The 113,395-nt window shown below is 69.9% G+C and carries 99 protein-coding genes, 1 tRNA gene, 11 pseudogenes and 1 riboswitch (1 of these 112 cut by a window edge); of the genes and pseudogenes, 52 read left to right on the top strand and 59 right to left on the bottom strand.

Translation table 11 applies throughout. The features are described 5' to 3' along the window. Positions 1 to 97 precede the first annotated feature (97 nt). From ACX28W_RS10175 to ACX28W_RS10195, 5 genes and pseudogenes are all read left to right on the top strand, one after another. Positions 98 to 334 (top strand): annotated as a pseudogene (locus tag ACX28W_RS10175) (MFS transporter); the annotation flags it as partial. A gap of 32 nt (positions 335 to 366) precedes the next feature. Next, positions 367 to 669, top strand: coding sequence for a hypothetical protein (locus ACX28W_RS10180; protein WP_458998566.1), 303 nt, complete (start codon positions 367 to 369; stop codon positions 667 to 669). Positions 670 to 720: 51 nt separating this feature from the next. Next, a complete protein-coding gene (locus ACX28W_RS10185; protein ID WP_458998567.1) occupies positions 721 to 1,950 on the top strand; it encodes an ATP-grasp domain-containing protein in 1,230 nt (409 codons plus the stop codon). Next, the gene (locus ACX28W_RS10190) at positions 1,947 to 2,819 is read left to right on the top strand and encodes an SPDY domain-containing protein (RefSeq protein WP_458998568.1); all 873 of its coding nucleotides are present in this window, start codon (positions 1,947 to 1,949) and stop codon (positions 2,817 to 2,819) included. Before ACX28W_RS10185 ends, ACX28W_RS10190 begins: the two co-directional genes overlap by 4 nt. Before the next feature lie 30 nt (positions 2,820 to 2,849). Next, positions 2,850 to 3,338, top strand: coding sequence for a hypothetical protein (locus ACX28W_RS10195; protein WP_458998569.1), 489 nt, complete (start codon positions 2,850 to 2,852; stop codon positions 3,336 to 3,338). Positions 3,339 to 3,770: 432 nt separating this feature from the next. Here ACX28W_RS10195 and ACX28W_RS10200 read toward each other — a convergent pair. The 30 genes and pseudogenes from ACX28W_RS10200 to ACX28W_RS10345 all read right to left on the bottom strand — a co-directional run. After that, positions 3,771 to 4,535, bottom strand: a pseudogene (locus tag ACX28W_RS10200) (phosphoketolase family protein); the annotation flags it as partial. After that, on the bottom strand, positions 4,525 to 5,196 hold the full coding sequence (locus ACX28W_RS10205; RefSeq protein ID WP_458998570.1) for an L-threonylcarbamoyladenylate synthase: 672 nt from the start codon (positions 5,194 to 5,196) through the stop codon (positions 4,525 to 4,527). The gene ACX28W_RS10205 and the pseudogene ACX28W_RS10200, both read right to left, overlap by 11 nt. Further along, on the bottom strand, positions 5,193 to 5,963 hold the full coding sequence (locus ACX28W_RS10210) for a phytanoyl-CoA dioxygenase family protein (protein ID WP_458998571.1): 771 nt from the start codon (positions 5,961 to 5,963) through the stop codon (positions 5,193 to 5,195). The genes ACX28W_RS10205 and ACX28W_RS10210 overlap by 4 nt, the downstream gene beginning before the upstream one ends. Positions 5,964 to 6,038: 75 nt before the next feature. Beyond that, positions 6,039 to 7,514 carry a class I SAM-dependent methyltransferase gene (locus tag ACX28W_RS10215; RefSeq protein WP_458998572.1) on the bottom strand — a complete coding sequence of 492 codons (1,476 nt, stop codon included), beginning with the start codon at positions 7,512 to 7,514 and terminating at the stop codon, positions 6,039 to 6,041. Next, positions 7,511 to 7,960, bottom strand: coding sequence for a hypothetical protein (locus ACX28W_RS10220; protein WP_458998573.1), 450 nt, complete (start codon positions 7,958 to 7,960; stop codon positions 7,511 to 7,513). The genes ACX28W_RS10215 and ACX28W_RS10220 overlap by 4 nt, the downstream gene beginning before the upstream one ends. After that, positions 7,960 to 9,009: an enolase C-terminal domain-like protein gene (locus ACX28W_RS10225; RefSeq protein WP_458998574.1), complete on the bottom strand. Its 1,050-nt coding sequence runs from the start codon at positions 9,007 to 9,009 to the stop codon at positions 7,960 to 7,962. Before ACX28W_RS10225 ends, ACX28W_RS10220 begins: the two co-directional genes overlap by 1 nt. Next, positions 8,996 to 10,099: a hypothetical protein gene (locus ACX28W_RS10230; protein ID WP_458998575.1), complete on the bottom strand. Its 1,104-nt coding sequence runs from the start codon at positions 10,097 to 10,099 to the stop codon at positions 8,996 to 8,998. The genes ACX28W_RS10225 and ACX28W_RS10230 overlap by 14 nt, the downstream gene beginning before the upstream one ends. Before the next feature lie 114 nt (positions 10,100 to 10,213). Next, positions 10,214 to 10,930, bottom strand: a complete 717-nt coding sequence (locus tag ACX28W_RS10235) for a class I SAM-dependent methyltransferase (RefSeq protein ID WP_458998576.1) — start codon at positions 10,928 to 10,930, stop codon at positions 10,214 to 10,216. A 29-nt stretch (positions 10,931 to 10,959) separates the two neighbouring features. Further along, positions 10,960 to 11,787, bottom strand: a complete 828-nt coding sequence (locus ACX28W_RS10240) for an NUDIX domain-containing protein (RefSeq protein WP_458998577.1) — start codon at positions 11,785 to 11,787, stop codon at positions 10,960 to 10,962. Between the two features lie 171 nt (positions 11,788 to 11,958). Next, positions 11,959 to 12,843, bottom strand: coding sequence for a phosphotransferase enzyme family protein (locus ACX28W_RS10245; protein WP_458998578.1), 885 nt, complete (start codon positions 12,841 to 12,843; stop codon positions 11,959 to 11,961). After that, positions 12,840 to 14,330 (bottom strand): NUDIX domain-containing protein, encoded by a 1,491-nt coding sequence (locus ACX28W_RS10250; protein ID WP_458998579.1) that lies wholly within the window; start codon positions 14,328 to 14,330, stop codon positions 12,840 to 12,842. The genes ACX28W_RS10245 and ACX28W_RS10250 overlap by 4 nt, the downstream gene beginning before the upstream one ends. A 57-nt stretch (positions 14,331 to 14,387) precedes the next feature. Then, entirely contained in the window at positions 14,388 to 15,509 is a 1,122-nt protein-coding gene (locus ACX28W_RS10255; RefSeq protein ID WP_458998580.1) for an NUDIX hydrolase, read from the bottom strand. A 61-nt stretch (positions 15,510 to 15,570) separates the two neighbouring features. Then, on the bottom strand, positions 15,571 to 17,511 hold the full coding sequence (locus ACX28W_RS10260) for an ATP-binding cassette domain-containing protein (RefSeq protein WP_458998581.1): 1,941 nt from the start codon (positions 17,509 to 17,511) through the stop codon (positions 15,571 to 15,573). Positions 17,512 to 17,725: 214 nt separating this feature from the next. Then, complete coding sequence (locus tag ACX28W_RS10265) at positions 17,726 to 18,859, bottom strand: hypothetical protein (protein WP_458998582.1); 1,134 nt, start codon at positions 18,857 to 18,859, stop codon at positions 17,726 to 17,728. Between the two features lie 4 nt (positions 18,860 to 18,863). Next, entirely contained in the window at positions 18,864 to 20,909 is a 2,046-nt protein-coding gene (gene fxlM, locus ACX28W_RS10270) for a methyltransferase, FxLD system (RefSeq protein ID WP_458998583.1), read from the bottom strand. 38 nt (positions 20,910 to 20,947) lie between these two features. After that, positions 20,948 to 22,018, bottom strand: coding sequence for a lanthionine synthetase LanC family protein (locus tag ACX28W_RS10275; RefSeq protein ID WP_458998584.1), 1,071 nt, complete (start codon positions 22,016 to 22,018; stop codon positions 20,948 to 20,950). Further along, the gene (locus tag ACX28W_RS10280) at positions 22,015 to 24,054 is read right to left on the bottom strand and encodes a lantibiotic dehydratase family protein (protein WP_458998585.1); all 2,040 of its coding nucleotides are present in this window, start codon (positions 24,052 to 24,054) and stop codon (positions 22,015 to 22,017) included. The genes ACX28W_RS10275 and ACX28W_RS10280 overlap by 4 nt, the downstream gene beginning before the upstream one ends. Positions 24,055 to 24,141: 87 nt before the next feature. Then, positions 24,142 to 24,327 (bottom strand): FxLD family lanthipeptide, encoded by a 186-nt coding sequence (locus ACX28W_RS10285; RefSeq protein WP_458998586.1) that lies wholly within the window; start codon positions 24,325 to 24,327, stop codon positions 24,142 to 24,144. Next, positions 24,324 to 24,926 (bottom strand): hypothetical protein, encoded by a 603-nt coding sequence (locus ACX28W_RS10290; RefSeq protein WP_458998587.1) that lies wholly within the window; start codon positions 24,924 to 24,926, stop codon positions 24,324 to 24,326. Before ACX28W_RS10290 ends, ACX28W_RS10285 begins: the two co-directional genes overlap by 4 nt. Before the next feature lie 74 nt (positions 24,927 to 25,000). Further along, complete coding sequence (locus ACX28W_RS10295) at positions 25,001 to 25,576, bottom strand: DUF6624 domain-containing protein (RefSeq protein WP_458998588.1); 576 nt, start codon at positions 25,574 to 25,576, stop codon at positions 25,001 to 25,003. Further along, positions 25,573 to 26,145, bottom strand: coding sequence for a hypothetical protein (locus ACX28W_RS10300; RefSeq protein ID WP_382119193.1), 573 nt, complete (start codon positions 26,143 to 26,145; stop codon positions 25,573 to 25,575). Before ACX28W_RS10300 ends, ACX28W_RS10295 begins: the two co-directional genes overlap by 4 nt. A gap of 74 nt (positions 26,146 to 26,219) precedes the next feature. Then, positions 26,220 to 26,714, bottom strand: a complete 495-nt coding sequence (locus tag ACX28W_RS10305) for a LuxR C-terminal-related transcriptional regulator (RefSeq protein WP_382213379.1) — start codon at positions 26,712 to 26,714, stop codon at positions 26,220 to 26,222. A 128-nt stretch (positions 26,715 to 26,842) separates the two neighbouring features. Next, positions 26,843 to 28,096, bottom strand: coding sequence for an acyl-CoA dehydrogenase family protein (locus ACX28W_RS10310; RefSeq protein WP_458998589.1), 1,254 nt, complete (start codon positions 28,094 to 28,096; stop codon positions 26,843 to 26,845). An 83-nt stretch (positions 28,097 to 28,179) separates the two neighbouring features. Then, a complete protein-coding gene (locus ACX28W_RS10315; RefSeq protein ID WP_384925951.1) occupies positions 28,180 to 28,815 on the bottom strand; it encodes a GAF domain-containing protein in 636 nt (211 codons plus the stop codon). Then, positions 28,815 to 29,483 carry a GTP-binding protein gene (locus ACX28W_RS10320; RefSeq protein WP_458998590.1) on the bottom strand — a complete coding sequence of 223 codons (669 nt, stop codon included), beginning with the start codon at positions 29,481 to 29,483 and terminating at the stop codon, positions 28,815 to 28,817. The genes ACX28W_RS10315 and ACX28W_RS10320 overlap by 1 nt, the downstream gene beginning before the upstream one ends. Continuing rightward, positions 29,455 to 29,862 (bottom strand): DUF742 domain-containing protein, encoded by a 408-nt coding sequence (locus ACX28W_RS10325; protein WP_458998591.1) that lies wholly within the window; start codon positions 29,860 to 29,862, stop codon positions 29,455 to 29,457. Before ACX28W_RS10325 ends, ACX28W_RS10320 begins: the two co-directional genes overlap by 29 nt. Next, positions 29,859 to 30,374, bottom strand: a complete 516-nt coding sequence (locus tag ACX28W_RS10330) for a roadblock/LC7 domain-containing protein (protein WP_458998592.1) — start codon at positions 30,372 to 30,374, stop codon at positions 29,859 to 29,861. Before ACX28W_RS10330 ends, ACX28W_RS10325 begins: the two co-directional genes overlap by 4 nt. Positions 30,375 to 30,447: 73 nt before the next feature. Then, entirely contained in the window at positions 30,448 to 31,965 is a 1,518-nt protein-coding gene (locus tag ACX28W_RS10335; RefSeq protein WP_458998593.1) for a sensor histidine kinase, read from the bottom strand. Between the two features lie 26 nt (positions 31,966 to 31,991). Continuing rightward, positions 31,992 to 33,890 (bottom strand): glycoside hydrolase family 15 protein, encoded by a 1,899-nt coding sequence (locus ACX28W_RS10340; RefSeq protein WP_458998594.1) that lies wholly within the window; start codon positions 33,888 to 33,890, stop codon positions 31,992 to 31,994. Positions 33,891 to 34,125: 235 nt separating this feature from the next. Continuing rightward, on the bottom strand, positions 34,126 to 34,518 hold the full coding sequence (locus tag ACX28W_RS10345; protein WP_434481890.1) for a DUF6415 family natural product biosynthesis protein: 393 nt from the start codon (positions 34,516 to 34,518) through the stop codon (positions 34,126 to 34,128). 291 nt (positions 34,519 to 34,809) lie between these two features. Between ACX28W_RS10345 and ACX28W_RS10350 the strand changes: the two genes are divergently transcribed. Then, positions 34,810 to 36,198, top strand: a complete 1,389-nt coding sequence (locus ACX28W_RS10350) for a tetratricopeptide repeat protein (protein WP_327137745.1) — start codon at positions 34,810 to 34,812, stop codon at positions 36,196 to 36,198. Between the two features lie 72 nt (positions 36,199 to 36,270). Then, entirely contained in the window at positions 36,271 to 36,771 is a 501-nt protein-coding gene (locus tag ACX28W_RS10355; RefSeq protein ID WP_355486384.1) for an SAM-dependent methyltransferase, read from the top strand. Positions 36,772 to 36,833: 62 nt separating this feature from the next. Here ACX28W_RS10355 and ACX28W_RS10360 read toward each other — a convergent pair whose 3' ends face one another. Then, complete coding sequence (locus ACX28W_RS10360; RefSeq protein WP_382213385.1) at positions 36,834 to 37,220, bottom strand: ATP-binding protein; 387 nt, start codon at positions 37,218 to 37,220, stop codon at positions 36,834 to 36,836. 251 nt (positions 37,221 to 37,471) lie between these two features. On the opposite strand from ACX28W_RS10360, the gene ACX28W_RS10365 reads away from it, so the two are divergent. Then, positions 37,472 to 38,713, top strand: coding sequence for a helix-turn-helix transcriptional regulator (locus ACX28W_RS10365; RefSeq protein WP_458998595.1), 1,242 nt, complete (start codon positions 37,472 to 37,474; stop codon positions 38,711 to 38,713). Positions 38,714 to 38,774: 61 nt separating this feature from the next. Here ACX28W_RS10365 and cutA read toward each other — a convergent pair whose 3' ends face one another. Beyond that, positions 38,775 to 39,101 (bottom strand): divalent-cation tolerance protein CutA, encoded by a 327-nt coding sequence (gene cutA / locus ACX28W_RS10370; protein ID WP_329371257.1) that lies wholly within the window; start codon positions 39,099 to 39,101, stop codon positions 38,775 to 38,777. Between the two features lie 631 nt (positions 39,102 to 39,732). Between cutA and ACX28W_RS10375 the strand changes: the two genes are divergently transcribed. The 3 genes from ACX28W_RS10375 to ACX28W_RS10385 all read left to right on the top strand — a co-directional run bounded on the left by ACX28W_RS10375 (position 39,733) and on the right by ACX28W_RS10385 (position 44,071). Beyond that, on the top strand, positions 39,733 to 41,076 hold the full coding sequence (locus ACX28W_RS10375; protein WP_458998596.1) for an endonuclease domain-containing protein: 1,344 nt from the start codon (positions 39,733 to 39,735) through the stop codon (positions 41,074 to 41,076). A 1,412-nt stretch (positions 41,077 to 42,488) separates the two neighbouring features. Continuing rightward, positions 42,489 to 42,686: a helix-turn-helix transcriptional regulator gene (locus tag ACX28W_RS10380; RefSeq protein WP_099939993.1), complete on the top strand. Its 198-nt coding sequence runs from the start codon at positions 42,489 to 42,491 to the stop codon at positions 42,684 to 42,686. Next, positions 42,677 to 44,071 (top strand): tyrosine-type recombinase/integrase, encoded by a 1,395-nt coding sequence (locus ACX28W_RS10385; RefSeq protein ID WP_329371265.1) that lies wholly within the window; start codon positions 42,677 to 42,679, stop codon positions 44,069 to 44,071. The genes ACX28W_RS10380 and ACX28W_RS10385 overlap by 10 nt, the downstream gene beginning before the upstream one ends. A 422-nt stretch (positions 44,072 to 44,493) precedes the next feature. On the opposite strand, the gene ACX28W_RS10390 is transcribed toward ACX28W_RS10385, so the two are convergent. After that, entirely contained in the window at positions 44,494 to 46,026 is a 1,533-nt protein-coding gene (locus ACX28W_RS10390; RefSeq protein WP_458998597.1) for a glycosyltransferase family 39 protein, read from the bottom strand. A 128-nt stretch (positions 46,027 to 46,154) separates the two neighbouring features. Here ACX28W_RS10390 and ACX28W_RS10395 point away from each other — a divergent pair, with 128 nt between their 5' ends. Together ACX28W_RS10395 and ACX28W_RS10400 are read left to right on the top strand one after the other, a co-directional pair. Further along, a complete protein-coding gene (locus ACX28W_RS10395; protein ID WP_458998598.1) occupies positions 46,155 to 46,835 on the top strand; it encodes a response regulator transcription factor in 681 nt (226 codons plus the stop codon). Continuing rightward, positions 46,822 to 48,297 carry a sensor histidine kinase gene (locus tag ACX28W_RS10400; RefSeq protein WP_458998599.1) on the top strand — a complete coding sequence of 492 codons (1,476 nt, stop codon included), beginning with the start codon at positions 46,822 to 46,824 and terminating at the stop codon, positions 48,295 to 48,297. Before ACX28W_RS10395 ends, ACX28W_RS10400 begins: the two co-directional genes overlap by 14 nt. A gap of 621 nt (positions 48,298 to 48,918) precedes the next feature. Here the strand turns inward: ACX28W_RS10400 and ACX28W_RS10405 are convergent. Continuing rightward, positions 48,919 to 49,212: a nuclear transport factor 2 family protein gene (locus tag ACX28W_RS10405; RefSeq protein ID WP_458998735.1), complete on the bottom strand. Its 294-nt coding sequence runs from the start codon at positions 49,210 to 49,212 to the stop codon at positions 48,919 to 48,921. A gap of 112 nt (positions 49,213 to 49,324) precedes the next feature. After that, positions 49,325 to 49,918, bottom strand: coding sequence for an FAD:protein FMN transferase (locus ACX28W_RS10410; protein ID WP_458998600.1), 594 nt, complete (start codon positions 49,916 to 49,918; stop codon positions 49,325 to 49,327). A gap of 291 nt (positions 49,919 to 50,209) precedes the next feature. On the opposite strand from ACX28W_RS10410, the gene ACX28W_RS10415 reads away from it, so the two are divergent. The 7 genes and pseudogenes from ACX28W_RS10415 to ACX28W_RS10445 all read left to right on the top strand — a co-directional run bounded on the left by ACX28W_RS10415 (position 50,210) and on the right by ACX28W_RS10445 (position 55,541). Beyond that, on the top strand, positions 50,210 to 51,286 hold the full coding sequence (locus ACX28W_RS10415; protein ID WP_458998736.1) for an NAD(+)/NADH kinase: 1,077 nt from the start codon (positions 50,210 to 50,212) through the stop codon (positions 51,284 to 51,286). Positions 51,287 to 51,349: 63 nt separating this feature from the next. Then, positions 51,350 to 51,577, top strand: a pseudogene (locus tag ACX28W_RS10420) (hypothetical protein); the annotation flags it as partial. Between the two features lie 412 nt (positions 51,578 to 51,989). Then, positions 51,990 to 52,382 carry a hypothetical protein gene (locus ACX28W_RS10425; protein ID WP_458998601.1) on the top strand — a complete coding sequence of 131 codons (393 nt, stop codon included), beginning with the start codon at positions 51,990 to 51,992 and terminating at the stop codon, positions 52,380 to 52,382. Between the two features lie 589 nt (positions 52,383 to 52,971). Next, positions 52,972 to 53,253, top strand: coding sequence for a hypothetical protein (locus ACX28W_RS10430; RefSeq protein WP_458998602.1), 282 nt, complete (start codon positions 52,972 to 52,974; stop codon positions 53,251 to 53,253). A 2-nt stretch (positions 53,254 to 53,255) separates the two neighbouring features. Further along, positions 53,256 to 54,530, top strand: coding sequence for an FAD-binding oxidoreductase (locus ACX28W_RS10435; protein WP_458998603.1), 1,275 nt, complete (start codon positions 53,256 to 53,258; stop codon positions 54,528 to 54,530). Positions 54,531 to 54,598: 68 nt separating this feature from the next. Next, the gene (locus ACX28W_RS10440; protein ID WP_458998604.1) at positions 54,599 to 55,294 is read left to right on the top strand and encodes a flavodoxin; all 696 of its coding nucleotides are present in this window, start codon (positions 54,599 to 54,601) and stop codon (positions 55,292 to 55,294) included. 19 nt (positions 55,295 to 55,313) lie between these two features. After that, entirely contained in the window at positions 55,314 to 55,541 is a 228-nt protein-coding gene (locus ACX28W_RS10445) for a hypothetical protein (RefSeq protein ID WP_458998605.1), read from the top strand. Between the two features lie 16 nt (positions 55,542 to 55,557). Here the strand turns inward: ACX28W_RS10445 and ACX28W_RS10450 are convergent, their stop codons facing one another. Next, a complete protein-coding gene (locus ACX28W_RS10450) occupies positions 55,558 to 56,088 on the bottom strand; it encodes a hypothetical protein (RefSeq protein ID WP_458998606.1) in 531 nt (176 codons plus the stop codon). 44 nt (positions 56,089 to 56,132) lie between these two features. Here ACX28W_RS10450 and ACX28W_RS10455 point away from each other — a divergent pair. From ACX28W_RS10455 to mhpA, 5 genes and pseudogenes are all read left to right on the top strand, one after another. Further along, a pseudogene (locus tag ACX28W_RS10455) lies at positions 56,133 to 57,043 on the top strand (helix-turn-helix domain-containing protein). A gap of 428 nt (positions 57,044 to 57,471) precedes the next feature. Continuing rightward, entirely contained in the window at positions 57,472 to 58,833 is a 1,362-nt protein-coding gene (locus tag ACX28W_RS10460) for an aldehyde dehydrogenase family protein (protein WP_458998607.1), read from the top strand. A gap of 56 nt (positions 58,834 to 58,889) precedes the next feature. Further along, positions 58,890 to 59,228, top strand: a pseudogene (locus ACX28W_RS10465) (VOC family protein); the annotation flags it as partial. Positions 59,229 to 59,382: 154 nt separating this feature from the next. Then, positions 59,383 to 59,499 (top strand): annotated as a pseudogene (locus tag ACX28W_RS10470) (DoxX family protein); the annotation flags it as partial. Positions 59,500 to 59,596: 97 nt separating this feature from the next. Next, a complete protein-coding gene (gene mhpA, locus ACX28W_RS10475; protein WP_458998608.1) occupies positions 59,597 to 61,114 on the top strand; it encodes a bifunctional 3-(3-hydroxy-phenyl)propionate/3-hydroxycinnamic acid hydroxylase MhpA in 1,518 nt (505 codons plus the stop codon). On the opposite strand, the pseudogene ACX28W_RS10480 reads toward mhpA, so the two are convergent. The 4 genes and pseudogenes from ACX28W_RS10480 to ACX28W_RS10495 form a co-directional block, all read right to left on the bottom strand. Then, positions 61,096 to 61,243 (bottom strand): annotated as a pseudogene (locus tag ACX28W_RS10480) (ATP-binding protein); the annotation flags it as partial. The gene mhpA and the pseudogene ACX28W_RS10480 sit on opposite strands and share 19 nt — an antisense overlap. A 78-nt stretch (positions 61,244 to 61,321) precedes the next feature. Next, positions 61,322 to 61,859: pseudogene (locus ACX28W_RS10485) on the bottom strand (transposase); the annotation flags it as partial. 7 nt (positions 61,860 to 61,866) lie between these two features. After that, positions 61,867 to 61,995 carry a hypothetical protein gene (locus tag ACX28W_RS10490; protein WP_458998609.1) on the bottom strand — a complete coding sequence of 43 codons (129 nt, stop codon included), beginning with the start codon at positions 61,993 to 61,995 and terminating at the stop codon, positions 61,867 to 61,869. A gap of 34 nt (positions 61,996 to 62,029) precedes the next feature. Then, the gene (locus tag ACX28W_RS10495) at positions 62,030 to 63,553 is read right to left on the bottom strand and encodes an FUSC family protein (protein WP_458998610.1); all 1,524 of its coding nucleotides are present in this window, start codon (positions 63,551 to 63,553) and stop codon (positions 62,030 to 62,032) included. Positions 63,554 to 63,829: 276 nt separating this feature from the next. Here ACX28W_RS10495 and ACX28W_RS10500 point away from each other — a divergent pair, with 276 nt between their 5' ends. After that, positions 63,830 to 64,390: a hypothetical protein gene (locus ACX28W_RS10500; RefSeq protein WP_458998611.1), complete on the top strand. Its 561-nt coding sequence runs from the start codon at positions 63,830 to 63,832 to the stop codon at positions 64,388 to 64,390. Positions 64,391 to 64,437: 47 nt separating this feature from the next. Here ACX28W_RS10500 and ACX28W_RS10505 read toward each other — a convergent pair whose 3' ends face one another. Both ACX28W_RS10505 and ACX28W_RS10510 read right to left on the bottom strand, forming a co-directional pair. Then, complete coding sequence (locus ACX28W_RS10505) at positions 64,438 to 64,617, bottom strand: alpha/beta hydrolase (RefSeq protein ID WP_458998612.1); 180 nt, start codon at positions 64,615 to 64,617, stop codon at positions 64,438 to 64,440. Positions 64,618 to 64,965: 348 nt separating this feature from the next. Continuing rightward, a complete protein-coding gene (locus ACX28W_RS10510; RefSeq protein ID WP_458998613.1) occupies positions 64,966 to 66,207 on the bottom strand; it encodes a PP2C family protein-serine/threonine phosphatase in 1,242 nt (413 codons plus the stop codon). A 256-nt stretch (positions 66,208 to 66,463) separates the two neighbouring features. On the opposite strand from ACX28W_RS10510, the gene ACX28W_RS10515 reads away from it, so the two are divergent. The 3 genes from ACX28W_RS10515 to ACX28W_RS10525 all read left to right on the top strand — a co-directional run bounded on the left by ACX28W_RS10515 (position 66,464) and on the right by ACX28W_RS10525 (position 69,574). Then, the gene (locus tag ACX28W_RS10515; RefSeq protein ID WP_458998614.1) at positions 66,464 to 66,952 is read left to right on the top strand and encodes an enoyl-CoA hydratase-related protein; all 489 of its coding nucleotides are present in this window, start codon (positions 66,464 to 66,466) and stop codon (positions 66,950 to 66,952) included. A gap of 245 nt (positions 66,953 to 67,197) precedes the next feature. Next, the gene (locus tag ACX28W_RS10520) at positions 67,198 to 68,799 is read left to right on the top strand and encodes a GMC family oxidoreductase (RefSeq protein WP_458998615.1); all 1,602 of its coding nucleotides are present in this window, start codon (positions 67,198 to 67,200) and stop codon (positions 68,797 to 68,799) included. A 301-nt stretch (positions 68,800 to 69,100) separates the two neighbouring features. Continuing rightward, complete coding sequence (locus ACX28W_RS10525; protein ID WP_458998616.1) at positions 69,101 to 69,574, top strand: DUF4442 domain-containing protein; 474 nt, start codon at positions 69,101 to 69,103, stop codon at positions 69,572 to 69,574. A 278-nt stretch (positions 69,575 to 69,852) separates the two neighbouring features. On the opposite strand, the gene ACX28W_RS10530 is transcribed toward ACX28W_RS10525, so the two are convergent. Continuing rightward, positions 69,853 to 70,011, bottom strand: coding sequence for a hypothetical protein (locus ACX28W_RS10530; protein WP_458998617.1), 159 nt, complete (start codon positions 70,009 to 70,011; stop codon positions 69,853 to 69,855). Positions 70,012 to 70,295: 284 nt separating this feature from the next. On the opposite strand from ACX28W_RS10530, the gene ACX28W_RS10535 reads away from it, so the two are divergent. The 4 genes from ACX28W_RS10535 to thiD all read left to right on the top strand — a co-directional run bounded on the left by ACX28W_RS10535 (position 70,296) and on the right by thiD (position 75,107). Continuing rightward, entirely contained in the window at positions 70,296 to 71,543 is a 1,248-nt protein-coding gene (locus tag ACX28W_RS10535; RefSeq protein ID WP_458998618.1) for a type III PLP-dependent enzyme domain-containing protein, read from the top strand. Positions 71,544 to 71,605: 62 nt separating this feature from the next. Then, a complete protein-coding gene (locus ACX28W_RS10540) occupies positions 71,606 to 72,685 on the top strand; it encodes a maleylacetate reductase (protein WP_458998619.1) in 1,080 nt (359 codons plus the stop codon). Between the two features lie 72 nt (positions 72,686 to 72,757). After that, positions 72,758 to 72,852: riboswitch (TPP riboswitch) on the top strand. Then, positions 72,842 to 74,236 carry a purine-cytosine permease family protein gene (locus ACX28W_RS10545; RefSeq protein WP_458998620.1) on the top strand — a complete coding sequence of 465 codons (1,395 nt, stop codon included), beginning with the start codon at positions 72,842 to 72,844 and terminating at the stop codon, positions 74,234 to 74,236. Its footprint overlaps the riboswitch before it by 11 nt. 58 nt (positions 74,237 to 74,294) lie before the next feature. Next, positions 74,295 to 75,107 (top strand): bifunctional hydroxymethylpyrimidine kinase/phosphomethylpyrimidine kinase, encoded by an 813-nt coding sequence (thiD, locus tag ACX28W_RS10550; protein ID WP_458998621.1) that lies wholly within the window; start codon positions 74,295 to 74,297, stop codon positions 75,105 to 75,107. A 325-nt stretch (positions 75,108 to 75,432) separates the two neighbouring features. Here the strand turns inward: thiD and ACX28W_RS10555 are convergent. Continuing rightward, positions 75,433 to 75,721, bottom strand: a pseudogene (locus ACX28W_RS10555) (hypothetical protein); the annotation flags it as partial. A gap of 282 nt (positions 75,722 to 76,003) precedes the next feature. Between ACX28W_RS10555 and ACX28W_RS10560 the strand changes: the two are divergent. After that, complete coding sequence (locus tag ACX28W_RS10560) at positions 76,004 to 76,228, top strand: hypothetical protein (protein ID WP_362076362.1); 225 nt, start codon at positions 76,004 to 76,006, stop codon at positions 76,226 to 76,228. Positions 76,229 to 76,283: 55 nt separating this feature from the next. Here ACX28W_RS10560 and ACX28W_RS10565 read toward each other — a convergent pair whose 3' ends face one another. Then, positions 76,284 to 76,808 (bottom strand): hypothetical protein, encoded by a 525-nt coding sequence (locus ACX28W_RS10565; RefSeq protein ID WP_458998622.1) that lies wholly within the window; start codon positions 76,806 to 76,808, stop codon positions 76,284 to 76,286. Positions 76,809 to 77,291: 483 nt separating this feature from the next. Between ACX28W_RS10565 and ACX28W_RS10570 the strand changes: the two genes are divergently transcribed. The 3 genes from ACX28W_RS10570 to ACX28W_RS10580 all read left to right on the top strand — a co-directional run bounded on the left by ACX28W_RS10570 (position 77,292) and on the right by ACX28W_RS10580 (position 80,086). Further along, positions 77,292 to 78,059, top strand: coding sequence for an NPP1 family protein (locus ACX28W_RS10570; RefSeq protein WP_458998623.1), 768 nt, complete (start codon positions 77,292 to 77,294; stop codon positions 78,057 to 78,059). 315 nt (positions 78,060 to 78,374) lie between these two features. Next, positions 78,375 to 79,769, top strand: a complete 1,395-nt coding sequence (locus tag ACX28W_RS10575; protein WP_458998737.1) for a hypothetical protein — start codon at positions 78,375 to 78,377, stop codon at positions 79,767 to 79,769. Between the two features lie 243 nt (positions 79,770 to 80,012). Next, positions 80,013 to 80,086 (top strand) — tRNA-Pro (locus tag ACX28W_RS10580). A gap of 66 nt (positions 80,087 to 80,152) precedes the next feature. On the opposite strand, the gene ACX28W_RS10585 is transcribed toward ACX28W_RS10580, so the two are convergent. Further along, positions 80,153 to 81,190 (bottom strand): LacI family DNA-binding transcriptional regulator, encoded by a 1,038-nt coding sequence (locus ACX28W_RS10585; protein WP_458998624.1) that lies wholly within the window; start codon positions 81,188 to 81,190, stop codon positions 80,153 to 80,155. A 218-nt stretch (positions 81,191 to 81,408) separates the two neighbouring features. Between ACX28W_RS10585 and ACX28W_RS10590 the strand changes: the two genes are divergently transcribed. Continuing rightward, entirely contained in the window at positions 81,409 to 81,612 is a 204-nt protein-coding gene (locus tag ACX28W_RS10590; RefSeq protein WP_458998625.1) for a hypothetical protein, read from the top strand. A gap of 160 nt (positions 81,613 to 81,772) precedes the next feature. Here ACX28W_RS10590 and ACX28W_RS10595 read toward each other — a convergent pair whose 3' ends face one another. The 3 genes from ACX28W_RS10595 to ACX28W_RS10605 all read right to left on the bottom strand — a co-directional run bounded on the left by ACX28W_RS10595 (position 81,773) and on the right by ACX28W_RS10605 (position 86,430). After that, positions 81,773 to 83,992, bottom strand: a complete 2,220-nt coding sequence (locus ACX28W_RS10595) for an NADP-dependent isocitrate dehydrogenase (protein WP_458998626.1) — start codon at positions 83,990 to 83,992, stop codon at positions 81,773 to 81,775. Positions 83,993 to 84,196: 204 nt separating this feature from the next. Continuing rightward, positions 84,197 to 85,282: a mechanosensitive ion channel family protein gene (locus ACX28W_RS10600; RefSeq protein WP_458998627.1), complete on the bottom strand. Its 1,086-nt coding sequence runs from the start codon at positions 85,280 to 85,282 to the stop codon at positions 84,197 to 84,199. Between the two features lie 248 nt (positions 85,283 to 85,530). Next, positions 85,531 to 86,430 (bottom strand): lysylphosphatidylglycerol synthase transmembrane domain-containing protein, encoded by a 900-nt coding sequence (locus tag ACX28W_RS10605; protein WP_458998628.1) that lies wholly within the window; start codon positions 86,428 to 86,430, stop codon positions 85,531 to 85,533. Between the two features lie 288 nt (positions 86,431 to 86,718). On the opposite strand from ACX28W_RS10605, the gene ACX28W_RS10610 reads away from it, so the two are divergent. Beyond that, on the top strand, positions 86,719 to 88,641 hold the full coding sequence (locus tag ACX28W_RS10610) for an ABC transporter ATP-binding protein (RefSeq protein ID WP_458998738.1): 1,923 nt from the start codon (positions 86,719 to 86,721) through the stop codon (positions 88,639 to 88,641). A gap of 953 nt (positions 88,642 to 89,594) precedes the next feature. Here the strand turns inward: ACX28W_RS10610 and ACX28W_RS10615 are convergent. Together ACX28W_RS10615 and ACX28W_RS10620 are read right to left on the bottom strand one after the other, a co-directional pair. Further along, positions 89,595 to 90,662 carry a S1 family peptidase gene (locus ACX28W_RS10615; RefSeq protein ID WP_458998629.1) on the bottom strand — a complete coding sequence of 356 codons (1,068 nt, stop codon included), beginning with the start codon at positions 90,660 to 90,662 and terminating at the stop codon, positions 89,595 to 89,597. Positions 90,663 to 91,232: 570 nt separating this feature from the next. Further along, a complete protein-coding gene (locus tag ACX28W_RS10620; RefSeq protein WP_458998630.1) occupies positions 91,233 to 91,418 on the bottom strand; it encodes a DUF6192 family protein in 186 nt (61 codons plus the stop codon). Between the two features lie 493 nt (positions 91,419 to 91,911). Between ACX28W_RS10620 and ACX28W_RS10625 the strand changes: the two genes are divergently transcribed. The 4 genes from ACX28W_RS10625 to ACX28W_RS10640 all read left to right on the top strand — a co-directional run bounded on the left by ACX28W_RS10625 (position 91,912) and on the right by ACX28W_RS10640 (position 98,946). After that, positions 91,912 to 92,934, top strand: a complete 1,023-nt coding sequence (locus ACX28W_RS10625; RefSeq protein ID WP_458998631.1) for a LacI family DNA-binding transcriptional regulator — start codon at positions 91,912 to 91,914, stop codon at positions 92,932 to 92,934. A gap of 243 nt (positions 92,935 to 93,177) precedes the next feature. Further along, positions 93,178 to 94,305, top strand: coding sequence for a GH12 family glycosyl hydrolase domain-containing protein (locus ACX28W_RS10630; protein ID WP_458998632.1), 1,128 nt, complete (start codon positions 93,178 to 93,180; stop codon positions 94,303 to 94,305). A 111-nt stretch (positions 94,306 to 94,416) separates the two neighbouring features. After that, positions 94,417 to 96,624 (top strand): glycoside hydrolase family 3 N-terminal domain-containing protein, encoded by a 2,208-nt coding sequence (locus ACX28W_RS10635; protein ID WP_458998633.1) that lies wholly within the window; start codon positions 94,417 to 94,419, stop codon positions 96,622 to 96,624. A gap of 93 nt (positions 96,625 to 96,717) precedes the next feature. Next, the gene (locus tag ACX28W_RS10640) at positions 96,718 to 98,946 is read left to right on the top strand and encodes a glycoside hydrolase family 6 protein (RefSeq protein WP_458998634.1); all 2,229 of its coding nucleotides are present in this window, start codon (positions 96,718 to 96,720) and stop codon (positions 98,944 to 98,946) included. Between the two features lie 297 nt (positions 98,947 to 99,243). On the opposite strand, the gene ACX28W_RS10645 is transcribed toward ACX28W_RS10640, so the two are convergent. From ACX28W_RS10645 to ACX28W_RS10660, 4 genes are all read right to left on the bottom strand, one after another. Beyond that, positions 99,244 to 99,696, bottom strand: a complete 453-nt coding sequence (locus ACX28W_RS10645; protein ID WP_458998635.1) for a PIN domain-containing protein — start codon at positions 99,694 to 99,696, stop codon at positions 99,244 to 99,246. After that, positions 99,689 to 99,976: a type II toxin-antitoxin system Phd/YefM family antitoxin gene (locus tag ACX28W_RS10650; RefSeq protein WP_458998636.1), complete on the bottom strand. Its 288-nt coding sequence runs from the start codon at positions 99,974 to 99,976 to the stop codon at positions 99,689 to 99,691. The genes ACX28W_RS10645 and ACX28W_RS10650 overlap by 8 nt, the downstream gene beginning before the upstream one ends. A 63-nt stretch (positions 99,977 to 100,039) precedes the next feature. Continuing rightward, positions 100,040 to 101,329: a PIN-like domain-containing protein gene (locus ACX28W_RS10655; RefSeq protein WP_458998637.1), complete on the bottom strand. Its 1,290-nt coding sequence runs from the start codon at positions 101,327 to 101,329 to the stop codon at positions 100,040 to 100,042. Between the two features lie 109 nt (positions 101,330 to 101,438). Next, positions 101,439 to 101,903, bottom strand: a complete 465-nt coding sequence (locus tag ACX28W_RS10660) for an ATP-binding protein (RefSeq protein WP_458998638.1) — start codon at positions 101,901 to 101,903, stop codon at positions 101,439 to 101,441. A gap of 162 nt (positions 101,904 to 102,065) precedes the next feature. Here ACX28W_RS10660 and ACX28W_RS10665 point away from each other — a divergent pair. Then, positions 102,066 to 102,917, top strand: a pseudogene (locus ACX28W_RS10665) (helix-turn-helix domain-containing protein). Continuing rightward, positions 102,914 to 103,099 (top strand): DUF397 domain-containing protein, encoded by a 186-nt coding sequence (locus ACX28W_RS10670; RefSeq protein WP_458998639.1) that lies wholly within the window; start codon positions 102,914 to 102,916, stop codon positions 103,097 to 103,099. Before ACX28W_RS10665 ends, ACX28W_RS10670 begins: the two are co-directional and overlap by 4 nt. Positions 103,100 to 103,231: 132 nt before the next feature. Here ACX28W_RS10670 and ACX28W_RS10675 read toward each other — a convergent pair whose 3' ends face one another. Then, entirely contained in the window at positions 103,232 to 103,369 is a 138-nt protein-coding gene (locus tag ACX28W_RS10675; protein WP_458998640.1) for a hypothetical protein, read from the bottom strand. Between the two features lie 240 nt (positions 103,370 to 103,609). On the opposite strand from ACX28W_RS10675, the gene ACX28W_RS10680 reads away from it, so the two are divergent. Continuing rightward, complete coding sequence (locus ACX28W_RS10680) at positions 103,610 to 104,125, top strand: putative immunity protein (protein ID WP_458998641.1); 516 nt, start codon at positions 103,610 to 103,612, stop codon at positions 104,123 to 104,125. 148 nt (positions 104,126 to 104,273) lie between these two features. On the opposite strand, the pseudogene ACX28W_RS10685 reads toward ACX28W_RS10680, so the two are convergent. Continuing rightward, positions 104,274 to 104,627, bottom strand: a pseudogene (locus ACX28W_RS10685) (transposase); the annotation flags it as partial. Between the two features lie 538 nt (positions 104,628 to 105,165). Between ACX28W_RS10685 and panD the strand changes: the two are divergent. The 3 genes from panD to ACX28W_RS10700 are packed head-to-tail and all read left to right on the top strand — an operon-like array spanning position 105,166 to position 106,658. Next, positions 105,166 to 105,585: an aspartate 1-decarboxylase gene (gene panD / locus ACX28W_RS10690; protein ID WP_458998642.1), complete on the top strand. Its 420-nt coding sequence runs from the start codon at positions 105,166 to 105,168 to the stop codon at positions 105,583 to 105,585. A gap of 54 nt (positions 105,586 to 105,639) precedes the next feature. After that, the gene (locus ACX28W_RS10695; protein ID WP_458998643.1) at positions 105,640 to 105,984 is read left to right on the top strand and encodes a GNAT family N-acetyltransferase; all 345 of its coding nucleotides are present in this window, start codon (positions 105,640 to 105,642) and stop codon (positions 105,982 to 105,984) included. Further along, the gene (locus ACX28W_RS10700; protein WP_458998644.1) at positions 105,984 to 106,658 is read left to right on the top strand and encodes an aspartate/glutamate racemase family protein; all 675 of its coding nucleotides are present in this window, start codon (positions 105,984 to 105,986) and stop codon (positions 106,656 to 106,658) included. The genes ACX28W_RS10695 and ACX28W_RS10700 overlap by 1 nt, the downstream gene beginning before the upstream one ends. 480 nt (positions 106,659 to 107,138) lie before the next feature. Here the strand turns inward: ACX28W_RS10700 and gndA are convergent, their stop codons facing one another. Beyond that, positions 107,139 to 108,578 carry an NADP-dependent phosphogluconate dehydrogenase gene (gndA, locus tag ACX28W_RS10705; protein WP_458998645.1) on the bottom strand — a complete coding sequence of 480 codons (1,440 nt, stop codon included), beginning with the start codon at positions 108,576 to 108,578 and terminating at the stop codon, positions 107,139 to 107,141. 558 nt (positions 108,579 to 109,136) lie between these two features. Between gndA and ACX28W_RS10710 the strand changes: the two genes are divergently transcribed. After that, positions 109,137 to 110,288 (top strand): transglycosylase family protein, encoded by a 1,152-nt coding sequence (locus tag ACX28W_RS10710; protein WP_458998646.1) that lies wholly within the window; start codon positions 109,137 to 109,139, stop codon positions 110,286 to 110,288. Here the strand turns inward: ACX28W_RS10710 and ACX28W_RS10715 are convergent. Beyond that, on the bottom strand, positions 110,278 to 111,498 hold the full coding sequence (locus ACX28W_RS10715; protein ID WP_458998647.1) for a DMT family transporter: 1,221 nt from the start codon (positions 111,496 to 111,498) through the stop codon (positions 110,278 to 110,280). The genes ACX28W_RS10710 and ACX28W_RS10715 overlap by 11 nt on opposite strands. 210 nt (positions 111,499 to 111,708) lie before the next feature. Between ACX28W_RS10715 and ACX28W_RS10720 the strand changes: the two genes are divergently transcribed. Then, positions 111,709 to 112,458, top strand: coding sequence for a (2Fe-2S)-binding protein (locus ACX28W_RS10720; RefSeq protein ID WP_458998648.1), 750 nt, complete (start codon positions 111,709 to 111,711; stop codon positions 112,456 to 112,458). 77 nt (positions 112,459 to 112,535) lie between these two features. Next, positions 112,536 to 113,395: the 5' portion of a glycogen synthase gene (gene glgA / locus ACX28W_RS10725; protein WP_458998739.1), read on the top strand. 292 nt of this gene lie beyond the right edge of the window; 860 of the gene's 1,152 nt are visible here — the first part of the coding sequence; it begins with the start codon at positions 112,536 to 112,538; the stop codon falls past the right edge of the window.

Raw genomic sequence — 113,395 nt, forward strand, 5'->3', positions numbered from 1 at the left:
CCGCATGGCTGCATACCTACAATCACCACCGCGGACACACCGCGCTCGCAGGCAAACCACCCGCCAGCCGCGTCCCCAACCTCACAGGGCAATACACCTAGCGGTCGTCCTGCGCACCCTGCGCTCCCGCCTGATCCCTCCGGAGAAGTTCGGCAGCACCCTGTCTGCGACCATCCTCATCCTCCTGCTGCCCTTCCCCGTCGCCGGCGTGCTCACCGCACTCACCCCGCCCGACGCGCTGGGCCACGTCATCACCGTCTGCGCCGCGCTGCAGGCCCTTGGGCTGTTCTGCGCCTTCGCCCGGCTGCGCTCTGATCCCGCCCTGCGCACCTGACCCTGCTGCGTCCCCAGCCTGTGGAGAACTTCATGTCCATCGCCGTTCTCGGATCGCACCGCGCGACCGGCCGCACCATCACCGAGCAGTTCCGCGCCTTCGACGCGCACAACCCGCACGTCTATCGGGCCCTGGAACGCATGGCCGCCCGCCGCCTGGCCGCCGGCGCCACCCGGGTCAGCTTGAAGGACCTGTTCGAGGACCTGCGCCGCCAGCTCCCTCACGGAGTCGCCGGGCTGAACAACAACTACACCGCCCTCTACGCCCGCCGCCTGATCACCGAACACCCCCACTGGGCAGCGGCGTTCGAGCTGCGCCGCCGCCGTGCCGCCTGAGACACCCTCTCTTCTCTCGTCCTGCCGTCCACCGATACGGAGAACCCCTTCTTGTCCGCTCGTCCCCTCGTGCTCATCGTTTCTCCCGGCGACGAGCCCTATCGCGGCTACTGCCTGGAGCAGGTGGCCGCCGCGTACGACGTCGTCCTGCTCACCGGCACCGAGCCGTCGTGGGAAAAGCCGTTCATCGTCGACCGCACCGTGGTCGATCTGAGCGACCCTGCAGCACTGCTCGCCGGCGGCCGGGCGCTGGCCGAGCGCCACGACCTTGCCGGCGTGGTCACCTGGGACGAGTGGCACCTCGTCCCCACCGCCCGTCTCGCCCGCGCGCTCGGTCTGTCCTCGACGTCCGTCGAGGTGATGCGGGCCTGCCGCAACAAGGCAACCGCCCGCACCCTGTTCGCCCGCCACGGCGTGCCCTCGGCCGCCTCGATGAGGGCGCGGACCCTGCTGGAGGCCGGCCTGGCGACGATGACCCTCGGCCTGCCAGCGGTCATCAAGCCAGCGGCGTTCGCGGGCAGCATCGGCGTGATCCGCGTCGACCAGCCCGAAGAACTGCCCGCCGCGTTCGCGTTCGCCTCGGCCGGCGCGAGCCGCAGCCGCGAGGACACCGGCGTCCTGGTCGAGGAGTACCTCGCCGGCCCGGAATTCTCGGTCGAATGCGTCACCCACCGCGGCGCGACCACGGCGGTCGCCGTGACCCGCAAGCACCTGGGCCCCGCACCGTACTTCGACGAGACCGGCCACACCGTCGATGCCGCCGACCCGCTCCTGGCCCAGGTCGCCCCGGCCGCCGCTGCTGCCGTCAAGGCCCTGGGGATCACCGACGGCGTGCAGCACGTCGAGCTGCGCCTCGTGGACGGCCGTCCGCGGCTGATCGAGGTCAACGCGCGCATAGGCGGCGACATGATCGGCCACCTCGTCCGTCTCGCCACCGGCATCGACCTGCCCAGGGCCGCTGCCGACCTCGCCTGCGGCCGAGCACCGGACCTCACCCCGACCCGCAGCGGAGCCGCGGGCATCCGCATGCTCTACCCGGACGCTTCCGGCACCCTCACCGCACGGCACATCAACCAGCCCTTCGCCGCCCACACCCCCTGGCTGCGCCAGGTGCAGTGGATCCGCGAGATCGGCGACCAGCTCGTCCTGCCGCCCGACGGCGACCTGTTCACCGCCAGGGCCGGCTTCTACATCGTCACCGGCCGCACCACCGCCGAGGTCACCGAACGCCTCGACACCGCCGCCGACGAGATCACCGTCACCACGAGGGTAGACCGATGACCCCACAGCCCGATCCGCACCACGAGATCGACGGCGACGTCTACGTCTCCCCGCGCCACCTCGCCTCCAGCACCGGAACCGGCGACCCTGCCCTCGCCCCGCTGCTCGACCTCGGCTGGGACCTGCGGTACGACGAGGACTCCAACGTGTACGTGAGCGCTCCCGACCGGCGCGTGCGCCTGGGCTACCTGCCCGAAGGCGAGGACGACGGACTCTGGCGCATCAACGCCTACAAGGACTCGTTCGGACCGCCAGCGTGGGGCGTCTGCTTCAACGACCGCGTCCCCACCGAGTTCGTCCAGGCGTTCACCACCGTCCTCGCCACGGCGTACGAGCAGGGGCCGGACGCCTACCTCGCCCGGCCGGTCTCCGGGATCGACGAGCACGATCCCTTCCTCGCGGTCGTCCCGCTCCTGAAACAAGGCTGGGAGATCGACCGTCCGCGCTGGGGCGTCTTCGCGGTCCAGGCCCCGGACGGGCTCGCCGGCATGGAGTTCACCACCGGCGGCCTCGATCCGGAAGCCGAGCTGACGACGCGGGACGCCCGCTGGCAGCTGTGGGCGGGCAAGTCCATCGACCGGCCCGTCTGGTACGCCACAGCCAGCACCGACACCCCCGTTGCCCTGCTCACCGCCGTCACCGACTGTGTCGCCGATCCGGCTCCGCTGCCCCGGTGGCGCGAGGAGACCTTCAGCTACATCAAGGGGATGGCCCAGCTCACCCCGATCCTCCCGCCCGGACCGCCGGCCCCCACTCCGCTCGACGTGCAGCGCGCCGTCTCCTCCCGCCGTCCGGCCGCGCTCCCCGCGGCCAGCGTCCCGCGCTGGAGCACCACCAGCCGGCCCGCCCTGCCCGGCCCGCGCCGGTAGGACCAGCCCGACTCCAACCGGAGACCCCTTTTGCCCCTGCAGGCCGCCGAGTTCTTCGCCGAGCTGTGCCTCCCCTTCCACGACCACACCGTCGTGGGCAACACCTACTTCGCCGTCCCCGCCCCCGGCGCACCGCTGCGGCTGCGCATCGACTTCACCCGCACCATCCACGCGGACACCTACGGTGGGCTGCGCGTCGCGGTCGTCAACCCGGAACGCGGCGAGACCGACGCGGTGGCGCTCAGCTTCGTGAACCACGGGACCTTCCACCGCCGCGACGAGGCCACCAACACCCGGCCGAACACCAAGCAGTACGGCACCTTCGACACGCACCACCGCCCCGGCCGCCCGCCGTGGGACGGGGCCGTCACCACCGGGCTCCGCGATGCCATCGAGCAGTACACCGCCGTCTGGTTCCCCGGCGCCTGGGCCGCCTCCGCGCCCAAGCGCACGGCCGGCCGTACCCCGCGCAGCACTCCCGTCCCGCCGGTCACTCCCACCGGGGCCCGCACCCGCTGAGCCCTCGTGCCGATCCTCGTCGGGGCTGAACACGCGGAACGGGCCCCGCTCCGCGAAGCCCCGCAGGACCTCGGGGACCGCCTGCGCGAACGGGCGGCCGACGGCGTGGCCGACGACCTGGGCGGAGGCGGCGACGCAGTCGCGCGGCGCCGCGAGACCGTCGGGCTCGGGCCGGGGAAGAGGGAGCGCGGGCAGCAGGTGCGGCCGGGGCCGGCCGCCGGAGGTCAGGAGCTGCGTGGGCTGGTAGGAGGCCAGCCAGTCGGCGAGCGCGTCGAACTCGGCGGGCACACCGGCCGGATCGCGCAGCGGCGTCTTGTGGACCGCCGGGGTGCTGGCGAGGGGGGCGGGGGCGCCGTGGCCCTTGTCCAGAGTGAGCACCAGGACGCTCGACGGTCCCGGAATGCCCAGGGGCTGGGCGGCGCCGAGCGATTCGGCCACCGCCTGACGGAGCTGGCCGATGTCGCGCCCGTCGCTGTAGACGGGCCGGTGGCCGAGGCCGGTGAAGTAGGAGGTGAGTTCGGTGCGGCTCAGGGTGGACAGCACGCTCGGCCCGCCCATGCGCATCCCGTTGAGCAGGACAACGGGAAGGACGGTGCCGTGGTCGCCCGTACCGTGCAGTGCGCGGGTGGCGAGCCAGGAGGCGGCGGTCGTCCCGGTCTTGCACTCCCCGTCGCCGATCAGGACCACGGACAGCCGGTGGGGCGCGTCGAGCACGGTGCCCTGCCCGATCGCGAGGGCGGGGCCGAGCTGGCCTCCGGTGTGCAGGTGGCCGGGGATCATCGGGGTGATCTCCCCGCCGATGTCGGCCCGGGGGAAGCCCGCGACGAGTTCGTGCAGCCCGGCCGCGTCCTGGCGCAGGCCGGGGTGGGCGTGGCCGAGCCGGCCGGTGAGGTAGGCGTGGGCGAGAGCGGAGGGCCCGGCGTGCCCGGCGCCGTGCAGGACGTGCAGCTCGTAGTCGTCGGGGACGGCCGCCTGGAGCGGGCCCAGGGCGGCGAGCATCCGGTTGACGGGCGGGCACACCCCCCAGTGGCCGGCCGGTCGCGTCTTGACGTCGGCCGGGACCAAGGGCCGGGCCAGGAGCGGGTTGTCGCGCAGGTAGAGCTGGGCGAGACAGAGGTAGTCGAGCGCGTCGGCGACGGCGGCCACCGAAGCGTCGGGCACCAGGCGGTTCGTCCGGCGGGCGAGGTCAGGCCACATGCGGTCCTCCTGCCGGGGCGAGAGCGGCTTCGATGGCGCGGGCGTGGACGGTGCCCTCCCGGTGCAGGCTCGCGGCGGCGCCCGCAGGGCAGTCGACGATGGTCATGTGTCGGCCGTGCGGGCAGATCCCGCCGTCGACGACCGCGGCGATCCCGGCCCCCGTAGTCCGGTCGAAGGCGACGACCTGACCGGCGGTGAGCGCCGGATGGTCCTCGTCGCCGGCGGCGGGGGTGGAGATGCTGCAAACGGCGGCGGCCAGCGGCTCGCCGACCAGGGCGACCAGCTGACCCAGGACCCCGTCGGGGCATCCGACGAGCGCTGGGGAGCCGACCGCGGTGACCGGCTCCGCGCCCGGCTTCCACGGAAGACGCAGCGCGAGGTCGCCAGGCCACAGGCCGCCGGTCAGCAGGCGGGCGTCGTCGCTCAGGTCGAACAGGGCGTCGGCCGTGGCCGGGGAGTCGAGCAGGAGCAGTAGCGGCTTGGTGCCGGGGCGCTGCTTAGCGTGGAAGACCGCGCTCGTGGTGGCGGAGTCGGCGGCGCGGGCACACAGCATGTACCAGCGGGGCGTGGGCACAGCGACCATCTGCCCGGAGGCCAGGAGGCGGGCCGCGTCGGGGAGCTGGGCGGGGGTGAGGATGTCGACGGCGCTTTCCCCTCTCACGCGCTTCCGGGGCGGGCGAGGGCGGCGAGCGCCGGGTACTCCAGCCACGGGTCCGACAGAGCGCGGAGGGCGAGGTCGGGGTGCTGGGCGTGGCTGACGCGGAAGTACGCCATCACCCTGGGCGTGCTGCTGGTGTTGATGCCGACCCGGTGCGGGACGAGGTGGTGCATCACGATCACGTCGCCGGGCTCGGCGGTGAGGGCGGTGCCGTCCTTGGCGTAGATGTCGTTGGGGGTCTGGGCCGGCTGCCCCAGGACCCAGTCCGTGGCGAAGTAGTCGGCCATCCGGTGGTGCCCGCCGGGCACGTAGTGCAGAGCGCCGGCGTCCGCAGTGGCGCTGCCGTCCAGGACGACGCCGACGATGAAGGAGAACGTGCGCAGGTCGCGGGGCTCCAGGTGGGGGCAGGAGACGCCGTCGACGTGCATCTCCTTCACCGGCTGCTGCTCGGCGTGCGGCAGCCGGATCTGGATCTGTGCCCGGGTGATCGGGGCGGTCGTCGCGGGACGCAGCAGATCGTCGGCCAGCTCCGCCAGGCCGCTTCGCTGGTAGAGGGCGAGGAGGTCGGGGTGTTCTTCCAGCTCGGGGGCGAAGCTGCGTTCGGTGTAGGCGGTGAGCCGCGCGGGGTCGTACTCCTCGTTCAGCCAGCCGCCGACGAGGTCGCGGGCCTTGGACAGCACGGTGCCGTGGATCAGGCCACGGCATATGAGCACACCGTCGTCGACGAACCGGCGCCGCTCGTCGTCGCTCCACGTCACGGATCGGGGCATGGTGGATCTCCTTCCGGAAGGACGGGACAGGGCCGGGGCGGGAAGGGGGCCGCCCCGGCGAGAAGGGAGGGCGGGTCAGCCGCGCCGGCCGAGGACGACCTGGAAGGCGGCGTGCTCGATCAGGCCGCCGGCGGCGGAGTGCTCGTCGAGCAGGGCGCGGGCGCGGCGCTCGAAGTCGTTGACCCGCTCGCCGAACAGGGGCCGGGCGGCGAAGGAGGTCGAGTACAGGTAGCCGATCACCGTCTCGGTGCTCCACTCCCGCTCGACGGCGATGGTGTGCTCCTCGACGTGGCCGAACGCGGACTCAGCGAGGATCTCGCGGTACGGCCGGTTGTGCGGCGCGTACTTCTTGCCCACCCCGGCCCGCCGCTCCTCGCCCAGGTACTCCTGGATCAGGGCCCGCAGGGCGTCGGTCCACTCGGTGCGCGCGGTCCACAGGCTGCCGTCACCCATGACCGCGACGGTCGCGTCCGGCGCGGTCATGCCCTCCAGCCGAGACAGCACCACGTCCTGGTTCATCCAGTGGAAGGCGCGGCAGACCGTGACGAGATCGGCCTGATACGAGGCGGACGGGGTGAACTCCTCGGCCGACGCGTTGTGCAGGCGGACGGCGACCGACAGCCCGGCGAGCGCCTTGTCGGCCTCGCCGAGCATGCCCGCGTCCTGCTCGACGACGTCGATCTCCGTCATCTTCCCGGCCAGGGCCAGGGGGACCTGCCCGGTTCCGGACCCGAGGTCGAGCAGGACCCGGTGCTCCTTGCCAGCCACCCGCTGTGCGAGCAGTTCGACGGCTTCTTTCGGAATGCCGGGCCGGTAGGCGGCGTAGAACGGGGCGGTGGTGTCGAACTGACTCACGGGGTGGCGCTCCTGGTGGAAGAGGTTGACGGGAGGGGTCTGCTCGATGTGCCGGACTGCGCGGGTGAGATCCGGCACCATCGTGACCCGGCCGGGGTGCTCGGCCAGCAGCCGGAGTTCTTCGGCCGACGGCGGGCGCGAGGTGATCCACAGAGCGTGGGCTCCGGCGGCGAGGGCGCCGCGTACGTCGTAGTCGAAACTGTCGCCGGCGTGCAGCACCTCCGCGGGATCGCGGCCGTGCAGCCGAGCGACAGTCTGCACGGCGCGTGGGTCGGGCTTGGCGAACCCGAGCTGCCAAGACGGGTGATGGGCCCGGAGGTAGGGGGCGAGGAGGGCCGCGATGCTGGTCTCCCGTTCGTCCCAGTGGCTCACGTTCGACAGGGTGACCACCGGCACGACCCGGGCGATCCGTGCCACCGCCGCCACCGCGCCGGGCCACAGGGCGAAGCCGGGCGGACGGTGGTCGTGGGGGAACGCGGACGGCGCGAGGCCCAGGGCGGCGCACACCGTCTGCGGCCCCGTCGCGTCGCTGCGCGGGTCCAAGACGTGCAGGATCTGCTGGGCGACCTGCTTCGCCTGCCGGACCGGGAGCGGGGACAGCTCCACCAGGCGCTGCGTCAGCGTCGTCCCCGACGGCTCTCCCAGGGTGTATCCGACATCGAGGCTCACCAGCCGCACGCGGGTCGCCGGGCTCACGGGCGATCCGCCATGGTCGCGACGATCATGTTGATCCGCTCCGTACGCACGGGACCGGGGCCGGCTTCGCCAAGGAAGGTCAGAAGTTGCCGAGCCTCCGTTGGCGACCAGCCGCTGGTGTCGACACCGGCCTCGGCAGCCGCCTGGGCGAGATCCTCGGGAATCGTCGGCGGGCGCGAGCCGTGCGGTATCAGCAACGTGCCGCTCCACTCCTCGCCGGCCTGTGCCTGCGGCAGAGCCGGGCCGAGAGGCGAAAGGACGGTGACGTCGTCGAACGTGAGGATGCGGACCGGAAGTTGCGGCAGCACCACCGGCCGATCGAGACGCAGGGTCGTGGACAGGAAGGTGTCGTATCCGCTCAGCCGCTCGTGCACCACGAGCAGCGCCTTCTCCTCACGCTGCTCCAGGCGGCCGTGGACCGCCAGCTCGCCGGTGTGAATGGGCATTACCGGCGCACCTCCATCCCGAGACCGGGGCGATCGGGGAGCGCGACGTGCCCGCCGTCCGGCTGGAGAGTGCCGCGCAGCGCCCGCTGGCGTCGCGGCTCCCACACCACCTGGTACTCCACCGCGTCTGCCGCACGGGGGAACGCGGCGGCCAGGTGGACGGCAGGCAGGAACGCCCGGCCGTGCAGATGGACGGGGACCGTCACGTCGTGGGCTACGCCCAGCCAGTCCCGCGCTTCGGTGATGCCGCCGCACCACACCGCGTCGAACGTGAACGCCTCCGGTCGGCAGTGCTCCAGCAGGGCCCGGGCGTCTTCCACATGGGCCAGTCGCTCCCCGAACGCGACTCGCAGACCTTCCGCCTGCTCGCGCAGATGCGTGTACGCGGCCCGGTCGGTCCGCGCGAGCGGGTCCTCCACCCAGCGCACCGCCTCCGGGGTGAGGAGCGGAGCGACCTCCGTGGTCCGCAGGTGGCCCCATGTGCCCAGGGCGTCCACCGCCACGCTCTGCCCCACCCATGCCGCCGCCCGTTCGGCCAGCAGCGCCACTTCGCTGGTTTCCGCGTCGCGCAACGCCCACTTGGTAAAGGCGAACCCCTCGCCGGCGGTGGCCTTGACCGACTCGACGGCCGACGCGGAGGCCAGGTCCAGGGAGAGCCAGGAGGCGTAGATCGGCACCTGCCGCGCGGGCCGGTCGCTGAGCAGTGCCGCGACCGGGAGGTCGGCGAGGCGGCCGTGCAGGTCCCACACCGCGCAGTCCAGCGCCCCGATCGCCCAGCGCCCGAGCCCCGCCGCGTGCGGGCCGAGTTCGGCCAGCAGCCTGTGCAGCAGCCCCCTGTGGTCGGTCACCGCGTGCCGTAGCGCGATCTGCCCGAGCCGAGTGGCGACGAGTGCGGCGGGCAGCTCGTCGACCGGAGCGAACACCCCGGCCACCCCGCGGGCCTCGACCACCACTGCGAACCGGCTGTCGCCCGCCTCCCACGGACCCGCCACGCTCTCGTCGAGGCGCTCGACCCGCACCCGCTCGATGACCGCGTCACCGAGGTCCATCGACGAGGTCCTCTCCCGCGTAGGTGAAGTACCACAGCGGCCGATAGCACTCCCAGCCCACCGGCCTCAGCCCGGTCGGCACCATGGTCCGCTCGATGGCCGTACGCGCCTGGAGGTAGTACTCCAGGCTCTCCGCGCCCGGCGTCCGCATGCCCTGCATCATCACCGTGTGTGCCTGGAAGACCTGGAAGTTCGGGAACGCGTTGACCACGCCTGCCAGCGCGTTTACGCCACGCACGAGGTCCTCCATCGGGTCCAGCCCGACGATGTACGTGTATGAGGTGTCCAGCCCCGCCGCCCTCGCCCGCGCCAGCAGGTCCGGCATCTGCTCCGGGCGCAGGTCGGCCTTGGTGGACTTCATCAGGGCCGCTCGCCGGGTGAAGTGCTCGGCCGTCAGCCTGAGCACGAACGGGGACACCTGCGACGCGATGGTCTGGAACGCCTCGTCGCTACGCAGCACGGAGGTGAGGAAGCCGATCCGGGCCGTGACGCCGGCCCGCTCCAGGGCGGGCCGCAGGGCGGTCAGGTGAGCGACGGCGGCCTCCTCCCGCTCGAAGCAGCCGGTGGAGACGGTGACCTCGGTCAGTTCGGCCAGGGTGCGACGGGGGTGCTGCTCGCCGAGGGCGCGCAGCAGGTCGTCGAGTCCCTGCTCCTCCTGCAGCCTCGGGTCGGCGGCGGCCTCCAAGGTGTTGGGGCACCAACCGCACCCAACGCACCGGCTGCGAGCGTTGGGGTTAAGGGTCGCGGCACGGCCGTCATCGCGGAAGTACCCCCCGACCGCCTCGTCGGCGTCGATGCGTTCGACGTGCGCGACCACCTCACCGTTCAGCGACAACTCGTCGCCCCGGAGCCGAAACGGGCTGGCTGGCCGGTTCAGCGGAACGATGATCTGCCAGGGGGCGTCGGGGCGGCGCACGAGGCGAAGGTTGACCCGGGCCCGATGACGGTCCTGGTCGGAGGTGATCCCGAACAGGTTCACGGCGATCAGCAGCACGTCCTCGACGGGCACCCCGTGGCTCAAGGCAGCCTGTTCCAGATGATGCAGGCGTTCGGTGCCGACGGCGCCGTCCGAGGATATGGCCCGGCTCATGGAGAGATGCGGCATGAAGGACTCCAACTGGTCGTTGATTGGGTGGTGTTGCTACCGGACGGCGCGACAACGCCGTATATGGCTCATGGCGACAGGACCCGCCCGGCATAGCGCTCACGTGCCGGAGGTGGCTGCTGACCGGTCGGGCAGGCGGCGGGCGCGGATGAGCTGCTGGATGACCGCGGCAGGGTCGTCTGGGTGGTGCAGCAGATCGATGGCCTCGACGCGGAAGCCGTACTTGGTGAGTAGGTCCTCCCACAACTGCGGCGCCAGAACCCACATCTGCGTCGGCAGGGGCGGGTCGTCGCGCAGCAGGATCATCTGCTCGCGCGGCGCCACTTCCGTGGACGGACTACGGCCGTGCAGGTCGGTGTGCAGGAGCGAGAGAATCAGGGGGGCGCCGGGGCGCAGGCCGTCGCGAAGTGCCGGCAGCGAGCGGTGCGGGTCGATGAACCCCAGGGTCCCGATCGCGTACGCGGCGTCGAAGTGCCCGGCCTCGGCCAGGTACTCGGCCAGGTCTCCTTGGATGAACTCCACACCTTCAACGTCCGCGTGGGTCGAGATGGCGCGTTCGTGCTGGGTCGGGGACAGCTCGATTCCGGTGACGCGGACGCCGTGCGCCTGGGCGAGATGGACGGCGTGGTGGCCGGCTCCGGAGCCGACGTCCAGGACGCGGCGGCCGGTGACGTCACCGAGGACTTCAGCTCCCGGTCCGATCCCTTCCCAGGGCGTCCAGGACAGCCGGTCGGGGATGGGGGGCATGTAGGCGCGGGCCAGTTGTCGCTGGCCGTAGATTTTCCAGGCTTGGGTGTTGGTGTCCTCAGCGGGCACGATTGCCTCCCGGGCGGGCGTGCTGGGGATCAGGTGTGCGCGATGAGATAGGCGGGGCCCTCGCCGCGACGGGCTCGTTCGATGGCGTCGAGGCGGGCGAAGGCGCGCGGCGCCATCAGCTCCTGCCAGGTGGCGAGGTCGTGGACGGCACACATGTCGTGCTCGGCGGGGTCGAGTCGGATCCGGCCGAGCTGGTCCGCGGTCAGCCGCCCTCCGTCGAAGATGAGCCCCACCTTGTTCAGCGGCAGGCGCGGCCCGGCGTGCAGGAAGTGCGTCAGGAGCAGCCTCGGCGTCTCCAGGCCGAGTTCGAGGCCGGTCTCTTCGACCGTTTCGCGCCGGGCGGTCTGTAGCGGGTCCTCTCCTTGGGCGTCCAGGTTGCCGCCCGGGAACTGCCAGAGGCGAGAGCCGTATACCGAGCGCAGTTGGATCGGCCGGTCGTGTTCGTCGCGGATGTACAGGCAGCCGTACACCGTGTGGTGGGGGACGGTCTGCGCGTACTGCGTGGGCGTCATCGGCATGGGGCGGCCCGGACGTGCTGGGCGGTGGTCGAATTCGAGGGCGAGGACGCCGAGGGCTTCCTTGGCCGGCGGGTAGATGCTGCGGAGGCTGGCGAGCAGTTCTCCGGGAGGCGCGTCCGGATCGATGCGCGCGAGGTCCTCCGAGCTGAGCAGAACCTCGAAGGAGGGGTACGGGGTGATCCGCTTCACGATGACGTCGAGTTCCCGCCCGGTGTCCCGGTCGTGGAAGACGACCGTGTCCCCGGCTGCGACGTCGCGCTTCTGCGGGGTGGCCACCCTCACTTCGATCGTCTTGCGGCCTGCTTCCACTCGGCGGTAGTACCGCGGGAGCAGGTGCATATGGTGCTCCCGCGGTACATCTCCTGTCGCCGGACTCGGGACGGCTGGGATCGCCTGTTGGGTGTCGTCAGGCACGCGTGCCTCCGATGGATTCGGTGTGGTCCGTTGCGGTCTGTGGCCCGTGGAAGGTGAACCGGAGTTGCTCCGTGACGGAATCTCCGGGGTGGCCGTTCACTGGTTGCGGCCTTGGGTTCGCAAGCGCGCCAGGGTGCGGTGGCCGCGCTCCTGCGTTTCCGCGTCGGCGTGGGTGGCGCCGTACTGGATTCCGGAGAGGGCGTCGAGCGTGGAGTCGATGACGAAGCGTTCTTCTTCTGCGGGGGTGAGGTCGCGGCCGTAGCCGGACATGAAGGCGTCGTGGAGGCGCGGTTGCGTGGCCCAGGCATTCGAGAGGCGGACCAGGTCGCGGATAGCCGGGCCGGGCTCGCTGCGCTCGAAATCGATCACCGCGAGGCCGCCGTTCTCGTCCAGCAGCAGATTGCGCAGCTGGAAGTCTCCGTGTGTCGGCACGCGGTCCAGGGGCGGAACGGCTTCGGCGCGCGCCACGATGCTGCGGATGAACTCCTCGTCCCCCGGGTTCAGGTAGGGGTGTGCCCCTTCCAGGTGCCGCTCGGCCTTCGCGAGCGCGGGCACTCCTTCGACCGCGGGGAACGGCATTGCCGCGCTGCGGTGAATGGCCGCGGCCAAGGCGCCGATCTGGTGGAAGAGGTGTCGTCGCTGCTCGGGCGGATGCACGAGGCCGTGCAGAGGACGGCCGGGCACCGCGGTGATGACGACGGCGAGCAACGCGCTGTCGGCGGTCACGAGGGTGGGGACGGCTGCTTCGAGGCGTGGTACCCAGCTGCGGTACGCGTCCACCTCGCGGTGATGGAACCGCTTGTTCTGGTGGATCTTGATGTACCAGGTGCCGCCGCCTGTTCCGTGTGCCCGCCATACTCGGCTGCTCTCGCGGTCCCATGAGCTGTCCGTCCAGGTGGCGATACGCCCCACCGCCCGCTCGGCGAGCCTGCGCACTTCCTCGGGTGGGACGTTCGGGTGTGCGGACGTGGCCGTGCTCATGCCCATCCCGTTTCGGAGTAGAGGCGGCCGGCGCGGATGCCCTCGATAGCCACCCGGGTGTAGGGGACCAGGTCTTCGGGGAGCGCGGCCGGGTCCCAGAACTTCCACCGGGCGCATTTGTCCGGCTCGCGCAGTTCGGGCTCGCCGGTCCAGGTCCCGGCGCGGAAGAACAGGCCCATGCGGGGCCGGTCTCCGGCGCGGTCGATGTGGTGGACGACGTGGACGAGTTCGACGTCCTGCGGCTGGATCTGCAGGCCGGCCTCCTCCCGGGTCTCCCTGATCAGGCAGGTGATCGCGCTCTCCTGCTCGCAGTGGCCGGCCAAGACGTGCCAGGTGGAGGGCGCGAACTCAGAGTTGGGGTGCCGCAGCCCGAGCAGCACCGTTCCATCGGGCCGCTCCAGGTAGAGGTGGACGCCGATGACGTTGAGGACCGTGCCGTGCGGCGAGGCCGGTCGGCGCTCCTCGTTCGGTGAGGCCCCGCTCTGCGACGCGGTGCAGGATGCGCCGGCTGTACGGCTGGCGGCGTGGCGCCGTACGAGGTCGCTGGTGGTGGGCGCGATGCGAAGGCGGTGGAGGTCGGCGGGGGCGAACCAGGCCAGCATCACCCCTTCCGTCAGGTGGAGTTCGCGAGGATCGCCGTTCCAGCGGCCGGCGTAGATGGCGATGGGCACGGTCGCGCCGGCGCCGTCGGTTGCTTCCTCGGTGCCGAGCGGGGTCAGGTCGGCGATGTGGAGGCCAGCTTCCTCGTCCAGTTCGCGCCGCACGGTGTGTTCCAGGGTGGCGTCCTGGGGCTCTCGGCCGCCGCCCAGCAGTGACCACATGCCCGGCTCCCAGATTTGGCTAGGGAAGTAGTCGCGCAGGTGGAGCAGGTACTCGCCGCGGTCGTTGTAGATGAGGGCGGAGGCGTTGGCGGTCTCCGGTTCGACGGCGGGCGTGAGCTTAGGCAGCTTCTCGCGCAGGGAGGGGGACGTCACCCGGTCCACGGGCCGCCACTCGATGCCGCCGACTTCTTCTTCCTGCAGCACCACCGGCACTTCTGTCGTGGTGTGCAGGCGGAAGAGGAAGCGGAGGTCGAAGTGCTGGTGGCCGGGTTCGCCTTTGCCCGGGTGGGCGTCGATGTCGTGGATGTCGATGTCGAACGGCACGGTCTCGTAGCCGGGCCACGGCGCCACGGCCTGGGGTGGGATCCCGGTGTCCTCGTGCAGCTCCCGCAGGGCCGCCTCTGCCAAGGACTCGTCTTCGGGCTCGGTGTGTCCACCGGGGGCGAGGACCTTCCCGCTCGCGAGGTGCAGCACGTGCAGGACGCGGCCGAGCTGGTCGACGACGATCGCGCCGCAGGTGACGTGTCCGGAGAAGGTGGAGCGGCTGGCGATGTCGGTGGGCCGGTCGAGGGCGTCCAGGAGGCCGCCGAGTTGAACTCGCTCGTGAGGGTGGCGAGCGAGGTAGGTCTCGACGGTGGTGCGGATGTGGTTGTGCGACAGCGGCATGGGTGTACCTCAGAGGGGCGCGGAGCGGGTCGAGTTGAGGCGGGGTGGTCGGTCGTGTCAGCTCAGCCGCATCCCCTCCGCAGGGACTTCCTCGATTGCGGTGGGGCGATCGAGGGCCAGGCCCCAGTGCTCCTGGGCTGTTTCGGCGGCGAGTTGGGCTTGTCGCGCTCCTGACGGACCCCATCCCAGTAGGGCGGCTGCCTGGGCGGGGGCGGCGAGCAGGCGTGCCAAGGGGTGGCCGGTGGCGGGGTCGACGGCCGCCGGCCCGATGGCGGTGACCCGGGCGGCCAGACGGAGCCGGGCGTTGGGCCCCACTCCGCCGTAGACCTCGCCGGTCTCATCGAGCACCCAGCCCAGTCGCACCGGGTCGGCCAGGGTGAGCTGGGCTTCCTCGACGGCTTCGCGGCGGAGGGTGTCCTCGGGCGTCGTGTCGGTCTTCTCCACGGTGCCGCCGGGCAGCATCGGCAGGGCGCCCCGAGGGCCGGGGTCGGCCACGAGGACGACCCTGCCGTCGGGAACGAAGCACCACGCCCAGGCTTGCTGCACGGGGAGCCGCTCGGGAACGGGACCGCGGTTGAGGGGGCTGTCCCATAAGGGCCGGTAGCGGACGTGGACGTCATGGCGATCCAGCGCCGGGACGTCGAGGATGTGCCGACCGTCGGCGAGGTGTGCGGTGGCGGTATTCCCGAGGCGGGCACGGTAGGCGGCGAGCATGATCTGCCCGTCCACGGGGCGCAGCCGCTGCACCGCGTCCCGGGTCTCGAAGAAGGCGAACTCGGACAGCTCCTCGCGCGGCAGGCGGATCGCCTCCACCTGGCCGGGGGTGAGGAATCCTGCGTCGAAGACGTACCGGATCTCTCCCGGGCAGGGCATGCCGGGCTGCCGGATGTCGGCGTGGTGCGACGAGAGGGAGTGGACGGCGAGCACACCCGTCAGGGGCAGGTCCGCCAGGCCCAGTTCCTCGGCGATCTCGCGCCGGCAGGTGTCCAACGGGTGCTCGCCGGGTTCGACGACGCCTCCGGGCAGCAGCCACCGGTCGTCCTCGTGGTAGGTGGGGTGCACCAGCAGGACGCGGCCGACCTCGTCGGTGACGATCGCGGCGGCGCCGAGCCACACCGCGTGCCGGGACGCGGCGTACTGCGCTGCAACGTGATCCGAAGGTGAGACTGGAGAGGTCACGTGACTCTGCCTTTCAGGACGATGGGCGGGCGTGTGCACGGCGCGGACCGGGGAGCGGTGATCAGGCGTTGCCGCCGCTCATCCGGCGCTGCAGCTCCCACAGGGTCTGGAAGAGCCCCGGCTCCTGGGTGAGCTGGGCGTAGGTGCCCTCCTGGACGATCCGTCCTTCGTCCAGGACCACGATCCGGTCGGCGACGGCCACGTTGGTGAGCCGGTGCGTGATCAGCAGGACGGCGCGGTCCTTGGCCAGTTCGCGCAGGCCGGAGAAGATCCGGTGCTCGGCCCGTGCGTCGAGGGCTGCCGTGGGTTCATCCATCACCAGGAGCGCCGCCTGCCGGTGGAAGGCGCGGGTCAGGACGAGGCGCTGCCATTGCCCGCCGGAGAGCTGCTGCCCGCCGAACCACTCGCTGGTCAGGAGGGTGTTCAGGCCGGAACGGAGGTTGGGCAGCATCTCGGCGGCGCCGGACGCCTCGCACGCGGCGTGCAGGGCCGCGTCGCTGGTGTCGCCCTGTCCGAAGGTGATGTTGTCGCGCATCGTCAGCGGCAGATACGTGAACTTCTGCGGGACCAGAGCGACGTGCTCCCATGCCCCCCAGGGATCCAGGTCCGCCGTGGAGGCGTGGTCCCAGGCCACGTCGCCTTTGGTGGGCAGGAGCAGTCCGCACAGCAGGCGGGAGAGGGTTGTTTTGCCGGAGCCGTTCTCCCCGACCAGGGCCACGATCTCGCCGCGCCGCACGTGGAGGGAGACGCCGCTCAGGCTGTCCTTCGGGGCGCCGTCGTAGCGGTAGGTGACGTCGCGGACCTCGAAGCGCTCCGGGACCGCGGGCAGGGCGGCGGTCCCGCGGGAGTCGGTCATGGCCTGGCCGTGGGCGTTGTCGAGAAAGTTCTGCCAGTCCTGTACGTACCAGCCGGTACGCACCAGGCGGGCCCCGCCGTTGATGATGCCGCGTACCGAGCCGGTGGCCGTCTGAAGGGCGAAGACGGCGCCGCCTCCGGCCGCCAGGCTCATCCGCCCGGAGGCCAGGAGCCACAGCAGTGCCGCCCACACCGCGGTCGAGGCGATTCCGCCGGCAACAGCTCCGGCAAGTCCCATCCAGGCACCGGTGTTCGCGGCCTTGCGTTCAGCCGCATTGACCGAGGCGGCCAGCTTTCGGTACCGGCCGATCAAGAAGGGGCCGGCCAGGCAGGCGCGCATCTCCTCGCTGGACTCCATGTAGGCCATGTGCCAGCGCAGTTTGCCCAGCATCCGGCGCCTCCCGGAGGTCTCCAGGCTGGCGAGGTAGATCACGCGTGCGGAGCGCACGTAGGCGGCGGCCTGCGGCAAGCAGGCGAGGAAGAGGAGGGGAAGGAGCAGCGGGTGCAGGACGGTCAGGACGGCCGCGCCGGCCGTGAGCGTCGCGGTCGCAGCGAGCACGTCCTGCGCTTCCTCTACCAGGTCAGGGGTGACCTGGGCGCCGCGGTCCGCGATGTCGTATGCATCGTTGTAGCCCGGCTTGTTGTTCGCGGCCAGTTCCGCGCCGAGCGCGGCCTCGACCATCGTCACCTCGGCCGCCCGGCCGAGCACCGGGCGCAGACGGCCAGTCAGCCAGACCACCGTGATGCCCAGCAGCGAACGCAGGCCGGTGGCCGCGGCGATGACTGCCAACTGCGGGGCGGCATCCCACAGCCGCTCGGTGATGTCGCCCGAGGAGATCAGCGCGGTGATCGTGCCCGTGACGGCCAGGAGGCCGAGGGCCGCGAGGACACCCGTCCCGATCTGACACACCAGCAGTCCGATGGTCGCGCCACGGTCCACCCGCCAGGCCATCTGCACCGAGCGCCGTACGAGCGAGGGCAGGCGCCGTGCCATGGTGCGGGACGTCAGCAGGGATCCGGCCTGGAGCCGTGACTCGTCGCGGTAGAGGTATTCCTCCTCTCGAACACTGGCCTCCTGCGGTTCGTCGTCCTGCGAGGTGCCGTTCGGTGGTTGTGGCGGCTGATCCTGCGTGATGGCCGAGGTCATCGTTCCCCCTGGGACGGTCGCTGCGGCAAAGTCGTGAGGATCAACGACCCGGCAGCGATTTCGAACACACGTCATTCGGTCGTGCTTGGGAGCCCGCTATTTCCGGTGCGAGGAGACCCTGCGGGCCCGGGATCCCTGGTCTGGTGGGGTGCGGCTCCGGGCCCGAAGTGGCCGAAACGCCGACGCCACCGTGCTGTGACGGCGATGCGGCAGGTCATCCCTGCCTGCTCCCCGCTTGGCTGAGGTCACGCTCGGCCTCCAGCAGCCTTTCCAGCTCTGTCTCGGCGAGGGTGACCGCGCCGGTCAGAGCCTCATGGTGGTGCGCGGGCAGGGAACCGGCTCCCAGCCCTGCCACTGCGATCACCGCGCCAAGGGCGTCTGCTGGGCCGGTGCTCAAGGCGGATGCGGCAACGGGATGGTGCAGCACGTCGCGAGCGGCGTAGGCGTCGAGTCGGGCGATGTCGACGAGGGCGTCGAGCACGGGGGCGGTGTGCCGCCCGGCGGGCTCGAGTTCGAGGGCTGATAGGCCCGCCCGGGTCTGGAAGGCGGCGATCGACGGTTCGGGGTGAGCAAGGAGCAGGGCGGCTTCGTGCAGGATGTGGTCGAGGTCGGCTTCAGCGACAGGTGTGTTTGCGGGGCGACAGTGGGCGTGCAGGAGGAGGGCGATGGCGCTCTCCCAGGGCTCCGTGGGCTGGGTGGCGTCGATCAGGTCGCGGGCCTGCTGGCCCAGCCCCTGTTCCATCAGGGCCATGATCTTGATCTGGCGACCGTCGAGGAGCCGGTTGCCGATGCCGCGGTGCTGGGCCATGGCCTCGGCCGCGTCGGTCCACCGGCCGATGCGGGCCAGAGCGCGGGCACCGTCCACGAGCAGCGTGACCCAGAGCTCCTGGCACACCCTGCGGTGCTCCTCATCCGTAGCGGTCAGGGCCGACAGGTCGACGGTGCGCCCGTCGATCTCGGTCTTCTCCCGCTGCCGGGCGGCACGGTTGAGGCGGGCCAGCAGGTCGTAGGCGGCCTCACCTTGGCCGTCGCGGGTCAGCAGCCGGGAGAGGTTGACCAGCGGCATCAGCGACATGACGGCGATCGGTCCGCTCAGACGTCTGGCGTCGGCGAAGACCTGGTGCTGGCGCCAGCACAGGTCAGTTGCCAGGTCGGGCATTCCGGCGTCGGAGGCGATCAGCGCGGCGTAGTTGAGGACCCCGCAGGCGCGGGCCACCAGGTCGTGGTGGCTCGTACCTGCGGGCGCGACGGTCAGCCCGGTGAGGTGGTTGATGCGCTCCTGAAGCGGGAGCGCGGGCGCCTTGGTGCGGCGGACCAGGGGGATGCGGCTGGCTATCGCGGGGATCATCGGCTCAGCCCTTACGCGCCCAGTCGACGACGAGTCGGCTGTAGGGCTTGTCGACGACGAAGCGGGTGTCGTCCACCGTCAGCCGGTCACGCGAATCGGCGAGGGCCATCCGGAAGCCCGGTTCGGGGGCGTCGTTGCCGCCGCTCGCGTCCCAGGCGCGGATCTCGCTCACGACGCGCTCGGCGAGGTCGGTGCCGCCCTCACCGTGGCCGATCACGCCGACCTCCCAGTACCGGCCCTTCTCGTCCTCGCCTTCGCGGATGGTCAGGTACGCGAGCGACCCGCCGTCGAGGGCGGCCATGGAGCCCCAGCCGAAGTGCGGGGTGAAGCCCGGGCGCTGGCCCGGCAGTCGGGACAGGCCGTTGGGCAGCACGCAGGCCAGGTACAGGTACAGCCACTCCCACGCCGATCCCTGCCGGAACTTCACCCCGGTGTAGATCTTGGTCTGCTGCTGGTCGAGGACGGAGCGCAGCGCGTCGCGGTCGACGTCCTGCTCGCTGAACGTCTCCAGGCGGACGTTGCCCTCGCCGGCCATCGGCACGAGGGTGTACACGTCGTCGCAGACGCCCTTGCGTAGTGGGATGAAGGTGGCCATCTCGCAGGAGACGGTCTTCCACGTGTCGCCGTCGCGTTCGAAGGCGAAGGAGCGGGAGATGCTGCCGCGGATGCGCATCGGCAGGACCAGGCGCCCGCCGGGGGCGAGCTGGTCGAGGATCTTCACGGGGACGTCGCCGGCGCCGACGGTGAAGATGATCCGGTCGTAGGGGGCGTGCTCGGGCAACCCGGCCGCGCCGTCGGCCATTACCGCGGTGGCGTTGTCGACGCCGGCCTCGGCGAGGTGCTTGCTCGCACCGGCGACGAGGTCCTGGTCGACGTCGAGGGTCCAGACCTGCCCGCCGGGAGAGACGATCTCGCCAAGGAGGGCGGCGTTGTAGCCGGTGGCGGCTCCGGCTTCCAGGACCTTGTGGCCGGGCTGGGCGCCGAGCTGTTCGAGCTGGGTGGCGACGATGGATGGCGCGGAGATGCAGGAGATCATCTCCCCGTGCTCGTCGTGCTTGATCGGGACCGCGTCCTCCTTGTAGGCGGCGTCCAGGTCGACGCCGGGCAGGAAGGCGTGCCGTTCGGTGGTGCGGAAGGCGTCGATGGCCGCCTTACTGCGCAGGTGGCCGCTGTCGACGAGTCGCTGGGCGAGTGCTTCGCGCAGCTCGTTGGGTTCGGTTACGGGTGTCACGGTGGTCTCCATTCGAGGGAGGCTAGGGTCCGCGGATGCGGACTTGCGGGTAGACACGTCAGCTCCTTCTCCGGTGGAGAAGGCGACGTGACGGCCGAGCCACGCGGTGGCGGCCTGCACGTCGGCAGGCACGCCCGCGCGGTTGAACGCGAAGATCGCGTGATGGGCGATGACGCCCCTCAGCCCGCGTATCAGTCGGCCGTCGGCGGCGAGCTGGCGCAGGCGACGGCCGGCGTCCTCGAACGCGGCGACGCGCTCGACCCAGCCCGCTTCCGCGTCTGGACGCAGGGCCGCGTCCGCGTTCATCAGTCGCCGCATCGCGGAGACGGCTCTCTCCAGCGCGGGCGCCTGGGGCGGGGTAACGGGGGGCCGCAGGGCGGCCCACCGGGCCCATACGTCTCCGGCTTCGAACGGGTCCAGTCCCGCCTCGCGGATCATGGCGGACAGCAGCATCACGCTGCGCTCACGGGCGCCGGGGTTGCCGGTCTCGGTGAGCGCGGCCGGGCTGTCGGCGCAGAACACGTCGTGCGCGACCTCCATGCCTTCGGGGCCGCCGAAGGCGTGCGTCTCCGGCTCGTAGATCCCGCCCGTCCAGCCGGTGACGACGCGGTCGGCGACGAGTTGGTCCAGCAGTTCGGTGGCGGGCTGTTCGGTGCGCAGGCGCACGCCGGCGTCCTTGCGCAGGAAGTGGAAGCGGCGCCCGGCCAGCGCGGTCGCCAGGGCCTGGGCGGCGTCCGCCTGCTGGTCGGGGAAGGCCACGGAAGCGTGCCACCAGGACGTGTCCGCGGGGATCGGCAGGTTCTCGTCGTCGAAAGTCATGAGGAGGGAACTCCTTGCGAGGCGGCGGGGAGGCGAGGTCAGGTGAGCAGGAGGACGCGGGTCCAGCCGGTGGTGTCGGTGGCGTTCAGGGCGAGTTGGGCTCCGGCGCGGCCTTCCATGAATCCGGGTTTGGGCAGGTGCTCCCAGTCGGCGGCCAGCCGTCGGTGCAGGTCCTGGATGATCGGGGTGAAGCGTGTGGGTGCGGGGCTGTCGGCGGCGAGCGCGCGGGTGAGGGTCAGCAGCCCGGCCCAGCCGTGGCAGAGGGTCGAGTCGGTGATGCGGGCGAGCCGCAGCGGGTCGGTCAGGATGGTCTCGACGGTGTCCTCGGCCGCTTGGCGCCGTGCGGGGTCGCCGAGGGCGAGCGCGGCGAGCTGCTGGGCGCGGGCGATGCTGGGCTGGCCGTAGCACCAGGACTGGCGGGCCGGTTCCGCCTCGGGTGGCTGGTCGGCGTCCAGGTGTGCTGCGGTGGACCAGTAGTGGGCGCCGTGCCGGTCGAGCCAGGTCGCGAACGTGCCGACGGCTTCCTCCTGGCCGGGGACGCTGACTCCGGCGCGCAGGGCGAGGGAGAGCGCGGCCAGGGGCCCCGCGATGCCGTGGGCCATGCCGTTGTTGCCGTGCCCGCCGGCCATCTCCTTCCCGTCCGGGCCGACCGCCGACCACCACCCGGGCAGCATCCGGCCTTCACCACGGGCGGGGTGGGCGAGCGCGACGAGGCAGGCGAGCACGTCGGGCAGCCGGGGCGCGATCGGGCGGCGGGACAGCAGCAGGGCGGCGAGTCCGGTCAGGCCGCGGATGAGGTCCCATTCGGCGAGGTGGGGCAGCGCGCCGGCCGCCTGACGGCGGTGGGCGGCGGCAAGCCGGGCGTCGACGACGCGGTCGACGGCCGCGCGGACGTCGTCGCCGGCCCCGTGGGCGCGGGCCAGGACGAGCTCCAGGGCGGGTGCGCCGTGGAAGAGGCTGGCGTTGCTGCCGGTGCTCACCCCTCGGACGGTGGCCTGGGCGAGGTGGCGGCGGGCGGTGGACAGGTCCCGGCGCTCGATGTCGAGCAGGGCCATCCCCAGGGCGCCCTCGGACAGGTCCTGCGTACGGGGCACGGTCGTCGTGGTCATGATCGCCTGGCCAGGGGGACGACGATGCTGTGGGCCCGGCCGCCGATCCACCCGTCGGCGTCCGGCGGGGGCGCGTCGTGCAGGGTGGCGATGCCGAAGGGGCTGGCGTCCAGGTGCGCGCGCAGGAGGTCCAGGTCGACGTCGCGGGTGAGGTCGAGGGGCAGCTGCTGGTCGTCCTCGGCGAGCAGGACCCGCTCCGGCACCGGGAACCGGGCACGCCAGGCGTGGAGTTGGTCCGCCCACTGCTGGAGTGGGGCGGTGCGGGCGGGCAGCGTGCGGCTGCGGATCTTCCACCGGGCGGTGGTGAGGATGGTGCGCCGGTAGGTGAGGGCCGGGGTGAAGGGCAGGGTCCAGGCGGCGCCCCAGTCGAACCAGGTCACCTGCGGGGACGCGGCCCGGCTGATCTCGCCGAGGAAGCGGGCCATCGGCGGGGTGTAGTTGTTCCACAGGAAGTTGATGGCGGTGGGGGCCAGCAGCTCCAGCGGCTTGCCCGTCGCGGACTCCACCAGCTGGGGGCGGCCGTCGGCGACGGTGACCGACAGGTCGCGGGGGAAGAGGACGTGCGGTTCGGGGCGGCGGAATTCGCCGACGCTGACGATCCGGGGCAGGGCCTGGGGCGCGCGGGTGAGCAGGTCGGCCGACACGCGTCCGGCGTGGAAGGAGAGCTGCGCGAGTTCCGCCTCCGGATCGACGGTGGGCAGGTTCGCGTACGCCTCCTCGGCGCCGGGGAACAGGTGCCAGAACCGACCGGTCATCGATCCGGCCGAGCGGGAGACAGTGAGCACGCGCAGCCGGAAGTCGCCCCGGTCCAGGGCCGGAACAGAGGTGGCGTGGACCTGTGCGGCCAGTTCGAGGTGAGGCGCCAGGCCGTGGGGCTTGTCGCCGGCCGCTGCTTCCAGTTCCTCGATCATCGCCCCGGTCACCGCGACGGTGCGGCTGCCTTCGGCGGCGGCGGTGCCGGCCAGCTCCAGCAGCAGGCGGTCACGCCGGGACATCGGCCGGGGCGGTTCGCTCGCCGTGACGAAGCCTGCAGGGAAGCCCACGCCCCGGTCAGGGTCCGTCACCGCTTCCACCGGCACCGCGGTGTTCTCGCCGTAGCGCTCGGAGAACTGCTCGATCCACCGCCGCCAGGTCGGTGTCCCGGTCGGGTGGGTGACCAGGCGGGCCAGGACGGTCGCGGCGGTCTCCACTTCGGTCAGCACCTGCTCGGGCAGCCGCACGTCGGAGTCCAGCCGCAGGTCGCACGCGGTCCGCAGGCCGGCTGCCTGAGCGCGCGCCGCGGGCGGTAAGACGTCGGTGGGGTCGGCGACGGTGGCGGGCGCGCGCAGCGAGGAGCGCAGCAGCCGCACCCGCAGCAGATCACCGAGCAGCCGGTCGCGCGCGGTGCCGCTCACGGCGGGGAACTCCGCGGCCAGCTTGTCGGACAACTGGCGGTACCCGATCGGCGATCGGGCCAGGTCGAGTACGCGACGCAGCGCGGGGCTGAGGGCGAGGCGGAACTCGGCGTCGCCCTCGGAGGGCACGTGGATGTGCTGGTCGCACTGACAGATCAGGGTGTTGACGCGGACCTCGGCGTCGGCCATGCGCGCAGCGTCGCTCTCCCAGGCGCTGAGCATCTCCTCGAGTCCGACCGGCTCGGGGCGGGCCACGGCCTGGTGCTCGTCGCCGATGCGGACGGACGTGACCTGGGCGAAGCCGAGCGGGGCGACGCCGGCGAACAGGCCGTAGGGCGTGGAGCGGCGGGCGTAGCGGATCGCGTAGCGGGCGGTGGCCAGCGCCGCCCGGCGCATCCGGCGCACCTTCGGTGTGCGGCCGTCGATGATGGCCTGCACCTGGTCCGCCAGGTGAGGGCTCGCCTGCGACACGGTCCGGCGGAAGCCGGTGTCGGACCACACCGTGCTCAGCCACGCGCGCCACTCTTCCACGGGCGCCGTGGTCGTCGGCCAGGGCGGCATGGCGGGCTCGGTCGTGTGTACCGCGGCGCGCAGCATGGCCTGCCCCGCGGCCTCGTACAGGCTGGGCCGGTGCCGTGTCATCAGGGCTCTCCTCATCTTCTGCGTGGCGGGCGGGGCGGGCCGGACGGGGAGAGCCCCGTCCGGCCCGCGTTGCCGGGGTGGTCCGGCTTACGAGGTGGTGCAGGCGCTGGGGCAGGAGCTGCCGCAGGTGTCGCCCGTGCTGCACATCAGGACCGTCTCGGTCGCCGGCGTGCCCTCGATGAAGGTGATGTCGAGCCCGAACGGGACGTCGTCGGTCGTCACGAGGTCCGCCTGCGCGGGGGCGGTCGGCCTCTCGGCCTGGATGGCGGTCATGCATGCCTCCTAGGAGTGGTGGATGGTGCGGGGTGCCGAGGCCCGGTCGGGCCCCGGGGCCTGCTGCCAGACGGCGATGGGCGGCGAAGTCGCCTGAGCGGTCGCACGTCCGGGGGTCGGTGTGTGGTGCCGTCAGGCTGCTGCGGGCTGCGCCTGCGGGTGGTTCTTCGCGGCCTGGTCCAGCACCCGGGTGAAGTGCTCGGCCCGCGCGTCGCCCTCGGCCTCCCGGGCGCGGAGGTCGCCGAAGCGGTGCCAGTAGCGCGGCAGACGTCGCTGCTCATGACCATCGAGGCGAAGAACGGCAGGTGCCCGTCGCGGACGAAGCCGAGGCGGTCGCGGAGGCTGAGCGTGCAGATCAGCTGGTTGGCCTTGAGTAGCTGCATGTACTCCTCGACGTCCATGTCCTCGGGCGCCCAGAGCTTGGCGAGGTCGGCGTTGGTGGACATCTGCGCCAGCCAGTCGAGCTGGTTGCGGGCGACGACCGCCTCGTTGCGCTCGGCCCGATGCCGCGCGTCCTGCCTGAGCCGGGCGGCTCCGACCACGGCGATGGTGAGAGAGACGGCAGCACCGGCAGCGAGGACGGCGGTGGTGAGCTTCATCTGTCAACGATCCTTTCGCAGAGTGGAGTTGCGGCTGTAAGGCCGACTGGTGGAGAACCCGGGGTTCCGCTTCTTCACGCGGCCCCCGCGAGGACGACGGTCGGGGCTTCATCGGCAGAGCCGTCAGGCGTGTACCGGCGGCGCACCGCCTTCAGAGCGACAGCGATCGGCGGCAGACCCACGGTGGCCCTGCGTGTGTCGACTGACTCCGGCGCGCGCAGCGGGCACAGTTCGATGCCGTCGGCGCGCAGCAGGAGCTGGGTGCCGTACTCCTGGTCGCGCCCGCTGGTGATGAGCGCGCGGTCGTGAAGGTGCGCCCAGTGCTGGACCAGCGCGTCGCCGGCCTGGACCGCACGTCCCAGCAGGGTGGTGGCGGCGCGCTGGAAGTCGGGTTCGTCGTCGCTGTGCAGGGCGATGCTCCACGCGGCACGGGCCGCGTCGGGGCCGACGAGGCGGTGCCCGGGCCAGTCGTGGTCGGCCAGGATGCGGCGCAGCACCTTGGTGTTGGCGTGGTCGGTGTGCCGGCCCTGTCCGAGTTGGACGGCGTCGAGCTGGTCGCGCACGCGCTTGGCCCGGTGCGCGGCCGATTCCGTGGCGCGGGCGATCAGCTCGCGGGCGAGGTCGGGCCGCTGCGGTTCGTCGGTTGTCACGCGTTGCTCCGATCATCCGGGGCCGGCTGAGGCGCGTGGACCTGGCAGCTGATCAGCGCGCGGAGCCCGGGGCGGTGCTCGGCGGGGAGTTCGAGGCGGGCGACTCGATCGCCGTCGCGTCCGGGGCCGGATCCGCACACGTCCCAGCCGGTGTCCGTGAGCCGACGCAGAAGGGCAGCGAGGGGTTCGGCTTCGAGGGCGTGGCGGGCCAGGGTCTCGGCCCGTACGACGTGGAGGTCGACTCGGGCGGCGAAGTCGGACGCCCACAGGGTGATCAGGCGGGTGATGTCGTCGGACTGGCCGGGCAGGGTGTGGACGCTTTGGAGGAAGAGGCACGGACCCTGGCCCCATCCGAGGTCGGGGTCGTGCTCGGGGATCATGCAGGCCAGCAGCCTCCCGTCCTCGAACAGCCCGGCGGGCATGGTCTGCGCCTCGCGAAACTGCGCGGGGATGTCGGCTCGGGCGGGTACGGGCAGGCCGTGCAGGGTGAGCCAGCGCTGGCGGTCCTGGACGAGGGCGGCGGCTTCCTCGCGCTCGGCCGCGGTGCTCAGCATGCGCATCTCGTAGATGGCGGCCGGCGGCGCCTGCGTGAACGGGACGGGGGCGGAGCGGTCCTCGCTGGCCGTGGGGGTCGTGGGGCGGGTCACTGGGTTGCCCCGCTTCGCGTCGCGTGGGCGGCTTGCTCGGCCGGCAGTAGCTGCCAGCTGTGCGCCAGGACCACCAGTTCGGTGGTGTCCTGTGCGCCCGTGTCGGCGAGGAGCTGGTCGAGCGCGGCGCGCAGGTCGGCCGGGGCGATCTTGGCGGCGACGGCGATGTCGCGGGTATCGCTGTGCTCAGCGACGGCTCGGAGCAGCAGCAGCTGCTTCGAGCTGAGCTCCGGCGTCGGCCTGTCGGTCGTGGGAGGGGCCACCCGCTGGGTGGTGAACAGTCGGTGCACGATCACCGGGGGCTTGCAGCGGGGCGGGCAGTGGAGGCTCTCGCGGATGTCGCGGAGGTACTGGCGGACGGTGACCGCCGACAGTCCTGTCTTCGTCGCGATCTCTTGGGGTGTGAGGCCGTTCGCGAGGTGTTGGGCGACGCGCTGCAGGGTCGGTGTCAGGGGGGTGATCGGTGCGCTGGTCGTCACGGGCGGGGTCACGATGTCTCTTTCTCGGCTGGGATGGACGGTCACCGGGATGGGTGCCGCCGGTCCCCGCGGGGGACGGGGGCCGGCGGCACGGGCCCGTGCGCGGCGGTCTGGATTCACGGGGTGCCGCGCACGGGGGCTCATGCGGCGGTCGGGTCGGGTCGTGCCCAGGCGGCTTCGGCGGCGAGGCGCTCGGACCACTGGATGTGGTCCTCGTCGAAGGCGGCGTCGGCCAGGCGTATGCGCTGGACCTCGCCGGTTCCGGCGGGCGGGTAGGTGTGCTGGATGTCGCGCCACAGGCGTTGGAGGACGTAGTCGCGGTCGAGGGCGTGGGCGCCGTGCAGTTCCATGGCGTCTTGGGCGGACTGCACGGCCCACTGGTGGCCGAGGTACTTGGCGTTGATCAGGTCGGCGTCGCAGGGCAGGCCCTGGTCGAGGAGGTGCACGGACTGGTAGGCGAGTATCCGGCCGGCGCGCAGGCGGGCCTCCATGCCGCCGATGCGGTCCCGCAGGACGGGCAGGTCGGACAGGGTGCCCCGGTAGCGGGGACGGGTCTTGAGACGAGTAGCGGTGGTGGCCACGATCGCTTCGTGGATGCCGAGGCTGACGGCGGCCAGATTGGGACGGCCGTACAGGATGCTGCTGCTCTGGGCCACGCTCAGCCCTCGGCCGATCTCTCCGACCACGTGGTCTTCGGGGACGCGGACGTGGTCGAGGTCGAGGCCGCCGGCGGAGAAGCCGTGCAGACCGAGGCCGGGGCGGTGGTCGGAGAGGGCGAGCCCGGGGCGGTCGGCTTCGACCATGAACGCGGTCAGTGCCTGGGAGGTGCTCACGCCTGCCTCGGCGGTTCGGGCTACGACGAGGTGGGCTCCCGCGAGGTGGCTGTTGCCAATATGGATCTTGCTGCCGGTGATCACCCACTCGCTGCCGGCGCGTTCGGCGGTGGTTTCGATGCCGCCGATGTGTCCGCCGGCCTGCGGTTCGGTCACGGCGATCGACAACAGCAGGGAACCGTCCGCGACTTGGGGCAGCCAGCGGCCCTTCTGTTCGTAGGTGGCGAAGTGCAGCAGGGCGCCGACGGGGATCAGGGTGGCCTGCAGGATGGCCGCGGCAGCTGCCGAGACGCAGGCGATGCGGTGGACCAGGATGGTCTTGGCCACGTGTCCGGCACTCAGCCCGCCGAAGGCGGACGGGACGGTGACGGCGAACCAGCCCCGTGCGGCCATCAGGTCGGCGACCTTGCGCTCTACCCTGCCCGGAGCGGCCTCCATACGCGCGGCGCGCGGCGCGACGTGCTCGGCCGCGAAGGCGTCGGCCTCGTCCCACAGCAGTTCGTGGCGGGCGGTGAGGTAGGGGCGCAGCGCCGGTGGCGGTGTGGTGGGTGTGGCGGACATGGTCTCCCTCTCCCTGGGTGAAGGTCGCGACGTGGAGCGGCCGGGGATCGCCTACGGCTCCCGGGTGGGGGGTGTGGAACGGCCTAGCGGACGGGGGCGCGGGCGATGTGGTCCATCACCTGGGTGCCGGCGTTGATGACGATGTCTCTGAGGCGTCGCGCCTCGCTCAGGGGGCGCTTCTCGGGGTCGATGACGCACACCGTGCCCAGCACGGTGCCGCTCTCGTGGATGAGCGGGGCGCCGAAGTAGGAGTGGATCCCGACCGCGTCGACCACGTGGTTGCCGCTGAAGCGCGGGCTGGCGTGCACGTCGTGCAGCGGGAGGGCCTTCTTGCGGGCCATGACCTCCGGGCACCAGCCGTGGTCGCGGCTCATGGTGCGGCCTACGATGACGTACCCGCTGTCCGCGGGCGGCTGGTGCAGTCCGACGAAGGTCTGCTCCTCCAGGAACAGATTGACGAACCCGTACAGGAACCCGGCCTGCGTGGCCATGTCGCGGGCCATCTCGTCGAAGTCGTCGCTGGCAGCGGTAGGCATGCCCAGGCGCTCGATCAGCTCGTACCGCCGCGCTAGTTCGGTCGTCCGCTGGGCCTGCGGGCCGGTGACGGCGGCGGCAGGGACGGACGGCCCAGGGGCGAGGTCCCGCATGTTGCGGCGCGGTAGTGCCTGCGTGGGCGGGGTCTGCGGTCCGAGGTAGGGGTTGGTGGGCTGGTATGTCATCAGGCGTCCTGGAGGGTGGTAGTGGGTGTGGGGCGGACGGGGCCCGCCGCTGCGTTTCTCACGGCGTGGCCGACGAGGGTCAGCAAGACGCCGGCGACGTGGTTCGGGTCGCGGGCGTCGCAGGTGACCACCGGTACAGAGGCGGGTAGTTCGAGGGCGGTACGGACCTGTTCGGGGTGGTAGCGGTGTGCTCCGTCGAACTGGTTCACGGCGACGACGAAGGGCAGGCCGATGTCTTCGAAGAAGCTGACGGAGGTGAAGCTGCTTTCCAGGCGGCGGGTATCGACCAGGACGACCGCGCCGACGGCTCCGCGGGAGAGGTCGTACCAGAGGTCGACGAACCGGTCCTGGCCGGGCGTGCCGAACAGGAACAGTTCCAGGGGTACGGGCGCGTCGGGCAGGCTGAGGCGACCGAAGTCGAAGGCGACCGTGGTGGTCTGCTTGGCCTCGACGCCTTCCAGGCTGTCCACGTGCGCGCTCGCTTCGGTCAGGTACTCCTCCGTGCTCAGCGGCGTGATCTCGCTGACGGCGCCGACGGCGGTGGTCTTGCCCGCGCCGAAGCCCCCGGCGATCACGATCTTCAGCACGGTAGGTGCACCGGCCTGCGGGCGCGCCGGAGTCCGCAGCACCACGGCCGGGTTATCCGGCCTGGGGGTAGGCGATGGCATCGGGCCACTTCCTTTTCAGGCCCGCTGAGAGGGCCGCCAGCAGTTGTGGGGAGGGACCTGCATCCGCGTCGGCTGCGGCATAGGGGGAGGTGACGGGGACGACCAGGGCGTCGGCGTCTAGGAGGTCCGAGACGAGGATCTTGACGGCAGTGACAGGGCGGCCGAGTCGGCCCGCCAGCTCGGTCACCGAACGTCGGCGCTCTCGGCACAGGGTGAGGATGTCGTCGCATTCCTCGGCCTGGCCCGGGCCGGGGCGCCCCGGCCCGGCGTCCAGCACGGTTTCCAGGCCGAGCAGGTGCCGCGGCTTGGTACGCCCGCGCGTCAGGGTGTAGGTCCGCACGAACGTCGAATCCTCGGCCGCGCGGCCGTGTGTGGTCACCGGACCTCAGCACCCGTGCCGAGGCGGACGGGGATCTGCATGTAGGGGGCGAACTTCTGCACGAGGCGCCCCGTCTCGTACCCGACGGTGCCCGCGTCGGCGTCCGTGGTGGCGATGACGGCGAGGACCGTGTCCACCACACCGCGTTCGTTGCCGGGGTGGTTTTCGAAGGCCGCGCTGCGACCGGCGCTCTGGACGAAGAACAGGCAGTCGTCTCGCTCGATGACGACCTGCCTGGCCGGCCGCTTCTTGTGGCTGGGGCCGGTGATGTTCGCCGCGAGTGAGGCCACTCCGCTGAGCGCGGCCGACAGTTCGTCCGCCCAGTCCTTGTCGACGTCGCTGTCCAGCAGCCGCAGTCCGTCGCGCGACAGCAGGACGGCGTGCGTGACGCCCGGGACATCGGAGGCGAACTGACGCAGCAGCCAGGCCATGTTGTCCCGCTGTCCGCTTGCCGTTGTCTCGGATGCGGGCGCGTCGCCGGTCACGTTGTTCATCGCGGGATGGGTGCTCATAGGGATCGCTCCAGAAGAGGGAAGGGCCAGCGGATATAACGGGCCGCCGGGAACGTGGAAGGAAGGGCGAGGCTCAGGGCCTGGGCTGCTCTGTCGAAGCGGTGGGAGGACCGGCGGCCCCGCCGGCCTGGATGCCGTTGCGGAAGGCGGCTGCAAGCCCTGGCGTCGCCGCGGTCACGGGGGCTTGCTCCCGCTCGCGTGGTGGATGGAACGAGCCGACCTGACGTCTACGCGTGGGAAGAGCGGGCGCATCAGCAGAGTGACCTTCCTCTGCGGCTCCCGGTGCCCCTGCGGTGCCGGGGCGTGTGACCTGGCCTGCCGTCGGGATGGCTGGAGTCGCGGCAACCTGCCGCGGCTGCGGCGCGGAGGGGCGGGCTTCCTTTGGCAGCGCGCTCGCATCGTCGACGGAGGGAATCGCTACGAGGAGCCGTGCCGGAATAACGACCAGGGCGGTGGTGCCTCCTGTCACGTTCTCCTGCAGGAGAACGGACAGCCCGTGGGACTGGGCGATCTTCGCGGCGACCAGCAAGCCGAGCTGGCCGGCTCGGACTTGGCCGCTGACATCGACCTCGCCGGGGGCTTTGAGTAGGTGGTTCATCTGTGCCCGCGTCTGCGGATGCATGGGGATGGCCCGGTCCTCGACCTCGACCGCCAGCCCGTTCGCCACCCGCTGCGCACGCACCATCACCTTCGTCGCCGGATCGGAGCACTCGCAGGCGTTCTCGATCAGCTCGGCCAGCAGATGCGTCAGGTCCGGACCCACATGTCCGGGAAGACCCAGCTCGGCGCCCACAGACCCGGCCGCGACGGCCACACGCGGATACTGCACGACCTCGGAGACCGCGCCGCGCAGCGCCGTCGCGACGGGAACAGGCCGGCGCACGCTGCGCAGGGACTGCCCACCCAGCACCGCCGTGCTCTCGACCTGGCGACGCATCCGCGTCACGAGGTGATCGATCTCGAAGATCTTGGCCAGCAGCTCCGGGTCGTCGGTCAGCATCTCCAGCTGGCTCAGTGCCTGAAGCGCCTTGCCGACCAGGGCGTGCTCGCGCATGGCCAGACGGCGCAGCACTTCCAGGAGGACGACGGACTGGGACTCGTCGTGCACACGTATCAGCGATGCGATCGCCTGCGCCTGGACTGAACTCAACGCTTTGTTGATCTCGGCGTTGGGACTGGCCGATGGTGGCGCCTGCAGGTCCGGCAGCGGCGGGCGTCCCCCGCGGCACAGCTCGTCCGCCGACCACTGCACCGACTTCTCGACGGCTGCCGCTGCCCCCGCGACCGCGGTCAGTGCCGCTACCTGGGCCTCCTCCGCGGCTGTCTGCACGGCCCCTGCGGCCGTTCGCGCTCCGCGAGCCGCCACCGTGGCGACCCCAGCCAGTCCGCAGACCAGACCGACCAGGAGCCAGCCGGGGCCTACCGCGGACACCGACCAGAGGGGGGAGGCGGCACCGAGCAGCGCGGCAAGGAGCACCAGGGGCAGTGCCACGGCGAGGCGGACACGGTGCAGCGTGAACGCGTCGATCGGAGGCCGCCGTCTGCGGTGGCCGGTAGCGGCCGGCCGTGCCGGGAAGGCGCTGTCAGGCATGGGAATCCTCGTCAGGGTGGGGGTGGCTAAGCGTGCTGCGGCGTCAGGTCTGCGCAGGTCTGGCGTGTGCTGCGTGAGGTCGAGCGGGGCGTCGGAACCGCGACCGCGCCGCGGTGGTGGGAGGACTGCGTCGCCAGGAGCCGAAGGAGCCGGGCGCTCTGGATCAGGCCCATGTGGCTGAACGCCTGCGGGAAGTTGCCGAGCTGGCGCTGCTGGACGGGGTCGTACTCCTCGGCCAGGAGCCCGAGGTCGTTGCGCAGCGCGAGGAGGCGTTCGAACAGGGCGTGGGCCTCGTCCAGTCGGCCGGTCAGAGCCAGGGCGTCGACGAGCCAGAAGGAGCAGAGGACGAATGTGCCCTCGTCTCCGGTCAGGCCGTCCACCCCGGCGTGGTCGCCGATGGTCGGGTACCGGCGCACGAGCCCGTCCGGCGTGGAGAGTTCACGACGTACCGCGTCCACGGTGCCGACGACGCGCGGATCGTCCGGCGGCAGGAAGCCGACGCGGGGGATCAGCAGCGTGGCGGCATCCAGCTCCTGCGAGCCGTAGGACTGGGTGAAGGTGTTGCGCACCGGGTCAAAGCCCTTGGTGCAGACCTCGTGGTGGATCTTCGCCCGCAGTTCGGCCAAGTAGTCCAGGTCCATGTGGAGGGAGCCGGCCTCCACCAAGCGGATGGTGCGGTCGATCGCCACCCAGGCCATCACCTTCGAGTGCACGAAGTGCCGGCGTGCCCCGCGAATCTCCCAGATCCCCTCATCGGGATCCTGCCAGCGCTGTGCCAGGTGCTCGACGAGTCGCTGGTGCAGCACGGCGGTGTCGGCGCAGTGGGCCACACCGCTCTCGTGCGCGAGGTACAGGGTCTCGATCACCTCGCCGTACACGTCGAGCTGCAGCTGGTCCGCTGCCCCATTGCCGACCCGCACCGGCGCTGATCCCTCGTACCCGGGCAGCCAGGGCAACACCCGCTCCCGCAGGTCACGCTCCCCGGTGATCCCGTACATGATCTGCAGGTTCTCCGGATCGCCGGCCACGGCTCGCAGGAGCCATCGCCGCCATGCCTGCGCCTCCTGCCGGTATCCGGTTCCCAGCAGCGCGGCCAGCGTCGTGGAGGCGTCCCGTAACCAGGTGAAGCGATAGTCCCAGTTCCGGTTTCCGCCGATCTCCTCGGGCAGCGACGTGGTCGGCGCCGCGACGATCCCACCGCTCGGCCCGTACGTCATCGCCTTCAGCGCGATCGATGAACGGACCACGGGTTCGCGATAGGGCCCCTCGTAGGTGCACTCCCGTGTCCAGTCCTGCCAGAAGGTGAGCGTCTCGCTGAGCGCGGCCTCCGGGTCGGGAACGTCGGGCGCCGTCGCGTGGGACGGGCACCAACTGAGGACGAACGCCACGCTCTGCCCGGCGGCGACGGAGAAGGCACTGACGATGACGCCGTCCTTCTCCACCTGCTGGACGCAGGTGTCGAGCCACAGAGCGTCCGCGCCGGCCTCCGCGACCATGCGCCCACCGACCTCGTGAATCCACGGGCTGACGCCGCCGTACCCCGGCCGCGGACGCATGGCCGAGACCATGGAGACCTCACCGGTCAGGCCCTCGACGATCCGGATCACCTGCGGTGCCCCGTCGCGCGGCGGCATGAAATCGGTGACCTTCGCACTGCCGGAGGACGTCGTCCACACCGTCTCCAGCACGAGGGACTCGCCAACGTAGCGCCGCTCGGCAGTCGCACCGGCGCCCCCCTCGTATGAGGTGGCCGGGGCTATGCGCCACGCTCCGTGCTTCTCCGTGCCGAGCAGCGCAGCGAAGGGGGCCGACGAGTCGAAGCGGGGCAGGCACAGCCAGTCGATCGAGCCGTCGTCGCAGACGTGGGCACTGGTCTGCATATCGCCGATCAGGCCGTACTGCTCGATACGCGGAAGGCGTTTCATCGTGTGGGTCTCCGTTAGGCCCCGCGGATCCGGGGGTGGCGTCAGGGCCGCCGAAACGGCCGGGAACTGTCGGTGAGAAGAGACTCCGGGGGTCACCGGAGTGAGGGAGGCTCGATCTGGGTTGGCGTGGAGTCCTTGTCTGCTGGAGCATCAGGACCGGTCGCGCGACCACTGCGGAGAACCAGCCACGGCATGGAGCCGAGAATCAGCACGATCACAACTGCCCCGGTGACGGTCATGTCCGGGGCACCGAAGCGGCCAGAATCAAGCAGGCGAAGGCAACCACGAAGACCGCGCCGCGCAGCACGTTGATCCGCGGCTGCCACCAACGCCGTCTCCGCGTCGGCTGCGCCGGTCCAACACCGTGCGACCGCACGGTCGCAACGAGTTCCTGGGTCGCTTCGGCGAGCCTGACCAAGTACACCCTGCTGGGCATGTAGCCCTCGGGGACGCTGTCCGAGCCGAGCTGCTGCGCGCGCCGCAAGGCCGGCTCTCCCGCCGATGCCAGGACCCCGAGCTGGCTCACGTGGCCGCGCAGACGCCGCACGAGGTCCTCCACACAGGCGGCACTCTCCGGCAGCGGCGAGTCCTCGTCCAGCACGAGCGCCACCGTCTCTGCTGCGGCCACCGCTTGATTCCGCCGCAAGCCCGACTCCACGGCGACGCGGTCCCGCCCGCCCCGGCCGACGCGCTGACAGGCTTCCCGGCGAGGGACCAGCGAGAGACGCATGACACAACTCCTGTTTGAATCAAGCCAAGTTGAGGGAAAGACGCCGTGCAGCGCCGACGGTTGACGTGCAAAGTGAGTGATCTGGCCGCTACGTTGAGCGAACCGTGAATCCCCGCCGAGGGGTATGCCTGCGCGGCCACCAAGACCGTCAAAGGCGTCAAAGATCATTTCGGAACCGAGGGGCAGCCCATGGCCCGCGCGCGAAACGTCGCCCTCGCCGCACTCCTGCGCGAAGCAAGCTGGTCCCAGCCCCAAGCAGCCGCCGCAGTTGCCCGAGTAGCCGCGGAGAGCGGCGCGCGCGAGCTGGAGGCCATCTCCCGCTCCCACATCGCCATGTGGGTCCAGGGCACGCGGCCGAGTGGAAGAGCGCCCCATATCCTGCGCGAGACGCTGTCCCGCAGACTCGGCCGCCGCCTCACCCTGGCCGACCTCGGGCTGGAGGAAGAGCCGACAGGCACGACCGACAGCGGTTCCGACTGGAGCGTCGACCCTCTGACCGTGCTGGCCGAGCTGGGAAGCGACGACCTCGATATGCACCGACGCAAGCTGCTGGCGACCGCCGCGTACTCGGCCGCCGGCCTCGCCTTGCCCACCGCCTCGTGGTGGACAGTTGCCCCTGCCGCAGCGGCGAAGCGCCCAGCGGTCTCCCCCCGGCTGGTGGCCCAGGCCGACATCGACGACGTCCGCGACCTGACGACCTTCTACTCCGCGCGCGACCAGCAGCGCGGCGGAGCCTCTGGGCGCTCGGCCCTGGCCGGTCACCTTCGCGACGAAGCAGTGCCCCTGCTCGGCAGTAGATTCCGCACGGAACAGCTCCGCCGCGACACGTACTCGGCCGTGGCAGAGATGACCTACCTCGCAGGCTGGATGGCCTTCGACGCCTCCGAGCACCGCACCGCCCAGCGCTACCTCACCCTTGCCGCCCGCATCGCGGCCGAAGCCGGCGACGGACCGCTCGGCGGCCACATCCTGCGCGCCCTCGCACACCAGGCAGTGGACCTCGGGCACCCTCGCAGAGCGCTCGCCCTGGCCGACGCCTCCATGTCCCGCGACCGCTATGGCCAGGCCAGCCACCGCGAGAAAGCCCTGCTTGCGATCGTCCACGCTCGAGCCCTCGCCGCAGATGGAGACCGCGCCGGAACTCTCGCGGCCATTAACCGCGCAGAGCGGGATCTCGCCCGCGCCGACAACAACGATGCGCCGGGTCGCGTGGGCTTCTTCCAGGAAGCCTCCCTCGCCCACGAGACCGCCTGCGCCCTGCGCGACATGGGCAAGCCACTCGACGCGGAGATCCACTTCCAGCGCAGCGTCGCCACCCGACGTCGGCAGCAATACGCCCGCACCCACAGCGTGACCCTCGGCTACCTCGGCGCCGTCCAGGTCCAGCAGGGACGCCTCGACGAGGCATGCGCCACCTGGAACCAAGCTCTCGACGCCATGGCCGGCGTCCAGTCCGGCCGCGCCCGCGACGTCATCGTCCGGATGCAGAGCGACCTCTCGCCCGTCCGGCAACGCGGCAGTCGCCACGTCGCCGAACTGGACCGGCGCGCGCGAGACATGCTGCGCGCCATAGGCTGACCGACGAGCAGATCCGCGGCGCCGACCGGAGGCCGCCGCACGCGCTACGCCCAGGGAGAGGAACGAGCGCCGATGGTGACGTACGAGGTCGAATCGATCGCAACGGTCGTCGGGGGCCACACCCGCGTTCAGGATGACTACCAAGGCGGGGTCGAATCGATCATCAGGCTCGACGACGCGTACCCGCTCGAAACGCTGCAAGGAATTGAGGAGTTCTCCCACCTGGCCGTGACCTGGCGCTTCCACCTGGCGGGACCCGAAGACGTCCAGCTCCATGCACGCAGTCCTCGGGGAAACCCGAACTGGCCGGCGACAGGTACGTTTGTCCACCGCAACCACCGGCGGCCCAACCAACTGGCGGTCAGCTACCCGCGGTTGCTCAAGGTCGAAGGCCGGGATCTCTTGGTCACCGATCTCGACGCCGTCAACGGGACGCCCGTTATCGACCTGGCGCCGTACTTCGAACAGATGGGGCCTCGGGGCCCGATTCGTCAGCCCGCATGGCCTGGCGAGATGCTTGAACCGAACTACTGGGCGAAGGCAAGCGAACGGCCCTCGGAGCGCCTCCTGTAGTGGGAGTGACTGAGCTGTGCTGCTCGTCATTTGCATGGTCGAGGACCAGCTGGAGGTCTGACTCAAGCGGCAGCCCTCACATGCCGGAACTCACACCACGTCTCCTCGCCGCAGCTTCCCCACGCGTCTGAGATCGCATCGAGAAGCCGGATCCCGCGACCGGATTCACTGTCGGGTCCGGCCTCCTTGAGTACAGCTGGGGCCAGGTTGTGGTCGGTTACCGAGACGCGTACCACGTCGACGTACACCGCGATCCGGAGCACGATTTCGCCCTCACCGTGAACCACAGCGTTGGTGATCAGCTCTGAGACGGCCAGCACGGCGAACCCCGCCACCGGCTTCGAAACATGGCACCACCGTAGGAACGCCCTGGTTGTCTGGCGCATCTCCCCAACTTGCGCGAGATCAGGAAGGAAGGCCGCCTGACAGGCATGGGGTGCCGCCGGTATGGCTGAACATGCCGATGTGCTGCGTCGGCCTTCCTGAACCGACCTCACGCGTGATGCGCCTGCTGCGGCCGCAAAGCTACGGATGGCCCCGTCGGGCGGGGGCGCTTGGAGCCTGGTCATGAGGGCTATCGCACCGCGTGGCCACGCCGTCGACCAGGGGAATCCAGAGGGGGAAAAATCTGTCAAGGGGGGAAACCGGAGGGGGAATTGAGGCCATGATTGGATTCCGCCCACCAACAGAGGTCACACTCATGCCAGATCCGTTCGCCGACATGCTCCTCCGGCTTCGGCAGGATTCGGGTCGGACGCAGGAGGAGCAGGCAGAGGCGATCAACGCTGTCTCCGGCCGGGACACCCTGACTCGCCGAGAGATCAGCCGCTATGAGAACTTCGAGAACATCCCTACCAATCACACAATCGGTCACATTGCGGCAGCCTGCGGTGTCCCCTTCGAGGAACTACAGCGAGAGGCTAAGGCTGCCCGCATTCGGAAGAGAGAGGGGCATGCCAATGCAGGGGAGGACCAGGACGCCGTGAAGCGTCGCACGCTGCTGGGCGGGGCGGCTATCAGCGTGAGCGCGGCTGCCGAGCCCTGGGGGCGACTCGCCTTCGCTCTCAGCAAGGGCTCTAAGATCGATTCGTCCTCCGCTGTCGCGCTCATCGACCGGGCCGCTGAACTGCACGTCCAGGAACTCAACCTCAGCGCCCGGCGACTACAAAGCACAGTCGAGGCGCACCTTGACGCGATCACCGCGGCTCTGCCTCGTGCCGGCGAGCACGAACGGGCTCTCGCCATCGCCGCTGGAGAAACCGCAGCCTTGGCCGGTTGGGTGGCCTGGGACCTGGGCGAGCACGACAGAGCCGACGCCTACTACAGGGTCACTTCGCAGTGCGCGGCGACCGCCGGGCACCCTCCACTCCGGGCTCTGGCTCTGACCTATGCCAGCTACGGCGCTTCGTCGCCGAAGGCGAAGTTGGAGTTCCTTTCCCAAGCGGCCAACGATGTGCGAGGCCACGGCAACGCTACGGCGGCCGCCTGGGTCCTCGGCAGGCACGCGGAGGAAGCCGCGGCGGTCGGCGACGAGACGGGGGCGCTCCGGGCGTTGGAGCGAGCGCGCTTCGCCTACGACTTTGCGGATCACACCAGCGAGCAGGCGTGGGTCCGGTTCGTGACCCCGTACCGCATGGACTCGTTGGCCCTCTCCGTATACGGACAGTTGGGGCGTCCTGAACTCACCGTTACAGCCGACACCGCGGTCGGCCGCCTCGGAGACGAACTGTCGGATGGGGGTGTCGTGGTTCTCGGTGATCTCGCTTCGGCCCTGCTGCGTGGAGGTGACGTTGACCAAGGCGTCTACGTGTCACGCCAGTTCGCCGCAGCGGCTCAGGCCAAGCCCAACACGATGGGCAAGGAGCGCGCCGCGACTATCGCAGCGTCGCTCCCCGACAGCGAGCAGGAACTTGGCCTTCACCTGCGGCAGTTCGCTTCCTGACCCCCCGCGCGGCACACGGGCAAGCTCAGGATGCGAACGCCGTCGTATGACCTGTCGGCCGTCAGTCGCGTGCCGTCTCCTCGACAACCCAGGACAGGTACGCCTCCGACCCACCACTCACGGGCAGCGTGATCCACTGGGGAACGTCGTACGGGTGCTGCTCGTGCAGCCACGCCTCCAGTGCCGGGAGACGGTCCGTCGTAGTCATGTACGAGATCCGCCACTCCTGCGCCGTCTCGACCTTCCCCTTCCACCAATAGAAGGCGGTGATCGGCGCATCAACGTGAACGCCCGCTGCCAGCTTGCTCTCGACCGCGCCCCGGGCCAGCGCCTTCGCCTGATCCTCGTCGTCGCTGGTCGTCTGCGCAATCACAATATCGTTGGCCATACAACTACCTCTCCAGCTCGGATACCGCGACTCTACCCAGCCGTCAAGGGCACACGTCACGCTGCTGAAACAGCTCCGTCCCTTGCCCGTGCCGGACTTTCCGCTCGACAGACCCGAACGTTCATACGGGTCGCCGAGTGATCGAGGCGGCGACGTCCCTGTCTGAGGGTGATCGCGGGTGGTTGCGGCAACGACATGCGGAACTCCGCGAGTGGCGGGAGCACAGGCCCGCGGGCACGCACGAATGCGTCGTGCACGGCGCGTGGGTCGGCAACGTCGACCGCACGGCGGCCCGGCCGCTACTGATGGACTTCAAGCTGGTCTCTGTCGGGCCCTCGGAGTGGGATCTCGTCTCTACGGCGGTAAAGATGACGACGACCGGCGCGGTCACCGAGGCCGAGTACGCCGAGTTTTGCGAGACGTACGGACTCTGTTGCTCAATTCGTCTGGGCTCGGGGACCGCTGATGCGCGAGGGTGACTTGCCCGGTTCTTGACGTTCTGGTGGTGAGGCTGCGGGCACGGGAGGTGCTGACGAACCAGATGCTCAGGAATATGGAGTTGCGGGCGGCGGCCCGGCTGACCGAGGCGCTTGGGACCCGTTGCCGCGTTGCAGGCCGTTAGCCTGTCGGTATGTCAGAGCGTGTCATGCCCGGTCGCACGGACGGCCTGATCACCCTGGGTGCCGCGGACGCTCTGTGGGTCGATTTGACGGCCGACAGTGCTGTGCCGACGGCTTCTGGGGCATTCACCTGCTCTCCTGCCCATGCCCGGGTGGGGTACGTCCTGCTCGGCGGCCGTGTGGTGGCGACGGTGAGGGCGAGCGGCGGTCAGTGGAGTGTTCCGGAGGTTGAGGTGCGCCGGGCGGCCGCGAAACTGAACGCGGTGGAGATGGATCGGCAGGACCTGGTCCGCATCGGTCCGTTTCGTGGGGCGCCGAGGCAGGAGTGCAACGAGGAAACGCCGCTGCGTTGGCGCCGGCGCATCACAGGGGAACTGCAGGAGCTGGGCGGCCCCGCGCGGGCAGCACGACGTGAAGTCGGCCGGCCGTACCATCTGGCGGGGATCGACTGGCGACAGATACTCGTGGAGCAGACCCGCGACGGGACGCAGCGGACGTGGTGGCTGCCGCGCGCTGTGGTCAGGCTGCTGGATGCGGCCGAGCACGCCGAAACGCAGTGGGTGCAAGCCGCGCGGACCCGCCAGGCAGGCGCAGCCGTCACCGAGCCGCCCTCCTACCCCCGGCAGGCTCGAGAGGCCGGCGGTCGGCAGACGACGAGCCCCGAGGGCCCCACCGCCTCACTGCGCCCGTACAACAAAGAGCTGGAAGGCCAGCTGTACTCGGTGCTCAGCAGGAAGCCCGGTACCTCCCGCAGGGTGGCTGGGTGGGCGTGCGCTGTCTGCCGCACTGCGCCCGCCACAGTCCTCGACCACTGCCACGAACACGGCTACGTCCGCGCCCCCCTCTGCCAGTCCTGCAACACACTGGAACGCCCCGACCACCTGTACAGCAACGACATCCGCGTGGCGAACCGCTACACACGCCTCTTCCACACCGACACCGACGACTGGCTCCGCCACTGGCACCGCTGCCCCGGCTGCCGCGCACGCACCACCCTGCCCCTGCCCCACCTCGCCGCATGGACCGCCCACACAGCCTGCCGATCACTGCGCCCGACCCACCCCGCTCCCCGCGGGCGCACACCCTGCGGTGTCCTGCGCGTGTCCTGGACGGGCAGTCACCAGGCGCCCCGTTCCTGCCTGCTCACGGTCGCCGTCGACTTCTGCCCCTCCGGCGAGCACCGTGTCCTGGCGCGAGTCCCCTACCGCGAAGCCGCCGAGCGGTTTCGCACCTGGCTGGCCGAGACGGCCCCTGCCGTGGCCGCCGCGGCCGGTCCTGACCGCTTGGACGGCCTCCCTGCCCAGTTCCGGCCAGTCATCGTGGACACCAGCGGCGAGGGCCCAGCACTGTTCTGAGCGAGCACCGGGAGACCTGACGCCCCCACGTCACCTCGCAGCTGCCGGCCCCGACAGGGTCACCCCGCACGCCCCAGCGAAATGCGCAGCAGAGTCCGTACGGAACGGACGTCACCGAGTGGGAGGGATACGAGCTCCTCGCTGGGGCTCGCGAGTTACGCATGACGACCTACACAGCCCAGCACGCGTCCATGCGACCTGACTCGCAGGCAGAGGCTCAGTACCGTGTCGACTGCCTGCGTGGCCGTGCAGAGCAGTGACCCTGGCACTGGAAAGGGATCATGTAGCCCTCGCGAACGCCGCGACACTCAGGCGTTGTAGCCCTTCCGTTTCACTCCGGGCCCCGATTCCCAGCGATCTGCGCCACCCGCAGGTCTGTCCGCAGTACAGCCAGCGACTTCCGCGCCGCCTCTTTCTCGGAGGCTGTCGGCTTCTCGTCCGGGCTGGCCGCCGGCGCCGTGCACACCGGTTTCACGGTGCGCCCGAGCCAGGCGAAGGCGGAGCATGCCCTGCCGCTCTTCTCCGACGGAAAGCCCCTGACGTTTTCCGGTTGGACTTCCCTCGGCCCGGCATTCGACCACGGCAGACGAGAAATAGCCCCGAAGGACTGGAACCTTCTCTGGGACTATGTCAACGTACAACGTCCCCGAAAAACACCAGGTCAGTGATGGGATTCAGGATTCCGGGCCGACCTGCAGGTCGGCCATGCCGGAGGCCGGTACCTCGTGCTGCTCGGCCTCATCGCAGAGGCCCGACCCAAGGAGTACCCCCTGTCGAATGCCGCTCTCCGATCCGTCCGATTCAACGCCCCCATCCGCTTGGCACTTGACGCCCTGAACGTATGGACCACATCGGAGCGAGAGGATTACGACGCTCATCCACGGCGCTGTTTCTTTGCGTCTGTGCGACCGGGTTGGTCGGCGAGGACTTGCTGCAACGTAGCTATCGCCGGGACCGAGTGGTCCTCGCGCGCATCGCGACACGCCTGGAGCCCCACCCTGGTACATAGCCCGAGCCGTCGGCGCTCCCGAGCGCATCGTTGCGCACGATTTGGACTGGCTAATTGACGGCGGGCTCCGGGTGCTCGTGACGGACGGCGCGACCCTGTTGTCCGATCGCACCGGCTGGTCCCTGAGTTTCGTCCGCTAGCGATCGTCCGTGAATTTCCCTGTGGGGGCGCACAACATAGACCACGATCGCCGGTTGGCCAAACCGGCGATCATGAAGACCATTGAGGGTGTTCGCAGCGGCTGTGCTTGGCGGTGGAGCCGTTCGGACACTATGGCCCTTCATGTCGGCGCCCTGCAGCCCCTGTAACTGACAGCGCCTGCCCATCAGCTGTGGCGGAGTGGGTACAAGTCGCGCTGCCGCTTGGGTGGCCGACAAATCCGGAATGCCCGAGGAAGACATCAATGGCTCGTCCACCTGCGCTCAAGCTTGCCGAAGTCCTAGCGGAAATCCGCATGAGCGCATCGGCCTTCTACCGCCTACGCGCTCGCGGTCAGGCACCCCGAATGATCAAGCTACCGAATGGTGAACTGCGCTGCCGCCGCGCCGATCTGGATGCGTGGTGGGAGGCGTGTGAAAGGGATACGCCTGGATGGCGATGAGTTATAACGTCCGCTTCTGGGACATACGCGAGCGTTCTGATCGGCGCAAGCCTTTCCAGATCCGGTGGACGGTCAACGGGCGCGAGAAGTCCGCTTCCTTCATCACATTCGCGCTTGCTGATAGCCGGCGCGCGAAGCTGATGACAGCGGCGCGCGAGGGTGAGCCTTTTGATGAGCACACCGGTCTGCCCGCATCTGAGTTGCGGGCCATCAAGCAGCGGACTACGTGGTACGACCTGGCGCACGAATACATCGAGCAAAGATGGGAGCGTACGCCAGGGAACACCCGCCGCACCCTGGCCGATGCCTTCGCTACCATCACGCCCGCCCTGGTGCACCCCGGCGCAACGTATTCCGATCCGCGGGTACTGAGGCGTGCCCTGTACTCCTGGGCATTCAACAAGAACGCCTGGCAGCGCGAACCCGACGAGGAGTGGCTCCACGCGCTGGACTGGATGAAGCGGAACTCTCTGCCTGTCAGCGCCCTTGCGGATGCGGATGTTCTGCGCAGGGCCCTCGATGCTATGTGCCGCAAGCTGGACGGCAAGGCGGCTGCGGCCAAGACAGCCCGACGCAAGAGGGCTGCGTTCAACGAAGCTCTCAACACTGCGGTGGAGAAGAGGTACTTCGCGGAGAACCCCCTCAACGGGCTCCGGTGGAATGCGCCGGCGGTCAATGAGGAGGTGGATCCGGCTGCCGTTCCGAATCCGGCCCAGGTGCTTCGGCTACTCGAGGCTGTTGCCGGCCAGTCGGGGCGGGGGCGTCATCTTGAGGCGTTCTTCGGCTGCATGTACTTCGCGGCCATGCGGCCCGCTGAGGTCATCCATCTTCGGATCGAGCAATGCCACTTGCCGAAGACCGGATGGGGAATGCTCAACCTTTCGGGCGGGGTCGTCACGTCCGGCAAGGAGTGGACTGACGACGGTGAGGTGCACGAGGTGCACTCGCTCAAGCGTCGCGCGGCAAGCGCGACGCGGCCTGTGCCCATCCCACCGCAGTTCGTACGCATGCTGCGTGCCCACGTGGAACGCTTCGACGTGGCACCTGATGGCCGACTCTTCCGGAACGAGGCTGGCAACTACGTCGACGCTGCCGCATACGGCAAGACGTGGGCGCGGGCCCGGGAACACGCCCTGACTCGCCCGGAGCGCACCTCTGGTCTGGCTAAGCGACCTTACGATCTCCGGCACGCGGGGATCTCGTTCTGGCTCTACTCCGGAGTGGACCCGGCCGAATGCGCCCGCCGCGCCGGCCAAAGCATCGAGGTTCTCTTCCGTCACTACGCCAAGTTCCTCGACGGCGTTCGAGAACAGGCGAACCGCCTCATCGAGCAGTCGATGCAGGAGTGGGGGCGTGTCAGCCAAGGCGAAGCAACCGAGGGCTGAAGCGTGGGTTTGGTCCGTGACTGGTCCGGAAGTACTGGTCAGGAGCGGTACAGGTGTGGGAGGAACTGGGAGTTAGCACGCAAGCCGGGCTCGGCCGAGAGCAAGCTGAGGGAAAGGCGCCTGACGGGTGAAAGACCAGGTCAGGCGCCTTTTTTCGTGCGCCTAGAAGAAGCCCAGCTTCTTCGGCGAGTACGACACCAGAAGATTCTTGGTCTGCTGGTGGTACAGCGCTTGTGAGTCCCTGAACTGCGGTAATGGTGTAAGAGGGGGCCTTTGCGGCTCGGTTGGTCGCGAGGAGTTGGGCAGCGGCGGAGAACAGCCGCAGCCTCCCACGCCAGCAGCGACCGGCAAGTCAAGGTCCGTGGCTTCCGGGTCGAGACAGCGTGACGGCGGTGGTGCCGGCCGGGCCGGCACCACCGCCGTCACCTCATCACCCCACCGCTCGCTCCCGGGCTGTTGGATCCAGGACCGGCCTTCGGAGACGGGTCGTGGTCCCGGAGATAGACGGTGACTCGCGCCCCATTGACATGGGTTGTTCCGTACTCGCGGAAGTGGCGCCGCAGGGTGCTTGTTTTCGCTTCCTCCTGCGGGTTGGTCGGCGAGTGCGCACCCGCCGGGTCGCGGACCGCGACGATCCGGTCGAATTCCAGCATGCGTGCCGCAATATCCTGGGCGGGAAGCTCGACACCTGCAAGTGTGTTCGACGAAACGGGGTCTTGTGCCAGGGCCAGATCCGTCAGGAAACGGGTGTCCTCGGGGTTGGCCGCGGTCCAGGCCCGGTACCGGCCGGAGAGATAGAGCAGCCCGTCGCCGGGACGGCCTTCCTTGCGTACGGTGGCGCCGATGGCGGTGACGTCATTAGTCCGGCTCTGGGGCGTCCTCAACGACAGGCTCGTCGGGACGAGCGCGGCCAGCACGGCAACCGCCGCGATCCACGCGTAGCGGGAAGTCCGCTGCCGCCGGAGGAAGTAATCCATCCAAGCGCCCAGCAGCAACGCGATTCCGATACTGCTGTAGAGCACATACCGGTCGACGAAAAGGGGCTTGACCAGTGAGGCGGTCAGCAGCAGAAGACCCGGAAGCACAACAATCGGCACAGCCAGCACGGAAAGCCGCACGGGCCCCCTCACCCCCAGGGGCGCTCCGGCACACGCCACGCCCACGACCGCCACAGCCAGGAACCCAGGAAGCCGCACCGGTCCGTCGATCCAGGACACCTGCCCCGACTGCCCCGCACTACAGATCGCCAGCGGCAACAGCCCGGCCACAACGCCCGCGGCAGCCACACTCCAGGCTCTCAGCACCGGTCGTGGAACACGGGAGACGACCAGTGTGACGCCGTGTGCAACCAGGGCGAGGACCGCGAACTCATGGAGCAGGCAGGCCAGCAGCATGGTGGAGCCATAGACCGCCCACCGCCACCGGGCGCGATGCGGGACACTGACCACGAGCGCATAGGTGGCCCAGGTGACCAGGGCGCAGACCATGGCATACGAGCGGCCTTCCTGCGCGTACTTCTGTACCTGGGGAAGGAGCGGAAACACCAGCCCGGCCAGCAGCCCGGCACGGGGTCCCGCCAGGCGTAGCCCCAGAAGCCCGACTCCGCTCGCCGCCACGGACATTGCCAGCACGGACGGCAGCCGCAACGTCAGCAGCCCTCCGCCGAAGAGACCGAAGATCTCATGCATCACCGCGTAGTGGAGGGCATGGACCAGATCAACATGCTGGGCGGTGAGCCATATCTGCGAAAGATCGCGGTGTGCGAGCTGATAGGTGATGGCCTCGTCCCCCCACATACTGTTCTTCCTGCGGATACCCCAGAGCCCTAGAGCGACGGTCAGCGACAGGGGCACGATGATGACAACGGCTTTGGCCGGGCTTGGTGATTGTCGACGGGCGGGTGCGGGAGGGGAAACCGTCCTGGCCACGGCGGGGCCACGTTGATCAATGGACATCGGCGACAGGGCCTTTCAGCAGCGGCGAAGACACTCCGCCAGCGTGCCCGGACCTCGTTGACCGGAGGCTGATCCAACCTGACCGGCCGATCAGGAAGGCGGGCCGGCGCTGTGCGAAGCTGCACCGCATGCGCATCCTGGTGGTCGAAGACGAGGTGGACCTTGCCCACACCCTGCACACCGGTCTGACCGCCGAGGGCTACAGCGTCGACCTCGCCCACGACGGCCGGCAGGGACTGTGGATGGCCCGGACCGGCGAATACGCCCTTGTCGTACTGGACTTGATGCTGCCCGGACTCAACGGCTACAAGGTCTGCGCCCAGCTGCGCCGGGAGGGCAACGCGACCCCCATCCTGGTACTCACCGCCAAGGACGGGGAGTGGGACCAGGCAGAGGCCCTGGACACGGGGGCCGACGACTACCTGGCCAAACCCTTCTCCTACGTGGTGCTCGTCGCACGGCTGCGGGCCCTGGTCAGACGAGCCGCCACGGTCGCCCCGCCCGTCCTTGCCGTGGGCGACCTCTCGTTGGATGTCGCCGGCCGGGTCTGCCGCCGGGCCGGGGCCAGGGTGGAACTCACACCCCGGGAGTTCGCCGTGCTGGAGCTGCTGGCCCGCCGGGCGGGCCAGGCGGTCTCCAAAGCGGATCTGCTCTATCACGCGTGGCCCGACGAAGCCCTGGATCCCAACCTGGTGGAGGCACGGGTCAGCGCACTGCGCAAGAAGGTGGACTCCGCGTTCGGCCGACGGTCCCTGCAGACCGTACGGGGTACCGGCTACCGACTGGTGGACGACCGTGAACGCGACTGAGCCTCGACGCCGCTGGTGGCCGCGTTCGGTACGAGCCCGCACGGCCCTGGCCGCCGCCGCGACCGCCGCCGTCATCCTGGTCGGCATCGGCTGGTGGGTACATCGCGACGTCTACCGCCAGGGCACGCAGATCGCCGAAGAACAAGCCGAGCAACAGCTCTGGGCTCTCGTCGATCAGCTGAACGAGGGTGTGGTTCCCGCTCGCAGAAACACCGTGCTGCCGTACGAGGTCGTCGCGACCGGCCGACGCACCGCTGTCGCCTACGGCGGAGGCATGGACGACTTCGATCCCGGCACCCGCCATGTGCTGCCCGCCCCATCGGAGTCCAAGTGGACCGGCGGCTTGACGATCCGTCCCATCCGCGTACCGGTGCGCCGCGACCACGCCAGGGACAGATTCGATATGGCCGGCAGGACCTGCATGGTCATGTCCACCGATATCAGCGCCGATGAACTGAGCAGCGACGAAGTCGCCGCTCTGGGCGTCGCCGCCGACGCCACGCTGCGGGTCTATGTGGTGGTGCTCCCGCACACAGCCGAGGCAATCACCAAGACCATCGACCCCCTGCTGCTGCGGGCCGGGCTCGTCAGCCTCGTACTGATCGCCGCCGTCGCCTACTTCGCCGTCCGAATCGCGCTGCGGCCGGTCGAAGCCATCCGCGTCCTCACCGCCTCGGTCACCGCGACCGACCCCCGCGAACGCGTCACCGTCCCCGCCACGGGACACGAGATCACCGCCCTGGCCACCACCATCAACACCACCCTCCAACGCCTCGACAACGCCGCCGCCCAGCAACGCCGCTTCGTCGCGGACGCCGCCCACGAACTGCGCAGCCCCCTCACCACCCTGCTCGCCAGCCTGGAAGTCGCGCTCGCCTACCCGGAACGCACCGACTGGCCCGCCGCGGCCACCACCGCCGCACGACAGACCCGCCGCCTCCAGGCCCTCGCCGAAGACCTGCTGCTCCTCGCCCGCCTCGACACCCGCACCCCCATGGCCGACCCCGACACCGTCGACCTGGCAGCCCTCGCCTCCCGGTTGACCGAGCAATACCCCCTCACCGAAAGGCCGTTGACCCTCACCTGCGACAGCACCGCCCCCGCACACGCACACGGAAACCCCGACGAATACGAACGGCTGCTGCGCAACCTCATCGACAACGCCGCCCGCCACGCCGCGCACCGCATCCAGATCACCATCCGAAACCAGGACGCCTGGGTCGTCCTCACGGTGCACGACGACGGACCGGGCGTGCCCACCGAGGACGCCGAGCGCATCTTCGAACGCTTCGTCCGGCTCGACGACGCCCGCTCCCGCGACCACGGCGGCACCGGCCTGGGCCTCGCCATCGCCCGCGACCTGGCCCACCGCCACCGAGGCACCCTCACCCTCACTCCCCGGACCCTCGGAGCATGCTTCCAACTGCGTCTTCCCCGAGCCCCCACCCCAGCCGAGAAATGACGCGCTTCACCGCGGCAGCCCTTCGGAACCGGAAGACCACCAGATGACCACGCCCACCGCCACTGCCGCAGAAACGATCATCCACTTCACCCGCCACCTGGCTGAGCCCGGCTGCTGTGGACCTCCACCGCCCGACCCGCGCGCGGCTCGGAGATCACCGCCTGCCGCCACGACGACCTGGTCGGCCGACTCCACGCGGCCGGCCTCGCCGCGATCGCCGACCTCGGCCTCGACGGTGGTGGCGACGACAGCGGCGACCCGGCGGTCATCACCGGCTACAAGAAGCCCAAGGGCAAGAGACCTGGTCGGGGTTCCTTCGGGATGGGGACCGCTTGCTGTGGGCGGGGAACTGACCCGGGACCACCCGCTACACCTATCTGCTGGCGGCCGCGCACCCGGCGCGGTACCTGGGGGAGTACTCGCCGGATCCGGACGCCCGCAGGCGGCGACACCGGCGACTTGATGCTGCTGGATCTGCGGCGGCACCGGCTCTCAGCAGCGCCGGTTTCGTCATGCCGGCCTTGCTCGCCGTGATGACCGGCTGGCTCAGCTCCCGGGCTTCGCCCGACAGGTCGCCGGGGTACGGGGCGCTGGAACGCCGAACGCGTACGGAACGTCCTCTCAGCCCCCGGAAGGTTGCTTCAGCCATCGGTGTAGTCGACTGTGAGGATCACGGCGTCCTGCGCACTGGTATTCCGTGCTCTCGATGGTGCACAGGCAGAGGAGCCGGAAGCTGCCGGTCGCCGACCGACCGTCCTCGGAGAGTTCGATCCGCGGGTTGATGATGTAGTGCTGGGCCCAGGAAATCTTGCTCGGGAGCTCCGTGAAGTGCGCGATGATTTCGGCGCGGCCTGTGTTGCTGCCCCCTGCGCTTTCGACCACCCAACGGCCGTCGGCGGTGAACAGGGAAGCGATGCCCGGTCTCGGCTGGGCAGGTCGGCGTCGCTGACATCGGGAGGTCGATGACTACGTTTGTCCCGGCCGGGCTGGCCCCCGAGGCCGACGAGCCCTGTGCCGGGAGAGTGCCTCACCTGGAAGCTTCGGCCTTGATCTTTTCGAGGGCGTCGTTGAACCCGTCGGGCGTGTGGCTGTTCCCCGCCACGCGGCCCTTTCCGGCTGCCCCGACGTCGATCACCAGCGGCCGCCGTGTGACAAGGGTCGTACCGTCCCGGTCGACGTCCGCACCCCAGCTCGCGCGGCCCCGTGCGCGCTCGGCCGCCCGCACCTCGTCGGGTGCGGGAGTGAGGGAGTACGCAGGGTCGTAGCCGAGGAGCTCCAGTTCCCGGCCGACGAGAGGGTCCACGGCGCCTTCGGTGGCCGTGTACAGGCGGTCGTAGAGACCGAAAAGGTTGATCGAGTCCTCGGGGAACTCGAACCGGCCCCCGTCGGCGGCGGCGATCCGGGACACCAGGGAGTCCGGACGGAAGCGGGAGTACGTGGCGTCGAATCGTCGGGTCCGGTCGAGGATGTGGGAGTGCAGGCTCGCGCTCAACGGCTCGTCCGTGTCGATCTGCCAGTGGGTGCCGATGGCATCGAAGGCGAACCGGCTGCCCCGCGGCTGCGGCCCACCCAGGACGGCCGGTCCTGAGGCCTGGTCCGCACCTGGCCTGACGTCGCTCACAACAGCTGCTTCCTGTGGGATCTTCCTGTCGGATCCAGGTTCGCGACTTCGGCCGCTCCGTGGCAGACCGTGTTGTGCCAGGGAGCGGCGTTCCAGGGAGTGACAGGGCCCCTCACATGGCCCGCGCCGAGGGGCCGACACCGTCAGGCTGCACGGACCGACCGAGAGCGGGCGGCGCGGCGTCTCCATCGGTGAGGGGTTCGCGGTGAGCATGACGTATGTGCCGCATGGTCGCCGGGCGGTTGGCCCTCGCGGGTACCGAAGCCGATGAGTGGGTGCGTGGGAGCAGACGTGACGGTGAGTCGTATCGGCCTGGTCGTGCACGGCGGACGGCGCGAGGCCGCGCTCGCGGCGCGCACGGTGCGTGCGTGGTGCGAAGACCAGGGCGTCGAGTGCGCGGACATCGACGTGTGGAAGGACGGCGGGCGCCGCAGCGCCGGGGAAGAGGTCGCCGCCGCGGGCGATCCTGACCTCATTGTCACGCTGGGCGGTGACGGGACCTTTCTGCGCGGCGCTCGGCTGGCCGCCGAGAACGACGCCCTGGTCCTGGGTGTCGACCTCGGCCGGGTCGGCTTCCTGACGGAGGTCCCGGTGGACGCGGTGCGCTCGGCCCTGGACGCCGTACGTGAGGGGCGGCTGACTGTGGAGAGCCGCATGTTGCTGACCCTGCGGGCCTCCCGGCGACTGGAGATGCCCTCCGACATGGAGGCGTTGCTGCGGTACGGACGCGGGCCGCTGCTGCCACCCCCGCAGGTGCGCACCGACTGCGAGTCCGACAACGAGTGGGGCTTCGCCCTGAACGTCTTCGCGTTGAACGACGTCGTCCTGGAGAAACTCTCCAGGGACCGACAGGTGTCGGTCGGCGTCTACTTCGGCGGACGGCTCCTGGCGTCGTACTCTGCCGACGCACTGCTGGTGGCCACGCCGACGGGCTCGACCGCCTACAGTTTCGCCGCCGGAGGCCCGGTCGTCTCGCCGCGTGCCGAGGCCCTCGTCTTCACACCGGTCGCCCCGCACATGACGTTCAACCGCTCGGTCGTAGCCGCGCCGGACGAGCCGATCGGGCTGCGGGTGCTGGAGCGGTCGGGCCAGGCGGCCGTCAGCATCGACGGCCAGCTGCGCGGCGTGCTCGATCCAGGGGAATGGATCGGGGTGTACGCCGCTCCGCGGCGCCTGCGCGCGGTCCGGCTCGGGCCGACGGACTTCTACGGCCGGCTCCGTCGGCGGATGAACCTGACCGACGCGCCGGCCGCGGTCGCCGACGGCAGCCCCGCTCCGCTGTGGTCGGTGACGACACCGCCGCCGGGGGACCTCGCGCATCTGGTCCTGCCCTCCGCGGGAGGGGCGCCCGGCCTCCGCGACGACTGAGGAGAGTGACCATGACGGGAGGCGTCGGCACGGCCCCGACGGCCGCCGTCCCGGGCCGACTCCCACATCGTGCCGGTCATCGCCGATGTGCCGGACCTGCGGGCGATCTACCTGAACGGTGCGGACAGCGAGGTCGATCCGATCGGCGTCAAGGGCCTCGGTGAGGTCGTCCACGTCGGTATGGCGCCGGCCGTCGCCAACGCGGTCTTCCATGCCACCGGACGGCAGATCCGCGAGCTGCCCATCACGGCCGAGGCCCTCCTCCGAGCCGGGTCCCCGGGCGGCCGGTGAGCGGCCCGCGGCCCGGGGACTCACCCACTGTCCGGCGGCCGGCCACGCACACCGCCGGACGCACGAGGGCCGCCGTGGCCCGTCCACTACCCTCGGCGCGACGCGACCCCTTCACCCCCGTGCCCGTGGTGCTCTCCAGCTCGTGGGACAAGCCTCCGGCGCAGTGGGCCCGCTTATAGCAGAAGAGTGATCCGTTCGGGCGGAATGTTGGGGGCCCTGTCATTGCCCTGATCAGCGCTCCCCGGCACAACACGACCTGTCGCGTGGTGAGCTCTTCCAGCAAGGTGGGGCACGAGCGCGGAAGTCCCGCGTGCTCGTGGTTGGCGCGCCGTCCGTGGCGGGCTTGCCGCCGGTGGCATTTCCCGCTCCCCGGACGAAAGTCGAATGAATGAGAACGGCCGAAAGGAGGCGCATGCCACAAGACAGGACACCTCGGTTCGTGCTTGCTCTGGCCGCCCTCCTGGTGGCCTTGTTCATCGGTGTGATGGTGCCCGGCGCGTTCGGACACGCCACCTACGGCCCTGCCTCGGCGCCCCTGGAGTGGTCCACGAGCGCGGTCGTCGCCGACCACGCCGACGAGATCGCCACCTGCGGCGACGTCGGGCAGATCGTGGACCGGACCTCCTGGCCGGCGGGCCGCGACCGCCACCGCCCCGCAGCGGAGCCCGACACGAAGCCCTCCGCCGGCGGTGTCCGGGGCGATGAGTTCATCGCACTGCCTCCAGGCGGTCTCGCGGCGTCGCACCTCGCGTCGAGATCCTCAGCCACCCACTCACTCGCGTCACTTCAGGTGTTCCGCTGCTGAGTCGGCCTGCGGCCGAGCCGACGCCATGCCCCACCCGCACCACGTTTGCCTGGTGCTTCGAGGTGGGGGCCGTCGCCGTGCGCACCTGCGCGTTGTGCTCGAACGCTGACACGCCGTCAACGGCACTCAGAGGACCTCGCACATGCGACCACTCATCGATCACGCCCGCGCCTTCCCCACGCGATCCGCGAAAAGCCCCGAGGACATGGCCCGGCCCGTGTCCTGGCTCGGTTGCTGCGACTGCGCTCGTACCCGTGTGTTGAGCGGCGTCTGGCGGAGGGGCAACTGACCCTGCGCGGCTGGTTCTGCGAGGTGCACACGGGATCCGTGGATCCGTGCTCGCCCATGACGTGGCTTCCGACACCTTCCGGGCGCTGTGAGGGGCGCCATGGACCACCGAACGAAGCTCCCTCACGTATGCCAGGACTTCGCCGCCTCGCTCGTCTCCGACCTGCGGAATGAATCCTCCACGACATTTCGCCGGTGACGTGTACGTCGATGGCAACACCCACTTCCCAGGAGCACGGATCGACCTCGAAACGGACGTACAACCAGGCAATCCACACCACGCAAGCAGGAAGAACACTCGATGAGTCAGACCTCGAAGTCAGCCGATGACGAAAAACTCATTGGCTGGGTAGGCGACCAGCGCAAGCCCCTCGCTGAAAAGGGCCTGCGCATGAAGCCGAAATACAAGGTGATCGTCCTGATTGCTGTTGCCGTCTTGACCATGGCGGCACTTGTCTATGTCAACCTACAAAACGTGCGGGAAACGGGCCGACGAGGAGTTTCCTTGGTGAGTGAAGGCAGAACGCCTGCGACCGGGCAAGGGTCGAGCGAGCTTGACCGCATAGCCCAGGTGGAGTTTTAGCGATGCTACGTAAGCTGCTGTTCTGGAGCCTCACGGTGGTGTTTCCGCTCCCGTTGGTGCTCACCTACGACTTCCTGGCCACTGAACCTGGACCTCTGAAGTTCTACATCTTCCTCGGTCTGATTGCCTATACATGGTGGCTGCTGTCCATCGTGCTCAGCATCAGGCCGTCCTGGCTGCACCGTTTCGTGGGACTGCCGTCCATTTACGGCTTGCATGGGATGCTCGGTGTGCTGGCGATCGGCGCGGCCTATATGCACCGTGATTACTCCTACTCGCCGAGCCGTCTGGCTGGAAACCTGGGGGATTGGGGGTTCTACGGGGCGCTCGTAGTGCTGTGCTTCTCGGTGTTCTTTATGAGCGGATGGTTGGTCGACAGGTCGAGACTGCTACTGAGGGCCAAGGGACTTCTGGAGATTGTCTTCCGTCACCAGCTCTCCGTGTGGATTCACCGACTCAACCTCGTGATCGTTGCGATGATCTGGCTGCACGCCCACCTACTCGTGAGAGTGAACCAGCACTTTGCGTTCATGGTGCTCTTTGATCTGTACACAGTGATGGCGCTGGGTATCTATACCTGGAAGAAATGGATCGCGCCCGACGCCTATCTGATGGGGACCGTCATAAGCAATGACGCGCGCGGTGGGGCGACCCGCAGGGTGTCGGTGGACCTCGACAGCAAAGCAGCGACCTTGCAGCCGGGCGACTTCTTCTTCCTCAGCTTCGAGGGATCCTCTTCTGTGAGTGGAGAATGGCATCCCTTCTCGGTGACCGACGACAACCGGGAAACCCTGACCTTCACCATTCGGCAGCACGGAAACTTCACTCGCCGACTCGACAACGTCGAGGTGGGAACCCGCGTCCGCATGGAGGGGCCATTCGGCCGCTTCGAATCGATCATCCAGGGTCGAGACCGTGAAGCTCCGCTCGTCTTCGTCGGGATGGGCGCGGGCGTGGCGCCGCTGCTCAGCTTGGCAGCAGCCCACTACACCACGCGAAATATTCACCTGCTGTGGGCCGTGCGTAGCCCAGAAGATGCCTATTACCATGACGTGATCGAGGAGTACCAGGCGGCGTCTGGTAACCGTTTGCAGGTCACCATGAGTGTTGGCCGATTCCGCCGCGAAGATCTTGCCGGCACGCTGTCCGCAGAGGCAGTTGCAAAGGGTGCTTTCTTCATCGTCGGTCCGAACCCAGCCGTGTTGGCGAACCAGCGCATGCTGCGTCGCATGGGAGTCTCTGCACGGCGAATACACCAAGAACGGCTCACCATGTAGACGGTGCGACCACAGTTCTGCATGGTCCCAAGAAAATCGAGCTCGCCGAAGATAGGGAGTTTACTGAGATGACAAGCACGACACGCCGCAAGTTTCTTGCACTGGCCACCGTCGCATTGGCGGGGAGCAGTGCCGCGGGCTGCTCGATAGCAGGAGGGGCAGGCGAGGCCTTCAGTGATTCGGAATCCTCGGAAACTGTCCCTCCGCTGGATAAATCAAGCACCTTGGTCGCCTATTTTTCGGTGCCAGAAACCGACGATCCGAACAACATGACCGAAGACGAGGAGAACAGCACCCACGTCGTTGACGGCAAAGTTCTAGGAAACACCCAGTACGTCGCACAAATCATTGGGGAGCGCACTGGTGCCGAGGTGTTCCGCATCGAGACAGCAGAAGAGCTTCCCCTTGATCACGGAACGCTCGAAGATCTCGCACTCGAACAGCAAGAAGCAAATGAAAGGCCGAAACTCAAAGCTCTGATCCCGAACCTTGAAGAATATGACACCGTGTTCATCGGCTATCCGATCTGGTGGTACGAGCTGCCGATGCCGATGCATACGTTCCTTGAGCAGCATGACTTCAGCGGGAAGAACATCATTCTCTTCAGTACCCATGGCGGAAACCGCCTGTCTGGAACTGTTGAAACCATCACCGAAACGCTTTCTGATTCCACTGTGATAAGTAATGCGTTCACGATCTCGCGAGACGACATGGGCAATGCCGAGGCGGAGGTGGGCGATTGGCTCGACAGCCTCGGCCAATAGGTGACCTCGTTCCTCGGGAGTGAGGACGGCTCGGCAGCAGCCGTGGGAGATCGGTGTCCGGGAGGAAGTCCAGCGGGTTCTGCTGGACCGATTGCGGGCGGCGGTCGGGCAGACGGATGGTTACGCCGAGCCGGGCACCCCCGACTACGACGCCGTGGTCCTCCTCGACATGACGGCGCAGGAGTCCTCGTCGAGGACGGAGGCCACCGCTCTGGCGAATACCCCGGACGAGACGTCATCGGCGTGAGCCCGGGCGCAGGATTTCACCGGCGTTCCGCGCATGCGCGGGCCAAGGTGCGCATGACGTCGGCGGCCTGGTCCGCGACGAGGTCGACGTCCACCGCGTGCCCACGGACGAATCCGCGGCCGGGCGGGTGGGCGAAGCCGTGTACGACGGCGGTGTACCGCCACAGCAGGTCGGTGGCCGCAGCCGGATTGCCGGTGACGGTGATCGCCGGCCACAGGACGAGGTCCATGATCCGGCGGGTGACGTCGCGTCGCTCCGCGTCGGGGTGGTCCTGCAGTTCGTCGGCGAGGATCAGCTCGAAGGCGGCGCCGCATGTGACGGCGTAGGAGGCGTAGGGCCGTGCGGTCGCCGCCCATGTCTCGACGGCGAACTCCGGGCTGTCGTCCGAGCCGCCGAGCTGCTCGCGGACCTCGTCGTGCGCCGCCCGCATCCGGGCCGACAGTTCCCGGCCCGCCGCCGTCGCTGCGGCCGACAGCAACGCGGGTCCGGCTCGCGAAATGCCGGTACGGGGCGGCGGGTCGTGGCCCACCAGCACGCCGAGACGCACGCGACAAAGGCGACGTCGTTGGTGACAAGCGGCACACTGGTCGCATGGCACGTGAATCGCGGAGCACCGGCGACGGAGGGCCCGAGGTCGAGAGCGGGCTCGGATCGTATCTGCGGGCCCGGCGGGCCCAGGTCAGCCCGGAAGACTCCGGACTCATCCACTCCGGCCTGCGCCGGACTCCCGGCCTGCGCCGCGAGGAGCTGGCGGCGCTCGCCGGCGTCAGCATCGACTACTACACGCGCCTTGAGCGGGGCAAGGAAACCCACCCCAGCCCCGCGGTCCTCGATGCCCTCGCCCGTGCCCTGCTGCTCGACGCGCACGAGCACCAGCACCTCTACGACCTGGCTGCCCGAGCTGCCCGCAGCACGTCCGATGCGCCACCCACTCCCGCTCCGCGTGAGGTCCGCCCGGGCGTCCTGATATTGCTCGAAGAGCTCCGCCCGAACCCGGTCTTCGTGCTCAGCCGGACGCTGGATGTGCTGACCTGCAACCCGAGCGCCCTCCGCCTCTTCGCCGGGCTGGACGCGCAGCCGCCGGAGACACGGAACATCACCCGGTATGTGTTCCTCCACCCCCATGCTCCCGACGTGCTCGACGACTGGGCGAGCAGGCCCGTGCCTGCGTCGGTCGACTGCGGGTGCTCGCCGGCGCCGATCCCGGGGCGCCCGACCTGACGAGCCTGGTGGACGAACTGCTCCCGAAGAGCCCGGAGTTCGCCGAACTGTGGAGCCGCTACGACGTGAAGCCGCACGCTCAGGGCATCAAGACCTTCCACCACCCCGACGTCGGCGACCTTCGCCTCGGCTACGAGTCGATGCCGTTGGACGGCACGCCCGCGCAGCGCTTCGTCGTGTTCTACGCCGAGCCGAGGTCGGTCGACCACGACAAGATGGTGCTGCTCGACATGGACCGGCCCGGAGAGAAGAGTCCCGGGGCGGATCACGTCACCGCGTGAGGGGTGCCACCGACAGCCGCCGCACTTGACTTCTTGGCCGGTATCCAAGAATTGCGGGGAAGCGCCTTGGGCGCCGTCCAAGACTTCAGCCGGGGACGGCGTCGACCTGGTGGCCGTGGCGGAGGGCTTCCTCGACGATCTCCCGGCCGAAGCCGCGAGAGGCCCCGGTGACAAACCAAACAGACATGGGGAACTTCCTTCGCAAGCACGGGTCGGGTATGGATCAGCCCCTCAGTGCCTCCCGGTCCGCCATGGCGCGGTAGCCGTCGGGCACCTCGTCAAGACCGTGCGGTCGAAGACACGGTCCGGGTCGACCGTGCCATCGAGGATGTCGGACATGAGCTCCTTGATGGAGGCACGGGCGGGTGCCGCGCCTCCACGAAGGAAGGGGGTGTTGTGACTTCAACGGGGCCTCCGATCAGTTCTGGGTGGCAGGGCGAGCTGTGCCGGGGAGGCCGTTCGGGGGTGCGACAGGGCCCCTCACGCATTTCTCCCCGCAGGGGGCCCGCATCCTGCTGCAGCTCGGACTCGCCTTCAGCAGTAAGGAGCCCCGGATCATCACGCGGGCGATCGTCAGCGAGATCGGCCAGCCTGCCAAGATCGCGGCGGAGGCGCAGGGATCGGCGGCGGTCGAGGACCTCCGGAGCATTGCCGAGAGCCTGCCCGAGATCACCTGGGAGGAGCAGGTGGGACACACCGTGGTCGCTCGGGAAGCGGCGGGTGTCGTCGGCGCGATCACGCCGTGGAACGGGCCGATGCGCATGGTCTGTATGAAGGCCGGGGCGGCGATCGCCGCCGGATGCACCGTCATACTCAAGGGCACGGAGGTCGCGCCGCTCAGCTCGTTCATCTTCGCCGAGATCGTCGCCGAAGCCGGCCTGCCCGACGGCGTCTTCAACCTCGTCTCCGGCACCGGCCCGGACGTCGGCGAGGCCCGGGTGACCCACCCGCTGGTCGACATGGTCTCCCTCACCGGCTCCGTACGCGCCGGACGCCGGGTCATGGAGCTGGCCGCCCAGTCCGTCAAGAAGGTCGCGCTCGAACTCGGCGGCAAGTCGGCCAACGTCATCCTGGAGGACGCCGACTTCGAACAGGCCGTGAACGTCGGCATCGAGGACGCGTTCCGCAACTCCGGCCAGGTCTGCGGCGGCCTCTCCCGCATGCTCGTCCCGCGCTCCCGGCTCGTCGAGGCCGAGGAACTGGCCGTACGCAAGGCCGAGAGCTACGTGCTCGGCGCTCCGTACGACCCCGCCACCACACTCGGACCCGTAGCCAACGCCACCCAGCAGCAACGCGTGCGCGACTACATCCGCTCCGGCCTCGCGGAGGGCGTGCGCCTGCTCACCGGTGGCCCCGAGGCGCCGGAGGGCCTGGAGCGCGGCTACTTCGTGCGGCCGACGGTCTTCTCCGGCGACAACAGCTCGCGGATCGCTCGGGAGGAGATCTTCGGACCTGTCGTAGTTGTGATCATCCCCTTCGACAGTGAGGAGGAGGCGTTCGACATCGCCAACGACACGCAGTACGGACTCGCCGGAGCGATCTGGGCCGGCGACGTCGACCGGGCGAGGGCCCTGGCTCGCCGGCTGCGCGCCGGCCGCATCCGCCCGATGTTGGTGCTGGTCGCAACCATGGCGAAGGGCGTCCGTTGGCTCGTGTGTGAAGACCAGCCTGGACGCCCTGGCGTGCCTGGTCTGCTGGGCCATGCCTGCTCACCTCTCCGAGGTTGGCTGGGCTGCCCACGGCGACACCCGGAAACCTTCAGGAATGATGGAATCGTCAGCTGGTATTGACTGACGCCCCAATCGTAAGTGAGGATTTCATCACCCGTCCGAAGGGGGCCTGTAACATGAACCGGCAGGACCCGCATACCGATCTGCACAGTGAGCAAGGTGCGTTGGTGGGCGAGCACCCGGGCAGGGCGCGCAACCCGATCGTGAAGGTGCACGACCTGGCCTGGCTGGAGTTCGAGAAGCCCGATCTTGAGCGGGCGGAGATGTTCGCCCGGGCGTTCGGCTTCACCGTGTCGGTGCGTACCCATGACGAGCTGTACCTGCGCGGCACGGACCCGGGCTCGCCCTGCGTCCTGATCCGCCGCGGCCCCCGGTCCCGGTTCCTCGGCTCGGCCTTAAAGGCTACCGACGCGAAGGACGTGCTGCGGCTCGCGGACGCGACCGGCGCGACGATGTTCTTCAAGGGCCAGGATCAGAACCACAAGCGGCCATCCTCGCAGTGCTGCTCGCGCTGATCTTCTTCGCCCTGGGCACGGCCAAGGTCCTGGCCCTGCAGCCGATGCGCGAGCTGGCGCGGAGGCCGGGTTCTCCACCGCCGCGTATCGCCGGATCGGCGGGCTCGAGGTCGCCGGGGCGGTCGGACTGCTCATCGGCCTGATCGAGCCGCTGATCGGCACCCTCGCCGGTGCCGGGCTGCTGCTCCTGCTCGCCGGAGCCCTCGTCGTACACCTGCGTAAGGGTGACGGCCCGCGGAAACTCGCCCCCACTGTCTTCTGCGGACTCCTTTTTTCGCCTACCTCATTGTCCACATGGGAGCGACACGATGAAGACGGTTCCTGTAGTAATCGTCGGCGCGGGCCCCACCGGGCTCACCGCTGCGACGCTGCTTGCCCAGTACGGCGTCGAATGCCTGGTACTCGAGCGGTGGGAGACGATCTACCCGCTGCCCCGCGCTGCCACTCTCGACGACGAGGTCCACCGCATCCTCGCGCGCCTCGGACTCCGCGACGATTTTGCCGCGATCTCCAGGCCGCACCGGGGCCTGCGACTCATCGACAGAGACATGCGGGTGTTGGCCGAGTTCCAGCGTGACACCGCGCCAGGCAGACACGGCTACCCCCAGGGGAGCACGTTCGACCAGCCGGAGTTGGAGTCCATCCTTCGTACGAATCTCAAGCGGTACCCCACCGCCACCCTGCGCGGCGGCATCGAAGTCACCGGACTTACCCAGGACGGCAGCGGGGTGGTGGTTGACGTCACCGACCGGACGACCGGCACGGCGGAATCCATCCGCGCGGCGTACGTGCTGGGCTGTGACGGCGCCAACAGCCTGGCCCGGGCCTCGATCGGCGGTAGCATGCAAGACCTGAAGTTCGAGCAGCGCTGGTTCGTCGTCGACGTGGTCACCGAGGCCGAACTCGGCCAGTGGGAAGGCGCGCACCAGCTCTGCGACCCGGCCCGCGCCGGCACGTACATGCGGATTGGAAAGACCCGCTACCGCTGGGAGTTCCAGCTGACACCCGGTGAGACCGCCGACGACTACCCCGACCTGGACCGGCTGCATCCGCTGATCTCGCGCTGGACCGGGAACACCCCCGTCACGGAGCTGGAAATCGTCCGCGCAGCGGAGTACGTCTTCCGCGCGCAGATGGCCGACCGGTGGCGCGACCGGCGAGTGTTCCTGCTCGGCGACGCCGCCCACCTCACCCCACCGTTCATCGGCCAGGGCATGTGTGCCGGGGTGCGCGATGCGATGAACCTCGCCTGGAAGCTCGCCGGCGTGCTCGGTGAGACCCTGCCCGAGACCGTGCTCGACACCTACGAGATCGAACGCAAGCACCACGCCCGCGCCATAATCAAGCTGGCGAAGCTCATCGGCGCCGCGATGACGGCCGGCGGCGAGCTGGGCAACATCATCCGCCGCGCGGTGGCGCCTCGGCTGCGCCACGTACCCGGCCTCATCGACCTGGCTACCGACAGCGAGACACCCCCGCTGCGCCGCTGCGACCTGGTGGTGCGGCCGCGCCTGCGCCGTACCCTCGCGGGCCGGCTGTGCCCGAACGCGGTCCTCGACGGCGACCGCCGCTTCGACGACGTGGCCGCGGGCCGCTTCGCGATCGTCACGTCCACCGAGCCGTCTGCGGAGCAACGAGCCGAAGCGGAGCGTAGGGGAGCAGTTCTCATCACGGCCCGACCGGGAAGCGAGCTGCACCGATGGCTGACGGAGGGTCGTGCACAGTCAGCCATCGTCCGCCCCGACGGCACTGTCCTTGCTGCCTCGAAACAGCTGTCGAGGCTCTACAAGGTTCTGCCTACGCCGGCGTCGGCGATGATCCGGTAGGAGATGTCAAGCCTGAGGCCGGTCCCCTCGCCCACGGGCTTCGTGGTGAAGAACGGCTCGAAGATCCGCGGCCGGACTTCCGGTGGGATTCCGCAGCCGGTCGCGGATCTCCACGGTCAGCCGGTCCTCCCTGCGGCGTGTGCTCGTAGAACCCTCGTAGTGGGCCGTCGAGATCGACAACGTCGAGCCGTCCATCCCCGGCGAGGTCCGGTCCGGCCGCACCAGATGGATGCCCAGGCGCTCGGTGAGGAACGCTTCAAACTCCCGCCCGCCCGGCGAAGCCCTTGTCCGCGAGGATCACCTGACCGGTGCGGACGAGGTGATGGTCGCGTTCCAGCAGTGCGGTCATCACTTCCCGTTCGCCGAGCTTCGGGTTGGCCAGGCACCAGGACACCGGCATGCCCTCGGCGGTGGTCAGCAGGTAGAGCCGGAATCCCCGGAAGAACCGGGAGTGGCTGCGGCAGTAGCCGTATCCGGCGTGCCCGGCCAGCTCGGACCGTTTGACGGTCTCGCGGGAAGCCGCGCAGGGCAGCGGCGTGGAGTCGATCAGCCGCAGGTCGTCATTCCAGGTGGGCACCTGCCTGGCCAGGGCCTCGATCACGTGGCTGATCAGCGGACCGGCGGCGTTGAGCCGCTTGTTGTAGGCCGACTGCTGGGGCAGGTAGCGGAAGAGATGTCCCAGCCGGGCATGTGCGAAGCGGATCCAGTGCCGGGCAGAGGGGAAGCCGAGCAGGACCTGGGCGACCATTCATCTAGCCGCGTCCTCGCTCCAGGCCGAGACCGCCCTGCACGACGATGGAGTTCACCGCCCGACGCTTCGAAGTGCCCTTCAACACCGCCACGTTCGACTTCGTCGTCAGGACGAGGACCAGGCCCACCACGGCCGTACGTCCGACGCCGGACGCGTGAGCGCGTTCAGGAAGACGCGCTCGGCCGGGCAGCGGTGGCCAGGCTGGGCTGTAGGCGGCGGGCGGCGTCGAGGTGGTCGGCCGTCCAGATGACGCGGACGGCGGTTGCCGTGGCCCTGCCGCGCTCGTCGCTCAGATCACGGCGGAGGGACTCGACCAGGTGCCCCTCCGCCGTGGGGTTGCGCGGCAGGGGCTGCGGAACAGCGGTGCCTCGACTCAGGGTCGCGGCGAGGTCTCGGTACCAGCCGGTGACACGCCCGGAGGCGCCCAGCAGCACGATACGGGCCTCGCCCCGGTCCGCCTCCAGGGCCTGCTCGCCGGCCCGCTGCCACAGGCCCAGTACGGCGTCGGCGGCGAGGCGCAGCCCCACGATGCCGGTGACCAGCGTCGTCATGTCAGCCAACGGCGTCGGCTTGGATCCGTGCTCGGCGAGGTAGCTGCGGAAGGCGTCGTCGAGCCGGCGAGCGGCCCCGGCGGCGTCGCGCCCCTCCGCGACGGGAGGGCCCCCGGGTGGGTGAACGCCGCCGCAGCACCCCACGGCGTATTCCACCGCGGCAGCCAGATAGCGGGCGCTGTCGCGGTATGCCTCGGCGAGCGCCCGGTCCACGGCGGCCGTGGCGCCGCGCGGCCAGAAGAAGAGACCGACCAGCAAGCTCACCGCGCACCCGAGGGCGATGTCCTCGATACGCAACAGCACGATGTGCCAGTCGGGATCCTGGCCGACGTTGAACATGACGACCAGGGTGACGGTGAAGGCAGCCTGGCCGGCGGCGAAGGAGATGACCGAAGGCGCGGTACCGGCCACGAGCACGGCCACGGGCAGCAGGAACCAGAGCGCGTCGCCGTGGTGCCCGATGAGCTGGAGCACCCCACTCCGATGAGCGAACCCGCGAGCGTGCCACCCAGGGCGCGCAGCGCGTTCTGCCCGGTGCTGAGGGCGTTCGAACGCAGCACCGACAAGGTCCCCAGCAGCACCCAGAACGAGCGCTGCACACCCGTCAGGTCGGCCAGGGCGACCGCGATGCCGAGGCCGACAGCGCCCCGGAGACTGTTGTGCAGCCAGACCGAGTTGGGCCGCAGGTGGGCGGCGGCCCGCTCGCGGGCCGAGCTGAGCGGTTCGGCCACGGCACCGGGCTCGCGACCCAGTAGACGATCCGGCCAGCCACGGCACTCGGCGGCAGCCGCCCGGTCCACGTTCTCGGCGATCTGCAGCGTCGCGAAAGCCAACTCCTGGGCCCGGAACGAGAGGTCCAGGAAACCGATGACAGGGTGCACCCGCGACGGTGTGCCGGCGCCTTCGCGGTGCACGGGCAGCCGTGTGGGCGCATTGCGCTCCATGTCGACCATGGCCCTGCGCAGGTCGTCCGCGGCAGTGCGCAGGCCCTTCGGTGAGCTGTTCGGAGCGTCGAGGAGGTCGGCCGCCTCGTCCAGGACACGCGCGGTGGCCCGTCGTACGGCATGGGCGTCGGCGTCGCACGCCAGGTGACCCTCCAGAGGCGGTGCACTGTCGGCCAGGATGCCGCTGAGCCACGTCAGTTCGTCGACCAGACGGACGAGCGCGCGTGAGCTGGTGGACAGGCCGGTGGGCCGGTAGGGAGTGGCGTCGAAGGCGTCACGCAGGTCGGCGGCAGCGGCAGCGGCCTCGTCGGCGGCGGCCCGGCATTGCGCGGCCCCGGCCACGTCCGGCCCGGAGTCCATGAGGAATGCGTCGGTACGCAGTTGTCGCGCGGCCGCGCGACAGACGCGGGCGGCGGGTGCGCTGAGGGGGTCCGCCGCCGGCCGGGGCCACAGAAGGGAAACCGCGAGCATGGTGGCGACCGTCGCCAGACCCGCTCCGGCGAGCCGTTCGGGCAGCTGGGACAACGGTACGGGCGCGGTCACCGGGAGAACGAAGGCCAGCAACAGTGCCGTCGACGCACCGGCGAGAACGGAGCTGACCACTCCGGAGAAGAGCACCAGGAAGCCGACGACGACCATGACGGAAACGGCGAGCCAGGTCTGGCCGGCCACGAGCGTGCCCAGGCTGATCAGGACGGCCCAGGCCACGGCGAGTCCGAGGTGCGCGCGCAGCCGCTGCGTCATCGGTCCGGTGAAGTCCACGAGCAGCAGCATCGAGAACGACCCGAACGCAGCGAAGGTCGCCATCGTCGGCGAGCCGATGACCTGGCTGCACAGCGCGAACAGGGCGGGCATCACGATCGCCGTCCGACCGGCGCGGCGGGTCGCCGCGAGTTCCGGATCGCGGCTGCGCAGCCATGAAGCGATCGAACCGAGCTGTGTTCCGCTGGATGTCTGCACGCTCTCGTACACCTTCTTTCAAGAGGCCGCCTGCGGACGGCAGCCGAACGCGGCCCCTGCCAGGTGTTGACCTGGACGAGGCGTCCAGACCGGCATGGGCCGCATTCGGGGCCGGGGTCAGAGGTACTTCGCGTAGAAGTCCGTCAGCTTCCCGAGCACCTGCGGGACGAACTCCGGCTTGTCGTACAGGTCGATGTGGGTGGCGCCGTCGACGACGAACACCTCCTTGGGCTCTTTGGCCTTCTCGAAGGCCTCCTCGCTGAAGTAGCGGGTGTCCGCCTTGGAGCCGGCGATCATCAGCAGCGGCGCGGAGAGATCGACTCGACGCGGGCGAACGCGTCGAACGCCATCTGCTCGTCCAGGCTGGTGAAGAGGCGATGACGCCCTCGATGTTCGGGTTCTTCATCGTCGCGTCCCAGCCGAATCCGCCGGCGTGCGAGTGGGTGACGAGGACACCCTTGCCGATCTTGTCGGCGCGACTGCTGGACCGGCTCGGTATCCGGCGCCCCGTGAGGCGTCTCACCAGAGCGTGATGGCGGCACGGTGGCCGCCCGGTACGCCGGGGTGCCCCTCGGCATGGTCCGGCACATCATCGACCGGGCGAACTGGTCCCACGTCGACCTCGGTCGGTTCTTCGCTCGTGGTCTACAGCGCCACGGTGATCAGGGCGATGTCGTCGCGGCCGCCGCCGCTGACGCCGAGGTGCGCGAGGACCGTGTCGGCGAGGTGTTCGGGGGCCATGTCGCGGTGGCGGGTGAGGACGTCGGTGAGACGGTGCAGGCCGGTATCGATGTCCTCGCCGCGGCGTTCGATGAGTCCGTCGGTGTAGAGCACGAGGGTGTCGCCGGGGGTGTAGAGCAGGTCGGCCTGCGGGCGAGGCATGTGGTGGAGGCGGGCGCCCAGCGGTGGGTCGGTGGCCTGGTCGAGCAGGTCGAAGGTGCCGTCGGCGTGCACCAGGACCGGCGGAGGATGGCCCGCGCTGCTGTAGGCGATCTGGTGGGCGTGGACGTCGATGACGACTTTCACCACCGTGGTGGCCAGTGCACCGTCCACCGAGCGGGCGTACAGGCCCAGGACTTCCAGGGCTCTGGCGGGCTCGCACAGGGCCCGGACGGCGGCGGACAGAGCGCTGCGGAGCATGCCCATGACCGCGGCGGCCTCCAGGCCGTGGCCGACGACGTCGCCGACTGCGACCGAGAAGCCGTCATCGGGCAGGTCGGCCACGTCGTACCAGTCGCCGCACACGTTCAGCGATCCGGCGGCGGGCAGATAGCGCACGGCGATGTTCGAGTGCCGCGCCAGATCGGGCGAGTGGAGCATGGCCTCCTGCAGGGTGACGGCGACCTGGCGTTCCCGCGCGTGGGCCCTACGCAGTTCCTCGTTCAGCCGCTGCAGCTCGCGGGCCCGCGCGTACAGCTCGGCCTCGGTCGTCTCCCGCTCACTGAGCACCCTTCCCGGGCGGGGGACCAACGGGCGGGAGAGCACGTAATCGGTCACGTCTTCCACTCGGTGGATGATCCACGCCACCTGCCCGTCCGGCCCGAGGACGGGAGTGTTGATCGGGGACCACCATCGCTCCTCGAACACTCCTGGCCGGCCGGCGACGGGGATGTCGTACTTCTGCACCGCCATGGTGTCCGGTTCTTTCGAGCGCAGGACCAGGTGCAGAGACGCAGCCAGATTCCGCACCCCGTCGGCCTGCGGGTCCCCAGGGTTGTCGGGAAACGCGTCGAACAGGTACTGGCCCACCAGATCCCCCCGGACAAAGCCGGTCGCCGTCAGATACGCCTGATTGACAGCAATGATCACCAGATCGGGACCCAGCACCAGATACGGGCTGGGCGTCGCGGCGAACAGTGCCTCGTAGTCGATCGGTGCCCTCGCCACACACTCTCCCGTACCGTCCCGTAGCCGCCACGGCTGCACGCTCCCTCTCTTCATGATGGGGCCAGCCGGTCCCCGGCGCGCCGCGAGCCCCCGCGGCAGGAACGCCGGGGTGGCCCTTCAGCGCGGCCCGGACTCTTGCGTTCACCATGAGTCGCCGAGGGCTTGAGTCAGACGGCGTGATCGCCGCGCAGATGATGAGCGACCTGCTGGACGTCTTGGACGCGGCCGCCGCCGCCCCGCCGACGACGACGTACGCGTGACCGGCGCCGGGCGGGGCTTCTGTGCGGGCGCCGACGTCAGCTCGGGCGGCGGCTCCTTCGACCACCGCAAGGCGGGCGCACGGCACCGGGACACCGGGGGCGGCCGGTTCGCGCTGCGGATCTACTCCTCGGCCAAGCCGGTCATCGCCGTGATCAACGGCCCGGCGGCGGGCGTCGGGGCCAGCATGCCCCTGCCCATGGACATCCGGCCGGCCTCGACCTCGGCGAAGTTCGGGTTCGTCCTCGCGCGCCGGGGCATCGTGCCGGAGTCCGCCGCGAGCTGGTTCCTGCCGTGTGCGGTGGGTACGCAGCAAGCCATGGAATGGGTGGACGCCGGCCGGGTCTTCGGCCTCGATGAGACGCCGGCGGCCAGGCTCGTCCGCTTCGTGCACCCGTCCGAGGAACTGCTCCCGGCGGCGTACGAACTGGCCGGGAGTCCGCCGACAACACCTCGGCCATCTCGGTCGCCCTGTCCCGGCAGATGATGTGGCGGATGCTCGGCGAGGCCCACCCGATGACGGCGCACCGACTCGACTCGCAGATCGTGAGTCGGATCGGCGGGCGGCCCCGACCCCACGGAGGGGAGCGAGTCGTTCCTCGCCGAGCGCCCGCCCGAGTTTCCGGGCCGGGTCAGCAAGGACAATGCCGCCGGTCCGTCCTTGGTGGCAGGACGAAGAGTTCCGCCCCTTCGGGGAGTGGCGCGGCGGCATCGACCAGAGGGAGTGCACCTGTGACGGCGTACGACTACATCATCGTGGGGGCCGGATCCGCCGGCTGCGTGCTGGCCAACCGCCTCTCCGAGGACCCGCGGACGAGCGTGCTGCTGATCGAGGCCGGAGGAAGGGACTCCAGCCCGTTGATCAGGATGCCCAAGGGCTTCGGCAAGCTCCTTGGCGACCCCCGGTTCGCCTGGCACTACCCGGTCGAGCCGGTGGGGCCGACCGGCCGGGTCGAACTGTGGACCAGAGGCAGGACGTTGGGCGGATCGAGCTCCGTCAACGGCATGGTCTACAACCGTGGTGACCGTGCCGACTACGACGAACTCGAAAGGCTCGGCAATCCCGGCTGGGGCTGGGACACGATGCTGCCGGTCTTCAAGCGGATCGAGGACAACGCGCTCGGTGCCTCGGAGGTCCGGGGAGCCGGTGGACCGCTGCACATCTCGACCGCGGCGCGGCCGGAACAGCTCTGCGAGGAAGCGATCGCGGCGGGCGCCGACCTCGGCTGGAGCCGTACGGAAGACCTCAACGCGAGCGACGACGAGCGCATCGGCTACGCCATGGCCACCATCAAGGACGGGGAGCGGTTCAGCGCCGCCCGTGCCTTCCTGCACCCGGCCCAGGACCGGACGAACCTGACCGTGGCCGTGGACACCGTGGTCACGAAGGTCCTGGTCGAGAACGGCCGGGCCGTCGGCGTCCGCACCCGGAGCAAAGGACAGGAGGCCGAGTTCCGCGCCGGCCGCGAAGTGATCCTCTCCGCGGGCAGCATCGCCACGCCGAAGATCCTCCAGCTGTCGGGCATCGGCCCGGCACAGACACTGAAGGCGGCAGGCGTCGACGTGGTGGCCGACAGTCCGCACGTCGGTGGCAGGCTGCGTGAACACCGCTGTTTCGTCGTCCAGTACCGGCTCGCGGACAACCTCGGCTACAACAAGTCGCTGAGCACGCCGCTCCGGCAGGGGCTGTCCGGGCTGAAGTACCTGGCCACCCGTCGCGGACCGCTGGCCGCGCCCGCCTTCGACGTGATCGCCTTCTTCAAGACCCGCCCCGAACTGGCGCGCCCGGACGCGCAGTTGCTGATCGCGCCGATTTCCCTCGAACCGGAGGTACCCGGCAAGGAGAACGGCGTGGAGCGCGAGCCCGGACTGATGGGCCTCGGCTACGTACTGCGCCCCACCGCCGAGGGAAGCCTGCACATCACCTCGGCCGATCCCGAGGCCCCGCTCGCCATCACGGCCAACTACTACGGTTCCGAACACGACCGGGGCGTGGGCACAGCCCTCTTCCGACGGATGCGGGAACTCTTCGAGACCGAGCCGATCGCCCGGCGGATTCAAGCCGAAACCCTGCCCGGTCCCGAGGTGCGAGGCGACCAGGAGATCATCGACGCCGGGCTCGAACACGGGCGCTGCGGTTATCACGCCGTCGGGACCTGCGCGATGGGGCCGGCCGAGGACGACGTCGTCGACTCGCGGCTGCGGGTGCGCGGTGTCGAGGGTCTGCGGGTCGTCGACTGCTCGGTGATGCCGACCATGGTGTCCGGCAACCTCAACGGGCCGATCATGGCCATGGCATGGCGAGCGGCCGACCTCGTCCTCGATGGAGGCTGATCGACCGCACGAGATCCGGCCGAAACGTTGTCATGGCCGACGTGGTCGACCGAGCCCGCACAGGGAATCGACCGAGCCCGGTACCGACAGCGGCGGTACCGGGCTCAATGGGTTCGGACGCTCAGCGGCTGACCAACTGCTGGGCGTTGTGCGCCGCCCGCACCGCCGGATCGCCGTGCACGACCCGTCGGCGCCCCGGTGACGCCCTGCCGCAGAGGCGCCCGGCCGTTGTCCCTCAAGTCGCTCGGTCGTTCACTCGGTCGTTCACTCGGCCGTAAGGAGCCCGTGCGAGGCTGCGGCGATGGACATGACGGCGGTGGCGCGCACCCTGCTGGAGCCGGTCCCGGCCCACCGGACGGCCGGGATCAAGGTGCTCCGGGCCGCCGACTGCGCGGCCGAGGTCGCGCTCGAGACACCGCAGACGCTGACCAACGTCATCGGCTCGCTGCACTCCGGCGGGCTCATCACCCTCGTCGACGCCGTGGGGCTGGGCGCGATCATCGCCGCGAGCTCGGACGACGGCGATTTCCAGGGGGTCGTACCCCTGGGCAGAGCAGCCTCCCTGGAATTCCTCGCCCCCGCACGAGGGCGGCTGGTGGCCGCCTGCCGCCTCAGTGACGAGGCCCGGCACACCCTGCTGCCCCTGCTGTCGGGCCGGACCGACCGGGCGCGGCTCGCCACCCACGCCGAGGTCACCGACGCGGCGGGAACGGTGGTCTGTCGCGGCAGCTTCGACTGGAGTGTCCGCAGGACCACGCCCTCCGGTGCGGTCTGAAGCCCTGGGCGAACACGGCCGCACGACCCGCGGCGCGTCCGTAGCGTCGGCGGCATGAGTCCTGGGACGACAGCGCTGTACGACGAACACGCCGACTGGTACAACGACTTCATGTCGCCCGCGGCAGGCGCATACATCCAGCGGGTGCACGCCACGATCCAGGATCTGCTGGGCCCGGGGGACGGGCCGTGCCTGGACGTCTGCTGCGGGACGGGCGCCCACGCGCCCGCGCTCGCCGGGCTGGGATGGACACCGGTGGGAGTGGATCTCTCGCCCGGTCAGCTGCGCCATGCCGCGGAGCGGCTGTCGGTCGCCGTGGCCGCCTCGGGTATGGAGTCGCGGAACAGGATGATCGTGAGATGCCACAGGGCGCCGGCCCCGCGAGCGTGGGCGTCGGCGAGCCGGAAGGCGACGGCGCGCGTCTCCTGGTCCCCCACCACTGTGCCGAACCGGACGGTCGGTCGGTATTCCCGACACGCTCCGCCGGAATCGACGGGCCGGGCACCGGGAGCGGGACACCACGGCCCCGGTGATCCTTGCGCCTTCCGTGGCACGTGTAACGCTCCGGGGCGTTCGTGCCCGCCAGGCTGCCGCTGCCACCCGCGCCTGCCGTCCGGCCGGGTCGCCGGACCGCGCGCCGCTCGCTCTGCCTCGTCGTCGGGCGCTCGCCTCCCTCGCCAGGTGCCACCGGTATTCTGCGCCACACGACCCGGAGTTCCCCATGATCACACCCCCGCTTGCGGTGCGCGACCGCATCCTGACCCTGCCTCCCACCGAACTACCGGCCTACGTATACGACTTGGCGGCACTGCGTGCACATGCCGCGTTCGTGCGGGCCGCCCTGCCCGAGCGTGTCGAGCTGTACTACGCGGCCGAGGCGAACCGGGAACCGGAGATCCTGACCGCTCTCGGCCCGTACGTCGACGGCTACAAGGTCTCCTCGGACAGCGAACTCTCCTACGTCACCCAGGCGGTACCGGACCGTCCGCTGGCCTTCGGCGGCACCGACAAGACCCCGACGGAGCTCGCGGACGCGCTGGAGCGGGGCGTGACGCGCTTCCACGTCGAGAGCGAGTACGAGCTGTACATGCTGGCCGGCCTGGCCCAACGGCACGCTCGGGACGGCAAGGTGGCGATCCTGCCGCGCTTCAACCTCCCGGTGGCCGACGACCTGCTCGCCGGAACCGACCTCGCGACGGACCGCCGCCGCACCAGCTCCGGCCTCGACCCGGCGCAGGCGGAAACGATCATCGGCCTGCTCACCGACGGCAGCTATCCGGCGCTCGAACTCCGCGGTGTTTACGCGCACTTGGTCGACGGTCTGCACGCTCCGGAACACCTGGCGGTCGCCGGGGCCATCGTCGACTGGACTTCGGAACTGGCCGCGCGGCACGGCCTTCACCTCACCGAGGTGAACGTAGGGGGTGGCATGGCGGTGGACTACGACGACCCCGAGCATCGCTTCGACTGGAAGGCGTACGGCGAAGGACTCGCCCAACTCACGTCCGCTCACCCAGAGCTGACGCTGCGTATCGAACCCGGTCGTGCGTTGACCGCGTACTGCGGCTGGTACGCGAGCGAGGTGCTGGACGTCGAGCATGGCCCCAGTGAGGACTTCGCCGTCGTCCGCGGTACCGCGGTTCATCTGAGCACCCCCGCGGCCAAGAAGCGCGACCAGCCCTGGTCCGTACTCGAAGTGGATCTGTGGCCGTACCTCTGGCCGCGGCCGGCGGTGCGGAGCGAACGGGTCACCCTCACCGGCCAGTTGAGCACTCCGAAGGACGTTCTGGTCCGACATGCCCGAGCGCCGGGACTGCGGGCCGGTGACCGCGTCGTGTTCTCCCTCGCGGGCGCCTACACCTCACCCGCCTCCGAGCAGGAATTCCTCAGATATCCCCAGCCGGGCTTCCATTTCCTGGACCCGGGCGTCGGCGCCGATACGGCGTCACCCGGGGCGTTGCGGCCCTGACAAGATCACCCGCGGGAGTACGCCCGCTTCGACCTCGTACTGGAGCCGGTATGAACAACCCCATGAACACCCCTCTCGACTTCTCGTACGAGACCCAGCCGGCCCGCGTCGTCTTCCGGCCCGGCGCCGCGGTGTCCGCGACCCCCGCTGAGGTCGCGCGGCTCGGTCTGCACAGGGTGCTGGTGGTCTGCGGCAGCCGCGGCGAGGCCACGGCACGAGCGGTCGCGGACGCGCTGGGCGACGCCTGCGCGGGGCTGCACACCGAGGCCAGGATGCATGTACCCGTCGAGGTCGCCGACCGGGCCGTCGAGGTGGTGCGCGCCGTGGGCGCCGACGGCTGTGTCGCCGTCGGCGGCGGCTCCGCGATCGGGCTCGGCAAAGCAATCGCGCTGCGCACCCGCCTGCCCCTGATCGCCGTGCCCTCCACCTACTCCGGCTCCGAGATGACCCCGGTCTGGGGACTCACCGAGCACGGCGCGAAGCGCACCGGACGCGACCCGGCCGTCCAGCCCCGTAGCGTCGTCTACGACCCCGAACTCACCCTCTCGCTCCCCGTCCCCCTCACGGTCACCAGCGGCATCAACGCGCTCGCCCACGCCGTCGAAGCCCTGTACGCCCCCGACGTCTCGCCGCTCGTCTCGCTCATGGCTGAGGAGGGCGTCCGCGCGATGACGGGGGCCCTGCCGCTCCTCGCCGCCGCCCCCGACGACCTCGAGGCGCGCGGCCGCGCCCTCTACGGCGCCTGGCTCTGCGGCGCCTGCCTCGGCGCCACCACCATGGGCCTGCACCACAAGCTGTGCCACGTCCTCGGCGGCACCTTCGGCCTGCCGCACGCCGAGACACACACGGTGGTCCTCCCGTATGCCCTCGCGTACAACGCGCCGGCCGCACCCCAGGCGATCATCGCCCTCTCCCGCGCCCTCGGCACCGACGATGTCCCCCGCGCGCTCCGCGACCTGGCAGGAAGCCTCGGCGCCCCCCGCTCCCTCGCCGAACTCGGCCTGAAGGAGGCGGACCTGGCGGTGGCCGCGGCCGAGGTCGCCGGGCAGGCGTACCCCAACCCCCGCGAGGTCACCGCGAACGGTGTGCTGGGGTTGCTGACGGCGGCGTACGAGGGCTGGGAGCCGCGCGTCGATTCCTGATCCGCCTCCCCGGACCCCTCGCTGCGAGCCCTCCGCTGGGGCGCGGGCGCGGACCGGGCTATCCTGACCGCCGAACCGGACACGGGGTGCCCCGCACGAGGGCTGAGATCACACCCGTTGAACCTGAACCAGTTAGGACTGGCGGAGGGATGTCTCATGTCGTTGCCGTATGCCCGTGGTGAGGTGGCCGTCGGGGGCCCGCAAGGCGTTTTCGACGGGCGGATGCCCGCCGCACCCGGTGATCTGCGCGTAGAGGCGCGCGGAATCGCCCCGGTGCCGGAGGACCATCGCTACGGAAGCCCCGGCCGCCTGTTCACCGTCTGGTTCGCCCCCAACCTGACCATGACCGGCGTGTTCACCGGCACCGTCGGCATCGCCCTCGGCCTGGACTTCTCGACCGCGCTCGTCGCCGTCGTCCTCGGTACCTTGCTGGGCGCCGTGCCAACCGCGTATCTGGGCACCTGGGGCAGCCAGACCGGCGCGGGACAGCTGCCGCTCGCCCGGCTGGCGTTCGGGCGGGCCGTGGTGGTGCCGGGCGCCCTGCAATGGCTGTCCTCCATCGCCTGGGACGCGCTGATCGGCCTCTTCGGCGGGGACGCCCTGGCCCAGCTGTGCGGCTGGCCGTTCTGGCTGGGCGTCCTGGTCATGATGGCGGCACAGGGGGCGCTCGGCGTCCTCGGGTACGAGGCGATCCACCGGCTCCAGACCGTGATGACCTTCGCCCTCGCCGCCGCCTTCGCCGCCCTGTCGGTGAAGCTCCTGGACGGCGCCCACCCCGCTGCCGCCGCCACCGTGCACGGCGCCGACCAGGCCGGGGCCTTCGTCCTGACCTGCACCATCGCGCTCAGTCTGGCGCTGTCGTGGGCGCCGTACGCCAGCGACTTCAGCCGCTATCTGCCCCGCACGTCGTCCCGCCCGCGCATGTTCTGGTGCACCCTCCTCGGCATCGGCGTGTCCTTCGTGGCCGTCCAGGCGCTCGGCCTGTGGGGTGCGTCCGTCTTCACCGACCAGACGGCCCGGGGCGTCGACACACTGCTAGGCGGCGGCGCGCTCGGAGCCTTCGGCCTGCTCGCCGTGGCGCTCGCCGCCCTGAGCAGCAACGCCGTGAACGACTACAGCGGCTCGCTCGCGCTGCAGACCATGGGGGTGCGTGTGCCGCGTCCGCTCGCCGCCGCGCTGGCCGCCGCACTCGGCTTCCCGCTCGTGCTGTGGATGCACGCCGCCGACACCACGAGCCGCTTCCAGAACGTCCTGCTGCTCGTCGGTTACTGGATCCCCGGATTCGTCGCGATCGTCGCCGTCGACTGGCTCCTGCGGGCCAGGGCCCGCGGCGGCGCACCGGTCGACCTGCCCACCGAGAGCGCGCGACCACAGCCGTGGTGGCCCGCGCTGGTGGCGTTCGTCGTCGCCTTCGCCGCCGCGGTGCCCTTCATGAGCACCAGCCTGTACGTCGGCCCGGTCGCGCAGGCCCTGCACGGCGCCGACCTCGCCTACGGGGTGGCGTTCGTGGTGGCCCTGGCGGTGTACGCCCCGCTGCGTGCGCGCCACTGACCCGCACCCTTCATCCCCCTCGTCCCCCTCACCCCCTCCCGTACGGAGTGACACCACCATGCCCCCGATGACGCCCGCCGCCCCGCCCCGTGTCCTCACCATCGCCGGATCGGACTCCGGCGGCGGCGCGGGTATCCAGGCCGACCTCAAGACGATGCTCGCGCTGGGAGCGCACGGCATGAGCGTGGTGACCGCCGTCACCGCGCAGAACTCCCTTGGTGTGCAAGGTGCTTGGGAACTTCCGGCCGCGGTGGTGCGCGCGCAGTACCGCAGTGTCGTGGACGACATCGGGGTGCAGGCCGTGAAGACCGGCATGCTCGCCTCGCCCCTGATCGTCGAGACCGTCGCCGAGCTGTTGTCGGACGTGACCGCTCCCGTGGTGGTGGACCCGGTGAGCGTCTCCAAGCACGGCGACCGGCTGCTCGCGGACGACGCGCTGGACGCCGTACGGACCGTCCTGCTTCCGGTCGCGACGGTGGCGACACCGAATCTCGACGAGACGGCCGAGCTCACGGGGATCGAGGTGACGAGCGAGGAGGGCATGGGCCGCGCCGCGCGGCGGCTCCTGTCGTACGGGCCCCGCTGGGTCCTCGTGAAGGGCGGCCACCTGCCCGGCGCGGCCGTCGACCTGCTGACGGACGGGGTCGACCAGCACTGGTTCCGGGCGCCGCGCCACGACAACCGCCATACACACGGCACCGGTTGCACCCTGGCCTCGGCCATCGCGGTGGAGCTGGCACGGGGGCGGGAGGTACCGGAGGCGGTGCGGCTGGCGAAGGACTACGTCACGGGCGCGATAGCGGCGGGATTCGCCCTCGGTTCCGGTCTCGGACCGGTCGACCACGGCTGGCGGACACGCGCACAGCATTGACCCCGAGCCTCGGGTCGATCTTGTGGACGACTTCGGCGCTGAGCAGCGACACTTTGTCGGAGCCCAGGTAGGTGAGGGACTTCTTGTCGAAGACCCACACGTCGCGGTCGTCGCGGTCCTTGAAACTCAGGCCGATGCCGGGGCGTCCCACGACGTCCTTGGCGTTCTCGACCACCCTGACCCCCGGGATCTTGGCCGCGGCGCGGTAGAGCGCGGCGTCCACCTCGGGAAGGAGTGTCGCGGTGCCGAGCATGTCGCCGATCGTCTCCAGCGCCTGGCCCCGATTGATCGAGCCCTCGTCGGCCGTGTCGGCGTAGAACTTCTTGAGCAGCAACCGATAGCTGACCTGGTCGGCGAGCAAACCGCCCACCGGCGCCCCCACCGCAACCATCCCCCGGTTGAACGAGCGGATCGTGGCGTTCATCCGCCCCCGCAGCCGGTCGGGCGTCACCGACTGGCGACAGCGCGTAGACCACGAAGACCGTGCTCACGGTGTTGAACAGGAGCATCGCGTGCGAGGTCAGTGCGATGGACGCCAGAGTCCGATGCCGGTAGACCCAGGCCACCCCCTCACGCAGTTCGTGACCGAGGCTGCGCCGCGCGCCCTGCGGAGGCGGTCCAAAAGCGTATGTACCCAGGGACATCCACCAGGCGCGGCACGATCGAACCGTACCAGCGGAGCACCCCCGCACCGCAGTTGTTCAGCAGGACGAGACAGCGCGCACGAGGTGCGCCAGAAATCGAACACGTGATTGAATCCTCTTGCCCGTGGGGATCCCGTCGCAGGGCTCGCGACGGGAGGAGAGACGGCAACGAGGACGGGAAGGAGACGGAGAAGGCATGAACGTTCACACAGTCGGGATGCAGGCCCGGACCGGACAGGCGAGGCTGGAACCATGTCCGAACCGTTGCCTGTGATCGTGGCCCCGCCGGCGGAGACCGGCGGGCGCCGAGTACGTGTGCACGGAGAGAACCTCGGGTTGGCCTACAACCTCGAGGACCTGTCCGAGTTCCTGCGTCGCGCGGGTCTGGACGTGGACCCCGTGACCGCGGCGGTGTCCCCACTGATCGACTGGCGCGGCATCGGCCCGGAGTACTGGGGACCCGAAACGGGCGCTTGAGGCCGCCCACGCCGTCCCCGCGCTTCCGTACGGACGCCTGCCCTTGCCGGATCGTTCAGTTTCCGCAACCCGTGGAGACGCGGACCTTGTTGGACCAGGTGTTGGTGGTGACGTCGAGGACCATCAGGGTGGAGTTCCGCGCGTAGCCGTAGGCTGTGCAGTCCAGCAGGCCCGTCGTGACGTCGAAGCCGCCGCCGGGGCGCCCCCAGACGGTGCGCGCGGTGGCCGTCTTGTACCAGCTGGGAATGCCCGGGATGCGGGAGTCCTTGTAGAGGAGCATCTTCACCTGGCCGCCCTTGCTGAAACTCTGGCCGTGCAGGGTGATGCCGTAGACGCCGATCGTGCTCGGGCTGCGGGTGGCCCAGGCGTACGGGTTGTAGCCGTACGCCTTGCCCTCCACCGAGGACAGCCCGTTGGGCGAGGCCGTCTTGGTGCTGGTGGAGCGGACGGCGGTGTCCGCGTTCCCCGCGCACGCGGTGGTCGTGGCGATCACCGCGGTGGCGAGCAGACCGGCGAGTCCGAGCGCGGTGGCGCGTCGGCCGGAGCTGGATGCGGGTGCGGACGCAGATGTAGTGCGCATGATGGTTTCCCCCTGGAATCTGTTGGCCGCAACCCCCGTGGGCGGCCAACGTCCTGAGGGACTCCGATGGGCGAACTGCGGTTGCGGCGACGCGGGGACGGGGCGGACACCAAGGCGTCGCGGCGCCTCGGGCCCAGCCGACCGGTGCGCGAAAAATGCAGCTCACCGGCGTGATCCGAGAGGTGGACAGCGCGGCGATGCCCACTCGGGAAGCGTAGGGGCAACGGACTCTGCGGCCGGGGAGCCGTTCCCGCGGGGGAAGTAACCGAACTGGGCTCTCTGCCGTAGTCCGGTGTGCGCGCAGGGCGGTCACCCGCCCCCACCCAACTGCGCATCGTCCAACTCGCCCAATTCTTCCCTTGGCTGACCCTTCATCACGGCGTCACCTCCCGACGCTTGCGTTGTCGACGAAGTGGGAAAAGGTGATCCGGGCATGCCAATCCGGCCGCCCGTGCCCACATCGCGGTCGATCAAGGGGACGTAGTGACGAGAAGTTCGCGCATCCGCAAGGTCTCGCTCATCCTCGGCAGCGCCGTCGCGCTGGTCGTGGCCTTTCCGGGGAGCGCGCTCGCCGCGCCGCCCACGGCCCTGCCCGCCAACGCGGACGGACTTGAGCAGACGTTCCAGCCGGCCTTCGACTACGACACGGACGGCTGCTACTCCAGTCCCGCGATCGGCCCCGACGGGACGGTCAACGGCGGCCTCAATCCGTCCGGTGCCCTCAACGGCCAGTGCCGCGACGCCTCGGACCTCGACAACACCAACGGCTACTCACGCGAGAAGTGCAACAACGGCTGGTGCGCGATCATGTACGGCCTCTACTTCGAGAAGGACCAGGCCGTGGCCGGCAGTGGCCTCGGCGGGCACCGCCACGACTGGGAGCACGTCGTGGTCTGGGTGCAGAACGACGTTGCCCAGTATGTCTCCACCTCCGCCCACGGCAATTTCAACATCTACGGCCGTGACCAGATCCGTTGGGACGGGACGCACCCGAAGATCGTCTACCACAAGGACGGTCTGAGCACGCACTGCTTCCGCCCCGCGAACACCAACGACGAGCCGCCGGAGAACCACGACCACGTATGGCAGTTCCCCGCCCTGGTCGGCTGGAACGGCTACCCCGCGGGCCTGCGCGACAAGCTGAGCCAATACAACTTCGGCAGTGCCGTGTTCGGGCTCAAGGACGGGAACTTCAACAACCACTTGGTGAAGGCCAAGCCGGCCGGTATTCCCTTCGACCCCAACGCCTGACGGGGAGCCGGGAGGGGCGGGGCGGCGCCGTCGTCGTCCGGCCCCTCCCGGCCTGTCGGTCTGCCCGGCGAGTCCTCGTTCATCGATCCGACGGATCGTCAATTACCAGGTAATTCCGGCCAGTTGATACTGGTATCCAACTGCTCTTGGCCCGTGGGCGTGGCGTACGTCACCCTCAGGGGGAGCGGGAATGTGAAGCAGGCCTTCATGACTCCATGGCATGCTCACATCTAGTTACTCGCTGGTAATTCCTTGCCGCCCCCACCCCCCTCAGGACTGATCTTGCGTATCCGCAAGCGGCCCTTGCGCGCCGTCATGCCCGCGCTCGCCGCATCCGCCCTTTTCCTCGCCGCCGGTTGCTCCGCAGACCCCGGCCCGCGCTCCTCCTCCGCCGTCGAACAAACCCCGGACGCCGACACCTCGGCCGCCGCGACCGCGGACAGCGGCCAACCGCTCGCCGTCGCCGCCGCGCCCGAGCCGGCAGCCACCTCGACCGCCGTGGCGCGGCCCGGTGCGGCCGGCGGGAAGGCCCGCAAGACCGCGCTCAAGGTGGCGTCGTACGACAGCAGAACCCGACGAGCCGTCATATCCGCTGTGGACAAGGGGACGTCGCCGTCTCCCACCTCCGGAAGTTCCTCGGCGCCGAGCCGAACCGCCGTCGGAGATGTCATCGCCAGCGCCCCCGCGCCCGGCGCTCCCGACGGACTCCTCGCCGAGGTCACCAAGGTGATCGGCGACGCCGATGGCGGCACCGAGGTCCAGACCGCGCCGGCGACCCTGAACGCGCTGCTCGGCGACGACGAGGCGAAGGGCACCGTCCCCGTCGATCCCGCGTCCTTCGACGTGGAGCGGCTGCTGCCCGACGTGAAGGTCTCCTGGACGAGGACGGGAGACATCCACTCGGGTCCCGAGGGTGCGAAGGTCCCCCTCGGCAGCCTGCGGGTCGATGTCGCCGCGCAGGTCGGCACGGCCGAGGGGGCACCGGCCTCGGCGGCGGCCTCCGTATCCGGCTTCGTCCAGGTCAAGCCCGAGGTCGACTTCTCCTACGGCGGCGACTCCACAGGATCCGGACCGGCGGCGGCCTACCTCGGTGTCTCCGGCGACTGGACCTCGCAGTGGGCACTCAAGGGGCGCGCCGCCGCCTCCACCAAGCCGGTGCGAGTGCCGTTCGCAAAGCTGCACGCCGACCCCGTCCTTCAGGTCGGCCCCATTCCCGTCGTCGTGAACCTCGACCTGACCTGCTACTTCGAGATCAACGGCGACGGACGCGTCACCGTCGACATCGAGCAGGACCTCAAGGGCGACTTCAAGGCGGGCGGCACCTTCGGCCTGACCAAGGGCTGGACACCGGTCAACGAGTCGCACATGGAGAGCACTCCGGTACGCACCTCCGTCACCGCGGCCGGAAGTGTGAAGGCAGCCCTCGGCGCGCAGGCCACCGTCGGTCTGTACGGCACCGTGGGCGTCACCGCCGACCTGGCCCCCTATCTGCGCGGGGAGGCCGCCGGCACGGTCGACGTCACCTCCCCGGTCGGCTCCGACACGAAGACCGACGTCGAAGCGACAGGCGCCTGGGCCGTCTACGGCGGCATCGACCTGAGCGGCACCCTGCAGATCCAGCTGTCCATATTCGGCACGCCCGTCTTCCAGCACAGCATCCCGCTGGGCACGTTGCACCGGGAGTGGAAGCTCGCCGACGGCAAGGCATAGCTACGGGGAGAGCGGCTGCTCCTGAGGTCGGGGCGGCGTTCCCTGTACGGCGGCACCCAGGACTCGACGGCCTTCTCGACCTCGTCCAGCGAGGCGCCGTAGAACAGTTGGCCGACGCACTGCGCACCGCGGCGGCCGAACTGAGCACACCGACCCGGTGACCTCCTCGTGTGCAGGTCCTCCCCTGCGCGTGAGGTAGTGTTTACCTGCACGATCACGCGGGTGACCGCAGGTGAGACGCATCGGGACGTGGCGCAGCTTGGTAGCGCACTTGACTGGGGGTCAAGGGGTCGCAGGTTCAAATCCTGTCGTCCCGACGGTGCGAAGGGTCTTCGCAGGTGAAAGCCTGTGAGGGCCCTTTTTGCATAGGTCGTTTCCCCTCTTCACTCCGGGGGAGGAGCAGTGGTCCGGCGCGGCACCAGCGTGGGGGAGAGCTTGACCTGGACCGGGGCCTTTTGACGGTCGGCGATGCGCTCCAGGAGGAGGCGCGCGGCGTTCTCGCCGATCTCGTGGCCTGCCTGGTCGACGCTGGTGAGTGAAATCGGACCGAAGGAGGCGAACGTCGTGTTGTCGTAGCCGGCCACCGACATGTCACCGGGCACGGACAACCCGGCTTCGGTGAGCGCCTCCAGCACACCCATGGCAACGATGTCCGCACCGGCGAAGACAGCCGTAGGCCGGCGCGGGCGCGCGAGCAGTTCCTTGACGCCGTCGTACCCGCCCTGCTGGGTGTACGTGGTGGAGACGATGTCGATCTCCTCCGCGAGGCCGAGGGATCGCATGGCACGCCGGTAGCCGTCGGCGCGCTGGGCGTTGGGCATCTCCGCGATGCGCGTCGGGTCGGTTTCGTGGTGCTCGATGTGGGCGATCCGGCGGTGGCCGAGGTCGGCGAGGTGGCCGACGACCAAGGACGCGCCCGCCACGTCGTCGTCCGTCACGGTGTCGTACACCGGGGAATGCCCATGGCGGCCGATGACGACGGTCGGTACGACTGAGGCCACGTGCTCGAGATGGGCGCGCGGTGACACGGGCGCGATCAGGACGATGCCGTCCATTCCCCGGTCGATCATGGCCTCGGTGACTCTCGCCTCCTCCATCTCCCCATTGCAGCCTGGGCCCAGGAAGACCTGGTAATCGGTGTCCGCGAGCCGCCCGGTGATCCCGTCGAGGATCTCGGGGAAGAAGGGGTTGCGGATGTCGGGCAGCATCACCCCGATGGTGTACGTCTGCCCACGGAGGCCTCTGGCCCCCGCGTGCGGCCGGTAGCCGAGCTCGTCGATCGACCGGCGCACCTTCGCGCGCATCTCGGGGCTGGCTCCGTAGGCGTTGCGCAGCACCTTGGAGACAGCGGTGGTGGACACCTGGGCGTGACGTGCCACGTCGACGATCGTGACGCGGCGAGGTGGTGCTGGCGGCTCCATCCCGGTGCCCTCCGGTGAAGTGGGGAACGTTGCCGCAGAGTGTACGGACGGAGCCGCAGCTCAGTAAGGCGCAGTAAGCAGACCTGAGCCACATCCAGCAAGTCGTCGGGGGGATGGAAGGCGTCACCGCCGTAACACTTGCGCAGCTCGCGCGGCATCTTGACGTCACGCGGAGTGCTCTCTAGGGTCTGGCAGCACCCAGTGGGCAACGTTACCCATTGGATCGCATCCCTGGACGCCCTTACCGGGTCTCCGACCACATCCCCAAGACAGCGCCGTACTACCACATGAGCTACGACGACAACTCCGCCAGCTGGTTCAACCGCTACGCGCGCAGCTTCGGCGGCACCATCGCCGGCGGCACGTCCGAGATCCAGCGCACGATCATCGCCGGGCGTGTGCTCGGCCTGCCCCGTGGCTGAGGAGCCACCGTGCGGATCCGGTACGAGACGCAGGACCGCGTCGCGACCCTCACCCGGAATCGGACCGAAGGAGCCGGCGGCGGCGCCGCAACACCACCGCCCCGGCCGGAAGATCCGGCCGGGGCGGTGCAGTCGGGGCCCGCTGGGCGCCGACGGTAGGTCAGGCGAGGGTCGCGAGCGCTTCGTTCCAGGTCGTCGACGGGCGCATGACCGCCGCGGACTTGGCGGGGTCGGGCTGGTAGTAGCCGCCGATGTCGGCGGGCTTGCCCTGGACCGCGAGCAGTTCGCCGACGATCGTCTGCTCCTGCGCGGTGAGCGTCTCGGCGAGCGGGGCGAACGCCTTGGCGAGGTCCGCGTCGTCGGTCTGCTTGGCCAGCTCCTGCGCCCAGTAGAGGCCCAGGTAGAAGTGGCTGCCGCGGTTGTCGATGCCACCGACGCGACGGGTCGGCGACTTGTCCTCGTTGAGGAAGGTCGCCGTCGCACGGTCGAGGGTGTCGGCCAGGACCTGGGCGCGCGCGTTGCCCGTGGTCTGCGCGAGGTGCTCGAAGCTGGCCGCGAGGGCGAAGAACTCGCCCAGGCTGTCCCAGCGCAGGTAGTTCTCCTTGACCAGCTGCTGGACGTGCTTCGGGGCGGAGCCGCCGGCGCCCGTCTCGAACAGGCCGCCGCCCGCCATCAGCGGAACGACCGACAGCATCTTGGCGCTGGTGCCCAGCTCCAGGATCGGGAACAGGTCGGTCAGGTAGTCACGCAGCACGTTGCCGGTGACCGAGATCGTGTTCAGGCCCTTGCGGATGCGCTCCAGCGAGAACTTCGTCGCCTCGACCGGGGAGAGGATCTTGATCTCCAGGCCCTCGGTGTCGTGCTCCGGCAGGTACGCGTTGACCTTCTCGATGAGCTGCGCGTCGTGGGCGCGGGTCTCGTCCAGCCAGAACACCGCCGGGTCGCCGGTGGCGCGGGCGCGGGTGACGGCGAGCTTGACCCAGTCCTTGATCGGGTCGTCCTTGGTCTGGCAGGCGCGGAAGATGTCGCCCGCGCCGACGGCCTGCTCCAGGACCACGTTGCCGGCCTGGTCGACGAGGCGGACCGTGCCGGTGGTGGGGATCTCGAAGGTCTTGTCGTGGCTGCCGTACTCCTCGGCCTTCTGCGCCATCAGACCGACGTTCGGCACCGAGCCCATCGTGGACGGGTCGAAGGCGCCGTGGGCACGGCAGTCGTCGAGGACGACCTGGTAGACACCGGAGTAGCTGCTGTCCGGGAGGACCGCGAGGGTGTCGGCCTCCTGGCCGTCGGGGCCCCACATGTGGCCCGACGTGCGGATCATCGCCGGCATGGAGGCGTCGACGATGACATCGGACGGGACGTGCAGGTTGGTGATGCCCTTGTCCGAGTCGACCATCGCGAGGGCCGGGCCCTCGGCGAGCTCGGCGTCGAAGGACGCCTTGATCTCGGCGCCCTCGGGCAGCGCCTCCAGGCCCTTGAAGATGCCGCCCAGACCGTCGTTCGGGGTCAGACCGGCGGCGGCGAACGTCTCGCCGTACTTCGCGAACGTCTTCGGGAAGAAGGCGCGCACGACATGGCCGAAGATGATCGGGTCGGAGACCTTCATCATCGTGGCCTTGAGGTGCACGGAGAACAGCACGTCCTCGGCCTTGGCACGGGCGATCTGTGCCGTGAGGAACTCGCGCAGCGGCGCGACGTGCATGACGGACGCGTCCACGACCTCGCCCGCGAGGACGGGTACGGACTCGCGCAGCACGGTGGTGGAGCCGTCGTCGCCCGCCAGCTCGATACGGAGCGAGCCCGCCTCGGAGATCACCGCGGACTTCTCGGTGGAGCGGAAGTCGTCGACGCCCATGGTGGCGACGTTGGTCTTGGACTCGGGGGTCCAGGCGCCCATGCGGTGCGGGTGGGTCTTGGCGTAGTTCTTGACCGACGCGGGGGCGCGGCGGTCGGAGTTGCCCTCGCGCAGCACCGGGTTCACGGCGGAGCCCTTGACCTTGTCGTAACGGGCGCGGATGTCGCGCTCCTCGTCCGACTTCGGGTCGTCCGGGTAGGCCGGCAGTGCGTAGCCCTGCTCCTGCAGCTCGGCGACCGCGGCCTTCAGCTGCGGGATCGAGGCCGACACGTTCGGCAGCTTGATGATGTTCGCCTCGGGCGTCTTCGCCAGCTCACCGAGCTCGGCGAGGGCGTCGGGAACGCGCTGCCCCTCCTCGAGGAACTCGGGGAAGAGCGCGAGGATGCGCCCGGCCAGCGAGATGTCACGGGTCTCCACAGTGACACCCGCCTGGGAGGCGTACGCCTGGACCACCGGCAGGAACGAATACGTCGCCAGGGCCGGGGCCTCGTCAGTGTGCGTGTAAATGATGGTCGAGTCAGTCACCGGGTGCTCCGCTCCACGTCTGCAACATTGCTCGACATCAAGATATCTCGTGAGCGGTCCCGGCTCGACAGGGGTACGCCCCGGGCCGGGCGGGCAGCGGCCTTCGACCGCCCCGATCGACCGCAACCGATCGGGGCGAGTGACAGCTCCCGCGGCCGCCCCGGCCCGGCGTGGTGCGGGCATCCGGGCGCGTTTCCCCCGGCGCTACGGCTGTTTCGTGGCCTCGCGCTGATGGGGAATGCCCAGATCGAGGAGCTCCGCTCCACCCGGCTGGAGCGCCACCGTCCGTGTCGGCGCCGGAATGCGGATCCCCTCGTCGCGGTACCGCTTGTGCAGGCGTTTGATGAACTCGTGCTTGATCCGGTACTGGTCGCTGAACTCGCCCACGCCGAGGATGACGCTGAAGCTGATGCGGGAGTCGCCGAAGGTGTGGAAGCGGACGGCGGGCTCGTGGTCCGGTACGGCGCCGGTGATCTCGGTCATCGTCTCGGCGACGACCTCGGTGGTCACGCGCTCGACGTGCTCCAGGTCGCTGTCGTAGGCGACGCCGACCTGGAGGATGAGGGTCATCTGCTGCTCGGGGCGGTTGAAGTTGGTCATGTTGGTGCCCGCGAGCTGGTCGTTGGGGATGATGACCAGGTTGTTGGAGAGCTGACGTACCGTCGTGTTGCGCCAGTTGATGTCGACGACATAGCCCTCCTCTCCGCTGCTGAGGCGGATGTAGTCGCCGGGCTGCACCGTTTTCGAGGCGAGGATGTGGACGCCCGCGAAGAGGTTGGCGAGGGTGTCCTGCAGGGCGAGCGCGACGGCCAGACCACCCACACCCAGGGCCGTGAGCAGCGGGGCTATGGAGATCCCCAGCGTCTGCAGGACGACGAGGAAGCCCATCGCCAGCACCACGACCCGGGTGATGTTGACGAAGATGGTGGCCGAACCGGCGACCCCCGACCGCGACTGGGCCAGTGATCGCACCAGGCCGGTGATGAGCCGGGCCGCGGTGAGCGTCGCGACGAAGAGGAGCACCACCGTCAGGACCTTGTTGACGTTGCGCCCGACCGGAGCGGTCAGTGGAAGCACCGCGGCCGCCGCCGAGACACCCGCGGCGATCGCCCCCCAGGGAACGAGAGTTCGCAGCGCGTCGACGAGGAAGTCGTCGCCGCTCCACCGGGTGCGCGACGCGTGCTTGCCGAGCCAGCGCAGTAGCACGCGCAAGAGGAAGGCCGCCAGGAGGCCCGCGACCACGGCGATTCCGGCGACCATCAGGTCGTCCAGGGTGAGGGAGCGTTTCACCGGCAGCCTCCCGTGCGAACGAGGGGAAGGCCCGCGGGCCGGATGTGCTGTGTCGTCACTTGCCACCTGCTCGAATCCGGGAATGCACGATCACGCCCGGACACGTGTTCGTCGTCCGGGGCGACCGCTCATCCTGCCGTATTCGCGCGTACCTTCCGTACCGGGCCGCACAGTTCCGGCACCGCCGGCCGCCCGTCACCAGGCGTGCGGGGCCCCGCCGTTGACGACGGCGACGCCCGGGGTGCCGCTCAGATCACCTTCAGACGCACCAGCGCCCCCAGCGTCAGCGCCCCCGGAAGCAGCGGCAGCCACACGGTGATGATCCGGTACGCCAGCACCACCGCGGTCACCACGGCCACCGGACCGCCCGCCGCCACCAACGCGACGACCAGCGCCGCCTCCACCGAGCCGATCCCGCCCGGCGTGGGCACCACCGCGACCGCGGCCGTCGCCGCCAGGTACGCGACCGCCATGTGCATGGGCGGCACGGGCAACTGCAGCGCCTGCCCCACCGCCGTCAGTCCGGCGGCCTGCAGCAGGGGGAAGGCGAGCGATCCGCCCCACAGGGCCAGCGCGCGAGCCGGACGGGTGTGCACGGAGCGTGCCTCGCCGAGCGCGGTGCGCACGAAGGAGAACACGGCCGTGCGCAGCCGACGTACGACAAGGAGCGCCGCCGCCGCGACGCAGAGGATCAGGCCCGCGGTGAGCAGCAGGGGGCCGATCGCCCCGGCCGGGAGGAGTCCTCCGATGCGCAGCGCTCCGGGGAACGCGATGAGCAGGCCCACCAGCAGGCCCACGCGGGCGATCGACTCCGCGAGCAGATAGAGCGCGAGCGCGGCCGACGAGCGGGCGAGCGGGACGCCGCACACCGTCATGAAGCGCAGATTCACCGCGCCGGCGCCCAGGCCCGTCGGCAGCAGGTGGTTGGCCGCGCCCGCCGCGAACTGGGTGGCGAGCAGTCGGCGCGCGGGCAGCCGCTGCATGACGGCGCCCTGGCGTGTGACGGCCGCGGCGACCCAGGTCAGGCAGGTCGCGGCGGCCGCCGCGAGCAGCCATGGCCACTCGGCCCTGCGCAGATGGCCGAAGCCCTCCACGAGCACGGACCAGTGGCGCACCGCGACCACGAGCACGAGGGCGAGCGGGAGCATGCACAGGACCGTCCGGAGGGGGAAGCGCCGGAGGCGCCCCTCGGGCACTCGGGTCAGTTCCTTGGCAAAGCGAACAGCTGTCACATCGGGAGAGGTTTTCCACACCGCACCAACGTGGGGTTGCGGGCGTGGGTCCGGCGGCTGACACGTCGGGCAAGGTGAGGCAGGGGGCCGGGTCGTCGGAGCCGGGGTCCCAGGTGCCGTCATGGGTTCTTTCGTGCGCGTGGACTTCCCCCGGTGGCCATTGACCTCAACAACGCTTGAGGTCGTACGGTCACTTCCATGAGCATGGAGACCACAGCCTGGACCCAGCTGCACAGCGTCATGAACGCGCAGCAGGAGCGCCGCCCCTTCGCCCGCGCGACACTTCGCCGTATCGCCGCCTTCGCCCGTCCGCATCGCCGCAGAATCGGCCAGTTCGTGGTCCTCAGCGTGCTGACCGCATTGCTGGCCGTCGCGACGCCGGTGCTCGCCGGGCGCGTCGTCGACGCCCTCGTGTCCGGCGGCGACGAGTCCACCGTCATCCGCCTTGCCGTGCTCATCGCCCTCATCGCGCTCGCCGAGGCGGCGTTCGGGATCCTGGGCCGCTGGCTGTCGGCGACGCTCGGCGAAGGACTCATCCTCGATCTGCGGACGGCTGTGTTCGATCATGTGCAGCGCATGCCGGTCGCGTTCTTCACACGTACCCGTACGGGAGCGCTCGTCAGCCGACTCAACAACGACGTGATCGGAGCGCAGCGCGCCTTCAGCAACACCCTGTCCGGAGTCGTCGCCAATCTCGTGACGCTGCTGCTCACCCTCGCCGTCATGCTGACCCTGTCCTGGCAGATCACGCTGCTCGCGCTGGCACTGCTGCCGGTGTTCGTGGTGCCCGCGCGCCGCATGGGCAGCCGGATGGCCAAGCTCCAGCGGGAAGCCGCGAACCTGAACGCGGCCATGGGTACGCGGATGACCGAGCGATTCTCCGCGCCCGGTGCCACCCTCATCAAGCTCTTCGGACGGCCAGAGGACGAGTCCGCGCAGTTCGCGGCGCGGGCCCGGCGGGTGCGGGACATCGGGGTGCGTACGGCGATGGCGCAGTCGGCGTTCATCACGGCCCTCACGCTTGTCTCCGCCCTGGCGCTCGCGCTGGTGTACGGGCTCGGCGGCTGGTTCGCGCTGCGTGGCAGCCTGGAGCCGGGCGCCGTCGTGTCGCTGGCGCTGCTGCTCACCCGCCTGTACGCGCCGCTCACGTCGCTGGCCGGGGCGCGCGTGGAGGTCATGAGCGCCCTGGTGAGCTTCGAGCGGGTCTTCGAGGTGCTCGACCTCAAGCCGCTCATCGAGGAGAAACCGACTGCCCGCAAGGTCCCGGAGGGGCCGGCGTCCGTCGAGTTCGACGGCGTGCGCTTCGCCTACCCCTCCGCCGACAAGGTCTCGCTGGCCTCCCTGGAGGAAGTCGCCACCCTCGACACCCGCGGCGGCGCCGAGGTCCTGCGCGGCGTCTCCTTCCGCGCCGAGCCCGGCCAGACCGTCGCGCTCGTCGGCTCCTCCGGCGCCGGAAAGTCGACCATCGCACAGCTGCTGCCGCGCCTGTACGACACCGACGACGGCGTCGTCCGCATCGGCGGCGTCGATGTCCGCGACCTGAGCACCGAGTCGATGCGCGAGACCCTCGGCATGGTCACGCAGGACGGGCACCTGTTCCATGACTCGGTGCGGGCGAACCTGCTGCTGGCCCGCCCGTCCGCGACCGAGGACGACCTGTGGGACGTACTGCGCCGCGCCCGCCTGGAAGACCTCGTACGCTCCCTGCCCGACGGCCTCGACACCGTCGTCGGCGAGCGCGGCTACCGGCTCTCCGGCGGCGAGCGCCAGCGCATGACCATCGCCCGGCTGCTGCTCGCCCGCCAACGCGTCGTCATCCTCGACGAGGCCACCGCCCATCTGGACAACACCTCGGAGGCGGCCGTCCAGGAGGCGCTCGCCGAGGCCCTGGAGGGGCGGACGGCCGTGGTCATCGCGCACCGGCTGTCCACCGTGCGCTCGGCCGACGTGATCCTCGTCGTCGAGGCCGGTCGGATCGTGGAGCGGGGCACGCACGAGGAACTGCTCGCCGTGGACGGGCGGTACGCGGAGCTGTACCGGACGCAGTTCAGCAAGTCCGCGATGAACGGGGTGGCGCATGGCAGAGGCGTGACGAAAATCGCGGAGGCTCCGGAGGCGGTGGCGTAGGCACGGACCGGCGCCCGCCGTACTCTGACGGGCGTCGGCGCGTACCCGTCAGCGGGACGCGACCCTCTTCACCCACAGGAGCACCGGATCATGCTGCGCTCCATGTTCAAGAAGATCTAACACTTGGTCATCTGTGCAGGTCAGAGGCATGGTGGGGCCGCTTGGGTCAGCAAACGGTCAGCATGGGGTGCGGAGGTGTCCCAGCTTGCTGACCTGGGCGACCGCCACGGTGGGGACCTGGGCGCAGTTCCTCGCTCCCGTTCGGAAGGTTCGCTTCGTGACTCGACAGCTCGCCCGCGGTATGGGGTCCTTCTTCAAGGACTTTGGTACACCATCAACTGCCTCACGAGGCAAGACTCCTTCTGTGATCACACCCAACAAGTGACCATAGGGAAAGTGCAGTTCAGAGGCCAAGTCTGCCGGGATGTGCTTCAGCGCGACGGAACCTCTTCTCGTGACGTCGCCGGGGCGACCAGCGCGAGAGGGCTTGGCCCGGTGATGAAACCCGCAGAGCGCTCGAAGGTTGGTCTCTCGGTGGTCATCACCGGGAAGGATGTGGTCCACGTCCGTGGCTGGCTCACCACAACTCTCGCCGTACTGGTCGCGGTGAGTGCAGCGGTGTCCGTCTCGCCGTGCTGAAAAGGCATTCCCTCCTGGCAGTCGGCCGGCTCCCAGAAGGGTGGGAACGTCGGCGGCCGTTGCCTGCACCCTGCCCGTCTGCGTCAACGCCTCGTCGACCATCTCTCGAACGGGACAAGCCGGGTCAGCTCGCCCAGATGGCCGGGCGCGAAAGCCCCCGCAGCAACGACAACCTCACGAGAGATGACAGACATGGCACCCAACGGAGCTCCCGCCGAACAGTGATCTTGGTCGACACGGTTCTAGCAGGAGCTCCGTCCTCTTGCGGCCGACTTGACGCACTCGGCCCCACGCCTATCTACACGGCATTGGACCTAGTACACGCTGACGCCGTACGCGCTCAGCGCCTCCGTCACCGGCTGGAAGAAGGTCGTACCGCCGGAGGAGCAGTTGCCGCTGCCGCCGGAGGTCAGGCCGATCGCCTTGGTGCCGTCGAACAGCGCGCCGCCGGAGTCGCCGGGCTCGGCGCAGACATTGGTCTGTATGAGACCGTAGACGATGTCGCCGCCGCCGTAGTTCACCGTGGCGTTGAGGGCCTGAACGGTGCCGCTGTGGAGCCCGGTGGTGGAGCCGCTGCGCTTGACGGACTCGCCGACGTAGGCGTTGGCGGCGGAGGTGATGTCCTGGCTGGTGCCGTTGTAGAGGTTGACGGTGCCGGGGTGGGTGACGCCGGCGTTGTCGTAGCGGACGATGCCGTAGTCGTTGGTCGGGAAGCTGGAGCCGGTGGTGGGGCCGATGTAGGTGCTCAGGCCGGAGTTGGTGTACCAGTTCGGGTAGCCGTCGGTGCAGTGGCCGGCGGTCAGGAAGTAGTAGGCGCCGCTGCCGCTTTGGACGTTGAAGCCGGCGGAGCACCGCCAGCCGCCGCTGGCGTAGATCGCTGTGCCGCCGTCGAGCAGCTTCTTGAAGGTGCCGCTGACGCGCTTGAAGGTGACCGCGTCACCGTAGGAGGCGGTGGCGGACTTGAGCTTGGCGAGCTCGGCGCGCGAGACGCTGCTGTCGGCGCTCACCACGAGGGCGTTGCTCTTGGGGTCGACGACCCAGGCGGTGCCGGGTATATCGGCAGCCTTGGTGGCATCGCCGGCCTTGGCCAGCTGCGCGGAGCTGTAGGTGACGAACTTGGGCACGGCACCGGCCTCGCGGACGGCCTGCGCAGCCTTCTGCGTGGTGACGTTGACCACCGCGGCCTTGGCCTCAGCGTCGTAGTACGAACCGGCCGTCGAGGTAGTGCCGAGGGTCTTGGTGAGCTTGGCCGCGGCCTCGGGCGAGGCCTTGGCCGAGGGGGCGGCCTGGGCGGTGGGCATGGTGAGCGTCACCGCGAGGAGCCCGGACGCCACGGCGATCAGCCCGGAGCGTCTGGCGATGTGGGGGGACTTGAGCTTCACTCGTTCCTCCTGCGTGGGGAGTGGGGAGGCCGGTCAGGGCGGCACGCGAGCCCCTCTTAAGAGTTGCGTGTCCCTGACAAGTACCGAGAGGAGTATTGCGTGCCCCGCAGGCGGCGGACAAGCAACCGGAAGCAGAATTTACGCGCGTAACACGTTGGTGACGTACCTGCTTCCGAAGTCCTGAACAGCCATGACTGGTGCGGCGATTGGGCAGCCGTCAGTAAGTCCACGCCTGCCGCCCGGCCACTCGCGGACTTCATCGACGACGCCCGCGCGGGCACCGAGGCGGCGGAAGCAATGGCGGACGCGAGCATGAGCGTCATGCCTGAGGCAGAAGGTGCCACGGCGGACGCCGGGATCCGCCAACTGCTCTCTGTCTTTCTCCACGGGGGGCGCCGCTTGGCAGCTCAAGGAGCTGGGGATGGAGCGCGATGTCCTCAAACGCTGCATGGTCCTGTGGGTGAAGTAGTTGCGGCGGACCCGGCAGCGGTGGCCGGCGTGATCAGCGACAACAGGAACGAGCACGGCATCCCGCACACCGTTTCCTGTCGCGCCCTGGGCGTGAGCGAGTCATGGTCGGCCCTCTTCGCACGGCTGCTCGCCCCGCATCAGGCGGGTCCGCTCCTCATCCAGGTCGACCTGACCGGTTTCAACAGCCGTTTCCACCCACTCGCAAGTGGCCTTCACACGGTCGACGTTCTTGTGCACGGCCGCCTGTTCGTCACTGGACAACCGACGGTCTCGCAGCTGGGGCACAACCGGCCGGCCGTGGTAGCCAACCGCTGGCTGGCCCCGACCAGGTCGAGGAACTCGATCGCGTGCTCGATCCGTTTGACCGCGGGCGCAACCGGCGATTCGCGGTGGAAGGCATCCTCGAGCGGCGTGTGCGGTGCGTGGGTGGCGAAGGCGTCCCGTCCGCTTCAGTGTCTGAAATCCACCATGTCGCTTACCTGAGGAAATGGGGTTTCCTCAGTAATGCGGCTGGCGATGCCGCGTAAGTCCAGCCCGGCGCCGACCATTCACCGCCGTCCTCCGCGGCCAGGGCCCTGGGGAGAGTCGTGTTCGCGCGGGTTTGACCACGGGGCGCGAGCGCATGGGGCAGGCGGCGCGCGGCGTGGACCCCCGCTCATGGCATGACAGATCAGCTTTCCGGCCCCAAGCCCTTCAGCCGTGCGGCCCCGCCGCTGGAGAAGCCGTGTGCTCGGTTCCCTCGGGCCGTAGGATCGGTGATCTCGTGGGGGAGGTGGTCATGGGCAGGCGACGCCCTGGCACGCCGACGCTGGAGGAGGTGGCCGCCCACGCCGGAGTGGGACGGGGCACGGTCTCCCGCGTCATCAACAACGCGGCCGGTGTGAAGGAGTCGACGCGCCGGGCCGTGCAGCGAGCCATCGAGGAACTGGGCTACGTGCCCAATCTCGCTGCCCGGTCCCTGGCCGGGCAGCGGGCCGACGCCGTCGCCCTCGTCCTGACGGAGCCGGACTGGAGGCAGTTCGCGGAGCCGTTCTTCTCCGAGATCGTCCGCTCGCTCGGGGACGCGCTGGCAGACACCGGGATGCAACTGCTGCTGACCTTGGTCCGTTCGGAAGCCGAGCGGAAGCGTTTCCTCGAGTACGCGCGCGGCGGCCGGGTCGACGGAGCACTGCTGGTGTCCGTGCACGCGGGCGACCCGCTGCCGGACATGCTCGCCGAGGCCCGGTTGCCGACCGTGCTGCTGGGGCGCCGCTCGGGCGACGAGCACGTCAGTTACGTCGACGCGGACAACGTCGGCGGTGCCCGCGGCGCCGTCTCCCACCTGCTTCAACGGGGCCGCACAGCGATCGCCACCATCACCGGGCCGCTCGACATGTACGTCGCCCGGTGTCGGCTGCGCGGTTACCAAGAGGCCCTGGCGGCGGCGGGCCTGGGGGCCGAGCCGTCCTGGGTCGCCGAGAGCGACTTCACGCAGGAGAGCGGACGCCGGGCCATGGCCGCACTGATCGAACGGCACCCGGAGATCGACGGTGTCCTCGCCGCGTCGGACACCACCGCGGCGGGCGCTCTGCAGGCGCTGCGCGCGGCGGGGCGGCGGGTGCCCGAGGACGTCGCCGTGATCGGTTTCGACGACTTTCCGCTGGCTGAGCGGACCGAGCCGCGGCTGACCACGGTTCGTCAGCCGCTGGAGGAGATCGGGCGGGCCATGATCCGGCTCCTCCTCGAGGAGATGGACGAGCCCGCCTTGGCCTGGCGCCACGTCATCCTCCGTACGGAGCTGGTGGTGCGCGAGTCGTCCTGACCGCCGTCGGCCGACACAGTGGTTTGGGAGCGCTCCCGAAGCGAGGGCGCGCGACGGCGTACCGTGCGCCCCCCGCCGGCCTGGCATCCTCGAAAAGTTTCGACGGGTTCGCGTCCACTGTCTTGTCAGGGGCATGAAGCCTCCCTAGAGTCCCTGCCGAAACCGAGGAAATGGGAGCGCTCCCATTCTTGTCGCATGGGAGCGCTCCCGCACCTACTCCCCACCCCTTCGGAGAGGATCCGCATGCGACCGTCACCCCACCATGCCCGCGGCGCGCGTGGTCTGTTCGGCGCCCTGCTCACCTCGCTCGTCTCGCTGGCCGCGTTGCTGACCACTGCCTCGGTGGCACAGGCCGACACCACCATCTGCGAACCGTTCGGGTCGACGACGATCCAGGGCCGCTACGTCGTCCAGAACAACCGCTGGGGCACCAGCGAGACCCAGTGCATCACCGCCACCGACTCGGGATTCGGGGTCACCCAGGCCAACGGCTCAGTCCCCACGAACGGCGCCCCCAAGTCCTACCCGTCCGTCTACAACGGCTGCCACTACACCAACTGCTCGCCCGGCACCAACCTTCCCGCCCGGCTCAGCACCATCTCCAGCTCGCCCAGCAGCATCTCCTACGGCTACGTGAGCGACGCGGCGTACAACGCCTCGTACGACATCTGGCTCGACCCCACGCCCCGCACGGACGGCGTCAACCGGACCGAGATCATGGTCTGGTTCAACAAGGTCGGATCCATCCAGCCCATTGGCTCGCAGGTCGGCACGGCCACCGTGGCCGGGCGCCAGTGGCAGGTATGGACCGGAAACAACGGCTCCAACGACGTACTGTCCTTCGTCGCACCGTCGGCGATCACCAGCTGGAGCTTCGACGTCATGGACTTCGTCCGCCAGGCCGTCTCCCGCGGACTGGCGCAGAACGACTGGTACCTGACCAGCGTTCAGGCGGGCTTCGAGCCTTGGCAGAACGGCGCCGGCCTCGCCGTGACCTCGTTCTCCTCCACGGTCAACACCGGCGGCGGCAACCCCGGTGACCCGGGCAGCCCCACGGCCTGCAAGGTGGCCTACGCGACGAACGTCTGGGAGGGCGGCTTCACCGCCGACGTCACCGTCACCAACACCGGTTCCTCCCCTGTCAACGGCTGGAAGCTCGGGTTCACCCTGCCCGCCGGGCAGCAGATCACCAGCACCTGGAACGCCGGGGTCTCCCCGTCATCGGGAGTGGTCACGGCAAGCGGCCTCGCGTACAACGCGCAGATCACGCCCGGCGACCGGGTGTCCTTCGGCTTCCAGGGCAGCTACGCCGGCACCTTCGCCGCGCCGGCCGGCTTCAGCCTGAACGGCGCCGCCTGCACCACCGCCTGACACATCCGCTCACTCCGGGACCCGCCCGCGTTCCCCGCTGTCACGCGGGCGGGCTCCGGCCCCCGCTCGGCGCCGCCCCGCTCCCGGCCCCTCCCGGAAAGGCCCACCCGCATGCGCCTCCTGACCGCCCGCCGCGGCCCGGCGACGGCCGCCCTGGCCCTGTGCGCCGCCGCTCTGCCCCTCATCGGGCCGACCGCCGCCGTGCCGCAGCCCGCCCCCACCTCGTCCGCCGCCGGCCTTCCCTACCAGGACGCCTCCTTACCGGTGCCCGACCGCGTCGACGACCTGCTGTCGCGTATGACGCTGGACGACAAGATCGGCCAGATGACGCAGATCGAGAAGGACGCCCTCGTCCCGCAGTCCGACCTCGCCACCTACCGCATCGGGTCCGTGCTGTCTGGGGGCGACTCCACAGTCAGCCCCAACCACGCCCGCACCTGGGCCGACACCTACGACAGCCTCCAGCGCACCACGCTGACCACCCCGCTCGGCATCCCGATGATCTACGGGATCGACGCCGTGCACGGCCACAACGCGGTGCGCGGCGCCACCCTCTTCCCGCACAACATCGGCCTGGGCGCCACCCGTGACCCCGCGCTCGTCCAGCGCATCGGACAGGCAGTCGCCGAGGAGGTGTCCGGCACCGGCATCGACTGGGATTTCGCCCCCTGCCTGTGCGTGGCCCGCAACGACCGGTGGGGTCGTACCTACGAGTCGTATGGCGAGACACCGGAGCTGCCCTCCGCCATGACGACGTTCGTCACCGGCCTGCAGGGCGAGACCCTGGGTGCCGGCCCGGCCTCCGTGCTCGCCACCGCCAAGCACTACCTCGGCGACGGCGGTACCGCCGGCGGCGTGGACCAGGGCAACACCGAGTTGTCCGAGGCCGAGCTGCGGGCGATCCACCTGCCGCCGTTCAAGGAGGCGGTGCGCCGCGGCGTGGGGTCGGTGATGCTGTCGTACAGCAGCTGGAACGGCGTCAAGTCCCATGCGCACAAGTACCTGGTGACCGATGTCCTCAAGGGGGAACTGGGCTTCACCGGGTTCGTCGTCTCCGACTGGGCCGCCGTCGACCAGCTCGACGGTCAGAGCGGCTTCACCGGCGCCGAGATCAGCACGGCCGTCAATGCGGGCGTCGACATGGTGATGGTGCCGCACGACTACAAGAACTTCCTCACCCTGCTGCGTGGCGAGGTCACCGCGGGCCGGATCCCGCAGTCCCGGATCGACGACGCCAATCGCCGCGTCCTGACGAAGAAGTTCCAACTCGGGCTGTTCGAGAGACCGTTCACCGACCGGTCGTACACTGCCACGGTCGGGTCGGCCGCGCACCGGGACCTGGCCCGGCAGGCGGTGCGTGAGTCCCAGGTGCTGTTGAAGAACGACGGCGGGATCCTGCCGCTGCCCAAGCCGGCGAAGCTCTTCGTCGCCGGCAAGTCCGCCGACGACATCGGCAACCAGAGCGGGGGCTGGACCGTGGGCTGGCAGGGCCGCAGCGGCCCCGTCACCGACGGCACCACTGTCCTCCAGGGCATCCGCGCCGCCGTCACCGACCCGTCCCGGGTCACCTACGACCGCTACGGCAACGGCATCGACGCGAGCTACGGCGCCGCTGTCGCCGTCGTCGGCGAGACACCGTACGCCGAAGGCAAGGGCGACCGGCCGAACGGCATGGGGCTGGACCAGGAGGATCTGCAGACCCTCGCCCGGCTGAAGGCGAGCGGGGTGCCGGTCGTCGCGGTCCTGGTCTCCGGCCGGCCGCTCGACGTCTCCGCCCAGTTGCCCGACTGGAAGGCGCTGCTCGCCGCCTGGCTGCCCGGCACCGAGGGCGCCGGCGTCTCCGACGTCCTGTTCGGCGACTACGTCCCCACCGGCAAGCTGCCGCTGACCTGGATGAAGAGCGCCTCGCAGCAGCCGATCAACGACGGTGACGGCAAGGCTGCGCTCTTCCCGTACGGATACGGGCTGACGTACGACGACACGGACCCGGACCCTGACCCGGAGCCCACGCCGACCCCGACGCAGGGCGCGTGCACCGCGCAGTTCCGCACCGTTTCCTCCTGGCAGGGCGGCTACCAGGCGGAGGTCACAGTCAAGAACACCGGCTCCGCCGCGCTGACGGGCTGGACTGTCGACTGGGATCCGGCCGGCTCCACCATCACCAGCCTCTGGAACGGCTCACTGACCACCGCCCAGGACCGGGCCACCGTCCGCAACGCCGCCTTCAACGGCTCCCTGCTCTCCGGCGCCACCACCCCGTTCGGCTTCACCGCGAACGGCACCGCGGGCACACCGGCCCTGCACTGCACGGGCAGCTGACCGCATGTCGTCCCCCGTGCCCCACAGACCACACCCCGCAGCTCCACCCCGCACCACCTCGTACCACCGGCAGATCACCCACGAGGAGGGCACATGACACACCGAAACGGCAGAGCACCGGAACACGGGCCGAAACCGGGCCGCCGACGGCGCCGGACGACCTCGGTCGCCGCGGCGCTTGTCACCCTGGCGCTGGGCCTGGCAGGGCAGCTCACCGGGTATCCGGCGGCCGCCGCCGAGGCCCACGTCGACAACCCGTTCTCCGGAGCGAGCTTCTACGTCAATCCCGACTACGCCGACCTCGTCGGCACCTCGGTGGCGCAGACCTCGGACGCCACGCTCAAGGCCAGGATGCAGAAGGTGGGGACCTATCCCACCGCGGTGTGGCTCGACCGCATCGCGGCCATCAAGGGCGGTGCCGCAAACGCCGGACGCAAGAGCCTGGCCGACCACCTCGATCTGGCCCTGGCTCAGAAGAAGCCCGGGCAGCCGATCACCGCGACGTTCGTGGTCTACGACCTGCCCGGCCGGGACTGCGCGGCGCTCGCCTCCAACGGCGAACTCCCGCTGACCCAAGCGGGGTTGGACCGCTACAAGACCGAGTACATCGACGCCATCGCGAACGTCTTCAAGAACCCGAAGTACCAGGACATCCGCATCACGACGGTCATCGAGCCGGACGGCCTGCCCAACCTCGTGACCAACAGCGCCGACCCGGAGTGCGCCCAGGCCAAGAGCACCGGCATCTACGTCAAGGGCGTCCAGTACGCCCTCGACAAGCTGCACGCCGTCCCCAACGTCTACACGTACCTGGACTTCGCGCACTCCGGCTGGCTCGGCTGGGACAACAACCTGTCCCAGACCGTGCAGCTCTACACCGATGTCGCCAAGGGCACCGCGGCCGGAGTCTCCAGCGTCGACGGGCTGATCACCAACGTCGCCAACTACACGCCGTCCAAAGAGCCGTTCCTGCCCGATCCCGACAAGACCGTCGGCGGGAACATGGTCAAGTCCAGCAAGTTCTACGAGTGGAACCCCAACTTCGACGAGTCGGACTTCACCATGAACGTCCACAAGGCGCTCGTGGCGGGCGGCTGGCCCGCGTCGACGGGCATGGTGATCGACACCTCCCGCAACGGGTGGGGCGGCACCGGACGCCCCACCGCGGAGAGCACCAGCACCGCCCTCGACACCTATGCCAACGAATCCCGCGTCGACCGACGGGCACACCGGGGCCTGTGGTGCAACGCCAACGGTGCCGGACTCGGGCAGCCCCCGCAGGCCGCGCCTTCCGACTACCCCGACTCCCACCTCGACGCTTACCTGTGGGTGAAGCCGCCGGGCGAGTCGGACGGCGCCAGCACCGAGATCCCCAACGACGAGGGCAAGCGCATGGACCCCATGTGCGACCCGACGTACACGGCGCCCAACGCGGGCGGCAACAAGACGGGTGCGCTGCCGAACGCCCCGCTGGCCGGGCACTGGTTCCCCGAGCAGTTCGCGATGCTGGTGAGGAACGCCTACCCGGCCGTGCCCACGGACGGTGGCGGCACCCCCCCGGGCGGTGACACCACCGCGCCGACCGCGCCGACCGGCCTGAAGGCCCCCCAGAAGACCGCGTCCAGCGTCTCCCTGTCCTGGACGGCGTCCACCGACGACACGGGCGTGAGCGGGTACGACGTCTACCGCGACGGCACGAAGGTCACGGCCGCGCCGGTGGCCGGCACCGCGTTCACGGACACCGGGCTCAGCGCGGCCACGGCGTACAGCTACACCGTCCGCGCCCGTGATGCCGCCGGGAACGTCTCGGCGCCTTCCGCCGCGCTGAGCGTCACCACCGACACGTCCGGCGGCACGCCGGACCCCTCGGGCGGCCTCAAGATCCGCTACAAGAACAACGACTCCTCAGCCACCGACAACGCCGTCCGGCCGGGCCTGCAGATCGTCAACACCGGCAGCTCCGCCCTCGATCTGACCAAGGTCACGGCCCGCTACTACTTCACCCGGGACGGCGGCTCGCCCACCGTCAGCGCCTGGTGCGACTACGCGGCCGTCGGCTGCTCCAACGTCAGTCTGAAGGTCGTACCCCTGACCACGCCCGTGCCGGGAGCCGACGCCTACCTCGAAGTCGGCTTCACGGGCGGCACCCTGGCCGCCGGCCAGAACACGGGCGACCTGCAACTGCGGATGAGCAAGTCCGACTGGTCGAACTTCGACGAGGCCGGCGACTACAGCCGCGGCACCTCCACCACGTACACCGATTCCCCAACGATCCCCGCATACCTCGCGACCACGCGGGCCTGGGGAGCGCCGCCCGCCTGACCTACCCGCGCCGGGCACCTGCCGGCGCGGCCCCGAACGTCCTCGCCCGCCCGGTCGGCACACGTCCCGGGCGGGCGAGGACCTCCAGGTTTTCCCCTAAGAAGTCGCGCCCGTGGTGTTTCACCGCGGTTCGCCCCGGCTACTGGCAAGGGGACGCCGACATCGGTGGGCCGGTTTTTGCCGAAGAGGGTCAAGCCGCACAACTCACCGACTGAAGCCACGTGTTGCGTGGTGACCACGAGGGTTGCGGGCCGGGGGGAGACGTCGGCCTGCACCGTCTCGCCGCTCAATCGGCTGTCACAGGTCGTCGGGGAGCAGCCGGAAGGAGGGCTGCCCGGTCAGTGGCCGCATCATGCGAAAGTGGCCGTCCGTCGTGAAGATATCGGCCGTCTGGAAGGCCGCCGCCAGGGCAACGTTCATCGCGTCCGCCAGACCCACTCCCGCACCGCCGTCCGCGTCGACGTACCCGCGCATCACCGCCATGGCACTTCTCAGGTGTGGTGCGGTGTCGGGGACCTCGAACCGGCGGGCCTCCGCCTGGCCGGTGATGAAGTCCAGCGCGTTCATGGCGGCCTTGGTGCCGACTCGTGAGGTCAGCAGGTAGTCCAGTTCGGTGAGCACCATGGATGAGACCACGAGGTGCCCCGTTCGTGCGAGAGCTTCCCGGTGAGCGGAGTGGCGGGGGTCCTTCGGTGTGAACAGTCGGTACAGGGCGTTCGTGTCGGCGATGGCGACCGGGATGTCAGGCATCGGTCCCCCCGGCCACGTCTTCGCCCATCCCCCGTAGCGTCGTCTCGATCTCCTCGTCGTCAAGCACGGGGCCGCCCAAGTCCGGGATGTCCAGGTCGCCCATGGGATCGGTGCGAAACGGGTACGCGGGTCGGCCCGTCAGCGCACCGCGGGGCACGATGTCTCCTATCGGGACGCCGTCCTTCGTGATGGTCACTGTCTCTCCAGCCGCCACTCGGGCCAGGACACGCGATGTCTGCTGGTTGAGCTCCCTCAGCGGGACCTCCGCGCTGTCACTCATTCGTCCACTGTACTACTCGTTCTACATGGCTGCGCGGCCACTGTTCGGCACCGGGGTGGGGGACTACGCGGGGTCCTCCTCCGTCAGGTCATTGACCAGCGGTACGAGGAGCGGGTGGACCGAGAAGCCGGAGGCGGGACCCGGCCCCGACGCGTATTCGGCCGTGAGGACCTGGACGGCCGAGTCCGGAATCTTCCCCAGGCTTCCCAGCAGGCGGGTGATGCGGGTGACCGGCTTGGTGAAGCCTCGGAGGGAGCGGTCTTCGGGGTACTGACAGATGTCGTAGACGCTCTTGGCGTCCGCGACGCCGTCCACCTCGGTGGCGTACTTGATCACGTCGACCCGGTCCGCGTAGCCCTCGTAGGTCAGCCGGTCGAAGAGTTCCTGGAGCGCGTCGGCCGTCCAGCCCCCGTACGTCTCCTCCGTTCCGATGCGCTCGACCCGTTCGATGTCCTCGACTGAGCCCTCCTGGAGACTGAAGTCCAGGATCGGGGCGGCGACTTCCAGGAATCGCTTGGGCGTGAGCATGAAGAGCCGGCCGCCGCCGCGGGCCCTGAGTTCCTCGGTCAGCTCCGGCCGGGGGCCGCGGTTGAAGCCCTGCTCCTTGCGCCACCAGTCCTCCTTGGCGTCCGCCGTCACGAACAGCACGTCGCATTGACGGCGGGCGGCCTCGCGGAGGATCTGCTCCCAGACGAGATAGTCGGCGGCGGCCCCCACGCCGTCCTTCGTCTTGTCCATGTAACCCGGCGGCAGCCGCTTCTCGACCCGACGCATGCCCTCCGTGATCGCCTTGTCGTGGTCCTCCCGGCTCAGTGGAGCACCGACTCGGCCGTCGAGGGCGGGCTCCAGTTTCGCGATGACCGGGTCGGCGCTCGTGTTCTGCGTGATGTTCTGCCACTCGCCCTCACCGACCTTGACGATCGTCTCCTGCACGTCGCCGAAAACCTCGTCGAGTTGACCGCGCAGGCGCTCGGTCTCGTCCTCGGACAGGGCGACGCGGTTGGCCCAGGCGCGCAGAGTCCGCTCCGCCTGCGCCGAGTGAGCGGCCATGTCCTCGGCGGCCTGCGCGCCGGATGACCGGGCGTCGCTGAGCGTGCTTTCGCGGTTCCGCCAGAACTCCACGAGCGCCTGGTGGGGCACCCACAGCCGGCTCTCCAGAGCACCGAGCGCGCGCAGCAGGTCGCCGCGCGCCTGCTCTGTGTACCGGTAGAGGTTCAGCAGGACGTTGGCGTCGGGTGCGACCAGACCGTTGGTCAGTACGGCCGTGAAGTCCTCGTTGGTCGGCGTCCGGAAGGCCCCGAAGTCGTCGAAGAGGCCTCGGCCGTCCGCATCGCCCGTCGTGTCCTGCGCCACCGGCAACCCCCGTCGTTCCATGGACGTCGGAGGGCCGTGCGCCCCCTCGCGTCCGCCTGTGGTGACCGTACCGCTTTGATCGTGCCGAGTGATGGGGAACGGGGAAGTCTCACGGCCGGCGGGTGGAGGACTGTTGCCGGCTTGGGTGGCAGAGTAGCTCCGCCCACACGGTCTTGCCGGAGGGCAGGCGGGGGTCCGTGCCCCAGCGGTCGGCCAGTGCGTCGACCAGGAGCAGGCCGCGGCCCGACTCGTCGTCCGGGCCCTGCTCCGGGGGGATCGCGGGGCAACACTCGCCCCGAGTGTCGCTTACCGCGATGCGCAGGGTGCCGGCCGCTTCGTCCAGCGTCAGTGCCAGCAGGAAGTCGCGGCCCTGGACGCGACCGTGCAGCGCCGCGTTGGCGGCCAGCTCCGCAACGACGTGTTCCGCTCGCTCGATGACTCGGGGTGACATCTCCCATGCTGACAGCCGTTCCACGGCCAGGAGCCGGGCGAGGCGGGCGCCGCGGCGGGTGGAGGAGAGTCGCTGCGCGAACGTGCGTACGGTAGCGCAGAGTTGGGGCGTGGAGACGTTCATGGGGAAACGGTGGCGGGCGTGCGGGGGTGTGTTCCAGTAGCGCGGCTCGTACGCTGCGTCAGCGTACGAGCACGTTTTGTGGACAGTACGGGGATCTTGCCGTCACTGTGAGTCGATCGCGGGGATGCCGCAGAGGACGTACGCACCTGGAGGTGGCCGCGTATGACGGACAGCAGTGACCTGACGGCTTGCGACTGGGAGCGCGAGCCCGATCCTTCCGACAGTCTGCGGACCTTCGGGGCCGTCGTCCAGGCCCTTCGCGAGCATGCCGGGCTGAGCCGGGTGGACTTCGGGGCGCGGGTCAGGTTCTCCAAACACACCGTGGAATCGGTGGAGTTGGGGCGGCGGATGCCCGACGAGTCGTTCGTGGAGCGGGCGGAGGAGGTGCTGGGGAACACGGGGGCGCTGCGGAAGGCGGCCGGGCATCTGACGCGGGGTGAGGCGGGGCTGGCGGCTTGGTTCCGGCGGTGGGCTCGGCTGGAGAAGGTTGCGGTGAGCCTGTGTACGTATGAGTGCAGGCTGGTGCCGGGGTTGTTGCAGTCGGAGGGGTATGCGCGGGCGGTGTTCGACAACAGCATTCCGCCGCTGTCGGATGAGCAGTTGGAGGCCCAGGTCGTTGCGCGGATGGAGCGGCAGAAGATGCTGTAAGAGCGGCCGAATGTGCCGTTCAGCTTCATCGTCGAGGAGCACCTGTTCCGGCGTCGGCTTGGTGGGCGTGAGGTGACGCGGGGGCTGCTCCACCACGTGCTGGAACTGACCGCACCGCGCAATGTGACGCTGCAAATCATGCCGCTGGATGCCGAATCCCATGCCTGCCTGGACGGTCCCGTGCAGTTGTTGGAGACCCCTGAGCGGCGGCGGCTCGCGTACTCCGAAGGGCAGCAGAACGGCCGCCTGATCAGCGACGCGAAAGAGGTGAGCCTCCTCTACCAGTGCTATGACACACTGCGCTCGCAGGCCTTGAACCCCAAAGAGTCGCGGGGCCTGCTGGAGCGACTGCGAGGAGAGCTATGAGTACGACCGAACTCGCCTGGTTCAAGTCAAGCTACAGCGGCACCCAGGGCGACAGCTGCGTAGAGGTCGCCGTCACCGAACAGGCCATCTGCGTACGGGACTCCAAGGACGTGACGGGCCCACACTTCTCAGTAAAGCTGGCAGGCTGGACGCGGTTCGTGCAGTACGTCGCACGAGGCTGAGGCGTAACTGCGTCAGTGCTCCGCACGGGCAGCTGGGAGCCGTGTCGCGCTTGCTTCGCTCCGTCTGGGCGGGTGGTGCCTCCCAGGCCAGTTGCCGGAAGACAGGGTCGGCGGCAGCACTGCCCCTGACTCTCACGTGTACTGCGTGGAGATCGACAGGACGACGATCAGCCACATCCAGATCACGTTGAGGGCGAACTTAGGCATGCGGGTGGCCGCTTCCTGGTTCTTCCACTGTCGGCGTCTTCGGATCCAGTGAGTAGTGTGCATCGTGAAGTTGCAGGTCATGGGTCTGGTGTGAGGGGCGGTAGGGGGACTCGTGCTGATCGGCGGCCGGTGTCCACGGCGAAGATCGTCCGACCGGTCAGCTGGAGTGGTTCTCGGGTTCTGCTGTGCTTGCCGTAGGGGTCTGGCGAGCACTCTGGATCATTCCCTGCGCCAGGCGGCTGACCGGCCGCCAGGGCACACCGCAGCGAGTGGCGCCGATGCGCGCAGGAGGGACTGCAAGTCATGATCCTCCCGAAGGTCCGGGACCCTCGCTTCGTGACGATCCGCCGTGGTGGGACTCTCACTGATGCGGATCACCGTCTCCTCGCTCTATGGGCTGCCTCGTGTGCAGAGCACGTCCTTGGCCTCTTCGAGTCGGCCCAGCCTGGGGACCCGCGGCCACGCCAGGCGATCGAGCATGCCCGGGCATGGGTGCGTGGCGAGGTCAAGATGATGCAGGCTCGCGCGGCGGGCGGCCATGCGATGGGGGCAGCCAGAGACCTGCGTGGGGCAGCACGACATGCCGCGTACGCCGCCGGCCAGGCCGGGGCCGTCGCCCACGTCGCCGCGCACGAGCTCGGCGCGGCCGCCTACGCGATCAAGGCCGCACGTGCAGCGGCACCGGAAGGCGAGAGCGAGACCGCGGGACGACTCGAGTGCCAGTGGCAGCGCAATCAGCTCCCGGAGGCGATCCGCGAGCTCGTACTTGATGACCAGCGGCTGCGCAACGAGATCTGCTGGTCGGTGTTCGACTGTTGAAGCCGAACCTTGCACGGCCCCTCATGGTTGGCCCAATGGGCGGTATGCATCGTGAAGTTGCTGGTCGCGGGTCTGGTGTGCGCGGGCTTCAGGGTGCTCGGGCTGGTTGCGGGCGGATGACTCCGGTCAAGATCGTCGGTCAGCGGGCGACTTCACGGTTCGTCAGGACTAGCAGAGCCCTCACCAGCGTGGTCGCGAACAGGGCCCGGTCGATGCGCCGGCGTCGCTCCAGCAGGGAGGGGAAGAACGACCCGGTCCGCACCTTCGGGATCTTCAAGTCGAGGTCGCCGGCCTGGGTGGTCAGCAGCCGGTCGCGGTGGCCGTTGCGCCAGGTCGTGCGCTCACTCGAGTGCTCGCCCGGGGCGGCACCGATGGCTTCGGTTGCCCCGGCCTCGATGAGTTCCTGCAGGATGCGCTCGCACAGCACCCTGATCGTCTCAACTCCGTCGGCCGTACGTAGTGACTCCAGCAGCCGCATCAGGTCAGACTGGGACAAGGCCATCGTGCGCTCCTCCGGTCGAACTGCCCGTTCGCTAGGGAGACTTGCGCGATGGCCTGCCCCTCGTCAGGGACCACTCACCGACAGCGGATGCACGCCCCGAGCAGAGACCGGCGCGTTCACGACCTCGACCGGCTACACCACTCGGCGGGACACCATCCTGGGCCGAACGAGCCGTGGCTGTACTCGACGGTCTGTACGGCCGCGTCCGCAACCCGCCGAACGCAGGGCAGACCGTCCGTGGGCGGGGCGGTCCCGCCGGCGCAGACATCTGGACCGTGCAGGCCGGCAGTGGCGAAGGTCACGGAGGCCAGTGAAGGCCGGTGCGTAGGCTGGTCGCCGTCGTTGTGGCAGCAGGTCTGGGGAGCTCGATGGACCCAGGACGCTGCCTGACGGTGCGTCAGAGAAGTCAGCAATTGGTCAGCATGAGTCCTCAAAAACCCTGCGAATGCTGCCCGAACATGCGACTCGTCGTAAGGTAAGGAAACAGCCCTTGACCTGCAAAAACGCAGGCAGGGAGCCTAGGTCCGGGAGTGCCTCAATGCTGCGTACCATGTTCAAGTCGAAGATCCACCGTGCCACGGTCACGCAGGCCGATCTGCACTACGTCGGATCCGTCACCATCGACGCCGACCTTCTCGACGCCGCCGATCTGCTGCCCGGCGAACTCGTCCACATCGTCGACATCACTAACGGCGCCCGCCTGGAGACGTACGTCATCGAGGGCGAGCGCGGCTCCGGAGTGGTCGGGATCAACGGGGCGGCGGCCCATCTCGTCCATCCCGGAGATCTGGTGATCATCATCAGTTACGCTCAGGTCTCCGACGCCGAGGCGCGGGCGCTGCGGCCGCGGGTCGTGCACGTGGACCGGGACAACCGGATGGTGGCCCTGGGGGCCGATCCGTCCGAGCCGGTGCCGGGCTCGGACCAGGAGCGCAGCCCACAGGCGGTCACCGGCTGAACCTCTGCCCAGGGAGTCGGACGACAGAGGACCCGAGGACGCGAAGGAGTACCCATGAGCGACATCAAGATCCGCGACGACCGGGCGGGCGGACGCCTGGAGGCACTGGCCGGGGAGGAAGTGGTCGGCCACATCGAGTACTTCGTCCTCGAAGCCCCCGCGCGCGCCCTCGTCCCCGTGCACACCATCGTGGAACCCGAGCACGAGGGGCAGGGCATCGCGGGCTCCCTCGCCCGCGAGTTGTACGCCATCGCCGCGCGCGAGGACATAGTGGTCGCGCCGCTGTGCCCGTACGTCGTGAAGTGGGCGGCACGCCACCCCGAGGAGGCTCCGGCGGCCGCCCCGGAGTTGCTGGAGGCGGCGGTGCAGTGGCTCAAGGCACATCCGGGCCGCTTCTGATGACCGGCACTTCTGACGACGGGGCGTCGGTGAAGTCCCGGCCCGGAACGCTCGCTCTGCTGCACACCTCGCCCGCGCACATCCCCGTCTTCGACGCGCTGCGTGACGAGGCGCACGAGGGTTTGCGGCTGCGGCACTTCGTGGACGAGGGACTGCTGGCCCGCGCCCGGATCGACGGTCCGGAAGCGGTGGCAGAGGAGGTGCGGGCGGTGCTCGACCGGGCCGCCGCGGAGGGCGTTCGGGCCGTGCTGTGCACCTGCTCGACCATCGGAGGCGTCGCGGAACGGGCGGGCGCAGCGGTGCCCGTGCTCCGCTCGGACCGGCCGATGGCCGCCGCCGCGGTGACCGCGGGCCCGCGCGTCGTCGTCCTCGCGACCGTGGAGAGCACGCTCGAGCCGACGGTCGCCCTCGTCGAGGAGGAGGCCCGTCGCGCCGGGCGTCGCGTCGAGGTCCGTACCGTGCTGGTCGAGGGCGCGTGGACGCTCTTCGAGGCAGGCGACACGGACGGCTGCGCCCGCGCCGTGGCGGCCGCCACCGACGCGGTCACCGACGCCGACGCGATCGTCCTCGCCCAGGGGTCCATGGCTCCGGCCCAGCATCTGACCACGACCTCGACCCCGGTTCTGTCGAGCCCTCGCCCGGGTCTCGCCGCCGGGGCGGCCGCGGTGCGGTAGGTGACGGTGGCGCACGTCGAGTAGACCCACCTGGTCCGCGTCCCTCGCGCGACGGGGTGAGTGGGTGCGCGGGGACCGGGTATGTGTGGGACAAGTCCCAGGGCCGATGTATTGACTGGCTGGAGGACACCATGACGCATCCGTTCCCCGATCCGGTGAGGCCGGGCCCGACACCCGGGCCGGGCCCGGACCGCCCGCAACCCTTCCCGGAACCGCAGCCTGTCCCGGACCCGCAGCCTGTCCCGGACCCGACTCCGGATCCGGGCCCCCACCCGGCACCGGAGCCTCCCCCGCCCCCGTCCCCGATCCCGAAGCCGCCGGGCCCCGAGCCGGTGCCGGAGCCCGAACCGCGACCGCTCTCCTGAAACGCGAGCGGGTCCATGGGATCCAAGGCCCCCATGGACCCTCTCGTACGCGGCGAGGCCGTCATGTCCCCGGAACCGGGGACATGGCGGCCTCAGTGGCGCGTGATGACCGCGCTCAGGCCTCGACCTCCGACCGGTCGTCGCCCCACAGCGTGTGGAACGAACCCTCCCGGTCCGTCCGCCGATACGTGTGCGCCCCGAAGAAGTCCCGCTGCCCCTGCGTCAGGGCGGCGGGCAGACGCTCGGCGCGCAGCGCGTCGTAGTAGGCGAGGGCCGCGGAGAAACCGGGCGCGGGCACGCCCTGCTGGGTGGCGGCCACGAGGACCTCCCGCCAGTCGTCCTGAGCCGCCGCGATCTCCTGCGCGAACGTGTCGTCGGACAGCAGGCTCGGCAGATCGGGCCGGGCGTCGTACGCGGCCCGGATACGGTCCAGGAAGGCCGCCCGGATGATGCAGCCGCCGCGCCAGATCGAGGAGACGGAGCCGAGGTCGATGTTCCAGTCGTACTCGTCGCTGCCCGCGCTGATCTCGTGGAAGCCCTGCGTGTACGACACGATCTTCGAGGCGTACAGCGCCTGCTCCACCCGGTCCGCGAAGGCCGCCGCCTCGGACTCCCCGAGCTGCGTCGCCTTCGGGCCCGCGAGTCCGCGCGAGGCGGCCCGCAGATCGGCGTGCCCCGACAGCGAGCGGGCGAAGACCGCCTCCGCGATACCGGAGACCGGCACGCCGAGGTCGAGGGCGATCTGCACGGTCCAGCGACCGGTGCCCTTCTGCTCCGCCCGGTCCTCCACCACGTCCACGAACGGCTTGCCCGTCGCCGCGTCCACGTGCGACAGGACCTCGGCCGTGATCTCGATCAGGTAGGAGTCGAGCCGACCGGTGTTCCAGGTGCGGAAGATGTCGGCGATCTGCGCGGGGGAGTACCCGGCGACATCGCGCAGCAACTGGTACGCCTCGCCGATCAGCTGCATGTCGGCGTACTCGATGCCGTTGTGCACCATCTTCACGAAGTGCCCGGCTCCGTCGGGACCGACGTGCGTCACGCAGGGAGCGCCGTCGGCCGCCTTCGCGGAGATCTTCTCCAGCATCGGGCCGAGCGACTCGTACGATTCGGGCGAGCCGCCCGGCATGATGCTCGGCCCGTTCAGCGCGCCCTCCTCGCCGCCGGAGACGCCCGTGCCGACGAAGTGGATGCCCTGGCCGCGCAGTTCGCGCTCCCGGCGCCGGGTGTCCGCGAAGTGCGCGTTGCCACCGTCGATGATCATGTCGCCGGGCTCCAGGAGCGGGGCGAACTCCTGGATCACCGCGTCGGTCGGCTCACCGGCCTTCACCATGATCACCAGGCGCCGCGGTCGCTCCAGCGCGGCCACGAACTCCTTCGCGGTCTCCGCCGCCACGAACTCGCCCTCATGGCCGAATTCCTCCACCAACGCGTTGGTCCGGGCCACGGTGCGGTTGTGCAGGGCGACCGTATAGCCGTTCCGTGCGAAGTTGCGGGCGAGGTTGCGCCCCATGACCGCGAGACCAGTGACGCCGATCTGGGCTGAAGTGCTCATACCGTTGGCTCCTAAGAGGTCCTGCAAGAGGTCCTGTAATCGGTGCTGCTGTTCGGTGCTGTCAGTCGTACTCGTCAGTGTTGCCTCTGGCCATCCTGACGCGTCGAGGATGTGTACGCAGAATTACCCCCTGGTGCCTCATCGCTGGGCGTGTCGGCACGGCGGCGACTTTCAGCCGGTCCGGTCGCCGGTACGCCCGGGTACCGGCGGTGATCGCCGCTGTGATCAGGCCCTGCGCGCAGACGACGATGGCCGGAGGAAGCCTGCGGACCTTGATCAGGCGACCCGGGAGACGTCCCGGGTTCCCATGCGGATCGGGCCGCCTGCGACGGCGTGGTCGATGTTCCCGGTGAAGGTCAGGCCGCGGAGGCGGCCGACAGACCGCCCGAACGACCCGGCATCACCTCACTCGCCGCCGCCTGCGGCGAAGTGACCCGACGTCAGCGGAGGTTGTCATCCAGGCCACCGGCGGCGCAGTACGACCGATTGCACCCTTGTCATGGCCTGTTCGCAGCGCTTACTTTTGCCGCTCCTGACGCATGTCTAGGGGGCTCCCACATGGCCGTACGCGGCCGGCACCGCCGGTATCAGCCGAACAGGATCAATCGCGCCTCACTCACCGTCACCGCGGGCGGCGCCGGAATGGCACTCCCGCTCATCGGCACCGGCGTCGCGCACGCGGCCGACGTGGACACCTGGAACAAGGTGGCCGCCTGCGAATCCACCAACAACTGGAGCATCAACACCGGCAACGGCTACTACGGCGGACTGCAGTTCACCCAGTCCACCTGGGAGGCCTACGGCGGCAAGGTCTACGCACAGCGCGCGGATCAGGCCACCAAGGACCAGCAGATCGCCATCGCCGAGAAGGTGTTGAAGGGCCAGGGCCCCGGTGCCTGGCCGGTCTGCTCGGTCCGCGCGGGCCTCACCCGGGGTGGCGACACCCCCGACATCAGCCCCACCGCCGACCCGTCCAGCACCGCACCCCAGACGGCCAAGCGCTCCGTCCGCGACGTACAACCGCAGACCACCCCCCAGTCACAGGCCGGCACCGCCGAGATGTACACCGTCATCCACGGCGACACACTCTCCGGCATCGCCGACTCCCGCAACGTCCAGGGCGGCTGGCAGCAGCTGTACGCCGCGAACCGCAAGGCCGTCGGCTCCGACCCGGACCTGATCCTGCCGGGCCAGCGGCTGAACCTGCGTGGCAAGGCCCAGGCGCCGGCGCAGACGGAGAGCGCGCCCGCGCCGACGGAGAAGTCCTCGGTCAAGAAGACCTCCTCGGACCCGGTCAAGAAGACCCACACTTTCGTCGCCCCGGTGAAGGCCGCGACCGGCACGCCCTACCGTGCCGCCGGTGCGTCCTGGTCGAAGGGCTACCACACGGGCGTCGACTTCCCCGTGCCGACCGGCACCTCGGTGGAGGCGGTCGCCGCGGGCCACGTGGTCACCGCGGGCTGGGGCGGCTCGTTCGGCTACCAGGTGGTGATCCGGCACGCCGACGGCCACTTCACGCAGTACGCCCATCTGTCGGCGATCTCCGTGAAGGACGGGCAGAGCGTGGTGGGCGGCCAGCGGATCGGCCGCTCCGGCTCCACGGGCAACAGCACGGGCCCGCATCTGCACTTCGAGGTGCGGACGGGGCCCGGCTTCGGCTCTGACATCGACCCGGCGGCCTACTTGAGGGCGGGCGGCGTCAGGATTTGACGCGCGTGCGGTGGTGGTCGAGGACGGGCGTCGGTATGTAGAGCCCGCACAAGGGGCCGACATACGCCGGCTCGCCGGGCGGCCCGTCCTTCTCGGACGAGCCCTCCGCGGCAGGCACCGCCGCCGGAGCCGGTATGAAGACGTCCTCGGTCAGCACGAAGACGTCCTCAGGCGGTACGAACCTGTCCTCGGCCGGTACGAACCTGTCCTCGCGGTCCGCGGCGAACCTGTCCTCGCGGGTCTGAGCGAGGTGGCGCTGCTGCTCGGGAAGCCCCGCGAGCAGCAGCTTCTCGACGGAGGCCGACACGGCAGGGTCCGATTCGGCATCGGCGTCACCGGCCGCCGGAGCAGCGGGTGCGGCGACATCGGCCGTGCGCCGGGTGCTGCCGATCTGCTCCGTCGTGAGGAGGATCAGACCGCCCGCGGCGACCACGCCGCAGCCCAGCGCGAGCAGGGTGCCCGTCTCGCCGTACCGGAACGTCTCGCCGAACATCGTGATGCCGACGGCGGCCGCCACGACCGGGTTCACGACCGTCAGCGTGGCCAGCGGCGCCGCGAGGCCGCCGCCCCGGTAGGCGGCCTGCGACAGCAGCATTCCGGCCGTCGCGAAGACACCTATGAGGGCGAGGCTGGGCAGGTCGGAGAGCGAGACCTGGTTCGACCAGTCCACCGCGACCGTCTTCGTGTACACGGAGGACATGCTGAAGGCGATGCCCGATCCGACCGCGAGCATCGCGCTGCGCGCGGCCGGGTGCCGGTGCGCGGCGCGGCCCGCCACCATGAACGCCGCCACCGAGCCGCCCGCCACCACGGCCAGCACCGTGATCTGTGCGTCGCTCAGGGATTGCGCATCGGCCGAGCCGACCAGGGACAGCAGCACCGCGAGGCCCACCGTGGCCATGATCGCGCCGCGCCAGGCGGTCGCCCCGGCCTTGCGGCCGACGAAGAGCGCCGCCATGGGGAGGGCGAACACGATGGTCAGCGCGCCCAACGGCTGCACCAGGCTCAGCGGGCCGTAGGCGAGCGCCGCCACATGCAGCACTCCGCCGAGGCCGCTCAGGGCGACGGCCGCCCACCAGCCCGGACGGCGCATCGGCGCGTACGTCTGGTCGGGAGAGGTCAGTGCGACCTGCTCCTGCACGATCGCGCCGCCCGCGTACGCTACGGCGGAGACGAACGAGAGCAGGACGGACAGCGCGAGTGCGCTCATGAGTCCCTCCTCTGCGTGCGGCGCGGGCGGTGTGCCCGTCGCGGCGAACGATCGGCCTTCATAGTCACTACGATGCCTCGCGTATGCCTTCACGTCGTCGTACCTGAGCAGGCATTGGGTCCTACTGCCGATGGAGTACGAAACGCACTTTGTCCTCCCCTGGGTGGGCGACACAGAGTGTGGTCCCCGTGGGGGCATCCCCTAGGGGGCTTGGTACTACTGCTCTTCGTGGACCTCGACCCCGAACTCACGGCGCTAGGCTCGCTCGGCGGCTTCTTCGTACTACGCACCGGCGTAGCGCCGCGCGGCCCGCTGCCGACGCTCGCCCAGGCCTATGCGGCACCGCGAATCGGCGCCCCCGAAGAGGTTTACGCGGATTCGCTAACTTTCCGCATTCGCAAGGTTGCGCAGAGTGTTCGTGCGCCTGAGTCGCGTATCGCGGTCTCGGTGGCGCAGCAGGCCCTCGCGGCCCGGCTGTGGTCGATCGCGCTCGGCGCCGCCGCGCTGTACGGGCGGCTGCCGGACCTCGATCCGGAGCTGCTGCACTGGGATCCGGACGGCAGCGCTCCGGACGATCTGTGGCTGTCCGAGGTGCGCGCCCTGCCGGCCACGGCGATCGGGGAGGTCGTACGAGACCGCCACCTCGCCCCACTGGCGGCGGCCCTGCGATCCCGGTACCGCATCTCGGAACGCCTGTTGTGGGGCAACGCGAGCTCGGCCCTGGCGGGCGCCTGGCGTCAGCTCGATCGCTGGGCCAAGGCCGACGGCCGTACGGACGTGGCCGAACGGGCCCGCGGGCTCGCCGCCGACCTCTTCGCGCATCCGGACCTCTCCGGCACCCTCGCCCCCGGCACGCTCCGCCGCCGCAGCTGCTGCCTCTACTACCGCCTCCCTGGCGGCGGACTCTGCGGCGACTGCTGCTTCGACCGCCCGCCGGACCGGGCGGCGGGCCCTCCCTGAAGTCCGTGGTCTTCCCCAACCGCCTCATCTGGGTGACCATGAAGGGCACCAGCACACGCTATTACGGGGGGTTCTGCGTGCGAGTGGGACTGCTGACCCGGGAGTATCCGCCGGACGTATACGGCGGTGCCGGGGTGCATGTCGAGTTCCTCGCCCGGGAGTTGAGGTCCCTCACGGAGTTGGACGTGCACTGCTGGGGCGAGGGCGCCGCGGGCGGCGTCGTGCGCCACCGGCCCTGGTCCTCGCTCGACGGCGCCAACGACGCGCTGCGCACCTTCTCGGTGGACCTCGCCATCGCCGCCGCCCTGGAAGGCCGCGACCTCGTCCACTCGCACACCTGGTACGCCAATCTCGCCGGCCACTTCGGGAAGCTGCTCCACGGCATCCCGCACGTCATGACCGCCCACTCCCTGGAGCCGCTGCGCCCCTGGAAGGCCGAGCAGCTCGGCGGTGGCTACGCCCTGTCCAGCTGGGCCGAGCACACCGCCATCGAGGCCGCCGACGCCGTGATCGCCGTCTCCGGCGCCATGCGCGAGGACATCCTGGCCTGCTACCCGGCCCTGGACCCGGCCAAGGTGCGCGTCGTCCACAACGGCATCGACACCTCCCTCTACAGCCCGGACCCCGGGACGGACGTCCTCGACCGCATCGGCATCGACAGCGGCCGTCCGTACGTCCTGTTCGTCGGCCGCATCACCCGCCAGAAAGGCGTGCCCCAACTCCTGCGTGCGGTACGGCACCTCGACCCGGTCGTGCAGGTGGTGCTGTGCGCGGGCGCCCCCGACACCCCGGAGATCGACCGGGAGTTCCGCGACCTCTTCCAGGAGCTGAGCGGCGTACGCGAGGGAGTGCGCTGGATCCCGCAGATGCTGCCGCGCCCCGATGTCATCCAACTCCTCACGCACGCCGCCGTGTTCGTCTGCCCCTCGGTGTACGA

The sequence above is a fragment of the Streptomyces sp. SD15 genome, from assembly GCF_054462255.1.

Excerpts from the sequence above, each read along its gene's own strand:
- ACX28W_RS10180 (WP_458998566.1), top strand. The coding sequence starts at position 367 with ATGTCCATCGCCGTTCTCGGATCGCACCGCGCGACCGGCCGCACCATC.
- ACX28W_RS10190 (WP_458998568.1), top strand. The coding sequence starts at position 1,947 with ATGACCCCACAGCCCGATCCGCACCACGAGATCGACGGCGACGTCTAC.
- ACX28W_RS10210 (WP_458998571.1), bottom strand. The coding sequence starts at position 5,963 with ATGCCCCGATCCGTGACGTGGAGCGACGACGAGCGGCGCCGGTTCGTC.
- ACX28W_RS10220 (WP_458998573.1), bottom strand. The coding sequence starts at position 7,960 with ATGCCCATTCACACCGGCGAGCTGGCGGTCCACGGCCGCCTGGAGCAG.
- ACX28W_RS10225 (WP_458998574.1), bottom strand. The coding sequence starts at position 9,009 with ATGGACCTCGGTGACGCGGTCATCGAGCGGGTGCGGGTCGAGCGCCTC.
- ACX28W_RS10230 (WP_458998575.1), bottom strand. The coding sequence starts at position 10,099 with ATGAGCCGGGCCATATCCTCGGACGGCGCCGTCGGCACCGAACGCCTG.
- ACX28W_RS10240 (WP_458998577.1), bottom strand. The coding sequence starts at position 11,787 with ATGCACCTGCTCCCGCGGTACTACCGCCGAGTGGAAGCAGGCCGCAAG.
- ACX28W_RS10245 (WP_458998578.1), bottom strand. The coding sequence starts at position 12,843 with ATGAGCACGGCCACGTCCGCACACCCGAACGTCCCACCCGAGGAAGTG.
- ACX28W_RS10250 (WP_458998579.1), bottom strand. The coding sequence starts at position 14,330 with ATGCCGCTGTCGCACAACCACATCCGCACCACCGTCGAGACCTACCTC.
- ACX28W_RS10260 (WP_458998581.1), bottom strand. The coding sequence starts at position 17,511 with ATGACCTCGGCCATCACGCAGGATCAGCCGCCACAACCACCGAACGGC.
- ACX28W_RS10265 (WP_458998582.1), bottom strand. The coding sequence starts at position 18,859 with ATGATCCCCGCGATAGCCAGCCGCATCCCCCTGGTCCGCCGCACCAAG.
- fxlM (WP_458998583.1), bottom strand. The coding sequence starts at position 20,909 with ATGACTTTCGACGACGAGAACCTGCCGATCCCCGCGGACACGTCCTGG.
- ACX28W_RS10275 (WP_458998584.1), bottom strand. The coding sequence starts at position 22,018 with ATGACCACGACGACCGTGCCCCGTACGCAGGACCTGTCCGAGGGCGCC.
- ACX28W_RS10280 (WP_458998585.1), bottom strand. The coding sequence starts at position 24,054 with ATGACACGGCACCGGCCCAGCCTGTACGAGGCCGCGGGGCAGGCCATG.
- ACX28W_RS10285 (WP_458998586.1), bottom strand. The coding sequence starts at position 24,327 with ATGACCGCCATCCAGGCCGAGAGGCCGACCGCCCCCGCGCAGGCGGAC.
- ACX28W_RS10290 (WP_458998587.1), bottom strand. The coding sequence starts at position 24,926 with ATGAAGCTCACCACCGCCGTCCTCGCTGCCGGTGCTGCCGTCTCTCTC.
- ACX28W_RS10310 (WP_458998589.1), bottom strand. The coding sequence starts at position 28,096 with ATGTCCGCCACACCCACCACACCGCCACCGGCGCTGCGCCCCTACCTC.
- ACX28W_RS10315 (WP_384925951.1), bottom strand. The coding sequence starts at position 28,815 with ATGACATACCAGCCCACCAACCCCTACCTCGGACCGCAGACCCCGCCC.
- ACX28W_RS10320 (WP_458998590.1), bottom strand. The coding sequence starts at position 29,483 with ATGCCATCGCCTACCCCCAGGCCGGATAACCCGGCCGTGGTGCTGCGG.
- ACX28W_RS10330 (WP_458998592.1), bottom strand. The coding sequence starts at position 30,374 with ATGAGCACCCATCCCGCGATGAACAACGTGACCGGCGACGCGCCCGCA.
- ACX28W_RS10335 (WP_458998593.1), bottom strand. The coding sequence starts at position 31,965 with ATGCCTGACAGCGCCTTCCCGGCACGGCCGGCCGCTACCGGCCACCGC.
- ACX28W_RS10340 (WP_458998594.1), bottom strand. The coding sequence starts at position 33,890 with ATGAAACGCCTTCCGCGTATCGAGCAGTACGGCCTGATCGGCGATATG.
- ACX28W_RS10350 (WP_327137745.1), top strand. The coding sequence starts at position 34,810 with ATGGCCCGCGCGCGAAACGTCGCCCTCGCCGCACTCCTGCGCGAAGCA.
- ACX28W_RS10355 (WP_355486384.1), top strand. The coding sequence starts at position 36,271 with ATGGTGACGTACGAGGTCGAATCGATCGCAACGGTCGTCGGGGGCCAC.
- ACX28W_RS10365 (WP_458998595.1), top strand. The coding sequence starts at position 37,472 with ATGCCAGATCCGTTCGCCGACATGCTCCTCCGGCTTCGGCAGGATTCG.
- cutA (WP_329371257.1), bottom strand. The coding sequence starts at position 39,101 with ATGGCCAACGATATTGTGATTGCGCAGACGACCAGCGACGACGAGGAT.
- ACX28W_RS10375 (WP_458998596.1), top strand. The coding sequence starts at position 39,733 with ATGTCAGAGCGTGTCATGCCCGGTCGCACGGACGGCCTGATCACCCTG.
- ACX28W_RS10380 (WP_099939993.1), top strand. The coding sequence starts at position 42,489 with ATGGCTCGTCCACCTGCGCTCAAGCTTGCCGAAGTCCTAGCGGAAATC.
- ACX28W_RS10385 (WP_329371265.1), top strand. The coding sequence starts at position 42,677 with ATGGCGATGAGTTATAACGTCCGCTTCTGGGACATACGCGAGCGTTCT.
- ACX28W_RS10390 (WP_458998597.1), bottom strand. The coding sequence starts at position 46,026 with ATGTCCATTGATCAACGTGGCCCCGCCGTGGCCAGGACGGTTTCCCCT.
- ACX28W_RS10395 (WP_458998598.1), top strand. The coding sequence starts at position 46,155 with ATGCGCATCCTGGTGGTCGAAGACGAGGTGGACCTTGCCCACACCCTG.
- ACX28W_RS10425 (WP_458998601.1), top strand. The coding sequence starts at position 51,990 with ATGCCACAAGACAGGACACCTCGGTTCGTGCTTGCTCTGGCCGCCCTC.
- ACX28W_RS10430 (WP_458998602.1), top strand. The coding sequence starts at position 52,972 with ATGAGTCAGACCTCGAAGTCAGCCGATGACGAAAAACTCATTGGCTGG.
- ACX28W_RS10435 (WP_458998603.1), top strand. The coding sequence starts at position 53,256 with ATGCTACGTAAGCTGCTGTTCTGGAGCCTCACGGTGGTGTTTCCGCTC.
- ACX28W_RS10440 (WP_458998604.1), top strand. The coding sequence starts at position 54,599 with ATGACAAGCACGACACGCCGCAAGTTTCTTGCACTGGCCACCGTCGCA.
- mhpA (WP_458998608.1), top strand. The coding sequence starts at position 59,597 with ATGAAGACGGTTCCTGTAGTAATCGTCGGCGCGGGCCCCACCGGGCTC.
- ACX28W_RS10500 (WP_458998611.1), top strand. The coding sequence starts at position 63,830 with ATGGTGGCGACCGTCGCCAGACCCGCTCCGGCGAGCCGTTCGGGCAGC.
- ACX28W_RS10505 (WP_458998612.1), bottom strand. The coding sequence starts at position 64,617 with ATGATCGCCGGCTCCAAGGCGGACACCCGCTACTTCAGCGAGGAGGCC.
- ACX28W_RS10525 (WP_458998616.1), top strand. The coding sequence starts at position 69,101 with ATGGACATGACGGCGGTGGCGCGCACCCTGCTGGAGCCGGTCCCGGCC.
- ACX28W_RS10535 (WP_458998618.1), top strand. The coding sequence starts at position 70,296 with ATGATCACACCCCCGCTTGCGGTGCGCGACCGCATCCTGACCCTGCCT.
- ACX28W_RS10540 (WP_458998619.1), top strand. The coding sequence starts at position 71,606 with ATGAACACCCCTCTCGACTTCTCGTACGAGACCCAGCCGGCCCGCGTC.
- ACX28W_RS10545 (WP_458998620.1), top strand. The coding sequence starts at position 72,842 with ATGTCGTTGCCGTATGCCCGTGGTGAGGTGGCCGTCGGGGGCCCGCAA.
- thiD (WP_458998621.1), top strand. The coding sequence starts at position 74,295 with ATGCCCCCGATGACGCCCGCCGCCCCGCCCCGTGTCCTCACCATCGCC.
- ACX28W_RS10560 (WP_362076362.1), top strand. The coding sequence starts at position 76,004 with ATGTCCGAACCGTTGCCTGTGATCGTGGCCCCGCCGGCGGAGACCGGC.
- ACX28W_RS10565 (WP_458998622.1), bottom strand. The coding sequence starts at position 76,808 with ATGCGCACTACATCTGCGTCCGCACCCGCATCCAGCTCCGGCCGACGC.
- ACX28W_RS10575 (WP_458998737.1), top strand. The coding sequence starts at position 78,375 with ATGCCCGCGCTCGCCGCATCCGCCCTTTTCCTCGCCGCCGGTTGCTCC.
- ACX28W_RS10585 (WP_458998624.1), bottom strand. The coding sequence starts at position 81,190 with ATGGAGCCGCCAGCACCACCTCGCCGCGTCACGATCGTCGACGTGGCA.
- ACX28W_RS10605 (WP_458998628.1), bottom strand. The coding sequence starts at position 86,430 with ATGCTCCCGCTCGCCCTCGTGCTCGTGGTCGCGGTGCGCCACTGGTCC.
- ACX28W_RS10610 (WP_458998738.1), top strand. The coding sequence starts at position 86,719 with ATGGAGACCACAGCCTGGACCCAGCTGCACAGCGTCATGAACGCGCAG.
- ACX28W_RS10625 (WP_458998631.1), top strand. The coding sequence starts at position 91,912 with ATGGGCAGGCGACGCCCTGGCACGCCGACGCTGGAGGAGGTGGCCGCC.
- ACX28W_RS10630 (WP_458998632.1), top strand. The coding sequence starts at position 93,178 with ATGCGACCGTCACCCCACCATGCCCGCGGCGCGCGTGGTCTGTTCGGC.
- ACX28W_RS10635 (WP_458998633.1), top strand. The coding sequence starts at position 94,417 with ATGCGCCTCCTGACCGCCCGCCGCGGCCCGGCGACGGCCGCCCTGGCC.
- ACX28W_RS10640 (WP_458998634.1), top strand. The coding sequence starts at position 96,718 with ATGACACACCGAAACGGCAGAGCACCGGAACACGGGCCGAAACCGGGC.
- ACX28W_RS10645 (WP_458998635.1), bottom strand. The coding sequence starts at position 99,696 with ATGCCTGACATCCCGGTCGCCATCGCCGACACGAACGCCCTGTACCGA.
- ACX28W_RS10650 (WP_458998636.1), bottom strand. The coding sequence starts at position 99,976 with ATGAGTGACAGCGCGGAGGTCCCGCTGAGGGAGCTCAACCAGCAGACA.
- ACX28W_RS10660 (WP_458998638.1), bottom strand. The coding sequence starts at position 101,903 with ATGAACGTCTCCACGCCCCAACTCTGCGCTACCGTACGCACGTTCGCG.
- ACX28W_RS10670 (WP_458998639.1), top strand. The coding sequence starts at position 102,914 with ATGAGTACGACCGAACTCGCCTGGTTCAAGTCAAGCTACAGCGGCACC.
- ACX28W_RS10675 (WP_458998640.1), bottom strand. The coding sequence starts at position 103,369 with ATGCACACTACTCACTGGATCCGAAGACGCCGACAGTGGAAGAACCAG.
- ACX28W_RS10680 (WP_458998641.1), top strand. The coding sequence starts at position 103,610 with ATGATCCTCCCGAAGGTCCGGGACCCTCGCTTCGTGACGATCCGCCGT.
- panD (WP_458998642.1), top strand. The coding sequence starts at position 105,166 with ATGCTGCGTACCATGTTCAAGTCGAAGATCCACCGTGCCACGGTCACG.
- ACX28W_RS10695 (WP_458998643.1), top strand. The coding sequence starts at position 105,640 with ATGAGCGACATCAAGATCCGCGACGACCGGGCGGGCGGACGCCTGGAG.
- ACX28W_RS10700 (WP_458998644.1), top strand. The coding sequence starts at position 105,984 with ATGACCGGCACTTCTGACGACGGGGCGTCGGTGAAGTCCCGGCCCGGA.
- gndA (WP_458998645.1), bottom strand. The coding sequence starts at position 108,578 with ATGAGCACTTCAGCCCAGATCGGCGTCACTGGTCTCGCGGTCATGGGG.
- ACX28W_RS10710 (WP_458998646.1), top strand. The coding sequence starts at position 109,137 with ATGGCCGTACGCGGCCGGCACCGCCGGTATCAGCCGAACAGGATCAAT.
- ACX28W_RS10715 (WP_458998647.1), bottom strand. The coding sequence starts at position 111,498 with ATGAGCGCACTCGCGCTGTCCGTCCTGCTCTCGTTCGTCTCCGCCGTA.